Source organism: Rhodococcus sp. AH-ZY2 (assembly GCF_030916465.1).
GTDB lineage: Bacteria > Actinomycetota > Actinomycetes > Mycobacteriales > Mycobacteriaceae > Rhodococcus > Rhodococcus ruber.
On the sequence record NZ_CP126458.1, the window covers coordinates 3,310,954 to 3,426,296 of the forward strand.

Annotated in this window: 101 protein-coding genes and 4 pseudogenes (2 of these 105 only partly in view); 40 read left to right on the forward strand and 65 right to left on the reverse strand. The window is 69.3% G+C overall.

What is annotated here, in order from left to right:
• The 3 genes in view from mftG to mftE are tightly spaced (at most 17 nt apart) and all read right to left on the reverse strand, a layout consistent with a single transcriptional unit that may run on beyond the window.
• Nucleotides 1-276, reverse strand: the beginning of a protein-coding gene (gene mftG, locus QNA09_RS16005; protein WP_017679982.1) for a mycofactocin system GMC family oxidoreductase MftG. The gene continues 1,200 nt to the left of window position 1, outside the view; the window shows 276 of its 1,476 coding nt (coding positions 1-276); it begins with the start codon at nt 274-276; its stop codon lies off the left edge, out of view.
• A 17-nt stretch (nt 277-293) separates the two neighbouring features.
• The gene (gene mftF, locus QNA09_RS16010; protein WP_010591931.1) at nt 294-1,682 is read right to left on the reverse strand and encodes a mycofactocin biosynthesis glycosyltransferase MftF; all 1,389 of its coding nucleotides are present in this window, start codon (nt 1,680-1,682) and stop codon (nt 294-296) included.
• The gene (gene mftE / locus QNA09_RS16015) at nt 1,679-2,365 is read right to left on the reverse strand and encodes a mycofactocin biosynthesis peptidyl-dipeptidase MftE (RefSeq protein ID WP_010591932.1); all 687 of its coding nucleotides are present in this window, start codon (nt 2,363-2,365) and stop codon (nt 1,679-1,681) included. The genes mftF and mftE overlap by 4 nt, the downstream gene beginning before the upstream one ends.
• A 220-nt stretch (nt 2,366-2,585) precedes the next feature.
• Between mftE and QNA09_RS16020 the strand changes: the two genes are divergently transcribed.
• Nucleotides 2,586-2,951 (forward strand): dihydrofolate reductase family protein, encoded by a 366-nt coding sequence (locus QNA09_RS16020; RefSeq protein ID WP_010591933.1) that lies wholly within the window; start codon nt 2,586-2,588, stop codon nt 2,949-2,951.
• A gap of 5 nt (nt 2,952-2,956) precedes the next feature.
• On the opposite strand, the gene QNA09_RS16025 is transcribed toward QNA09_RS16020, so the two are convergent.
• Nucleotides 2,957-3,958 carry an endonuclease/exonuclease/phosphatase family protein gene (locus QNA09_RS16025; protein WP_010591934.1) on the reverse strand — a complete coding sequence of 334 codons (1,002 nt, stop codon included), beginning with the start codon at nt 3,956-3,958 and terminating at the stop codon, nt 2,957-2,959.
• 162 nt (nt 3,959-4,120) lie between these two features.
• On the opposite strand from QNA09_RS16025, the gene QNA09_RS16030 reads away from it, so the two are divergent.
• Together QNA09_RS16030 and QNA09_RS16035 are read left to right on the forward strand one after the other, a co-directional pair.
• Complete coding sequence (locus tag QNA09_RS16030; RefSeq protein ID WP_010591935.1) at nt 4,121-4,465, forward strand: YciI family protein; 345 nt, start codon at nt 4,121-4,123, stop codon at nt 4,463-4,465.
• Nucleotides 4,462-5,733, forward strand: coding sequence for an RNA polymerase sigma factor (locus QNA09_RS16035; protein ID WP_010591936.1), 1,272 nt, complete (start codon nt 4,462-4,464; stop codon nt 5,731-5,733). The genes QNA09_RS16030 and QNA09_RS16035 overlap by 4 nt, the downstream gene beginning before the upstream one ends.
• Nucleotides 5,734-5,800: 67 nt before the next feature.
• On the opposite strand, the gene QNA09_RS16040 is transcribed toward QNA09_RS16035, so the two are convergent.
• Entirely contained in the window at nt 5,801-6,589 is a 789-nt protein-coding gene (locus tag QNA09_RS16040) for a hypothetical protein (RefSeq protein ID WP_017679984.1), read from the reverse strand.
• A 32-nt stretch (nt 6,590-6,621) separates the two neighbouring features.
• Between QNA09_RS16040 and QNA09_RS16045 the strand changes: the two genes are divergently transcribed.
• Nucleotides 6,622-7,617, forward strand: coding sequence for a GNAT family N-acetyltransferase (locus QNA09_RS16045; RefSeq protein WP_017679985.1), 996 nt, complete (start codon nt 6,622-6,624; stop codon nt 7,615-7,617).
• Between the two features lie 16 nt (nt 7,618-7,633).
• On the opposite strand, the gene QNA09_RS16050 is transcribed toward QNA09_RS16045, so the two are convergent.
• Entirely contained in the window at nt 7,634-8,452 is an 819-nt protein-coding gene (locus QNA09_RS16050; RefSeq protein ID WP_010591939.1) for an alpha/beta fold hydrolase, read from the reverse strand.
• Nucleotides 8,453-8,507: 55 nt separating this feature from the next.
• Between QNA09_RS16050 and QNA09_RS16055 the strand changes: the two genes are divergently transcribed.
• Together QNA09_RS16055 and QNA09_RS16060 are read left to right on the forward strand one after the other, a co-directional pair.
• Complete coding sequence (locus QNA09_RS16055) at nt 8,508-9,131, forward strand: WHG domain-containing protein (protein ID WP_308071976.1); 624 nt, start codon at nt 8,508-8,510, stop codon at nt 9,129-9,131.
• A gap of 250 nt (nt 9,132-9,381) precedes the next feature.
• Nucleotides 9,382-9,906, forward strand: coding sequence for a hypothetical protein (locus tag QNA09_RS16060; RefSeq protein ID WP_308071977.1), 525 nt, complete (start codon nt 9,382-9,384; stop codon nt 9,904-9,906).
• 10 nt (nt 9,907-9,916) lie between these two features.
• Here QNA09_RS16060 and QNA09_RS16065 read toward each other — a convergent pair whose 3' ends face one another.
• Nucleotides 9,917-10,630 carry a hypothetical protein gene (locus tag QNA09_RS16065; RefSeq protein WP_048773922.1) on the reverse strand — a complete coding sequence of 238 codons (714 nt, stop codon included), beginning with the start codon at nt 10,628-10,630 and terminating at the stop codon, nt 9,917-9,919.
• 559 nt (nt 10,631-11,189) lie between these two features.
• Here QNA09_RS16065 and QNA09_RS16070 point away from each other — a divergent pair.
• The 4 genes from QNA09_RS16070 (at nt 11,190) to QNA09_RS16085 (ending at nt 17,180) form a co-directional block, all read left to right on the forward strand.
• On the forward strand, nt 11,190-12,158 hold the full coding sequence (locus QNA09_RS16070) for a hypothetical protein (RefSeq protein ID WP_152693036.1): 969 nt from the start codon (nt 11,190-11,192) through the stop codon (nt 12,156-12,158).
• Between the two features lie 21 nt (nt 12,159-12,179).
• Complete coding sequence (locus QNA09_RS16075; RefSeq protein WP_234575038.1) at nt 12,180-13,019, forward strand: RNA ligase family protein; 840 nt, start codon at nt 12,180-12,182, stop codon at nt 13,017-13,019.
• A gap of 238 nt (nt 13,020-13,257) precedes the next feature.
• Entirely contained in the window at nt 13,258-13,380 is a 123-nt protein-coding gene (locus QNA09_RS16080) for a hypothetical protein (RefSeq protein WP_267966393.1), read from the forward strand.
• Complete coding sequence (locus tag QNA09_RS16085; RefSeq protein WP_152693037.1) at nt 13,350-17,180, forward strand: hypothetical protein; 3,831 nt, start codon at nt 13,350-13,352, stop codon at nt 17,178-17,180. The genes QNA09_RS16080 and QNA09_RS16085 overlap by 31 nt, the downstream gene beginning before the upstream one ends.
• Nucleotides 17,181-17,241: 61 nt before the next feature.
• On the opposite strand, the gene QNA09_RS16090 is transcribed toward QNA09_RS16085, so the two are convergent.
• Both QNA09_RS16090 and QNA09_RS16095 read right to left on the reverse strand, forming a co-directional pair.
• Nucleotides 17,242-17,736, reverse strand: a complete 495-nt coding sequence (locus QNA09_RS16090; RefSeq protein WP_308072472.1) for a DUF4268 domain-containing protein — start codon at nt 17,734-17,736, stop codon at nt 17,242-17,244.
• A 9-nt stretch (nt 17,737-17,745) separates the two neighbouring features.
• On the reverse strand, nt 17,746-18,291 hold the full coding sequence (locus tag QNA09_RS16095; protein WP_234575040.1) for a hypothetical protein: 546 nt from the start codon (nt 18,289-18,291) through the stop codon (nt 17,746-17,748).
• Nucleotides 18,292-18,792: 501 nt separating this feature from the next.
• Here QNA09_RS16095 and QNA09_RS16100 point away from each other — a divergent pair.
• The 5 genes from QNA09_RS16100 (at nt 18,793) to QNA09_RS16120 (ending at nt 26,292) form a co-directional block, all read left to right on the forward strand.
• Entirely contained in the window at nt 18,793-19,308 is a 516-nt protein-coding gene (locus QNA09_RS16100) for a GIY-YIG nuclease family protein (RefSeq protein ID WP_234575042.1), read from the forward strand.
• A gap of 54 nt (nt 19,309-19,362) precedes the next feature.
• Complete coding sequence (locus tag QNA09_RS16105; RefSeq protein ID WP_162919259.1) at nt 19,363-19,626, forward strand: hypothetical protein; 264 nt, start codon at nt 19,363-19,365, stop codon at nt 19,624-19,626.
• A 430-nt stretch (nt 19,627-20,056) separates the two neighbouring features.
• Complete coding sequence (locus tag QNA09_RS16110) at nt 20,057-22,588, forward strand: CHAT domain-containing protein (RefSeq protein ID WP_082170423.1); 2,532 nt, start codon at nt 20,057-20,059, stop codon at nt 22,586-22,588.
• Between the two features lie 415 nt (nt 22,589-23,003).
• The gene (locus tag QNA09_RS16115; protein ID WP_152693038.1) at nt 23,004-23,810 is read left to right on the forward strand and encodes a hypothetical protein; all 807 of its coding nucleotides are present in this window, start codon (nt 23,004-23,006) and stop codon (nt 23,808-23,810) included.
• A 55-nt stretch (nt 23,811-23,865) separates the two neighbouring features.
• Complete coding sequence (locus tag QNA09_RS16120; RefSeq protein ID WP_048773933.1) at nt 23,866-26,292, forward strand: CHAT domain-containing protein; 2,427 nt, start codon at nt 23,866-23,868, stop codon at nt 26,290-26,292.
• A 321-nt stretch (nt 26,293-26,613) separates the two neighbouring features.
• Here the strand turns inward: QNA09_RS16120 and QNA09_RS16125 are convergent, their stop codons facing one another.
• Nucleotides 26,614-28,185 carry an IS1634 family transposase gene (locus tag QNA09_RS16125; RefSeq protein WP_119699449.1) on the reverse strand — a complete coding sequence of 524 codons (1,572 nt, stop codon included), beginning with the start codon at nt 28,183-28,185 and terminating at the stop codon, nt 26,614-26,616.
• Between the two features lie 110 nt (nt 28,186-28,295).
• Nucleotides 28,296-29,674 (reverse strand): annotated as a pseudogene (locus tag QNA09_RS16130) (IS3 family transposase); the annotation flags it as partial.
• Between the two features lie 329 nt (nt 29,675-30,003).
• Here QNA09_RS16130 and QNA09_RS16135 point away from each other — a divergent pair.
• On the forward strand, nt 30,004-30,393 hold the full coding sequence (locus QNA09_RS16135; protein WP_152693039.1) for a hypothetical protein: 390 nt from the start codon (nt 30,004-30,006) through the stop codon (nt 30,391-30,393).
• A 15-nt stretch (nt 30,394-30,408) separates the two neighbouring features.
• Here QNA09_RS16135 and QNA09_RS16140 read toward each other — a convergent pair whose 3' ends face one another.
• On the reverse strand, nt 30,409-31,317 hold the full coding sequence (locus tag QNA09_RS16140) for a LysR family transcriptional regulator (RefSeq protein WP_048773936.1): 909 nt from the start codon (nt 31,315-31,317) through the stop codon (nt 30,409-30,411).
• Between the two features lie 412 nt (nt 31,318-31,729).
• Here QNA09_RS16140 and QNA09_RS16145 point away from each other — a divergent pair, with 412 nt between their 5' ends.
• The 6 genes and pseudogenes from QNA09_RS16145 to QNA09_RS16170 all read left to right on the forward strand — a co-directional run bounded on the left by QNA09_RS16145 (nt 31,730) and on the right by QNA09_RS16170 (nt 37,863).
• A complete protein-coding gene (locus QNA09_RS16145; RefSeq protein ID WP_048773938.1) occupies nt 31,730-32,974 on the forward strand; it encodes an SfnB family sulfur acquisition oxidoreductase in 1,245 nt (414 codons plus the stop codon).
• Between the two features lie 43 nt (nt 32,975-33,017).
• Nucleotides 33,018-33,872, forward strand: a pseudogene (locus QNA09_RS16150) (LLM class flavin-dependent oxidoreductase); the annotation flags it as partial.
• Nucleotides 33,873-33,919: 47 nt separating this feature from the next.
• Nucleotides 33,920-34,727 (forward strand): annotated as a pseudogene (locus tag QNA09_RS16155) (IS5 family transposase).
• A 624-nt stretch (nt 34,728-35,351) separates the two neighbouring features.
• A pseudogene (locus QNA09_RS16160) lies at nt 35,352-36,446 on the forward strand (IS1634 family transposase); the annotation flags it as partial.
• A 53-nt stretch (nt 36,447-36,499) separates the two neighbouring features.
• Nucleotides 36,500-36,853 (forward strand): GntR family transcriptional regulator, encoded by a 354-nt coding sequence (locus QNA09_RS16165; RefSeq protein ID WP_119700322.1) that lies wholly within the window; start codon nt 36,500-36,502, stop codon nt 36,851-36,853.
• A complete protein-coding gene (locus tag QNA09_RS16170) occupies nt 36,850-37,863 on the forward strand; it encodes a DUF1648 domain-containing protein (RefSeq protein ID WP_119699916.1) in 1,014 nt (337 codons plus the stop codon). Before QNA09_RS16165 ends, QNA09_RS16170 begins: the two co-directional genes overlap by 4 nt.
• 75 nt (nt 37,864-37,938) lie before the next feature.
• On the opposite strand, the gene QNA09_RS16175 is transcribed toward QNA09_RS16170, so the two are convergent.
• The gene (locus QNA09_RS16175; RefSeq protein ID WP_119699917.1) at nt 37,939-39,507 is read right to left on the reverse strand and encodes an HD domain-containing phosphohydrolase; all 1,569 of its coding nucleotides are present in this window, start codon (nt 39,505-39,507) and stop codon (nt 37,939-37,941) included.
• Between the two features lie 125 nt (nt 39,508-39,632).
• Between QNA09_RS16175 and QNA09_RS16180 the strand changes: the two genes are divergently transcribed.
• Nucleotides 39,633-40,364, forward strand: coding sequence for a hypothetical protein (locus tag QNA09_RS16180; protein WP_119699918.1), 732 nt, complete (start codon nt 39,633-39,635; stop codon nt 40,362-40,364).
• A gap of 123 nt (nt 40,365-40,487) precedes the next feature.
• Nucleotides 40,488-40,847: a hypothetical protein gene (locus QNA09_RS16185; RefSeq protein ID WP_374121862.1), complete on the forward strand. Its 360-nt coding sequence runs from the start codon at nt 40,488-40,490 to the stop codon at nt 40,845-40,847.
• Between the two features lie 59 nt (nt 40,848-40,906).
• Here QNA09_RS16185 and QNA09_RS16190 read toward each other — a convergent pair whose 3' ends face one another.
• The 7 genes from QNA09_RS16190 to mftA are packed head-to-tail and all read right to left on the reverse strand — an operon-like array spanning nt 40,907 to nt 48,561.
• Nucleotides 40,907-42,877 carry a mycofactocin system FadH/OYE family oxidoreductase 2 gene (locus QNA09_RS16190; RefSeq protein ID WP_119699920.1) on the reverse strand — a complete coding sequence of 657 codons (1,971 nt, stop codon included), beginning with the start codon at nt 42,875-42,877 and terminating at the stop codon, nt 40,907-40,909.
• Entirely contained in the window at nt 42,874-43,686 is an 813-nt protein-coding gene (locus QNA09_RS16195; protein WP_017679990.1) for a mycofactocin-coupled SDR family oxidoreductase, read from the reverse strand. Before QNA09_RS16195 ends, QNA09_RS16190 begins: the two co-directional genes overlap by 4 nt.
• Before the next feature lie 37 nt (nt 43,687-43,723).
• Nucleotides 43,724-45,622, reverse strand: coding sequence for a mycofactocin system FadH/OYE family oxidoreductase 1 (locus tag QNA09_RS16200; protein WP_308071978.1), 1,899 nt, complete (start codon nt 45,620-45,622; stop codon nt 43,724-43,726).
• Between the two features lie 16 nt (nt 45,623-45,638).
• On the reverse strand, nt 45,639-46,814 hold the full coding sequence (gene mftD / locus QNA09_RS16205; RefSeq protein WP_010591950.1) for a pre-mycofactocin synthase MftD: 1,176 nt from the start codon (nt 46,812-46,814) through the stop codon (nt 45,639-45,641).
• A gap of 37 nt (nt 46,815-46,851) precedes the next feature.
• Complete coding sequence (gene mftC / locus QNA09_RS16210) at nt 46,852-48,099, reverse strand: mycofactocin radical SAM maturase (RefSeq protein ID WP_010591951.1); 1,248 nt, start codon at nt 48,097-48,099, stop codon at nt 46,852-46,854.
• Nucleotides 48,100-48,145: 46 nt separating this feature from the next.
• Entirely contained in the window at nt 48,146-48,481 is a 336-nt protein-coding gene (gene mftB, locus QNA09_RS16215; protein WP_010591952.1) for a mycofactocin biosynthesis chaperone MftB, read from the reverse strand.
• Nucleotides 48,466-48,561: a mycofactocin precursor MftA gene (gene mftA / locus QNA09_RS16220; RefSeq protein WP_010591953.1), complete on the reverse strand. Its 96-nt coding sequence runs from the start codon at nt 48,559-48,561 to the stop codon at nt 48,466-48,468. Before mftA ends, mftB begins: the two co-directional genes overlap by 16 nt.
• A gap of 124 nt (nt 48,562-48,685) precedes the next feature.
• Between mftA and mftR the strand changes: the two genes are divergently transcribed.
• Both mftR and mftM read left to right on the forward strand, forming a co-directional pair.
• The gene (gene mftR / locus QNA09_RS16225) at nt 48,686-49,345 is read left to right on the forward strand and encodes a mycofactocin system transcriptional regulator (protein WP_010591954.1); all 660 of its coding nucleotides are present in this window, start codon (nt 48,686-48,688) and stop codon (nt 49,343-49,345) included.
• The gene (mftM, locus tag QNA09_RS16230; protein WP_010591955.1) at nt 49,342-50,151 is read left to right on the forward strand and encodes a mycofactocin oligosaccharide methyltransferase MftM; all 810 of its coding nucleotides are present in this window, start codon (nt 49,342-49,344) and stop codon (nt 50,149-50,151) included. Before mftR ends, mftM begins: the two co-directional genes overlap by 4 nt.
• 127 nt (nt 50,152-50,278) lie before the next feature.
• On the opposite strand, the gene QNA09_RS16235 is transcribed toward mftM, so the two are convergent.
• Complete coding sequence (locus tag QNA09_RS16235) at nt 50,279-51,913, reverse strand: ABC transporter permease (protein WP_017679993.1); 1,635 nt, start codon at nt 51,911-51,913, stop codon at nt 50,279-50,281.
• The gene (locus tag QNA09_RS16240) at nt 51,910-52,872 is read right to left on the reverse strand and encodes an ABC transporter ATP-binding protein (RefSeq protein ID WP_010591957.1); all 963 of its coding nucleotides are present in this window, start codon (nt 52,870-52,872) and stop codon (nt 51,910-51,912) included. Before QNA09_RS16240 ends, QNA09_RS16235 begins: the two co-directional genes overlap by 4 nt.
• A gap of 155 nt (nt 52,873-53,027) precedes the next feature.
• On the opposite strand from QNA09_RS16240, the gene QNA09_RS16245 reads away from it, so the two are divergent.
• The gene (locus QNA09_RS16245) at nt 53,028-54,245 is read left to right on the forward strand and encodes a lipase family protein (protein ID WP_043804041.1); all 1,218 of its coding nucleotides are present in this window, start codon (nt 53,028-53,030) and stop codon (nt 54,243-54,245) included.
• A gap of 25 nt (nt 54,246-54,270) precedes the next feature.
• Here QNA09_RS16245 and QNA09_RS16250 read toward each other — a convergent pair whose 3' ends face one another.
• Genes QNA09_RS16250 through QNA09_RS16260 form a run of 3 tightly spaced genes read right to left on the reverse strand, consistent with a single transcriptional unit; the run spans nt 54,271 to nt 57,547 of the window.
• Entirely contained in the window at nt 54,271-54,939 is a 669-nt protein-coding gene (locus tag QNA09_RS16250; RefSeq protein ID WP_010591960.1) for a response regulator transcription factor, read from the reverse strand.
• Nucleotides 54,936-56,375 (reverse strand): sensor histidine kinase, encoded by a 1,440-nt coding sequence (locus QNA09_RS16255; RefSeq protein ID WP_010591961.1) that lies wholly within the window; start codon nt 56,373-56,375, stop codon nt 54,936-54,938. Before QNA09_RS16255 ends, QNA09_RS16250 begins: the two co-directional genes overlap by 4 nt.
• Nucleotides 56,372-57,547 carry an iron-containing alcohol dehydrogenase gene (locus QNA09_RS16260; protein WP_010591962.1) on the reverse strand — a complete coding sequence of 392 codons (1,176 nt, stop codon included), beginning with the start codon at nt 57,545-57,547 and terminating at the stop codon, nt 56,372-56,374. The genes QNA09_RS16255 and QNA09_RS16260 overlap by 4 nt, the downstream gene beginning before the upstream one ends.
• Before the next feature lie 217 nt (nt 57,548-57,764).
• On the opposite strand from QNA09_RS16260, the gene QNA09_RS16265 reads away from it, so the two are divergent.
• Nucleotides 57,765-58,217 (forward strand): hypothetical protein, encoded by a 453-nt coding sequence (locus tag QNA09_RS16265; protein WP_230831626.1) that lies wholly within the window; start codon nt 57,765-57,767, stop codon nt 58,215-58,217.
• Here QNA09_RS16265 and QNA09_RS16270 read toward each other — a convergent pair.
• The 4 genes from QNA09_RS16270 to mdo form a co-directional block, all read right to left on the reverse strand.
• Entirely contained in the window at nt 58,198-58,824 is a 627-nt protein-coding gene (locus QNA09_RS16270) for a carboxymuconolactone decarboxylase family protein (RefSeq protein WP_017679995.1), read from the reverse strand. The two genes, QNA09_RS16265 and QNA09_RS16270, sit on opposite strands and share 20 nt — an antisense overlap.
• Before the next feature lie 176 nt (nt 58,825-59,000).
• Nucleotides 59,001-60,557: a VWA domain-containing protein gene (locus tag QNA09_RS16275; protein WP_237210772.1), complete on the reverse strand. Its 1,557-nt coding sequence runs from the start codon at nt 60,555-60,557 to the stop codon at nt 59,001-59,003.
• Nucleotides 60,558-60,561: 4 nt separating this feature from the next.
• Entirely contained in the window at nt 60,562-61,620 is a 1,059-nt protein-coding gene (locus QNA09_RS16280) for a MoxR family ATPase (RefSeq protein WP_237210771.1), read from the reverse strand.
• An 85-nt stretch (nt 61,621-61,705) separates the two neighbouring features.
• Nucleotides 61,706-62,977: an NDMA-dependent methanol dehydrogenase gene (gene mdo / locus QNA09_RS16285; RefSeq protein WP_010591966.1), complete on the reverse strand. Its 1,272-nt coding sequence runs from the start codon at nt 62,975-62,977 to the stop codon at nt 61,706-61,708.
• Between the two features lie 318 nt (nt 62,978-63,295).
• Here mdo and QNA09_RS16290 point away from each other — a divergent pair, with 318 nt between their 5' ends.
• Entirely contained in the window at nt 63,296-64,351 is a 1,056-nt protein-coding gene (locus tag QNA09_RS16290; RefSeq protein WP_040272178.1) for a ferredoxin--NADP reductase, read from the forward strand.
• 19 nt (nt 64,352-64,370) lie between these two features.
• Here QNA09_RS16290 and QNA09_RS16295 read toward each other — a convergent pair whose 3' ends face one another.
• Nucleotides 64,371-65,618, reverse strand: coding sequence for an MFS transporter (locus tag QNA09_RS16295; RefSeq protein ID WP_017679998.1), 1,248 nt, complete (start codon nt 65,616-65,618; stop codon nt 64,371-64,373).
• Nucleotides 65,619-65,845: 227 nt separating this feature from the next.
• Between QNA09_RS16295 and QNA09_RS16300 the strand changes: the two genes are divergently transcribed.
• Nucleotides 65,846-66,211 (forward strand): SPW repeat protein, encoded by a 366-nt coding sequence (locus QNA09_RS16300; protein WP_010591969.1) that lies wholly within the window; start codon nt 65,846-65,848, stop codon nt 66,209-66,211.
• Between the two features lie 105 nt (nt 66,212-66,316).
• Nucleotides 66,317-66,928, forward strand: a complete 612-nt coding sequence (locus tag QNA09_RS16305) for a TetR/AcrR family transcriptional regulator (protein ID WP_010591970.1) — start codon at nt 66,317-66,319, stop codon at nt 66,926-66,928.
• A 13-nt stretch (nt 66,929-66,941) separates the two neighbouring features.
• Here the strand turns inward: QNA09_RS16305 and QNA09_RS16310 are convergent, their stop codons facing one another.
• Together QNA09_RS16310 and QNA09_RS16315 are read right to left on the reverse strand one after the other, a co-directional pair.
• Nucleotides 66,942-67,757: a glutamate racemase gene (locus tag QNA09_RS16310; protein WP_010591971.1), complete on the reverse strand. Its 816-nt coding sequence runs from the start codon at nt 67,755-67,757 to the stop codon at nt 66,942-66,944.
• Nucleotides 67,758-67,788: 31 nt separating this feature from the next.
• Nucleotides 67,789-68,979, reverse strand: coding sequence for an NAD(P)/FAD-dependent oxidoreductase (locus tag QNA09_RS16315; RefSeq protein ID WP_010591972.1), 1,191 nt, complete (start codon nt 68,977-68,979; stop codon nt 67,789-67,791).
• A 179-nt stretch (nt 68,980-69,158) separates the two neighbouring features.
• Between QNA09_RS16315 and QNA09_RS16320 the strand changes: the two genes are divergently transcribed.
• The 5 genes from QNA09_RS16320 to QNA09_RS16340 are packed head-to-tail and all read left to right on the forward strand — an operon-like array spanning nt 69,159 to nt 71,721.
• The gene (locus tag QNA09_RS16320; protein WP_010591973.1) at nt 69,159-69,620 is read left to right on the forward strand and encodes an Asp23/Gls24 family envelope stress response protein; all 462 of its coding nucleotides are present in this window, start codon (nt 69,159-69,161) and stop codon (nt 69,618-69,620) included.
• Nucleotides 69,617-69,934 carry a hypothetical protein gene (locus QNA09_RS16325; RefSeq protein WP_010591974.1) on the forward strand — a complete coding sequence of 106 codons (318 nt, stop codon included), beginning with the start codon at nt 69,617-69,619 and terminating at the stop codon, nt 69,932-69,934. Before QNA09_RS16320 ends, QNA09_RS16325 begins: the two co-directional genes overlap by 4 nt.
• Complete coding sequence (locus QNA09_RS16330) at nt 69,931-70,125, forward strand: hypothetical protein (protein WP_017680000.1); 195 nt, start codon at nt 69,931-69,933, stop codon at nt 70,123-70,125. The genes QNA09_RS16325 and QNA09_RS16330 overlap by 4 nt, the downstream gene beginning before the upstream one ends.
• Nucleotides 70,118-71,155, forward strand: a complete 1,038-nt coding sequence (locus QNA09_RS16335; RefSeq protein WP_010591976.1) for a DUF6286 domain-containing Asp23/Gls24 family envelope stress response protein — start codon at nt 70,118-70,120, stop codon at nt 71,153-71,155. The genes QNA09_RS16330 and QNA09_RS16335 overlap by 8 nt, the downstream gene beginning before the upstream one ends.
• Nucleotides 71,152-71,721, forward strand: a complete 570-nt coding sequence (locus tag QNA09_RS16340) for a hypothetical protein (RefSeq protein ID WP_010591977.1) — start codon at nt 71,152-71,154, stop codon at nt 71,719-71,721. Before QNA09_RS16335 ends, QNA09_RS16340 begins: the two co-directional genes overlap by 4 nt.
• A gap of 176 nt (nt 71,722-71,897) precedes the next feature.
• On the opposite strand, the gene tuf is transcribed toward QNA09_RS16340, so the two are convergent.
• The 15 genes from tuf to QNA09_RS16415 all read right to left on the reverse strand — a co-directional run bounded on the left by tuf (nt 71,898) and on the right by QNA09_RS16415 (nt 88,468).
• Entirely contained in the window at nt 71,898-73,088 is a 1,191-nt protein-coding gene (gene tuf, locus QNA09_RS16345) for an elongation factor Tu (RefSeq protein WP_003937665.1), read from the reverse strand.
• A 95-nt stretch (nt 73,089-73,183) separates the two neighbouring features.
• On the reverse strand, nt 73,184-75,286 hold the full coding sequence (gene fusA / locus QNA09_RS16350) for an elongation factor G (protein WP_010591978.1): 2,103 nt from the start codon (nt 75,284-75,286) through the stop codon (nt 73,184-73,186).
• 147 nt (nt 75,287-75,433) lie between these two features.
• Nucleotides 75,434-75,904 (reverse strand): 30S ribosomal protein S7, encoded by a 471-nt coding sequence (rpsG, locus tag QNA09_RS16355; protein ID WP_003937663.1) that lies wholly within the window; start codon nt 75,902-75,904, stop codon nt 75,434-75,436.
• The gene (gene rpsL / locus QNA09_RS16360; protein ID WP_003937662.1) at nt 75,904-76,278 is read right to left on the reverse strand and encodes a 30S ribosomal protein S12; all 375 of its coding nucleotides are present in this window, start codon (nt 76,276-76,278) and stop codon (nt 75,904-75,906) included. Before rpsL ends, rpsG begins: the two co-directional genes overlap by 1 nt.
• A 310-nt stretch (nt 76,279-76,588) precedes the next feature.
• Nucleotides 76,589-77,122: a DUF3558 domain-containing protein gene (locus QNA09_RS16365; RefSeq protein WP_010591979.1), complete on the reverse strand. Its 534-nt coding sequence runs from the start codon at nt 77,120-77,122 to the stop codon at nt 76,589-76,591.
• Nucleotides 77,119-77,661, reverse strand: coding sequence for a DUF3558 domain-containing protein (locus QNA09_RS16370; RefSeq protein ID WP_010591980.1), 543 nt, complete (start codon nt 77,659-77,661; stop codon nt 77,119-77,121). Before QNA09_RS16370 ends, QNA09_RS16365 begins: the two co-directional genes overlap by 4 nt.
• Nucleotides 77,662-77,670: 9 nt before the next feature.
• Complete coding sequence (locus QNA09_RS16375; RefSeq protein ID WP_010591981.1) at nt 77,671-78,300, reverse strand: TetR/AcrR family transcriptional regulator; 630 nt, start codon at nt 78,298-78,300, stop codon at nt 77,671-77,673.
• Nucleotides 78,297-78,953 (reverse strand): TetR/AcrR family transcriptional regulator, encoded by a 657-nt coding sequence (locus QNA09_RS16380; RefSeq protein WP_010591982.1) that lies wholly within the window; start codon nt 78,951-78,953, stop codon nt 78,297-78,299. The genes QNA09_RS16375 and QNA09_RS16380 overlap by 4 nt, the downstream gene beginning before the upstream one ends.
• A gap of 147 nt (nt 78,954-79,100) precedes the next feature.
• A complete protein-coding gene (locus QNA09_RS16385) occupies nt 79,101-79,880 on the reverse strand; it encodes an enoyl-CoA hydratase family protein (RefSeq protein ID WP_010591983.1) in 780 nt (259 codons plus the stop codon).
• A gap of 11 nt (nt 79,881-79,891) precedes the next feature.
• Nucleotides 79,892-81,052, reverse strand: coding sequence for an acyl-CoA dehydrogenase family protein (locus QNA09_RS16390; protein WP_010591984.1), 1,161 nt, complete (start codon nt 81,050-81,052; stop codon nt 79,892-79,894).
• Nucleotides 81,052-83,172: a biotin carboxylase N-terminal domain-containing protein gene (locus QNA09_RS16395; RefSeq protein ID WP_308071979.1), complete on the reverse strand. Its 2,121-nt coding sequence runs from the start codon at nt 83,170-83,172 to the stop codon at nt 81,052-81,054. The genes QNA09_RS16390 and QNA09_RS16395 overlap by 1 nt, the downstream gene beginning before the upstream one ends.
• Nucleotides 83,173-83,179: 7 nt before the next feature.
• Nucleotides 83,180-84,778 (reverse strand): acyl-CoA carboxylase subunit beta, encoded by a 1,599-nt coding sequence (locus QNA09_RS16400; RefSeq protein ID WP_010591987.1) that lies wholly within the window; start codon nt 84,776-84,778, stop codon nt 83,180-83,182.
• Entirely contained in the window at nt 84,775-85,923 is a 1,149-nt protein-coding gene (locus QNA09_RS16405; RefSeq protein WP_237210768.1) for an acyl-CoA dehydrogenase family protein, read from the reverse strand. Before QNA09_RS16405 ends, QNA09_RS16400 begins: the two co-directional genes overlap by 4 nt.
• Nucleotides 85,920-87,680 carry an acyclic terpene utilization AtuA family protein gene (locus tag QNA09_RS16410; protein WP_017680003.1) on the reverse strand — a complete coding sequence of 587 codons (1,761 nt, stop codon included), beginning with the start codon at nt 87,678-87,680 and terminating at the stop codon, nt 85,920-85,922. Before QNA09_RS16410 ends, QNA09_RS16405 begins: the two co-directional genes overlap by 4 nt.
• The gene (locus QNA09_RS16415) at nt 87,677-88,468 is read right to left on the reverse strand and encodes a TIGR03084 family metal-binding protein (RefSeq protein ID WP_010591990.1); all 792 of its coding nucleotides are present in this window, start codon (nt 88,466-88,468) and stop codon (nt 87,677-87,679) included. Before QNA09_RS16415 ends, QNA09_RS16410 begins: the two co-directional genes overlap by 4 nt.
• A 145-nt stretch (nt 88,469-88,613) precedes the next feature.
• On the opposite strand from QNA09_RS16415, the gene QNA09_RS16420 reads away from it, so the two are divergent.
• The gene (locus QNA09_RS16420; RefSeq protein WP_026137587.1) at nt 88,614-89,495 is read left to right on the forward strand and encodes a DMT family transporter; all 882 of its coding nucleotides are present in this window, start codon (nt 88,614-88,616) and stop codon (nt 89,493-89,495) included.
• 25 nt (nt 89,496-89,520) lie between these two features.
• Here QNA09_RS16420 and QNA09_RS16425 read toward each other — a convergent pair whose 3' ends face one another.
• Nucleotides 89,521-91,161, reverse strand: a complete 1,641-nt coding sequence (locus tag QNA09_RS16425) for an MFS transporter (RefSeq protein WP_017680004.1) — start codon at nt 91,159-91,161, stop codon at nt 89,521-89,523.
• 118 nt (nt 91,162-91,279) lie between these two features.
• Nucleotides 91,280-92,197, reverse strand: coding sequence for a LysR family transcriptional regulator (locus tag QNA09_RS16430; protein ID WP_308071980.1), 918 nt, complete (start codon nt 92,195-92,197; stop codon nt 91,280-91,282).
• A 63-nt stretch (nt 92,198-92,260) separates the two neighbouring features.
• Between QNA09_RS16430 and QNA09_RS16435 the strand changes: the two genes are divergently transcribed.
• Nucleotides 92,261-92,692, forward strand: coding sequence for a PaaI family thioesterase (locus QNA09_RS16435; RefSeq protein ID WP_010591995.1), 432 nt, complete (start codon nt 92,261-92,263; stop codon nt 92,690-92,692).
• A 75-nt stretch (nt 92,693-92,767) separates the two neighbouring features.
• Here QNA09_RS16435 and QNA09_RS16440 read toward each other — a convergent pair whose 3' ends face one another.
• The 8 genes from QNA09_RS16440 to QNA09_RS16475 form a co-directional block, all read right to left on the reverse strand.
• The gene (locus tag QNA09_RS16440; RefSeq protein ID WP_010591996.1) at nt 92,768-93,088 is read right to left on the reverse strand and encodes a DUF202 domain-containing protein; all 321 of its coding nucleotides are present in this window, start codon (nt 93,086-93,088) and stop codon (nt 92,768-92,770) included.
• Between the two features lie 37 nt (nt 93,089-93,125).
• Nucleotides 93,126-93,494, reverse strand: coding sequence for a YidH family protein (locus tag QNA09_RS16445; RefSeq protein ID WP_010591997.1), 369 nt, complete (start codon nt 93,492-93,494; stop codon nt 93,126-93,128).
• A 59-nt stretch (nt 93,495-93,553) separates the two neighbouring features.
• On the reverse strand, nt 93,554-94,006 hold the full coding sequence (locus QNA09_RS16450; RefSeq protein WP_017680010.1) for a ubiquinol-cytochrome c reductase iron-sulfur subunit: 453 nt from the start codon (nt 94,004-94,006) through the stop codon (nt 93,554-93,556).
• Between the two features lie 42 nt (nt 94,007-94,048).
• Nucleotides 94,049-94,612, reverse strand: coding sequence for a DUF6529 family protein (locus QNA09_RS16455; RefSeq protein ID WP_040271976.1), 564 nt, complete (start codon nt 94,610-94,612; stop codon nt 94,049-94,051).
• A 35-nt stretch (nt 94,613-94,647) separates the two neighbouring features.
• Nucleotides 94,648-95,286: a hypothetical protein gene (locus QNA09_RS16460; protein WP_040271974.1), complete on the reverse strand. Its 639-nt coding sequence runs from the start codon at nt 95,284-95,286 to the stop codon at nt 94,648-94,650.
• An 88-nt stretch (nt 95,287-95,374) separates the two neighbouring features.
• A complete protein-coding gene (locus QNA09_RS16465; protein WP_302069420.1) occupies nt 95,375-95,863 on the reverse strand; it encodes a Rieske (2Fe-2S) protein in 489 nt (162 codons plus the stop codon).
• A gap of 101 nt (nt 95,864-95,964) precedes the next feature.
• A complete protein-coding gene (locus QNA09_RS16470; protein ID WP_064065893.1) occupies nt 95,965-97,494 on the reverse strand; it encodes a DHA2 family efflux MFS transporter permease subunit in 1,530 nt (509 codons plus the stop codon).
• Between the two features lie 304 nt (nt 97,495-97,798).
• Nucleotides 97,799-99,493 carry an FAD-dependent oxidoreductase gene (locus QNA09_RS16475; protein ID WP_017680015.1) on the reverse strand — a complete coding sequence of 565 codons (1,695 nt, stop codon included), beginning with the start codon at nt 99,491-99,493 and terminating at the stop codon, nt 97,799-97,801.
• Between the two features lie 154 nt (nt 99,494-99,647).
• Between QNA09_RS16475 and QNA09_RS16480 the strand changes: the two genes are divergently transcribed.
• Nucleotides 99,648-100,475, forward strand: a complete 828-nt coding sequence (locus QNA09_RS16480) for an acyl-ACP thioesterase domain-containing protein (RefSeq protein WP_308071981.1) — start codon at nt 99,648-99,650, stop codon at nt 100,473-100,475.
• Between the two features lie 23 nt (nt 100,476-100,498).
• Nucleotides 100,499-100,990, forward strand: coding sequence for a histidine phosphatase family protein (locus tag QNA09_RS16485; protein WP_010592005.1), 492 nt, complete (start codon nt 100,499-100,501; stop codon nt 100,988-100,990).
• Nucleotides 100,991-101,195: 205 nt separating this feature from the next.
• Here QNA09_RS16485 and QNA09_RS16490 read toward each other — a convergent pair whose 3' ends face one another.
• The 8 genes from QNA09_RS16490 to QNA09_RS16525 all read right to left on the reverse strand — a co-directional run.
• Complete coding sequence (locus QNA09_RS16490) at nt 101,196-102,209, reverse strand: iron-siderophore ABC transporter substrate-binding protein (protein ID WP_237210766.1); 1,014 nt, start codon at nt 102,207-102,209, stop codon at nt 101,196-101,198.
• 173 nt (nt 102,210-102,382) lie between these two features.
• Entirely contained in the window at nt 102,383-106,354 is a 3,972-nt protein-coding gene (locus QNA09_RS16495; RefSeq protein ID WP_010592007.1) for a DNA-directed RNA polymerase subunit beta', read from the reverse strand.
• Between the two features lie 111 nt (nt 106,355-106,465).
• A complete protein-coding gene (locus tag QNA09_RS16500; RefSeq protein WP_010592008.1) occupies nt 106,466-109,972 on the reverse strand; it encodes a DNA-directed RNA polymerase subunit beta in 3,507 nt (1,168 codons plus the stop codon).
• A gap of 340 nt (nt 109,973-110,312) precedes the next feature.
• Nucleotides 110,313-111,173 (reverse strand): hypothetical protein, encoded by an 861-nt coding sequence (locus QNA09_RS16505; RefSeq protein ID WP_102031342.1) that lies wholly within the window; start codon nt 111,171-111,173, stop codon nt 110,313-110,315.
• A gap of 21 nt (nt 111,174-111,194) precedes the next feature.
• Complete coding sequence (locus QNA09_RS16510) at nt 111,195-111,791, reverse strand: type II restriction endonuclease (protein ID WP_040271969.1); 597 nt, start codon at nt 111,789-111,791, stop codon at nt 111,195-111,197.
• Nucleotides 111,792-111,886: 95 nt separating this feature from the next.
• Entirely contained in the window at nt 111,887-113,134 is a 1,248-nt protein-coding gene (locus tag QNA09_RS16515; protein WP_040271967.1) for an MCE family protein, read from the reverse strand.
• Nucleotides 113,134-114,408: an MCE family protein gene (locus QNA09_RS16520; RefSeq protein WP_172603613.1), complete on the reverse strand. Its 1,275-nt coding sequence runs from the start codon at nt 114,406-114,408 to the stop codon at nt 113,134-113,136. Before QNA09_RS16520 ends, QNA09_RS16515 begins: the two co-directional genes overlap by 1 nt.
• A protein-coding gene (locus QNA09_RS16525) for an MCE family protein (protein ID WP_010592013.1) crosses the window boundary here: on the reverse strand, nt 114,405-115,343 show its 3' portion. It continues 309 nt past the right edge of the window; the window shows 939 of its 1,248 coding nt (coding positions 310-1,248); its start codon lies off the right edge, out of view — the gene reads right to left on this strand; the stop codon is at nt 114,405-114,407. The genes QNA09_RS16520 and QNA09_RS16525 overlap by 4 nt, the downstream gene beginning before the upstream one ends.

The following is a 115,343-nucleotide window of genomic DNA, read 5'->3' on the forward strand; positions in this document are numbered from 1 at the left end:
GCCGGAGCCGCCCAGCAGCCGGCCGCGGGCGACGACGGACGGGCGACGTCGGGTCAGCCGGACCGGGTAGGCGCAGGTCCACGGGCTGTCCGGACCGACCGGCAGGACGGTCGCGTCGAGCACCGCGGACGGGGTGTCCGCGATGGAGCGGTAGCCGGGGCCGGCCTCGAGCAGCAGGACCGTCCGGTCGGGATCCTCGCTGAGCCGGGCGGCCAGCACGCAGCCGCAACTGCCACCCCCCACGACGACGACGTCGGCGTGCGCCGGCGCGGCCACGGGCGCGACTACCCCGCTCAACCCTGGATGCGGGGCGCGAGCGCCGCCGCATCCCGGGCGACGACCGCACCCCACCACAGTCCGGCGCCGTAGGCGATGTCGTCGAGACGCTTGTAGAACACGTAGCGCAGGGGGTCGAGGCCGCCGTCCTCGCGGTGGCCGTACCAGTCCCACAGCCCCTCGGCGACGGCGAAGCCGAGGACCGCGCGACGCACTCTCGGCGAGACCACGGCGGCGACGAACGTGATCGGCCAGTAGTGCCGGCACAGCGCGGAGGCGACCTGCCACAGTCCGCCGGCGAAGCTCTGCGCGGTGAGCACCGCCGCGATCCGGGTCGGCTGGTCGAGTTCGGCGAACATCCGGCGCAGCCGGAGCATCGTCACCGACAGCGACGCGACCGCGCCGACCGCCCCGAGGCGGGTGCGGCTCGCGGCGGCCACGCACGCGAACAGCATCGACCCGGACATCGACATCGTCGGTACCGAACCGCGGTGGCGGCTCGCGAGCGGTGCCGCACCGGTGCCGTAGAAGGCCTTGCGGGTGAACCACTTCCGGAACCCCACGCGGTGATCGTGCGCCACGTGCGCGACGGGTTCGTAGCGCAGCCGCCAGCCGGCCTCCTGCAGCCGCCAGCACAGGTCGACGTCCTCGGCGACGTGCATGGTCTCGTCGAATCCGCCGGTCGCGGTGAGCACGTCGCGACGGACGATGATCGCGGCGCTCGGCACGTACGCGACCGGGCTGCCGGACTTGACGGCGGCCTCGCGGCGGCCGAGATCGAGCGACGAGCGCGCGTGTTCGTAGCGTCCCAGGGCGCCCCTGTCGGGTTCGAGCGCGACGACGCGCGGCGCGACGAGCGCCACCGCCGGGTCGGAGAAGTGCCCGAGCATCACCTCGAGCCAGCCCTTGCGCGGCACCACGTCCGAGTCGAGGAAGGCGACGAACGGCGTCGTGGCGGCGCGCAGGCCGGTGTTGCGGGCCGCGGCCGGGCCGCGGGACCGCTCGTGCCGCAGCACCCGGAGCGAGTCCCTGGCCGGGGCGGACAACGGAACGTCCGAGCCGTCGTCGACGACGATCACCGTCAGGCCCTCGACGGCGGCCAGCAGGCGCTCGAGCCCGGCCGGGTTGTTCTTCACGGGAATCACGACGGTGACGTCGGAGGTGGCGGGCAACGCGGTGGGACGGGGGTTTCCGACGCCGGAGTCGAGCAGGCGTCGCGCCACGACGGCGGTCTGCGAGTCGACGACCTTCACGTAGCCGTCACCGATCATCGCCGCGGCCGCGGGGGCGAGCTTGAGCATGCGCGTGGGTGAACCGCCGATGAGCACGCGACCGTCGGAGTAGGCGCGCACCCGCGGATCGATACGGACGCCGAATCCGTCGGGCAGTCGGGCCGTGCTCGTCAACGGAGTCTTCCTTTCGCATCCGGCTCCCACCGGGTCGTCTGTGCCGCCGCTCGATCGACGATGTCGGCGAACCATCGTGCCCCCTGCGCTGCGCTCGCGGGCGTCGGATCCCCCAGCACGCCGTTCGCGGACACGGCGACGATACCGCCCGTGCGCATTCGTGGCATCAGGTCGGCGAGGGTGCCGGTGTTTCCCTTCTCGGCGCGGGCGGTGTCCACCACGTGCGGATCCAGATGCAGCAGCAGGCTGGTTTCGGTGACGCCGGCATGGGCGTCGCCGCCGGGCACGGCGAACGGCAGCCACGCCGCGTCGCGGCCCTCGTACCGGAGCCGGGACACCGCTCTGGTCAGTGCGGGCACGTTGCCGCCGTGCCAGTTGACGAACAGCAGGCGCGCGGCCCACCGGCACACCGAACGTCCGTATTCGACGAAGACGGTCTCCATCGCGTCGGCGCCGAGCGAGACGGTGCCGGGGAAGCCCTCGTGCTCGCCGCTGGCCCCGTACTCGAGGGCCGGCGCGACGAGCACACCCGGCAGGGCTGCCGTCAGCGCCCGGGCGATCCGGGTGTCGGTGTCGAGCGGAAGATGCGGCCCGTGCTGTTCGAGCGCGCCGACGGGAACCGCGACCGTCGCGCGGCCCGGTTCGATGTCGGGCCAGTAGGCGGTGGCGAGGTCGCGGGTCACCGGTCCGATGGTAGGGGTGTGCCCTTCGGGTCGCCGTCGGCAGTGGCGAGTGCATGCTCGACCCGAGCCGGCACCCGCTGCCGGTGGACGCGCTGAGCAGCGCGTTCGTCCGGCCGGCGCGACGGTCCCCGTGGACGCGGAGCACGGTGCCGCGACGAGTTCTCGCCCGTTCGGCGGTCGGTACGGACAGAATCGAGACGCCGCGAGCGGAAGGTGAGCCATGAGCAAGCTGCTGTACTCGGCCACGATGTCGATCGACGGATTCATCGCCGGCCCCGGCGACGACATGTCGTGGCTGGTGCCGTACCTGGGGCCGGATCCGGCGATCGACGAACTCGTCGGCGAGATCGGTGCGCTCCTCGTCGGCAACCGCACCTTCCGCGGCGACGACCCGCACAAGGGCACACCCACCGAGGGCGAGGCGTTCGGTGGCGGCTGGAGCGGACCGCAGTTCGTGCTCACCCACCGCCCGCCGGCCGAGCCGGTTCCGGGGGTGACGTTCGTCGGCGACCCGCTCGCGCTGGAACGTCTCGGCACCACCCAGGGCCCCGTGGCGACGGACATCCGGCTGCGGGTCGTGCGGTGAGATTGCTATTCGCCGTCGCCGGAACTCTCGTCCCCGGCCGGCGGCGGGAGCCGGACGACGGCGACGAGGCCGTGATGATCGGAGCCGGGGAGCTCGATCCGGTCGAGGGAGATCGCCGTGGCGCCCCGGGTGAGGATGTGATCGATCCCGACGACGGCCGGATAGCGGCGGTCCGCCGGATACGTCGGCACGAGCCCGCCGCCGACCCGGTCCGCGGCGTGCACGTACCCGGAGTCGAGGAGGTCGCGGAAGCGGGTGTGCGAGTACGTCGCGTTGAAGTCCCCGCTGACCACGACCGGGGCCGGGCCGGTCACCGACTCGAGTTCCTCGTCCAGGCGTTCGAGCTCGGCCGCCCACGCCGGAGCCGGTGTCAGGTACGGGGGCGCGGGATGCACGGCGTACAGGATCAGCGGCCGCCCGGGGCCGGTGTCCAGGGTCGCGGCCAGGTTCGTCGGCCCGAACCCGTCGAGCGTGCGGCCGGCCGAGACGGGGAACCGGCTGTAGATCCCGGCGCCCGCACCGCCGGTCGGCGTCGGGGCCAGGAAGCGGTGCGGAAGCAGGTCGTCGAGTCCCGCGACCCGCAGCGCGGCCACCGCGTCCTCGGTCAGTTCCTGCACGGTCAGGACGTCGACCCGCCGCTCGCGCACCGTCCGGACCAGCGCATCCGGGTCGGCCTGCCCGACCATCAGATTGGCCTGCATCACGTGGATCGTGGGACCGGAAGTCGAGGCCGGCCGGTCGTCCCGGACACCCGGTACGTACAACGGTCCCAGGGTCCAGGCTCCGGCGGCGACGACCGCGAGCGCCGAGGCCAGCAGAACCGGGCGCCGGGCGAGGGCGGCGACGACCGCACCCGCCACCGTCCCGAGCAGCAGGTACGGGCCGAGCGACGCCCAGGCGATCACGGCGTTGCTCGCCACGTCCGTCGCGGAGGCCACCAGCGCGGTGAGCCCGAGCACCGTCGCGGCGATCGAGACGAGGGCGGCGAGCCGTCGCGGCACGCTCATGAATGCCTCCTCACCCCGGCTGCATGCCTCCGCGCGACACCCGGCGCGGCCGTAGTCCGGAACGAACCGGCGGCTCCTGTCGATCCGACCCGGTTCCGTTCGTCGTCATGTCGTACGGCAACCCTGCCGGGCAGGACACCCACCCTACGAGAAGGGCTCGATATGAAGTACATGATGCTGATCAACGCCGCATCGGCCGAGGCCGGCGACCAGTGCACCGTCGAGGAGTGGATGGTCTTCGACAAGGAGATCCAGGAGGCGGGAGTCGTCGTCGCCTCGGAATCGCTCGCCGACCTGACCACCGCCACGACCGTGCGGGTCGGTCCCGACGGGGCGCGATCCGTCACCACGGACGGGCCGTTCGCCGAGACGCGCGAGGTTCTCGGCGGCTTCTACGTCGTCGACGTGCCCGACCTCGACGTCGCGCTGGACTGGGCGGCCCGCTGCCCCGGAGCGCGCGGCGGTGGATCCGTGGTGGTGCGGCCGATCGCCGACTTCGGGCAGTGACCGCGACGGACGGGCCGGGCGCCGGCGCGCGGGTCGACGCAGCCGTCGAAGCGGTGTTCCGGGAGGAGCGGGGGCGGTTGCTCGCCGCCCTCGTGCACCGCTTCGGCGACCTCGACCTGGCCGAGGACGTGGCCGGCGAGGCGATCGAAGCGGCGCTGGTGCACTGGCCCGTCCGGGGCGTGCCGGTCAAGCCGGGGGCCTGGTTGCTGACGACGGCGCGGCGCAAGGCCGTCGACCGGCTCCGGCGGGATCAGGCCTACGCCGCCCGGCTGGCCGTCCTGCAGGTGGATTCGGATCGGGCGGACCACTCTCCCACCCCCGTGGCCGGCAGCGACGTGCCCGACGAGCGCCTGCAGCTGTACTTCACCTGCGCTCACCCGGCGCTGGCGACCGAGGACCGGGTGGCGCTGACCCTGCGGTGCCTGGCCGGGCTCGGGACGCCCGAGGTGGCGCGGGCCTTCCTGGTCCCCACCGCGACGATGGCGCAGCGGATCGTGCGGGCGAAGAAGAAGATCCGGCAGGCCCGCATTCCGTTCCGGATGCCCGAGCGGGACGAACTGCCGGAGCGGTTGCCGGGTGTACTGCAGGTGCTGTACTCGATCTTCACCGAGGGATACGCCGCGAGTTCCGGGCCGGACCTGCAGCGTCCGGACCTCGCCGACGAGGCTCTCCGGCTGGCCCGGATCCTGCACCGGCTGCTGCCCGGTGAGCGGGAGGTGACCGGGCTGCTCGCCCTGATGCTGCTGACCCACGCGCGCCGCGACGCCCGGACCGGGCCGGAGGGCGCGGTGGTTCTGCTCGCGGACCAGGACCGTGCACGCTGGGACGGCGCTCTCGTCGCCGAGGGCACCGCTCTCGTGCCCGTGGCGCTGACCGGTGGCCCGCCGGGCCCGTACGGCGTGCAGGCCGCGATCGCCGCGCTGCACGACGAGGCCGCCGACGTCGCCTCCACCGACTGGCCGCAGATCGTCGCGCTCTACGACGTCCTGACCACCCTGGCGCCCTCGCCGGTCGTCGCGGTCAACCGCGCCGCGGCGGTGGCGATGCGGGACGGTCCGGAGGCCGGTCTGGTGCTGCTCGACGCCCTCGCGGACGAGCCCCGGCTGCGCGGCTACCACCCGTATCTCACGGCCCGCGGGGAGCTGCTGCGCCGGCTCGGCCGCGACGACGAGGCCGCCGTCGCCTACCGGCGGGCACTCGAGCTGGCCGGAACCGAACCCGAACGCGCGCACCTGCGCCGTCGTCTGGAGGAGACGGGCCGGTCGTGACCGGGATCGATTCGGGGTGTCGTCGCCGCATCGGCCGAGCGGCCGCACCCGTCTTTCGGCACCCGGATCAGTCGCCGAAGCCGCTGCGGGAGGCCCAGCCCGACGCGGCGAACGACCGTCGCAGGGCGGCGCGCAGGTCTGCCGCTCCGGCGAGTTCCGTCATCACGGACCGATACTCGTGCGGTCGGCGGCCCACGAGTGCCGCGAAGCCGGCGCACTCGCGCAGCAGTGTGCCGAACAGCGCCTCCTGGGTCTGCAGCGGTATCGGCGACCCCCCGGGCGGCGCGAGGGTGCCCCACCTCGAGACGTACACGTCGAAGCCCACCGGCCGCGCTCCCCCGTCGATCGCGAGAATGCACTCGTCCGCGGTCACGGCGCGGCGCGTGTAGTTCGGCTCCGTCGCGTCGAGGCACGCGAGCTGGTCCCGGTCCAGCAGCGACGCGAACACCGCGGTGCGGGCCCCCGGCCGGCGGAACGCGGTCGCCGCGACGTAACCGGCCACGCTGACGTGGGCGCTGTGCCCGACCGCCATGCCCGTCACCGTCGCGCGCAGGAAAGGCACGGTGGGGTCGACGTGCCCGGCCGTCAACTTGCGCGCCACCACCGCGGGACAGGCGTTGGACCCCACGGCGACGACGAGACGCCGGTCCCGGACGCCGTCGACGCCGGCCGCCCGGAGCGCGCCGTCGACGGTCCGGCTGGTACCGGCGAGCCGCAGGGTGCTCGCACCGAAGTCGGCGCGAGCACGTGCGCGGTGGTAGCCGTCGCGGGTGAGCAGGCCCGTCCCCGGCGCGGCGGGTCCGGGGTAGAGCCACGGAGCGGCCACGAAGTCCACTCCGTCGGCGACGGTGCTCATGCTCCCAGTATTCCGCGCGCTAGCCTGCGGGCGTGCACATCGAACCGCGTTCCCTCGACGACGCCGCGGTGCACTCGCTCGTCGACGAGGTGCAACTCGAATACGTCCGCCGGTACGGCGGTCCCGACCACACGCTGCTGCACCCGCAGGAGTTCGATCCACCCCACGGCATCTTCCTGCTCGCGTCGCTGGACGACGTCCCGGCCGGCATCGGCGGATGGCGGGCGCGGAACTCGGCGCACCCCGGACTGCGCGACGGCGACGCCGAGATCAAGCGCATGTACGTGCGCGCGGGTCTGCGCCGACGAGGCGTGGCGCGGCGGATCCTGGCCGAGCTCGAGCGCACCGCCGCCGAGGCGGGCCGGCGCCGCATGGTGCTCGAGACCGGCACCGAGCAGCCCGAGGCGCTCGCGATGTACGCGGCGGCCGGGTACGTTCCGCTGGCCGAGCGGTTCGGTGAGTACGCCTGTTCGGACTCGTCGCTGTACTTCGCCAAGGACCTGCCGCCGCAGGACGCCGCGCACCGCATCCGCCCGGCCACCGCGGCGGACCTGCCGCTGCTGCAGGACATCGAACGTGCGGCCGGACGGGCGTTCACCGAGCTCGGCATGGACGCCGTCGCCGACGACGCGCCGCCCACGCTCGCGGAGCTGCGCGAGTACGTGACCGCCGGGCGCGTGTGGGTGGGTACCGACGGTGACGACCGCCCGGTGGCCTACCTACTCGCCGAGATCGTCGACGGCACCGCCCACGTCGCGCAGGTGTCGGTGCATCCCGAGCACGCGCGCCGCGGGCTCGGCCGGGTCCTGATCGATCACCTCGCGACCTGGGCACGCGTTCGGGCGCTGCCCGCGCTGACGCTGACCACCTTCGTCGACGTCCCCTGGAACGGGCCCTACTACCGGCGGCTCGGCTTCGAGTTCGTGCGCGACGACGACCTCGGTCCGGGCCTGCGCCGGATCCGTCGTGAGGAGGCCGCCCGCGGTCTGGATCGGTGGCCGCGGGCGGTGATGCGACGCGGACTGTGAACGGCGTCGAACGCCGTCACGGGTACTCCGGCACCGACGCCGACCAGAATCGCCGCACCAGATCCGTCGTCTCGGCGGGCGCCTCGAGCGGGACGAGGTACGCGGCGCCGTCCACGACGGCGCACGAGCCCTGCGGCACCAGGCGGCTCGCCGCGCGCGCCTGCTCCGGCGTCCACCCCTTGTGGTCGCTGCCGGTGACGAAGAGGGTCGGCACGGACAGCCCGGGCAGACGGTCGGTCAGATCGGGGCGGTGCAGCGAGATGGAGACGACCGCGTTGCGCAGTGCCGCCCGGTCGGCGCGGACGAGGCAGTCCCCGACGAGGGCGACCGCCTCCGGATCGCGTTTCCTCGTTGCGGCGGAGAGCAATACGTTCGTCACCCCCGAGCGGATGAAGCCGACGGGGCCGAGCATCCGGTGGGCGGCGAGGAGGAATACCGTGCGTGCGCGCTCCGTCCGGTTCAGCGCCTGGACGGGCGTCCCCAGCGTCACCAGCGTCCGGCAGCGCGGCGCCGCGTCGGTCGCGAAGACGATGCCGATGTGGCCGCCCCAGGCGTTGCCGATCCAGTCGACGGGTTCGTCGACGCCGAGTTCGTCGAGTATCGTTCCGGCCGCCGCGGCGCATTCGGCGAGGGTGTAGCGCCGGCCGGGATCATCGCTCGCCCCGTGCCCCGGGCCGGTGACGGACACGACCCGCCGTTCGGTTGCCAGCTCGTCTTCGACTCGGCCCCAGGATCTTTCGTCGACGAACAGGCTGTGCCACAGCACGGCGGTCGGACCCTGGCCCCGCACTCGCACGGCCAGCGAGCCCACTCCGGTCGAGATCTTCCGGGTCATCGCCCTCACCGCCTCCGGTTCCCGGTTGACATTGTCAAGTGCTATGGTCCTCCGCATGGTTGACAGTGTCAATGGGGGCCCGGGAGCCGGGCGGACGAGCCCGAGCCTCGACGAACGCCTGCTCCAGACCGCACTCGAGCAGTTGCGCGAGGAGCCCGCGGAACGGCTCAGCCTGCGCCGGGTGGCACAACAACTGGACGTGAGCCACCAGGCGCCCTACGTGCACTTCGGCACCAAGCGCCGGTTCCTCGCGGCGGTGGCCGGGACCGGACTCCGGCGGGCCGCGGCGACGGCCGCCGCCGCCGTCGAAGCCGCAGGCCCCGACCCCCTGCACCGGCTCCACGCCCTCGCCGACGCCTACGTGCGCTTCGTGCGGGACAACCCCCACGTGCACGACCTGGCCTACGGACCCACGGTCGACAAGGCCGACCACCCACGCCTGCAGCAGGCCGCGGCCGACTACTGGGACTTGCTGCACGACACCGTCGCGGCCTGCCAACCCGCAAGCATCGACGAAGCCGACGTTCTGCGCCGGTGCGCGGCCGCATGGGGCACCGCCTACGGCATCGCGCGGTTGACCGCATTGCATCAGATTCCGGCCTCGGTCCCCGCCGACAGGGACGCGCTGCTGCACGAGGCTCTCGACATGCTCCATCGCGGATGGCAGGCCCTCGACTGACCCCCTGCCGCAGCTCGGCAGCGACCGGGGTACCCGACCGTCGCAGGTGACCGGCTTGTTCTAATTCAAATAGAACAATATGCTGGGTCCCGTGCTCATTCGACTGGACCCGAACTCGCCGGACCCGCTGTTCGTGCAGCCTGAGTTGCACCAGGTAAGTCGGTTTCCGGGGTAGTCGCGGACATTTGTGCAGGTAGCGGCGGTGCGTTGCCGGAAAGTGGCACACTAACGGCTCAGTAGACTCCGCCTCGTGGCCGCCTACATCCGCAAAGTCCGCACCGCCTCGGGAGCGACCGCGGTGCAGATCGCGGCCAAGCAGGGCCGCCGCGACAAGGTCCTCGAGCACCTCGGATCGGCCCACACCGACAGCGAACTCGCCGCCCTGCTCGAAACCGCTCGAACCAAACTGCTCGCCGGCCAACAAGAGCTCGACCTCGACCTCGGCACCACCAGCTCTGCACCGACGATCACCGGGAAACGGTCCCGCTGGTTGATCGAGGTCATCGCTGCTGCCTGGCGGCGTCTCGGCTTCGATGTCATCGACAACGACGCGTTCTTCCAGCTCGTGGCAGCCCACCTCGTCGAACCGACGTCGGTTGCGGATGCGGGCAGAGTGCTGCGGGAGATCGGGATCGCCCCGGCCCACCGCAACACCTTCGTGCGGACCCTGAAGCGGTGCACTGGCCACGGTTACCGCGACGACATCGCACGACGCTGCTTCGAGCATGCCGCCACCGCGGGGGATCTGAACCTGCTGCTCTACGACCCGAGTTAGGACATTTCGCTTAAGTGTGGCGACTCAGCGTGACTCTGCACGCCGGGCCAGCCTGGAAAATGTGCTGTCGGCGCAGGTAGTGGGCGAGGATCGGAACCGCCTCGGCTCGCGAGACCACCACCACCCGGTCGTGCATCGGAAGCAGCCGGCACGCGGCGACCGGGGCTTCCGAGACCAGGATGTCGAACCCTGCATCACGGGTTACCTCTGCCACGATCGCGTAGTTCACGGCATCGGTCAGGCGGAAGTCGGTTCGGTGCTGTCGCTCGAGGTCTCGGTAGACCTGCACCGTTTCACAGGTGTGTCTCTCCGGGCTGGTTGAACCGTGCTTGGCCTGGGTCGCAGATCCGTCCGGGTGTACGTCCTCGTCGTCGATCGACCAGCTGTACTGCGGGCCTGGGTATTTGAACCGTCCCGCGTCTGCAGTGGTGTCGTGGACCTTCAGCATTCCGGCGGAGGTCGGAGCCGACGTGTCGGTCGAGGTGATCGTGCTGGTCTCGACCGAGAGCGCGAACACCCGCGGGTGCGTGATCAGCGAGTCGAAAAGCTCGATTGCGCTGCCCGTGTCGGCGGGGAAACTCTCGGTGTCCAAGAGAATTCGGATCTTCCGCGGGCTGGGGCGGTGGCTGAACAGGTCACCCTCGTCCTTGGTGGGCGATGGGTCCTGTCTCTGGGTCCTGCGGAATGGATCGTCGTCCTGGTGCAGCTCGCGGAAGATGCGCATCCGGGTATTCTGCCGTGATCATGTCGGCCGTCGGCGTCAGCTCGGTCGCGCCGGACAGCACGAAGGGCGCGCCACTACCTCTAGCGGCGCGCCCTTCGTGTGCTGTTGAGGCTGGTGCAAGCTGATCGGGCTACCGCGGTCACACGCAGCTCCGATCCCAGCCTCGGAGGACGAGCGTCGGTGGTTCGGCTCGACGTCTCCGTACAGCAGCTGCCCACCCGTCACCGCGGGCACTTCCGGTTAACTCCTCTGGGTTGGGACACATCCCCGAAGGGTTCCAACCGGGAAGACCCCCGAAGCGAAGATTCTGGGTCGGGGCACGCCCTCCGCCGGTGAGCGGAGGTCCCAACCGGGTCTCTCCTGGACATGGAGACAGTAGCAGGCCGTGACCAAGATCGTCAACTTTCGGGTTTGACACTTAAACTATTTCCGACTATTATGCCCCGATTCAATACCTTCCACAAGGGGAGACAGGTTGCTTACCTAGAGATAGGGGGTACCTTTCTATAGAGACAAAAGGATCCTTTATAGCCATAAGTAGAGAGGTCACAGGATAACGGTGGATAACAGGGAGAGGGAAACCGCAGCGACAGTGGCGGCGGGCCGTGCCTTCGTGGAGAACCTGGAGGACTTCTTCGGGACGATAGTTCTCCCTTCGCCTCGCCCTGCGGTGACGGTGTCGACGGTGTCCCTCGACATGGCGCGGCAACTTGCCGCATCTACCCGGCGGATCGACACTCCCGTGCGCAAGTCCTTCGTTCGACCCATGACCGAGGGCGCCGGGCCGATCGCACCACTCGCGCAGATCTACAGCGGGGGCCGCAGCGGGGTCGTAGCAGTGAAGCTGTACCTCGCGCTGCTGTGGCGATGCTCGACGGCTCCCTTCTCCACCGACAAACCTGCACGAGCGTGGGCCACTCTGCTCGACCTCGAGGACCCGGAGGGAAAGGGAGCGCGACGGGTGAAAGATGCAATGCGCACCCTGGAGTCTGCCCAGCTGATCTCGCTGACCGCCCAACCCGGCTACCCGAACATCGTCACACTTCGAGATGAGTCGGGATCGGGCGCCTCGTACGGGCTTCCCTCGACCGGATACAGCTTCGCGATGGCGAACAATGCGAACCCAGACCAGCGTGCTGCGCAGATGTACTTCAAGGTCCCGGGAAAGCTCTGGACTCAGGGCTACATGCAGGCGCTCAGCGGACCGGGGCTCGCCATGTTGTTGATCCTGCTCGCAGAGAAGGGTGGCGAGGGAGAAAGGGTGTGGTTCAGCACCTCAGAGTTCCCCACGCGCTACAACATCTCGGCTCAGACTCGCTCGAACGGAACGAAGGAACTCCAGAAGCTGGAGCTGCTCAGAGTGGAGCGGGAGAGTCTGTCGTCCGGGGCCCGGCCGACTGCCTTTGATACCCAGCGGCGTCGAAACGTCTACCGCCTGACTGACAGAGCGCAGAGCGAGCCAGCGGTCAAGGAAGCCAGCACCCGCAGACGGCGCCGAAAAAAGGGTAAGAAACCAGCGAATCCGTAGGCAGCCGCGCACACTCGGTGCATGCCCTCCGCGCAGACTGCGCCCCCACCGATGCTGGCCACGCTCGGCGATGTGCCCACGGGCTCTGGGTGGGCGTTCGAGTGGAAGTGGGACGGACAACGTGCGATCGCCGTCGTCCGGAGCGGTGAGTGCCGCCTGTTCAGCCGCAACGGCAACGAGGCCACCAACTCCTTCCCCGAACTCGCCGAAGTGCTCTCCGGCGCGCTCAGGGGCCGGGAAGGCATCGTGGACGGTGAGGTCGTCGCCCTCGACGAGAAGGGCCGGCCGTCATTCAGCCGGCCGCAACGCGGCATGCACGTACAGCGGCCCACCGCGCAGCTCCGCGCCGCAGCGCCGGTGTCGTTCTTCGCGTTCGACGTCCTCGAGGTCGACGGCCAGTCGACGACCGGCCTGCCCTGCCTCGAGCGCCGGGCGATGCTCACCGATCTCGTGACCCCGGGGCCGCGGGTGCAGGTTCCCCCGCACCAGACCGACGTCGACGGCCGGAAGATGCTCGACCTCGCGCGCGAACACGGACTCGAAGGTGTGGTGGCCAAACGCGTCGACTCGACCTACCGGCCCGGCCGCCGCTCCCCCGCCTGGGTCAAGACACCGCTCCGGAACAACACCGAAGCCATCGTCATCGGCTGGGTCGACGGCACCGGCACCGCCCGCGACGGGGTCGGGTCACTGCTCCTCGGCACCTACGACGATGACCACCGTCTGGTCTACATCGGCCACGTCGGAACCGGATTCACCACCGCTGGCCGCCGAGCACTCCGGCAGCAGCTCGCCCGGATCGAGCGCCCCACCAGACACCCGACGAGGTCGACATGCCGGGCCAGCACTGAGCCGCATTGAGAGCGGTCCAACGCTCAGCCCATACAGCTGACAGTCCGCGAGATAGCTCATGAAATGCGTAAATTACACGTCCCCTCGTCGAGTGAGCCCTGTCGTGTCCGCTCATCCTTGCCCTGCTTGGCGGCCACTTTTGCCCCCAAGAGCACTGGAGGGCGAGTCGTCTGATGACGAGCGACGCGAGGTGGTCGAAGTCGGCTACCTCCGGTCCGTGTCCGGGCCACCACCGATAATTCTCGGCATGACCGAGCCAGACACCGACTCGCCGGATCTCCCGAGAGGCCACATCCCCACGGGGATCGAGCACGAGACCGTGGCGAACCCCGAGCACGCGTGGAGCAGTTCAATCAGCGAGACGCGTTGATGCTCGCCCGGTGGTATGAGCAGGCCGTCATCGCATGTCGACCCCAGTACGGAAGGAAGTCAGCGAGCGACGTCGAGCGCCGCGCGGACGTTCCTGGAGAATCGTCAAGTGCCCTTGCAGGTGCGTCCGCTGCAGCCACGACTGTGCAGCACACGGCGCCGAGCAAGACCGCGGCCCAGGTGGTGCTGAAATCCTTGGCGCCGCATTACGAGGAGGCCCAGCACAAGACCTATCTGGATCGTCTGGAGAAGGCGATTCAGGATCCCAAGAACCGCAACATTGCCCTCAGCGGGCCGTACGGGACCGGTAAGTCCAGCGTGCTCGATGAGTTCCAGGAGAAGCATGCAGATTCAACGCTGCGGCTGGCCGTATCCACCCTGGCACCCGACACAGAGGACGTGTCGCTGACCAACCGCCTCCAGAAGGAGATACTCAAGCAACTGATCTACAGCGCCCAGCCACGCACACTCCGCCACTCGCGGTTCAGCCTGCGTGGCCCCCTGCCGCGGTGGCGGGCGGTCTTTGAGTCCATCCTGTTCGTCGGCGTGATCGGGGCGTTGCTGGCGTTGCTCGGGCGCCTGCCCTCACAGATCGCAACCGGACCTGATCACTCCGGTCTCAAGCAGGCGTTGGTGTGGACAGCGGTGGCCGTCCTACTCGTCGTGGTGGTTTCGGTTCTGCGAATAGTCACCTATAACCGGTTCACGGTCTCCAACATATCCGCGGCAGGTGCGGCCCTGACACTGTCGGAGCCGGGCCACACCTACTTCGACGAGCACCTCGACGAGATCGTCCGCTTCTTCGACCAGGAAGCCACGGACATCGTCGTCTTCGAGGACTTGGACCGCTACGACAACGCCCAGATTTTCGAGGCGCTTCGTGAGCTCAACACCCTCCTCAACAACACCCCGAAGCGGCTCAAGAAGATCAAGGATGACAAGCAGCCGCTTCGGTTCATCTACGCAATGCGCGACAGCCTGTTCGAGAAGATCGGCGAGGACACAGCGAAGGAGGGTGATGACGCCGCGCGGGCCGAGACCGTCCGCGCGAACAGGACCAAGTTCTTCGAAATTGTCATCCCGATCGTGCCATTCATCTCGCACCGCACCGCCCGCGAACACCTCCATCAGCTCCTGCAGGAGGCGGACGTCACCGGCATCGACCGTTCGTTGGTCGAACTCGTCGCCAAACACGCCACCGACAAGCGCCTCCTTCTGAACATGCGCAACGAGTACCTCGTATTCGCCGAACGCCTGCTGCAGTCGGGCAAGGTCGCACCCGAGCTCTCTCCCAGCCACCTCTTCGCACTGGTCGCCTACAAGAACTTCCACCTGAAGGACTTCGAGAACATCTCGCGGCGCTCCAGCAATCTCGACCGCCTGTACGACCATCACCGCAAGCTCGTCGCAACCTCGGTCGCGGACCGCGAGCAAACCAAGCGAGACCTGCTAGCAGGGGCTACGCCACCGCCGGCAGTCGACCCGTTCGCGAAGCAGCTAGGCGGACGGCTGATAGGGATCGGGAAGGCCGAACGTGACCAGCGTGCTGGGGTGGACTGGCAATTGTGCTTCTCCGTCGGATCGGACACGTACGACTCTGCCCAAGTGACCACCCCCGCGTTCTGGGACGCCGTCGTCACCTCACCCACGATCACCCTCCAAGCGACGCAGAACCCGCAATACGGCAGCCACAACCACCTCATCACGTTGTCCCAAAACCATCTCGAGGACCTCTTCCCGGAAGCCCTACTCGGTCGGTGGGAGGACAGGAACACCGAGGCGCTACACGAGGGACTTCAGCAGCTCGACCACGACATCGAAGAACTCCGCGGCGCCGACTTCCGGGACCTGGTCAACGCCGGCAAGTTCACGATCACCGTCCCGAACGAGGACGAGGACGAGGACGAGGTGCTGACGTTCGCTGCACTCGTGGACAGGACCCTGAATTCGGGTCTGGCACGCGACCTCATCAAGCAGGGCTACATCGACCGGAATTTCACCCTCTACGCCGCGCAGTTCTATGGCGACTTCACTGGCATCGACGTGGCGACGTTCATCGTGCAGACCGTCCAGACCAACAGCATGGACATCAACTACCAATTCACCAGCCCGGGTGCGTTCAAGAACCTGCTGGCCGAAGCTGACGAGGACTTCACTCGCACGATCAGCGCCTACAACGTTCAGCTCGTCGACTACCTTCTCGTCGAGGACGTCGAGCGGGCGGACGAGGTGGTTGAGCACCTGACCTCGAACTTCGGGAGCGAAGCGGAACAGTTCCTGGCAGCCTTCTTCACCTCGAACGTGGAGCGGACCAGACTGGCAGCACGGCTAAGCCACCGACGGTGGCGGGATGTGTTCGCCTACCTCGTCTCCGACGACGGCGTGCCTGCCGATGTGCGTCCGGCACTCGTAGATGCCGCACTCGTGGCCGCCGACCCTGCGGGCGCCTACGACCTCGGGTCTGCTGTCGGCGACTTCCTGGTCTCGCAGTACAAGAAGATGCCAGTCTTCACCGAGCCCCGAACCAGGTCTGATCTGGACCCGGTGGTGACCGTGCTGCGACGCGCTCAGGTGCTTCTGCCCAGCCTCGATGGCGTACACGACGTGCTGCGGACACTCATCGTGGACAACAACTTGTACGAGCTGACCGCCGACAACCTGCGCACGGCACTCAACATCACCGGCCAGGTGACGCTGGACAGCATTCACGACAACGACACGATCTATCAGTACTGCTTGTCCAACCTCAGCATCTACCTCGACGCCGTCGAATCCGACGACGACACCGACCACTCGACACTGACCGCTGAGACACTCCTCGACGCACTCAAGGCAACAGAAGAGGACGACGAGACACTCGAGCGGCTCACCTCGACCGCGTCACCCGACAGCTCGCTGCGGCACCTGAGCGACGCACCGCCCTCGACCTGGCCGGCGCTGGCCTCAGCCAAGCTGTTCCGTGCGTCGCTGGCCAATATCGACGCGTACCGGGCCAAGATCGGAGACATCGACGAGAAGCTCGGTGAGCTCCTGCTCGACGGCGGCGTGATCTACACCGACGACGGGGCGAAGGAGCCCCACGACGAAGAGGCTGCGGCCAAGACCGCCGTCGCCGTGCTCAAAGCCACGCGTGGCATCCCACTCCCCGAGGACCGAGTCGAGCTCGTACAAAGCCTCGAGCTCAAAGAGTGGCTCCCGGCCACGCAGATCACACCGGAGAAGAGCAACCTATTCGCGCTCCTCCTCAAGGACGACCTGGTTCCCGACGACGCAGCCACCTTCACACACCTTCGCCAGGGCGGATGGGCTGCCCTCGGGCCCGCCATCGTCGCCTCGAACGAGGTCGAAAAGTTCATTACCCCCGACCTGGTGGACGGGATGGTCACCGACCTCTTCGAGGATCCCGCGACCAGCAGCAAGATCGGCCAGCAGATACTCCAGGACCTGGCGAACTTCCTCCCGACCGACGACGGCAAGGCCCTGGCTGCCGCGGCCCGGTTTGCAATCCAGAGCAACACTCGCCTTCCTGTGGAGCAAATTCGCCGGATAGCCACGACCAGCAAGGACGCGGATCTCACTGTTCAACTGCTCCACATCGCAGCTCCCACCGCGCCCGAGATCGTGGAAACCCTGAACGATCTGGGCGGCCAGTACAGCTACCTCACAACCTGGGAGCGCGGCGAGTTCGAGGTCCTGTACGACGACGCCCACAAGGGGGTGTTCAAGATCGTAAAGGAAGCGAACCTGTGCAGGACCAACAAGAAGCTGCGCGAGGACATCCTCGTCGTCAAACGACCGTAGGCGATTCAGCCTCGATTCTGTCATCGACCGACCGCGTACTGGGCTGACCCGGTGCGGGTCGTCAGGAACGAAAGCAGTCCCGTGGACGACGAAAGGCGTTCCCCTGGATGGGCTCACCATCGCGTCGTTTGACTGACTCAGTGCGGGATGACATTCCGCAGAGCGGGGCCCCGCCGACCTTCGCGAGCGCTTCGCGTAGTCGGATCTGCTGCTCGATCAACCAGGTCGTCATCGCTGGCCACCGATCCACGTCCTCGATGTCGTCGAACGGTGACATCACCATGATGCGGGCCCCCTTCCGCCCGGCCATCGCATCCCACACCGCGGTCGTACCGAGCGCAGCCTCGAAGGCGTTGCGTCGGTCGTGGAGCCAGTCGAACCGGGCCTGGTTCAGGTCGGCATCGGGGGATTCGAAGTAGAACTGCGCCACCAGCGATCTGTTCACCCATGCCATCGACAGCACGACTCCGCCGAGTCCGACGATTGTGTTGCACCAGGACTGGCTGGTGGTTCGGGACCTCGTCCACGCGGGATGCTCAGCGCGGATGCGGGCCAGTGTGGCCTCTCAGAACTCCCGGTAGCGACGCACCCGCGCCGATGCCTCACCAGCGCGCGGCGATGCCGCCTGACGGACCTGCTTCTCCCAGTCATTCGGCTGCACAACAAGATCAAAGTTGGGCGCCGGCTGCGAATCCCCGATCTGCACGACCTGGATGACCACACCGAACACGCGGGTGTTCTCGTCGGTGCGCTGGTTGAGCCAGTCGATCGCGGCACGGTGCTCGGGCCGGAACCCGGTGGTCACCCACACGATCGTCGTGGGGTCGGTTCCCGCGGCGTAGGTGATGATCTGCCCGAGGTGAGTGTGATCGGACTGTTCCAGCTGGTTCTCGACGATCACGACCTCGCCGGTCGCCTCGTCGTATCCCTTCAGATCCAGGCTGAAGTCACCAACCGGGTGCTCCGCCGCGGCGAGTACCAGGTCCATGCCCAACAGGTCACTGAGCACATCCACGTTCTGCAACAGCCACGGAGTGAAGTCGATCGCCTCGTGAGGCCAGATCACACGCGGCGGGACAATCTGCAACCGCCCAAGGCTCGGAGAACTCATGCGTCACAGGCTCTCATTTGACCTGGCAGTTGCGTCCCACCACCTGCACAAATCAGCGCAGACGCCCCCAATCCGTACACCAGGCTCCAGGCAAGACACCCGCCGGGCTGCCCCCCATTCAGGGAGATACCACGGCTTAGTGGTAGATGTCCTCACCGGGAGCTATGTAGTAGTCCCGACAGGGATTTCGTGCCAGTCAATGTCCTCCAACGCGGGGCCTCGGTCCTCCATGTCCTGGCGCCTGATGTCCTCGTCTGTGAGCGTGTGTGCACGGTACTCGGCGATCATCGCGCGGTGCTTCTCCGAGATCTCGTCTGGTTCATCGCTTGTGCTGCCGAACCTCATGCCCATCGTTCGCCCCTCCTCGCGGTCGCCTGCTCCACCGGAAATGTAGCCGCCACCAGCCCCGAACATGCTGCCGGGCCGTGTCATCGGCGACGGTGCCGGTCGCGCTCGGTTTCGGAAGTCAGTGTGTCGCCCGCACGGGGCACACTGGCGCCCATGCAGACCTCACCCACACCGGACGCGCCCGATCCGACCGGCACCATCGCCGCGCTCAGCGCCACCCCCCCACACGCACTCGACGACCTGGACACCTTGCCTGCCGCGTCCGGCCTGTACGCCTGGTGGGCGGCTCCCGAGGTGTTCCCACAGCTCCCCGGGCCCGCGCACCCCACCGAGCCCGGGGTGCGACTGCTCTACGTCGGTCTCGCCACCAACCTGCGCCGGCGGATCAACAGCAATCACCTGCGCCGCACCCTCGCCGGGCTGCTCCTCGACACCGAGGACTACCAGACCCGGCGCACCGACCGCGTCGTCCTCGTCGACGAGGACGAGATCCGCCTGACCGCGTGGATGCACACCCAGCTGCGGCTCTCATGGTGCCTGCACCCGGCCCCGGCCGATGTCGAGGCGGCCGATCACGCAGTGGGCGCCGCCGATGAACGTCGCGCACACCACCGCTGGCCCGGTCCTCGACGTCATCACAGCGGCCCGCGCCGCAGTTGCGTTCCGTGATGTCGCGCGACTGGCGGCGCGCCAAGCGAAGCCCCCGCCCGACTCCCGAATCCAGTGTCGAGTCATCTTCATAGGCCAGACGAGAACAACCTCTACACGAAGGGGGTCCTCGCGACCATCGATTCCCCGAACGCTCTGCCGGAGTCGATCCACTCGGCAAAGGAACACCTCGAATACTGGGTGGGGAACATCATCCGAGACGGAGAAACCCTGGTGCGGTGGTGGGTCGAGGACGAGAACGGTTCGACCATCAAAGACTTCGGAACCGACCTGTCCGTCTGCGTCAACGAGCACGGAAAGCTGAAGAAGCGGCGCTGACGTCGGCCCGGTCGAATCGGGACCGGCGGCGGCGGGCCGGTTCCCGGCAACGAAACCCCGGATCCGTGATCGGGTTCGTACGCCTATCCGCCGACGCGGACCTGGGCTCAACCGCGGCCAGGAGCACGCCGCTGTCACGGGTGGACCGACTGTCGGAGACCTGCCACGGCGTTTCCCCGGCAGCCGTGGCCGGTAACCGGGACTACGGCGTTTCCCCTGGCGGAGACGGGTTCCCTGCAACGACGACACCGAAACCATCACCAACTCCACTGAGGAGGTGACACCTGCTTTGACGGCATAGCCATCACCCCCGAGGAATCACGCGACACGCCGTACACCACCTCACGGGACTTGACCGCAGCCGACTTCGGACATTGGCATGATCGACGACAACACGATGCTTTCGTGACCGCCGAGCGAAGGACGATACATGAACGAATCCGCGCCGGGTGCCTCAAATGGCGATAAGTCACCGCTGTCGGCTGCTATGGCGACAGCGTCCGAGATGGGCATGCCAGCCAACATCGTCGATGCAGCCCAACACCTGGCGGACGCCGCCTCCGCCCGAGAGCACCCAGCGGAAATAGATTCGAATGTTCAAGCTCTCGCGAAACTAGTCTACCGTGACGGCATCTTGGCACAGTTCTCTGGCGAACAGCTGGGTGCGCTCTGCACGTCGATCGCATCCGCCAACCTGAGGTTTCCGTCGCGCCTTATCAACCCTAGGCCGATATTGGAACTGATCAAGCAAACCGGCGACGTCCCGAGCACGTTCGAAATCGTGGTCGACTACGTCAAGTCCGTGAACATCGAAATCGAAACGACAGGTCCGCTTGCATGCGCTGAATCATTCGGAGTGGCGAACTTCCAGAACGACGAGCAGCGACTGGTGTGTATTTACACGTTTTATGAGCTGGCCGTGCGCGGGAGGGATTCCGACACCGATCAGGGGCAGCTGCTAAGCGGTATCTCTTCGAACGTATTGGACAAGATTCTGGCCGAATCTTACAAGCTGACAGGGTACTTTCCGCACAACCGTCGACGCGACTACTACCGCCTGTATGCCGCCTTGCATCAACTTGCCATCGACAGCAGCGGATCGTCTCACCCAAATGCGCACCACAACATGTGGCTCGGCCACATCCACGAGATGCTGGCAACCCTTGACAGCGAGGAGGAACGCGAGTCATCGCACGGGAGCGTTTGCATCGAGCACCTGCTGAAGGCGGTTGATGAGCTCGGTGATCTGACTAAGGACGGCAAAAACTACGTGATTTCGCAGCTGGTGAAGTCGGCTATAGCGCTCGCAAAGGTGAACCCCGATCCCGACCTTCACAGCTACATCATCGGTGGTTTGGCGCTGGCTCGTGAGAATCAGATACCCAGCTGCGCGGAACTCATTGCACTGAGTGATAAGGAGTTGGCGGAGATTCCGTTTCCCTCCCGTCGGACACGGCGCATCAGGGCGGTCAGAGGCGCCGCGACGGTTGACCTCCAAGATGCGCCGTCGGTGACGATCACAATGCCTGACGAAGTCTTCTGCGGTCAGAAGTTCATGGTCAGCGTTGAAGTGAAGGACAATAACCCCGAAGACATCGATGTCGATATTTTCGCGGATCCGTCGACCGTCAAGATCCCGGGCGAGGTTTCCGCGACCCAGTCCACCTATCTCGTTGACTTCAGAGCCGACGCATCGCCATATACCGGCCGCGTCTACGTCCGAGTGCTTCGGCAGAATCAACCCTGCGTCACGGTCAGCTATCGTCTCGCGTTTCTGGACCCCGCGTCGACTGATCGCCGGCCGTCCCCATTCGACGTCGCCACGATCAGCGAGAGGATCGGTCGTTTGGATGCGGATGTCGTCCTCTCTGCGTTGCGGCGCGAAAAGCGCTTCGTGGTCGATCTTTGGTTGGCCGACTCGCCGGGACCGCCAATGACGCTTCTAGATGTGGAGATCGAGAGCGAACCCAGCGCATACATAGATGTCCGCATGGCGGACATCAGGGCGAGGGCAGCGGAACTCGTGGCACCGGGATACGACGTGGGCGAAACTCTCGCCTCACTTGGCGATTCTGTCAACAGGATCATGGTTTCGATCGCGAAGTCGCTGGAAGCTGATCGCCTCAAGTCGGGAGCTCTCGCTCACTCGGGTACTCCAAGGCTTGCAGTGCTCACCAACGAGATGTCGATCCCGTGGGAGGCGTTGCCGATCGGCCTCGCTCCCGATTGCACCGACACGCTCGGCTCGGTATTCGAGATGACCGTCATACCAGCGGACTTCGATCCACCTGAAAGTATCGCCCTGACCAAGGTCGCCGTGCTGACGGCCAGCCGCCCGGACTCACAGTTTGCGCATGATCAGGGTGTAATCACTGAGGCCCTGTCGGGTACCGGCACCGGTGTTGACGCGATCAGCCTCACTCCCGCCAACCTGCAGAAGACCAACTTCAATTCGAAGTACGGGGTGGCCTACATAGCGGCGCATGGCGAGATCGATGATGGCACCGGCGAGCTCGTCATGAAGGGTGATCTGACCCTCGAGGGTGAGCAGATCACCCTGCCAACCCTCATTGCTTGCGCCAATAACTTCGCCGATGTCTTTGTGTTCGCCAACGGGTGCAATACAGCGGTCGCCGAACCCGGGCTCTTTCGACGCTTATCATGGTTCGAGACCATGCTGGGTCAAGGCGCCGCGGGTTATTTGGGCACCCGATGGCCGGTAACCGACGACTGTGCACGCATCTTCGCCGCGGAGTTCTTCGCATCCCTGGCTGTGGGATGCAGTCCGGCACAGGCAGTCCGAACCGCACGGCTCGCGGCTCGAGCTCAAACCGATAGAGTAGATCCCAGTTGGCGGGCCTATGCCCTTTTCTGTATGCCATCACTGAAGGTGGACCGCACAGCAACTGAACCACCCCGGGACGGTTCACAGCCTCTCATGGGTGCGGGCAAAGTATTCTAACGAACCTTGGTCGCCAGAGCCCCGTGCCGGGAATCCGTTATCGAATTGAGCCCGAGTTCGACAGTTGGTGGGCGTGCGGGGTAGGTCGGTGCCGGATCCGTGCAGGTGAGCGGGCTGGCGTCTGACCGAAATTGCCCTGAGAGTTGTGGGCAAACGAATGCCGTTGGTATTTACTTTGATCTAGTCTTGCCACCTGATGATGTGGCTGTGTCGACGGACAGGTGGGGGTAGAAGTGGGTAGGGTGAAGCACTAGGAACGTGCCCTCGCCCAGTGGACATTGTGAGTCTTGACAACCCGCATTTCGGGTCACTTTCCTGTTATCGCAACACGGTTAGCCCCTAAATCAGGTGAGTAAGTCTCGACGAGAGTTTTCGAATTCGGTTCCAAGGGACCTAAGACTTGTAAGCGGGCTCGATGTCAACCGACATCATGCCCTTTTGGAAAGAGGCTGAATTGGGCTACTTCGCACATGCAACGGGCTTACGTCTCCCTGCCGGTTTCGTCCCCACGGCAATACCCAGAACTGGCTTGAATCCGCTCGACGTGTTTTCGCAGCACCAGCAGTCCATGATGAAGATTGGCGACCTCACCCAGGTCCTGGACGGGACGACTCCTCTCGCCGAGGAAGTCAGGATCTCGACTGATCGCGTCAGCGACATCGCTGGTAACGGTCAATCAACAAAACGCATCGGACTCGCGGTGTCCGCACTCAACCAGGTAGTTCAAGCGCTCGGTTACGAGGTGACCCTTAAGGGCACCACGCGAAAGGACGCCGCCGCCACCCTCTCATACCAAGGCGTGACCTTAAAGAGCGCCAACACGCTTGACGTCGACCGTTGGATTCGCAATGCGGATCTCAACTATAGTTACCCTCTCTCAGCTGACCTCGCAGTGAACGAAAGAATCCACATTGCCCTGGGTGCTTACTATGCCCGCGAGCTGTGCTTGACAGTCGAAAATTCCAGCGGAATCGACATCGAAGTGACGCCGGCAGACCTCGGCGAGGTGCGCGTCGAAAATCACACTAAGACAGGGCGACGGGTTTCCATCATGTCGAAGACGCCCTTTTGCATTGCTGTTCACTTGGTGAAACTGTTCTGCCACCCGTCCGGATTTTGGATCTCTGGGTCACCGTCAGGGCGCAAGCGGACGGAGATCCGCTCCGAGTCGGCGCGGACGCAGTCCTACTCGGCCGAATCAGTACTCTTCGAGATGTCCTGACCGAGAAATGTCCGTCCGGAACCGATCAGCGAAACGAATTGCTGAGCTTCGAGTCATGCTGCCCAAGACAAGCGGTGCTGACCACATCATCGTTCTCGAACATCTTGGGCATGCCTACATCGAAGCTGGCAGGGACTTCGATGCCGCGTGCGTGTGGCAAAAACTGTGGCTGAACGCCAAGCGTCGCGACGATCCCGTCGCGGTCATGCGGGCCGCCTACAACATTGGGGAGGCTCTCAAGTTCGACGCACCCGCCGACTCCTACGCCTGGTACATGCAGGCCATCGAGGCCGCCACGTCCCTTGAGCATCCCATCGGCTACGAGCACTTCGCTCGCGCGGTACACGGTGTCGCTCACGCGGTGTCCTCCGATTGGTTCTATTTCACCGACGAGCCTGGGGCAACCGGCGCCAGTGTCGTCGAGGTCGCGCTGGGCGATGGTTTCTACTTCGCCCAGCCGATCAGACGATCAACGGCAATGGACGGATGCACGCTCGTGCCAGCCCCCACGGACCGTCCTCTCATAAACGCAGCGCGCAAGGTCAGCAGACAGTTGGAGAAAGCGGCCGACTTTGCATCGATGGATGACAAGTCGAGGAGAAAGTTGTCGCTGGACCTGCACCTATCAGCGATCGAGATTTTGGTTAACCCCCCGGCATGGTTTCCTGCCGAGTATCTGCCCGGTATCGCCGAGCAAGCTGCCCGGGCACGCCAGTGCTATGCGATGAGCGCAGTCGAGGCAGGTGACCGCCGATCAGCAACAGCACAACTGCAACAAGCGATTCAACACTGGCGCATGATCCCGGAACTCGAAGCCGGCCAACAACACAGGTTTGCCAGTGCCATTGCCCTGCGAGGCACGATGAAGTTCTTGAAAGGCGATCTGGAGGGTGGGGAAGCGGACTTCGCCGAAGCAATCGGTATACACAGTGACGATGGTGAGATCACGCGCTACCAAATCGGCCTTGCACACTGCTATGAGTCGCTAGCCATTCATCAACGCTCCAACGTCAGGCGTCTCGGTCTGCTCTTCCAAGCCCGCAAACTGAGGCTCGAGGTAGGTAACCTGTACGAATTGCTCTGGTGCGACCGGTTGATCGCCGACACCTATGACAAATCACATCCGGAAAAGGCGTTCCAATGGCGGGTTTCGGCCTGGATGACCCTGATAGGGTGGTCGTTTGAACTGCAGACCTTCAGCGAAGGCAGGACGCACGAACTTGGCGCGCGCATGCTCGCCGAGTTGTATCGATCATTCCAAGCAACAGGCCTCTCCCTCCGGTTCGTCAACTGCCTTCTGAGCCTGAACCAACCACGAGCGGTGTACGCCCACATCAAGAGTCGACTCAAGGGGATCAAACCGCAGGATCCCCTCCATGAGTTCGACATCTGGGACTACCGGAGCGTGGAAGCCTGCTGTGAGGCCGGCGAGGCCATGTGGTTTATCGCGGGATTCGATGGCTTCTGGGTATCGGCTTATCACGGCTTGGCCGGACGATGGGAGGTGCAGATCGAGGATGATCATGAGACCATTCGCAGGTTGTCCGCGATGCGCGCCGATCTTCGCGCCTCGCGCTGGCGAATGTCGGATTTCGATCTGACACTGAGACTGTTCGGCCCGCGGCGCCAGTCCGGCTGGCACATGCTGGATCTGTCGAACTTCGTCGCAAAGTCCATGATCACCGACGGCCACCGCCGAATCGCCTCCGGTGAGGTGCTGACCGTCCGCACCGTTCCGTGTGGGGAGGCGGCACAGTTGGTCCCGTGGCACATGGTGCCACTGAGAAACGATTTCTATGTAAACGGCCGGTACGAACTGGTGCTCGACAGATGCATGCTCATGGTGGTCTGTAGTTCTGCCGATGCCCGGCGTCCAATGGATGCGACCAGCCGCGAAGAGGCCACGCGCGGAGTTCCAATATGCGAGCCTCGCACGGTCGCAACCAGTGCCCGGCGACTCATCTCCGACTCGCGGAGACTGATCAGGACTAGACACGATGCCATCCGGCAATTGCAGAGCGCCGACATTGGTCTGGTCCACCTCGGGGGGCACTCGGTACCGAACGCGAAGAGGAACGAGGCTGGAATCGCCTGGCATGACACAAGCCGTCTGATGGGTAAGGACATCCCGGCGCGTCCAGGCCGCGACGGTCCGCTCATCTTTCTCTCGGGCTGCTGCACGACCGCGATTCCATCGGACATCAACGATGATTGGGGAGGGCTGGCCCTAATGTTTCTGTCTCGGGGCTACCCCACGGTCATCGGAACGATATGGGCCGTCCCGGAGAACGAGAATACCTGGGAGTTCGAGAGACAGTTCATCGATGAGGTGGAGCAGTGCTCCTTCTCCGACCCTGCATCGGAACTCCGGTCGCTACAACTGCGTCTGCTGTCCGAGGCCCACTCTGATGGCAACGATCGAACCTCGACGCAGGGCGGACATTGGGTTCCTTACATATCCATCGTTGACCGCCTCCACTAGCTGTATGAGGGCATGACGTTGGTGACACCGGCATGGCCTCACACAGTTGATATGTAGGGAAGCTTGTCAAGAGGCCATGGTGAGGCGCCGCCGGGGAGCTACCCCGGAACTTGTCAAGGCAGTTGAGTCCAGTGGGTGTTAAGCGGCGGACGTTTCGGCTTCCGAAGTGGTCGTCGAATCGTCGGCCGGTCGGTTGATCCAGACCGTGTTGGGAAGGTCGAGAATCTTCGGCGCCGTCGTGGTGCCGAAGCGGTGCGGATGCCGAGCCCGTGCTGCATCGAGTACCTGCCGACGTTCGGCGGCCTCCTGAGTTGCACCAGTTTAGTGTGCCAACCCTGATCGACGATTCGAGATTTCGAGGGAATCGAGGATGCTCGCGGCGTCGGCGGTGAGTGGATCGAGGGCGGTGTGCTCGTGGCCGGCGATCGAGATTGTGATTTCCTGCAGTGGACGCAGGGTCCGCACGATCTTCCGGATGGACATCCCGGTCTCGTCCTGCAGATAGCGTGAGATCGCCAACGCAGCGAACACGATGGTCAGGTGCGCCTCGATCGCATCCCGGGTGTGACTGAAGATCGGCCGGGCCCGCAGGTCGGTCTTCGACATCCGAAACGACTGCTCGACCTGCCACAGGTCGTGATACTTCGCCATCACCTCATGCGGGTTCATCACGTGCGCAGGAAGGTTCGTGGCGTAGCCTTTGAGCCCGACAAGGGAACGGGCCCGGGCGATGCCCGCCGTATCGAGGGTCTTGCCCTTCGCGGTGGTCTTGACGAACCGCGGCGATCGTGCAGCTCGGGTGCCGTCGATGACGGCCTTCGCCCGAGCTTCCTGAGCGTTCAACGTCTGGTTGTCCCGCACGGCGCGTTTGGCCGAGTACGCCCAGATCGCTCGCCACGCTGACGTGTCGGCGGGGTCCCACACCGGCTCGGCACGACGGTTGACATCGTTGACCACGCTCTTTGCGTGTCGCGGGGTGACCGTGTCGATGACCTGGCCGTCGGTGAACACGTCGCCGTTCCAGTGGAAATGACTGGCCAGATCCGAGGGTGCTTTCATCACCCGGGAACCGACGATGAACTTCAGTCCGGCAGCATCGAGGTCTTTCAGATTCGAGGCGGACAGCATGCCGGCGTCGGCAGCGATGATCATCTCCACGCCCTCGATATTGTGACGAGCCTGGAACTGGCGCACGATCGGCACGATCGTGCGGGTCTCGGCGTGGTTTCCTTCGAAACAACCGATTTCCAAAGGGAATCCGGTGCGGTCGACCAGCAGCCCGACGACGATCTGCGGGTCCACCCGACGTTCCTTCGAGTACCCGACCTTGCGCAGTTCGTCTTCCTTCTCTGCCTCGAAGTACAAGGTCGTAACGTCGTAGAGCAATAGGTTCAGGTCGCCCGCGGCGGCGGCGTGTTCGAAGCAGCGCTGCGCGATCCGGTCACGGTAGCCATGCTCGGTGCAGCGCTGCAGGGTCCGCACGAACGTGTTGCGGTGTGCGGGGACGATGCCGATCTCGCCGAGCACGCGACCCGTGTCGCTGACCGAGGTCGCTTCGACGATGCGGGCTGCCACCAGCTGGAAGAACGCCTCGTTGTCGATCACATCGAACCCGAGGTGCTGCCACGCGGTGTCGATGACCTCGATCAGCCAGCGGGAGCGCTTGCCGGTGATCACCGATGCCCCGCCGGTACCCGCCCCCAGGTCGAGATCGAGTTGCTGCTGGCCGGCAAGAAGTTTCTCGCGGGCGGTCTCGAGCAGAGCGGCGAGTTCACTGTCGGTATGCGCCGAGCCGAGGTGCTCGAGCACCTTGTCTCGGCGGCCTTGCTTAGCTGCGATCTGCACCGCGGTCGCGCCCGACGCGGTGCGGACTTTGCGGATGTAGGCAGCCACAGAGCGGGAGTCTACCGAGCCGTTAGTGTGCCATTTCCCGAACCCGCACCGCTGTCACCAGCACAAACGCCGGATCCGTCCCGAGAATCGGCCAACCTGGTGCAACTCAGGTCGGCCGGTCGGTTGATCCAGACCGTGTTGGGAAGGTCGAGAATCTTCGGCGCCGTCGTGGTGCCGAAGCGGTGCGGATGCCGAGCCCGTGCTGCATCGAGTACCTGCCGACGTTCGGCGGCCTTCGCCGCAGCCAAACCGAAGTGCACGTCCGCGGGAGTGTGCAGCCCGATGCCGGTGTGGCGATGCTCGTGGTTGTACCACTCGGTGAACTGCATCATGAATTCCCTTGCCTCACCAAGTGATCCGAATCGCTCAGGGAACTCCGGGCCGTACTTGAGGGTTTTGAACACCGCCTCCGAATACGGGTTGTCGTTCGACACCCGCGGACGTGAATGCGAGCGGGTGACCTCGAGATCGGCGAGCAGCGACGCGACGGACTTGCTGGTCATCGACGTGCCACGATCGGCGTGCACGACCTGCGGAACGCCGTGCACCGCGAAGATCTGCTCCATCAACTCCCTCGCCAGCACGCCCGATTCGTGTGCGTGGACGTGCACACCGACGATGTAACGCGAGTAGATGTCGATCATCACGTAGGCGTCGTAGTAGCGGCCCTTCTCCGGCCCGGCGAGTTTGGTGATGTCCCACGAGTACACCTGTCGCGGCGCGGTCGCGACCAACTCCGGGCACGCCTTCGCAGGGTGCCGGGCGAGCCTGCGACGCTCGCTGACCTGCGCGTTCTCCCGCAGCACGCGGTACATTGTCGACACCGAACACAGGTAGACGCCGTCGTCGAGCAACTGCGCGTACACCTCGAGTGGCGCCTGGTCGACGAACCGGTCACTGTTGAGTGTGTCGAGGATGCAACGGCGTTCGAACGGGGTCAGCTTGTTCGCCGGCGGATCCGCATGTCGGGTCGGAGCGGCAGGTGTCGGCGCGGTGGCCGCGGTGCGGCGTCGGACCGCGGTCGATCGGACCACACCGGTCACCGCGCTTGCTGTTCTCGTCGATATCCCGGCGTCGGTCAGTTCGGTCCATGCTGTGGTCAGCGCTTGGTTGGCTTGTCGTCGGAATCCGCTCTCTCGGAGAGCGATTCCAAGAGAGCGTGTGATTTTCCCATGATGTCCAGGGCGGCTTCGGTGGTGGTCAGTCGCTTGTTCGCCCGGGCGAGCTCCCGCTTGAGGCGGGCGATCTCGGCCTGCTCGGCGGTGAGCTTGCCGACCTTCGTACCGGCCTGCTTGCCATCGAGGACGCCGGCATCGCGCTGCTTGCGCCACTCGCTGATCAGCGACGAGTACAGGCCTTCACGGCGTAGGTAGGCGCCGCCCTCGTTCGTCTCGCAGGCCTGCTCGTACGCCTCCAGGTGCGCGAGCTTGTCGGCGGGGCTGAACGCACGTCGTCGGGGGCCGTCGGCGCGGGGATGCGAGGGGTCCATCCGGTCATTGTCCTCGACCGGAACCATGCTGGAAATCGTCATCGTCGGGTTGATCCGTATCTCGCCCTGCAGGCGGGTTGCTGTGAACCGCTGGACTCAACTCACCCTGACACGCAGGGCAGCGATGATCCGTTTGTGAGGTGTGAGATGACGAACGGCGACGACACTCGACTCAAATGAGCACTCCGATCGACACAGCGACGTGCGCAAGGAGGACCTGCCCGGACAGTCGACTGTGGCGCGAGGACGAGCAGTAGTGATGCCCCTCCGGACATGGCCCTGCCACCCCGGGAGGAGGTGCAACGCATGTTCATCTGTTCCGGGACGCCGTGGGACGAGGCGCTGGCCGACCTTCGGAACCTGACGAGACTGAGCCATTCGAGGGGTGGAAGGTCGACCGCTGCTACCGCAAGTGCGACTGGATCCTGACCTATCTCGACACCCAACCTCGGGTGTTCCTGTATTGGGAACAGGGCAGTCGCGACGGCACCCCGACCGGCAGGATCTGGGTTGAGCACGGTAATACGGTGATGTTCTCCAATCTCGTGGTCGTCGACGACATCGAGCGTCGCACCGGCCTGGGCCTTTCCGACGGCAGATCGTTCGATGGTGTGGCCGCGCAGCGCATCCGACTCGCGCTCACCGAGAAGACCACTCAAGCGATGATGCCAACCGCCGCAGCTCCAGAACTCGCTCATGCGAACACATTTCGGAGGTAGTCGCTCTACGTTCGGCTAGCGTGCGCTTCGATAGGCGCCGGCGTGACGCATCAGTGCAACTTGGAAGTCACACAGCTGAGACGGCACATGCTCCGCCTTGCGCCGCAGCATCAGCAGCGAGACAGTGGTGTCATCGCCTCTGATCGGCCGAGTGGTGATCACCCCGGCCCGCACCAGCGGATCGGCGCAGACCGAGTAGTCGGGCAGGATCGAGATCCCTAAGCCCTCGGCGACCATGGCCTTGCCCATCTCGGCGCCGTCGGTAGCGTACGTCATTGTGGGCATGGTGCCCGCGAAGAGTCTGTGCGCGAACCGGTGCATGACATAGCCGGGTCGCATGGCGACAAAGGCCTCGTCGCGGAGTTGGGCGACAGTGACCTGGTCGCCAGCAGCCAGTGGGTGATCGTTGCGGAGGCACGCGACGGGTTGGCCGTGGATGAGCTCGGTGGAGACCAGTCCGGTCGGAACGTCGTCACCCGGCAAAACGTTGATGAGCCCCAGATCGAGAGTGCCCTCGGCCAGGCCCTGGTGGATCTCGCTCTGTTGGGCGTTGATGACCTCGACCCCGCCGGAGCCGTGCCGGACGCGCAAGTCGAGCAACGCTGGGACGAGCAGGGTCGACGAGGCTGTATTGACCGTGCCGATGCGGATCTCTCGCATCCGCACCCCCTGGTCGCCGGCCGCCTGCCGGAGCCTGCCGACGGCCTCGATGACATCGGTCATATTCTGGAGCAGTTCGAGACCCTCCCTGCTGATACGTGAGCCGGTTCGTCGCCGATCGAGCAGTGTGGTGCCGAGTTCCTTCTCGAGCCTCGTGATCGCCTCGCTCAGTGCCGGCTGGGAGATGTTCATAGCCTCGCTCGCGCGACGCAGCGACCCGTGGGCGGTGACGGCCGCGATGTACTCAAGTTGTTCGATGCGCATCGGGGTCTCCTGCGGTTGTGCCGAGTCCGTGCGCCCTGATCGGCAAGACCTGCCGTCGGGATCCTTCGGTGCGACATCTACTTTTGTGCTTAAAGTCTACTGAAGAAGTATGAAATACAGTGGCAGTGCGTTTCTCGCGCCGCAACATACGTCCCAGTCTGTGCGGATGCCCCGTGGGTTCTCGATTCGAGTGTCCGGAAAGACTGACGGATGGCGATAGCCATGACCTGTCACCCCCTCCGTAATTCCTGGCGCACAAATGGTGGTGGCATCCCGGGGCTTCAAGTAGCTTTCTCCATTGGTTAACAGACGCAAGTTTTCAATCAAGGAGTTTCGATGAGCCCCGCCGTCGGAGGGCACTCACTGCCAGCGCGCCCACAGTTCACTCACGGCGCGCCAAGGCGGAGGACGCATGGCCGCCGTCGCTGACTTGGCAATCACCAGCCCGAGGCTCAGCGGTGCGCAAGCCGTCGCGGTCGCCCACACCCTGGCGGCGGGCTTTGCGGAGACCTCCGCCCGGCGCGATGCCGAGCGACTACTGCCTGGGCCCGAGCTCGACCAGCTCGCCGAGTCCGGGCTGCTCGCGATCACCGTTCCCCGAGAGTACGGCGGCTCGGAGCTGCCCGCGGCTATGGTGGCTGAGGTTTTCCGGATCCTGGCAAGCGGAGACCCGAGCATCGCGCAGATCCCCCACAGCCATTTCGTCTACGTCAACGCGATGCGTGAGCAGGGAACCCCGGCCCAACAGGAGTTCTTCTTCCGCGAAGTGCTCGACGGGAAGCGCTTTGGCAACGCCCAATCGGAGATCGGCACCAAGCATGTTCGAGACATCCGGACGACACTCACCCCTGATCCTGCAGCGGTGGAGACGTCGGCGGAGCAAGCCTCAAGTCCACAAATTTGGCGCCTCAACGGAATCAAGGGCTATGCCACCGGCGCTCTCTTCGCCGACTGGATCCCGGTCCTCACCCACCTCGACGTCGACGGACCGCTCCACGTCGCCTGGGTCGAGCGCACAGCGCCTGGCGTCACGGTGATCGACGACTGGAACGGCATGGGCCAACGCACCACCGCGGCCGGCACGGTTGAGCTGATCGACGTCCAGGTGACCGCCGATCGGATCACGCCCTACCATCTGACCTTCGACCGCCCCCAGACCTACGGTGCGTTCGCGCAGTTGCTGCACTCGGCGCTCGATGTCGGGATCGCCCGGGCGGCGGTCGATGAAGCGGCGCAGTTCGTGCGAACCAAGAGCAGGCCGTTTCCCGACGCCGGTGTCGATCGCGCAGCGGACGACCCGCTCATTGTGCAGGCGTTGGGGCAGATGGAGGTCGCCGTACGCGGGGCGGAGGCATTGCTCCGCGAAGCCGGGGCAGCCGTCGACGCCGCAAATGCCGATCTCACCGCTGATACGGCCGGTGCCGCGAGCCTTGCGGTCGCCGCGAGCCGCGCGTCGTCGACTGCCGTCTCGGTCGAGGTCGCCAGTCGCCTCTTCGAGGTGTGTGGCACCCGCTCGGCCCTCGACTCTCTCAACCTCAATCGGCACTGGCGTAATGCGCGTACGCACACGCTCCATGATCCTGCGGCGTGGAAGGTGCAGCACCTCGGCCGCTGGGTCGTGGACCGCACGCTACCGCCCAATCATGGACAACTATGAGTGGTTTCGAGGCGTCACTCCCCGAACTGATTAGGACATTGACATGAAGTTCCACTGGTTTCTACCCACCAACGGCGGCGACGGTCGACACGTTGTCAGTGGCGGCCACGGAGTCGAGCACGGCACGGCCGGCCGGCCGGCATCGGTTGCCTACCTCGGTCAAGTCGCCCGCAGTGCGGAGCAGCTCGGCTTCGAGGCCGCGCTGACACCCACTGGCGCCTGGTGTGAGGATGCCTGGCTGGCCACAGCGATGCTCGCGCCGCTCTCGGAGCGGCTCAAGTTCCTGGTCGCCTTCCGACCGGGCATGACATCGCCAACGCTGGCCGCGCAGATGTCTGCGACGTTCCAGAACTTGTCAGGCGGCCGGCTGCTTCTCAACGTGGTGACCGGCGGTGAGAGCCACGAACAACGGGCCTATGGCGACTTCGCCGACAAGGAGGGGCGCTACCGCCGCTGCGACGAATTCCTCGAGATCGTCACCCGGCTGTGGGCCGGAGAGACCGTGACCTTCGACGGTGAGTTCCTCAAGGTCGAGGGTGCAGCACTGCAGCAGATCCCCAACCCGATTCCGGAGATCTACTTCGGCGGCTCCTCGTCTGCGGCCGGTGACGTGGCAGCCAAGCACGCCGACGTCTACCTCACGTGGGGCGAGCCCCCGAATGCCGTGGCAAAGAAGATCGCCTGGATCCGCGAGCTCGCCGAGAAGCAGGGCCGCCAGATGAAATTCGGCATCCGGATGCACACCATCACCCGTGATACCTCCGAGGAGGCGTGGCGCGAGGCCGATCGTCTGCTCGAGGGCATCGACGATGACACCATCGAGCAGGTTCAGGAGGGCCTCAAGAGGTCCGAGTCGGTTGGCCAACAGAACATGCTGGCACTCAACAACGGCAATAAGAGCGTGTCTCACGTGGATGAAGTGGGTTGTGATGCATGATGTAGTTCGTGGTTGACGAGTTGTCTATCCGGTTGGTGCCGGATGCGTTGTGGGAGATCGCCGAACCGCTGATTCCGGCCTTCGCCCCCCGACCGCAGGGTGGTGGCAGTGCGCCGGTCGACGACCGGGCGGTGTTCACCGCAATCGTGTTCGTATTGACCAGCGGCTGCGCCTGGCGGCACCTGCCGCCGTCGTTCGGGGTCAGCGTCCCGACCGCGCATCGCCGCTTCACGGCCTGGGTACGCGCGGGGTGTTCGAGAAACTGCACCGCGAGGTGCTCGATCGACTCGGCGGCTCGGGTGAGCTGGACTGGTCGGCAGCGATCCTGGACGCCGCGAGTGTCCGGGCGAAAAGGGGGGATCTTTGACCGGGCCCAGCCCGGTCGATCGCGGCAAGAAAGGATCGAAGATCCACGTCCTGTCCGAGGCCGAGGGAATTCCGCTGGTTGTCGGCGTCTCTGCAGCGAACACCCACGACAGCACCATGCTGCGGCCGCTGGTCGAGGCCATTCCCGCGGTCAGGTCCCGTCGTGGGCCGCGACGACGCAAACCGGGTCGCCTGCGCGCCGACAAAGGTTACGACTCCGCCGCTCACCGTTGCTGGTTGCGGGAGCGCCGGATCGTCCCGCGGATCGCTCGTCGCGGCATCGAACGCAACGACCGCCTCGGCCGGCACCGATGGAAGATCGAACGCACCCTCGCCTGGCTCACCGGCTACCGCAGGCTCACAATCCGCTACGAACGCCACGCCGAGCACTTCACCGGCTTCCTGCAACTCGCCGCGGCGCTCACCTGCTTCAAGAAGCTCTCCACATGAGACATGCTCTAAGTGTCCCGCTTCGAACCTGACCCGGCCGAGAATGCCCTGTTCAGCGGACCAGATCTGCAGTGGAAGTCGTGGTCAGCACGATTGAACGCAATGATCGAGGTTCGCGGTGGTGGCCGCAGCTGCATGGCCAACTCCGAGATGACGAGGGCGGTGTGGTCCTGAACGCAGCGGGCGACCGCCACCCTATGAGCATGGTGGGCAGGCCTGGCTCGGCGAGCCGGGTGGACCGTTGTCGATGCCCGCCGGCCGGCGCTCCGGTGTGCGGAACGACTGCCTGTAGCCGCACCAACGACATGTCTATCGGTGAAAAAGTCACCACCCCAACGGAAATAAGAGGTCGAATCGCTAAGGATCTCGGCGGCCAGAGTGTCGACGCTGAACTCAGTCCCGAATCTTCGACAGTGGTGAGATCCGAGGCCCAGGGCATGTCGACAACTGCTGACTCCCCGCCGTCCAGGTCGTCACGACCAGCATCGAGGCCAGGGGTCGGAAGCGAATTCCACCGCCCGAACCGACGGCGTTAGTGTCCCAAACCGCCTCCGCGACGTCGCGAATGCGCAGGTAGCAGGCATGAACGATTTCCTACCCGCCAGTAATGTCCTAACTCGGGAGCATGCCGCCACCGCGGGGGATCTGAACCTGCTGCTCTACGACGTCACGACCTTGTATTTCGAAGCTGAGAAGGAAGACGAGCTCCGTAAGGTCGGCTACTCCAAGGAGCGCCGGGTCGACCCGCAGATCGTCGTCGGGCTGCTCGTCGACCGCACCGGATTTCCCTTGGAAATAGGGTGTTTCGAAGGAAACCACGCCGAAACCCGCACCATCGTGCCCATCGTGCGGCAGTTCCAGGCCCGCCACAATATCGACGGGGTGGAGATGGTCATCGCCGCCGACGCCGGCATGTTGTCGGCGACGAACCTCAAGGATCTCGACGCTGCAGGACTGAAGTTCATCGTCGGATCGCGGGTGACGAAGGCACCGGCGGATCTGGCCAGTCATTTCCACTGGAACGGGGACGTGTTCACCGACGGGCAGATCATCGACACCGTCACCCCACGGCACGCCAAAACCGTGGTCAACGACCTCACCCGTCGCAGTGAGCCGGTATGGGAGCCGACCGACGCGACGGCGTGGCGGGCGATCTGGGCGTACTCGACCAAGCGTGCCGTCCGGGACAACCAGACGCTCAACGCGCAGGAAGCCCGGGCCCGGGAGGTCGTCGACGGCACCCGTGCTGCTCGAACACCGCGGTTCGTCAAGAGCACCGCGAAGGGCAAATCCCTCGATACCGATGCTCTGGCCCGGGCGCGTTCCCTGATCGGTCTGAAAGGCTACGTGACGAACCTGCCTGTCTCGCTGATGAATCCACAGGAAGTCATGGCGAAGTATCACGATCTGTGGCATGTCGAGCAGTCGTTTCGGATGTCGAAGACCGACCTGCGGGCCCGCCCGATCTTCAGCCACACCCGCGATTCCATCGAGGCGCACCTGACCATCGTGTTCGCCGCCTTGGCGATCTCACGCTACCTGCAGGACGCGACCGGGATGTCCATCCGGAAGATCGTTCGGACCCTGCGTCCCTTACAGGAAGTCACCATCACCATCGCCGGCCACGAGCACACCGCCTTCGATCCGCTCACCGACGACGCCGTGCACATCCTCCACTCCCTCGGCATCGCGAATCCCCGGTCGGGGTTGGCACACTAATCTGGTGCAACTCGGGCTTGTTCTAATTCAAATAGAACAATATGCTGGGTCCCGTGCTAATTCGACTGGACCCGAACTCGCCGGACCCGCTGTTCGTGCAGCTGGCTGCGGCCGTGCGCGGCGCGGTGGCCCGCGGCGAGGTCCGAGCCGGCGAGCGCCTTCCCGGTGCACGCGACCTGGCCGCCTCGCTCGGCCTCAACGTGCACACCGTGCTGCGGGGCTATCAGCAGCTGCGCGACGAAGGCCTGGTGGAGCTGCGTCGCGGACGCGGTGCGGTCGTCACTGATCGCGCCGAAACCGGCTATGCCGCTGTTCATTCCGCCGTCGTTCAGGCCGTCGCGCACGCCAAGCGCGTCGGTCTGAGCGCCGACGCCCTCGTCGACCTGATCAGAGCGGAGTACCGATGACAGACGATCCCGGCACCGGACGGCGCCCAGCCGGCCGCATCCTCCTCAGCTCCACGGTCGCCCCGCTGGCCGTCGCCGCCGCGGGCGCACTCGTGCTCCGGAACTGGCGTGCGCAGTTACCGGATCCGATCGCGACACACTGGAACCTCGACGGCGCCGCGGACGGATTCGCCGGACTCCCCGCGGCGATCGCACTGGTGCTGGGGTTCGGTGCGCTGTTCGCCGCTCTCGGTTTCGGTCTCGCCCGGGCTGCCGCCGCCGATCCCGCCCTCACCCGCGCGGTCGCCGCGACCGCCACGGGCACCGTCGCTTTCGTGACCACCCTGATCGTGCTGGCGACCGGCTCGCAACGGGGTCTCGCGGACGCCGCCGTGGCCGCACCGCCGGGAACGTCGCTCCTCGCCGCACTCGGCGTCGGCCTCGCCCTCGGGGCCGGCGCCGCCGCGGCGATACCACGGTGGTCGCGTGGACCCGCCACTCCCCCGGCCGCGGAGGCGCCGCGAATTCCGGTCGGCACAGACGAACTCGTGGTGTGGACCCGCTCGGTGGCCACCGGCAACCTCACGACGAGCGTGCTGGTCGCGGCGATCGGCCTCGTCGCGGCGATCGGTGTGCTCACCCAGCTGTGGATCCTGCTGGGCCTGGCCGTGCTGCTCGCGGTGCTGGTGGCTGCGACCTGCTCGATCCGCGTCACCGTCGACGCCCGCGGGGTCACCGTCGCGGGAGTGTTCGGGTGGCCGCACCTGCACACTGCGCTCGGTGACATCGCCTCCGCCTCCGTCACCGACGTGGCACCCCTGAGGCACTTCGGTGGCTACGGATACCGCGTGGCGGTGCTCGGCCCGCTGCGCGGTGCACGAGGGTTCGTCCTGCGCGGCGGCCCCGCCCTGGTGCTGCACCGGCGCGACGGCGTGCGCACCCTGGTCGTGGTCGAGGGCGCCGCGACCGCCGCCGGACTCGTCAACAGTCTCGTGGAGCGGACAGGCGGCAGGATCGACCCGAGCCGCTGAACCCGGACGCCCGGGCCGGGGCGAGCACCTCGACAACCGGCTGTGCACCGTTCGTAGCCTCGGCCCGTTCGCGGTTCACCACGCCAGTCCGAGGTCGACGGCGGCCAGCCCGGCCCGCGTGCGGTTGTCCACTCCGAGCTTGGCGTAGACGCGCTCGACGTGGTTGCGGGCCGTCTTCTGGGCGATGCACAGTTCGTCGGCGATCTGCCGGTTGGAGCGGCCGCGGGCGACGAGCCGCAGCACCTCCACCTCCCTGGCGGTCAGTCCGGCCGGCCAGGGCGCGCGTCGCACCTGCCGGTGCCCGGCCGCCGTCAGCACCGCCTCGACGGCCTCGGCGTCGAGGCGGCCGCCGCGGGCCTCCTGCCGCAGGCGCTCCCCGGCGCGGTCGTGCGTGAGCGCCTCACGATGCGGCCGGGGCTCCCCGAATCGCTGGTACGTCTCCGCCGCGGCGAGGAGCCGATCGGCGACACTGAGGTCGCGGCCGCGGACGCCGTTGGGATATCCGGAGCCGTCGAGGCGTTCGCGGTGCGTGGTCGCGACGGTGACGACGTCTTCCATGCCGGTGACACGGCTGAGGATCCGCCCGGTCAGGTACGGGTACAGCCGGACCCGTTCCCATTCGGTGGCGGTGAGCGGGCCGGGCTTCTCCCAGATCCGGTTGGACACCCCCATTCGCCCGAGACCGTGGACGAGACCGGCCCGGTAGAGCACCTCGATGTCCGTCTCCGGCAGGCCGCGCAGGCGGCCCGCCGTCGCCGCCAGGTCCGCCACCGACCTCGAATGCCCAAGCAGGAAAGGAACTTTCAGGTCGACGAAGTCGGCCATCGCGCGCAGCAGCTCGTCGAGTTCGCCGCCGGCGAGGACACACTCACGGTCGGGTGCCCGACCCAGTGCCGCCACCCATGCGTCCTGTTCGAGCAGATCATGGGTGAACTCGTCCGCGCCCTCCCGGAACACCCGTGCCACCCGCGGACAGAACTGGGTCCCGCTGCGCGCTCGTGCGACCTCGACGGCCCGCCCCGGCCCGCCCGCCCGCAGATGGACCTCGCAGACCTCCGCCAGGTGCACGATGTGCATCTCGAGCGGGATGTCGTCGCCACGCACCCCCGCGGGCAGGCCGGCACCGTCCCATCGTTCGAACGCGTACGCCAGGGCCGCACCGACCTGCCGGTCGAGGCCCACCCGGTCGGACAGCGCTCCCGCCGAGGCGCAGTGCGAACCGATCAGTTCGGCCATGCGACGGCGGGCGGTCAGCAGGAACGCGGCGACCTCGAGTCCGCGACGCGGCCCGTCGAGCCCGCGCCCGACGTGGCTCGTCAGCATCCGCAGGAACGGCAGCCCCGTCATGTCGACCCCGTAGGTGTCGGCGCGGAGCGCGATGTCGTCGCCGAACAACTGCGCCAGTTCGTGCGAGTCGGCGTGGCATCCGATCCAGGCGACGAGGTTCGCGTAGTAGACGACGGCCTGCTGTCGGGCGTCCAGGCCCATGCGCTCGGCGATCCGTCCGGCCAGCACGGCGGAGCGGAGCATGTGTTCCATGGGCTGCCCCAGGCCCAGGTCGATCGCCAGGGACAGCGCTGCGAGCAACTCGGCACGCCGCGGCCCGGCCCGCGGCCCCGGAGACGGCTCGCTCCTGCGCTGCACGGCCCCATTGTCCTCCGCTGCGGGAGCCGGGGTGCCCGGCGGGCAAAGATGAGGCATCGGCCCCATGCCTTCCGGACACGACGCGGCGCACGATCGGAACAAGCGAAACGCCGAAGGAGGACGACATGAAGACCACGCCGCAAGCAGCCGCCGAGGAGCCTCGTGCCCTGGCCCGGGTCGCCGGTGAGCGGTTCACCGGATATGCGGTGATCGGTGCACCGTTCGCCAGCGGGCACTGTCTGGCACTGCGCCGGTTCACCGCCGGGTCGGTGGGCCCGGCCTTCACCGCGGTCTGGCACCGCGACCCGGACGGCCGGTGGACCGTCTACAGCGATGTCGCGCCGGAGCACGGATGCGCCCGCTATCTCGGCGCCGCCCTCAGCCGGACGGTGCGCACCGACGTCGCCGCCGAATGGACCGACCCGTCCCGATTGCACATCACGGCGGGCGACGACGTGGTCTGGGACGTACAGGTGACCTCGTCGCCGTCCACCGCCCTGGCAACCCTGGCCGGCCGGCTCCTGCCCGAGCGGGCACGGCACAATCCCGCGGTCCTGGCCGGGGTGGCGCGTGTCGCCGGTCCGGTCCTGGGCGCCGGCCGGATCCGCCTCACCGGCGACGTGCCGAACGGACAGTGGTTCCGTGCCGCACCGCGCCGGTTGTGGTCCGTCCGCACCCTCTCCGCGACGGTGCGTGGCGTCGACCTCGGCGCCGACGGGCCGCTGCCCGAACAGGAGCGGCTCGGCGATTTCCGCATCCCCCAGCGCGCCCTGTTCGCGACCGTCGACGCCTGGTTCGAACCGTTCGACCCCGAGCGGCACGCACCGGCGTGCCCGGGCGGTGCGCTCACCTGCTGACCCGCGCCGGCACTTGCGCGTGCGATGATCTTGTGGACCATCGAGGGGGTGCCATTGACTGAAAGCATCGTGCCGGCGACGAGTAGACGAACCACACGGGGAGCGTCCGACGATCCCGTGTACGTGCCGCTGCGCAGCGTCTCCGGAGCGGCGACGACGCTACAGGAGGCGGTGGCGCGACAGAGCGCCACGGACTACTACGAGGTCCGCGAAGCGATGGACGCGGAGTACTACTGGCGCGCCGTGGTGCAGACCTTCCAGATCGCCGACGAGTCGTTCCTGCACGCCTCCCGCGGCACCCAGGACGGTGCCGACATCTCCGCCCACGTGATGGCCCGTGCTGCGGACTGGGTAGCGAAGACGGAACTGGCCGTGGAGGGCACCCGGATGTACGGGGCCCTGGTCGCGTTCACGCAGGGCGTGGGCGACGGGTATGCGGCGGTCGAGTCCTGGGCCGAGGCCACCAAGCGCGCGAGCCGATAGGCCGCTGCGCGGCCCGTGCGTCCTTTGGGTTGCTCCTGCCGCCCAAAGGACGCACCGGGCTACAGCCCTACCGCGGCGCGCTCGCCCTCCACGATCGCGGCGTCCGCGCGCCGCGGGGTGAGCGCATCGCCGATCCGCACGACGTGGAAGGCGCTGCCGCGCAACGCCGTCCAGAGTTCGTCCACCGGATCCTGATGGGTGGCCACCACCACCGCATCCACCGTGCGCAGGTGCGCGACGGCGGTCGGGTGGTGCCGCAGCGCGACGTCGAGCCGGCCGTCACGCTCGGCGACGGTAGTGACGAGTGTGTCGGTCAGCTGTTCGATGCCGTGTGCGTGCGCCCGGCGGGTCCAGCCCTCCATGTCGAGGGTCAGCCCGAGGTCCTGGCCGACGATCATCCCGGCCGTGCAGACGGTGACCGCGGCGCCGCGGCCGGCGAGCAACTCCGCCACGGACGTCGCGTGGTGGAAGCCCAGGTCGTCGACGACGAGGACGTCGCCGTGCGGTGACACCCGGTCGTCGAGGACGTCGCGGACGTCGACGACGAGGCCGGTGTCGCCGGCCCAGTCCGGGCGCCGCGGTCGCGCACCGGTCGCGACGACGACCGCGTCGGGATGCGCGTCGCGCACGACCGCGGCGTCGACGTGCACGCCGGTGCGGATCTCCACGCCCGCGCGCCGGCACTCGATCTCGAGACTGCGGACCAGACCGCCGAGCTCGCCGCGGCCCGGCGCGGTTGCGGCCGTGCGGATCTGCCCGCCCAGCACATCCGCGCTCTCACAGAGGGTGACCCGGTGCCCGCGCTGCGCGGCGGTCGCGGCGGCGCGCAGCCCGGCCGGGCCGCCACCGACGACGAGGATCCGCCGGCCGGGCCGGCGAGGATCGGGCAGCGGCTGCGCCTCGCGTCCGGCGCGAGGGTTGGCCACGCAGCCGATCCACCGCCCGAGGCCGACCCGCCCGATGCACTCCTGGTTGCAGGCCAGGCACGGGCGCACCGCCTCGTCCTCGCCGGCGAGGGCTTCGGCGGCGAAGTCGGGATCGGCGATCTGGCCGCGCACGACGCCGAGGAGGTCGCAGCGCCCGGCGGCGAGCGCCGCCTCGGCCTGCGCCGGGGTCGTGAAGCGACCGACGCCGACCACCGGCAGGCGCACCCGCCGCCGGATCGCGTCGGGCACGAAGAGCGCGTAGCCGTGCGGCGTCGCCATGGACGCCTCGATCAGGTGCAGCGTCTCGGTGGCCACGCCGATCGAGGTGTTGACGTAGTCGACGTGCCCGCTGTCCTCGACCAGGGCGGCGAGCGCGACTGCGTCGTCGAGGGTGATCCCGCCGTCGGTGCCGTCGTGCCCGCTGAGCCGGACCCCCACGACCAGGCCGGGCCCGACGGCCGCGCGCAGCGCCGCGACGACCTCGAGCAGGAACCGTGCCCGGTTCCGGAGCGGGCCGCCGTACCGGTCGGTGCGGCGGTTGGTGCCGGGCGACAGGAACTGCCGCACGATCGACGCCTGCGAGCACTGCAGTTCGACACCGTCGAACCCGCCGGCACGGCAGTGTGCGGCGACGCGGGCATACCCGTCGACGAGCTCGCGGATCTCGTGCTCCTCGACGGCCTTGGGCACCTCCCGGAACAGCGGGTCGGGCACGGCGCTCGGGGCCCACAGCGGCAGGCCGGTGTACATGCCGGAGCCCTGGGCGCCGTTGTGGTTGAGCTGCGCGAGGATTCGCCCCCCGTGGCCGTGCACGGCCTCGGTGATGCGCCGGTACCCGGGCACCACGGCGGGGTCGTAGCCGCGGATGAGCTTCTCGTAGGGCCGGTCCGTCGGATGCACGGTGTGTTCCTCGGAGACGATCAGACCGGCCCCGCCGCGCGCCCGCGCGGCGTAGTAGGCGGCGTGCTGTGCGGTCGGCAGGCCGTCGACGGCGAAGTTGGTCAGGTGCGCGGAGAACACCACCCGGTTGCGCAGCGTGACCGGGCCGAGCCGCAGCGGGGCGGCCAGCCGCGGGTACGGTCGGGCGGAGCGGGGCTCGCTCACACCTTCGAGTTCCCCTGGTCGAGGGCCATCTGGCTGCCGGTGATCGTCCTGGCCCGGTCGCTCGCGAGGAACAGCACGGCCTCGGTGATGTCGTCGACGTCGGCGATCGGCTTCTCGGTGAGGATCGGCGCGAAGCTCGGCAACCAGTGCGGGTACTTCTCGAACATCTTCAGCGCACCCTGGTCGGTGCCCATCGGCGTGTTCACGCCGTAGGGGTGGATGGAGTTGACCCGGATGCGGTACTCGCCGAGCTCCTTGGCGGCGGTCTGGGTCAGGCCGACGAGGCCGAACTTCGCAGCGGCATAGTTGGCCTGGCCGGGCATGGCCTTCAGACCCGCGACGGAGCTGACGACGACGATCGACCCGCCGTTGCCGGCCTCGATCATGGCGGGCGTGGCGGCCTTGAGGGTCTTGAAGACGCCGGTGAGGTTGATGTCGATCAGTTCCTCGAACTGCTCGTCGGGCATCTCCCAGAAGCGGTTCCAGTTGCAGATGCCCGCGTTGGCGACGACGACGTCGAGGCGGCCGAACTGGGCGACGCCCTCGTCGACGACGGCCTGCAGGGTGGCGCTGTCGCGGACGTCGGCGATGCGGGCGTGGATCTTCGCGCCTTCGGCCTCGACGAGCTGGACGGTTTCGTGGAAGTCGGCTTCGGTGACCGGCGCGTACGTGTTGTACGCCGAGACGGGTCCGGCGATGTCGACGCCGATGATCGAGGCGCCCTCCCGCGCGAACCGGATCGCGTGGTTGCGGCCCTGGCCGCGCGCGATACCCGTGATGAACACGACCCTGCCGTCGAACTCGCCCATGTGCCGATCCTTCCGATCCCCAGCATTTTGGAACAGGTTACAGTTCGGATCCGAGTGCGTGGCCCTCGTGTACCGCGTGGTGGACACTGCGCGGCGCGAGGCAGTCCCCGATCCGCACGAGCCCGGTGCGGTAGAGGCTGTCCTCCGGCAGGCCCGGGGCGCAGTCGACGAGCAGCGCGCCCGCGACGTCGGTGCGCTGCCCGGTCAGCCGGTGCTCGAGTTCGACGGCGTCGGCGCCGACCCGGCGCACGGTGACCCCCAGATGCCGGGTGACTCCCGCTCGCTGGAGCCGGGCGTTGGCCGCGACCAGGTCGCCCGTCGGCGCGAGCCGGGCACCGGCGATCGGGTCCGTCGTCGCATACGAGACGTCGTACCCCTGGGCGGCGAGTTGTTCCGCGATGCCCACGGCGACGGGCCCGCCGACCGGATCCCACACCACCACCGGCCGCACGGGGATCGGGCCGCCGGCGAGCAGCCCCGCGGCGGTCACGACGTGCCCGTCCTCCGCCGGGTACTCGGGGGGCCGGTCGCGGCTGCCGGTCGCGAGCACGACGACCGTCCCCTGGGCGGCGGCCGCGTCGAGGTCCGCGGCGGCGACGGCGCTGCGGGTGTCGATCCGCACGCCGAGCGCGCGGCAGCGGACCTCGAGCCAGTCGACGAGTGCGGAGAGCGTGTCGCGTCCCGTGCCCACCGCCGCGGTGCGCAGCATCCCGCCCACGCGCCCGCCGCGTTCGACGAGACGGACCCGGTGACCGCGTTCGGCCAGCACGCGGGCGGCCTCGAGCCCGGCAGGTCCCCCACCGACGACGAGGACGTCGCGCGTCACGGCCGCCGGGGGCTGCGGAGTGCGGGTCTCGTGCCCGGCCTCCGCGTTGCCGATGCAGCCGACCCGGGGATTGCGGAAGTCGCGCACCAGGCAGGCCTGATTGCATCGCACGCACGGCCGGGGGGTGTGCCCGTCGCGCACGGCGGCGACGAGGTCCGGATCGGCGATCTGCGCGCGGGTCATCTCCACCAGGTCGCACACTTCGTCGTCGAGGGCGCGCTGCGCGGCGACGGGCTCGACGATGCTGCCCTGCAGGACGACGGGCACGGCGCCGGCGACGGCGTCGCGGAGGGCGCGGCACAGCCCGGTGTTGAACCCGGCCGGGGTGTGGGCGTCGGGCCGGTACACGCCGGGGGCGTAGAGTCCGCCGCGCACGACGGTGAGCAGATCCAGGTGCGGGGCGAGCACGGACGCGTGACCGGCGGCCTGCTCCGGTGTGATGCCGGCCCAGGGCGCCTCCTCGTCGCAGCTCAGGCGCAGCGCCAGGATCCGGCCGGGACCGAGTTCGGCGCGCACGGCCGCGATCACCTGTCGCAGCAGCAACGACCGGTCGGCACCGTAGCGGTCGGTGCGCCGGTTGGTCAGTCCCGAGAGGAACTGGCGCAGCAGCGAGTTCGGCCCCGCGTCCAGCTCGATTCCGTCGACGTCTGCCGCGACCGCGACGGCGGCGGCGGCGGCGAACCCCTCGACCAGCTCCCCGATCTCGTCGTCGCCGACCTCCATCGGCAGTTCGCGCCCGGCCGGGTCGGCCACCCGCGACGGTGCCCACAGCGGAGCCTGCGTCCACGCACTCGACCCCTGCAGGCCGGCATGGCCGAGCCCGGCCAGCACGAGGGTGCCGTGGGGCCGGCACGCGGCGACGATCGACGCCCATCCGGGGCCGCCCTCCGCGGCCAGGGGTGCCCGCTCGTACGGCTGGTCGTGCGGGTGCACGGAGGCGACCTCGGTGACGAGCAACCCGGCTCCGCCGCGGGCGCGGCGCTCGTAGTACGCCACGTGTTCAGGCGAAAAGGCCCTCCCCACACCGAGGTTGGTTTCGTGCGGTCCGAAGAGCACCCTGGCCGGCGCGTCGCGGCCGGCCAGGGTGATCGGTTCGGTGAGAGTGCCCATCGGCAGAGGGGACCGCTCAGATTCCGAGGTCGCGCCGGAAGTTCGGCGGGACGACGATGTCGTCGGGGGTCAGCTCGTGGATCGACGTCTTGCCGAGTCCGATGAGCGCCGAGCCGATGCCCCCGGCGAGGATGTCGAGGACGTTCTCCACGCCCGCCTGCCCGTTGGCGGCGAGGCCCCACAGGTACGCGCGGCCGATCAGGACGGCCTTGGCGCCGAGCGCGAGGGCCTTGACGACGTCGCTACCGCGCCGGATGCCGCCGTCGAGCAGCACCTCCACGTCCTTGCCGACCGCGTCGGCGATCGCCGGGAGCGCGCGGATCGGGGCCGGGGTGCCGTCGAGGTTGTTGCCGCCGTGGTTGGACACCGAGATCGCGGTGACGCCGGCGTCGACTGCGCGCTTGGCGTCGTCGACCCGCATCACGCCCTTGAGCATGAACGGCGCGTCGCCCCACTGCTCGCGCAGCCACGCGACGTCCTCCCACGTGGGCAACGGGGTGCCCATCCATTCACCGTAGGCGCCGAAGAACGTCGGCGCGCTGCCACCGGGCGGCGTCAGGTTCGGCGTGGTCAGGTCCGGCACCTTGCCGGTCTTGGCCCAGTCGAGCAGCCAGCTCGGCCGCAGGATGCCCTCGGGTGCGAACCGGAACATCGCCTTGAGGTCCATCTTCTCCGGGATCGCGGGGCTGCCCCAGTCCCGGCCGTTGGAGAACGACCAGTCCAGGGTCATGATCAGGCCCTTGGCGCCGGCCGCCCGGGCGCGCTCCATCCGCTGGACGAGCACGTCCCGGCTGCCCACCCAGTACATCTGGAAGAAGGTCTTGTCGTTGGCGGCGGAGACCTCTTCGATGGACTTGCTCGCGAACGAGCTCAGACCCATCGCGACGCCGCGGGCCGCGGCGGCACGGGCGACGGCGACCTCGCCGTCGGGGTGCACCGCCTGCACTCCGGTCGGGGAGATCAGCACGGGCATGCCGACGTCCTGCCCCATGACGTGGGTGCCCATCTCGCGCTTGTCGGACAGGCCCGCGACGTGCGGGGCGAAGCCGAGCTCGGCGAACGCGGCCGTGTTGTCCTCGACGGTGATGCCCTTCTCGGAGCCGGCCACGAGGGCCCCGTAGACGGACTTGGGGAGCTTCTTCTTCGCGCGTTGCTGCGCGACCGCAACGGTTTCGAACCAGTCGTTGCCCATGGGGGATCTGCCTCTCGTACTGCGGGGAAGGCGCCGGCTACTGCATTCCGGCGAGCGGGTTCTCGTCGCACGCCCGCGACGGCGGGCGCACCATCAGCTTCAGGGGGACGGGGGCGCGCGGGGTGCGGCGCTCGCCGGTGCGGGAATGGTCGACACTGGACTTGGGCACGGTGCGGTCGGCGCTGAGCGCGGATTCGCCGTAGCCCTGGACACATTCGGGGTCCGGCCCGTCCATCGGCAGACCGGTGAAGAACTTGGCGGCCATGCAGCCGCCGCGGCACGAATCGTAGAACGTGCACTTGCTGCACGCACCGCCGGTCTGCGGGGAGCGCAGCTCGGTGAACAGTTCCGAATGCTGCCATACCTGCTGGAATCCGCCGTCGGACAGGATGTTTCCGGCGAGGAACTTGTCGTGGATCGCGAACGGGCAGGCATAGACGTCGCCGACCGGGTCGATCAGGCACACCACCCGGCCCGCGCCGCACAGGTTCAGCCCCGGCAGCGCGCCGGCACCGTCGGCCCCGCCGAACGCGGACAGGTGGAAGAACGAGTCGCCGGTGAGCACGCCCTCGCCGTGGGCGACGAGCCAGTTGTAGAGCTGGCGTTGCTGCTCGTGGGTGGGGTGCAGGTCGTCCCACACGTCCACGGCGCGGCCCGACGGGCGCAGCCGGGTGATGCGCAGGGTGGCGCCGTACCTGTCGGCCAGGGCCTTGAACTCGTCGAGCTGGTCGACGTTGTGGCGGGTGACGACGACGGAGATCTTCGCGTCGCGGAAGCCCGCCTCGGCGAGATTCTCGAGTGCCCGTACGGCCATCGCGAACGAACCGGGGCCGCGCACGGCGTCGTTGACCTCGGCGGTGGCGCCGTCGAGCGAGATCTGCACGTCGACGTAGTCCGAGGCCGCCAGCCGCGCGGCGACCTTCTTGTCGATCTTGACGCCGTTGGTGGAGAACTTCACGCCCACCTGGTGTTCCGTGGCGTAGTCGACGAGCTCCCAGAAGTCCGAGCGCACGGTCGGCTCGCCGCCGCCGATGTTGACGTAGAACACCTGCATGCGCTGCAGCTCGTCGATGATGGCCTTGCACTGTTCGGTGGTCAGCTCACGCGGGTCCCGCCGACCGGACGAGGACAGGCAGTGCACGCACGACAGGTTGCAGGCGTAGGTCAGCTCCCACGTCAGGCAGATGGGGGCGTCGAGGCCCTTCTCGAACTGGTCGACCAGGCGGCCGACCTTCGGTGGGGCGGAAGCGTCTCGTACTGCGGCGGATTCGAGCACTGAGGTCATGGGCTGCGTCCTCGTCGGTGGCGGGCGGGAGGTGTGCGGGCAGGGTCTAGGCCGGCACGATCATGTGGGAGTCGGCCAGCGTGGCCAGCGCACGCAGGTACGGACGCTGCGCGGGCTCGTCGATTCCGTGGGCAGCGAGCGCAGCCCGTACGGACGGATGCTGATCGAGGGTTTCGACGACCCGGACGATCGTGGTGTTCTTCAGGAACGAGAGCTTGCGGGTCCCGAAGTGGTAGAGCAACGCCCCGAACGGCTCGGGGCGAAGCGCTACCTGCGGGTGCAGCCTCCACGTCGTGTCCGGATCGAACCCTGCCGAGTCGTCCTCGGTCGAGTCGATCACGGTGGCGGCGGCGTCGGCGGGCACGATCAGTACACGCCGCACATGCCGTCGATGGAGACCTCTTCCACGAGGGACTCCTCGATCAGGTCGGACTCGACGACGCTGTTGTCACGATCGGACATGACATTCCTCCTCGGATGGGGACTCCACGGTCGGAGTCGGTCGTCACAGGCCTGTTGCGCTGTGACTCGGTTCACCACTGTAATGGCATCGAGTGCAGAATGTCACCCATGGAAGGCTCACACCATGCGTAGCCGCCGGAAACCGTCCGCTCGGATAGGTCGTCGCCCCTCCACCTCGAGGGAGGGCCTCAGTGCGATCGGCATCGAACTGTTCCGCACCCAGGGGTTCGACGAGACCAGCGTCGACCAGATCGCGGAGACCGCGGGAATCGCCCGGCGCACCTTCTTCCGGTACTTCCCGTCCAAGAACGCCGTGCCCTGGGGCGACTTCGACGCCCATCTCGAGCAGATGCGCGCCCATCTCGACGCCCTGCCGCCCGAGGTGCCCCTCGCCGAGGCACTGACCTCGGCACTGCTGGACTTCAACACCTTTCCCGCCTCGGAGGCGACGTTGCACCGCGACCGCATGGGCCTGATCCTGCGGGTCCCGGCGCTGCAGGCGTACTCGGTGGTGATGTACGAGGGCTGGCGCCGCGTGATCGCGGAGTACGTCGCGCACCGCATCGGAGGCGCCACGGAGGACCACTACCCGCGCACCGTGGGCTATCTCGTCCTCGGCGTCGCGATGGCGGCGTACGAGCAGTGGCTCGCCGACGACTCCCTCGCCCTGCCCGATCTCTTGTCGGCCGGCATGCGCGCCCTCTACAGTGGCCTCGACGCGGCCGCGCCGTCCATCACCGGCCCCGACGTCCCCACCTCATCGAAAAAGGCTGCGCTGCAATGACTGTGCTCGACTCTCTCGCCCCCTGCCCGACCGGCCGGTGGTCGCACGCCCACGTCACGGTGGAACGGGTACCTGCGGGCCCGATCTCGCTGCGGCGCGACGCGGGACGACTGCACGTCACGCATTCCCTCGGACCGGAGGATCTCAGCGAACGCCTGGTCGCCGACGTCACCGCCTCGATCGCCGGCAGCGACCTCGGCCGGGAGGAGTTCGAGCTGACGATGGTCGGGCTGGTGCGCTCCACCGTGCCGGGCGCCCTCGATTCGTGGGTCACCTACTACCGCAACTCGCTGACCGAACTGCTCGACGGCACGGCCGAGTTCGCCCCGATCCACGACAAGGCCGCCGAACTCGTCCGTGGCCGCGTCCTCGATCTCGGCTCGTGCTTCGGGTTCCTCCCCCTGCGCCTGGCCCGCGCCGGGGTCGCCGTGACCGCCACCGACATCCTGCCCGGCACCATGACCCTGCTCGACGCGGTCGCGCCCCGCCTCGGCCTCGCGGTGGACACCCTCGTGTGCGACGCGGCCCACGTGCCCGTGCCCGACGACAGCGCCGATACCGTCACCGCGATCCACCTGCTCGAGCACGTCGACGCGGCCACCGGCGCGGCGGTCGTCGCCGAGGCGCTGCGGATCGCCCGGGAACGCGTGGTGATCGCCGTGCCGTTCGAGGACGAGGCCACGGCCTGCCACGGCCACGTACGCACGTTCGACCTGCCGGCCCTGCACACCCTCGGCGAATCGACCGGCCGCGCCTTCGAGGCCTTCGAACACCACGGCGGCTGGCTCGTGCTCGACGCGCGGTGACCGAAGGGCCTTGTGACCGAACGGCGCGGTGACCGAACGCCTTGTGACCGAACGCCTTGTGACCGAATGTCACATCGCGTCGGTCACATCGACGCGATGTGACATTCGGCCGCGCACACGGGGCGGGTCACTGGACGACGAGATCGCGACGGCGCAGCGCGCCGACCCCCGCCGTCGCCGTGAGCACCGCGAGACCCAGCAGGACCAGCAACGGCAGCACCCGCATCTCCGCGGCCGGCACCGGGGGTACGTGGACGAACGGCGACAGGTCCAGCACCGCCTGCGGCAGGTCCAGCAGGACGCCGAGCTGCCCGAGGAGCAACCACACGGCGAAGACACCCCATGCGACGCTCGAGGCGCGCCGCGGCACCACGCCCACGCACAGCACCGCCATCGCCCCCACCAGGAGAACGGCCGGGACGAACGCCAACGACGCCGGCAGCAGGTTGCCGAGCGATCCGGTGACGTCGCCGACCGTCAGACCGTACGAGACCGCCAGCGTGACGCCCGTGACGACCTGCAGCACGATCACCCCGATCGTCACCATGCCGATGTGGGCGAGCATCCACGGCACCCGGCCCAGGGCCGTCGACAGCAGCGGCTCGACCCGCCCGGATGTCTCCTCGCTGTGCGTCCGCAGCACGGCCTGCACCGCGTACCCGCTGGTGAACAACGCCATCATCAGGAAGATCATCGCGAAGTACGCGTCGGTGAGGGCCTGCGCCCCGCCGCCGAGCTGCTTCATCATGTCGGCGACGGCGCCGCCCTCGTCGAGGAAGTTGTCCATCTCGTTCGCGACGCTGCCGTACGTCGCGGCGAGAACGACGATGCCGAACGCCCACCACATCAAGGTCGTGCGCTGCACCCGCCACGCGAAGCCCCACGCGGTGGGCAGCCATGCCGCCGCGCGGTCCGGTCCCGGGCGCGGTTGCACCAGCCCGGCACCGTGGTCGCGCCGTCCGGTCAGCTCGTACGCGGACCACGTCGCCGCGACGGTGAACATCACGAACAACACCAGGATCCACCAGGCGTCCTCGTCGAACGGCCGGATCTGCTGCGCCCACCCGATCGGCGAGAGCCACGACAGCCACATGCTCGTGACGCTGACCCCGTCGGGATCGACGGTGCCGGCGCTGTCACCGACGGCGCGGAGCAGGAATGCGAACCCCAGCGCGGCACCGGCCAGTCCGTTCGCGGCCCGGGCCCCCTCGACGACCTGCGCGCTCACCGCCGCGACGGCCGCGAACGCGATCCCGGCCGCCGCCGTCGCCGCCCCGAGTGCGACGGATCCGGACAGCGGCAGTCCGAAACCCAGGGAGACGATCGCGAGCAGCAGCGCGAGCGCGACATTCGCCGCTGTGGCCACGATCAGGGCCGCCGTGAGCAGGGCACGCCGACCGACCACACTGGCGCCGACGAGCTCCGCGCGGCCGGTCTCCTCGTTCTGCCGGGTGTGCCGGACCACGGCCATCGTGCTCATCAGACCCGCCCCCAGGGCCAGGAACAGCAGGGTCTGCGCCGCGACGACCGCGCCGAGGCTGTCCCCGGAGACCAGGCCGTTGGTGGCCAGCACCACCGGCGACACGGCGGAGCTGACGGCGATGAGGTGCAGGTCCTCCTCGGTCGGATAGAGCCCCTTCAAGCTCGACACCGAGATCGCGTACACGATCGTGATCGTCACCAGCCACACCGGCAGCTGCACGCGGTCGCGGCGGGCCGCCAGACGCACCAGCCGGCCGGTGCCGACGAATGCGGCACTCATGCGCCGTCCCCGTCGCCGACGGCCGGGCGGCCGTGTGCGAGGTGCTCGCCGGGGACGTGGATGTGCTCGCCGGGCAGGTCGTCCCCGTAGTGCCGCAGGAACAGTTCCTCGAGGGTGGGTGGGGTACTGGTGAGCGACGTGATGCCGAAGTCGAGCAGCTCGCGCAGCACCGCGTCCATCCGGGCCGTGTCGACCTCGCAGCGCACCCGCAGGCCGTCGACCTGCAGGTCGTGCACCCCGGGGACCGCTTCGAGCCCGGCCACCGGGCGCACGGTGTCGGCGACCACCGACGTGCGGGTCAGGTGTCGCAGTTCGGTCAGCGTGCCGGATTCGACGGTGCGGCCCTGCCGGATGATGGTCACCCGGTCGCACAGCGCCTCGACCTCGGCGAGGACGTGGCTCGACAGCAGCACCGAGCACCCGTCGGCGACGGCCTCGCGGACGCAGTCCCGGAACACCTCGTCCTTGAGCGGGTCCAGACCCGAGGTGGGCTCGTCGAACAGGAACAACTCCACATCCGAGGCGAGCGCGGCGACGATCGCGACCTTCTGCCGGTTGCCCTTGGAGTACGTGCGGGCCTTCTTGGTGGGATCGAGCTCGAAGCGTTCGAGCAGTTCGGCACGGCGGCGTTCGTCGATGCCGCCGCGCAGGCCGGCGAGCAGGTCGATCGCCTCCCCGCCGGTGAGGTTGGGCCACAGGTTGACCTCGCCGGGTACGTACGCGAGCCGCCGGTGCAGGTCCACCGCGTTGCGCCACGGGTCGCCCCCGAGCAGTTCGACCCGGCCGGAATCCGCACGCAGCAGCCCGAGCAGAATGCGGATCGTGGTGGACTTGCCGGATCCGTTCGGGCCGAGGAATCCGTGCACCTCGCCTCGGCGGAGCTCGAGGTCGAGACCGTCGAGAGCCCGAGTGGTTCCGAACGACTTGACGAGCTGTTCCACGGAGATCGCCGTCGACATGCTGCCGAGGCTACGCCCATTCGGGGGTCCGTGTGGCGACGATCCGCACAGCGCACGGGGTCGGGTGAACCCTCGCAAATCGGTCGTTTAGGCTTCGCCGGGATCGCTGATTTTCGAGGAACGGCACCGGTCGGTGCGCTGGAGAGGTGGGGGACGTGGCCGCACGGTTCGGTCGGGGAATCCGCAATGCGTCGGTCGGCGCGGCGGCGGTGTGCGCCATCGTCGCCGGAACCGGAACCGCGGGTGCCGCACCCGTCTATCCGGTGCCGCCGGCCGATCCGTTCTACCGCGCGGCCGCCGACATCACCCACGCACCGGCCGGCGATGCGCTCGAGGTGCGGCGCGTGCCCGCACCACCCGGCATCCTCGACGTCGAGGCGTGGCAGGTGCGGTTCCGGTCGACGGATTCGACCGGCCACCCGATCCCTGCGGTGACGACGGTCCTCGCCCCCGTCGGCAAGGCTCCGGACGGTCCGCTGCTGTCGTTCCAGCACGTCATCAACGCCCTCGGCACGCACTGCGCGCCGTCGCAGACGCTGTGGACGAGCGACCCGGATCTCGCCGTCCGGGAGGCTCCGGCCCTCAACGTGGTGCTCCGGCGGGGCTGGACGGTCGCGATCCCGGACCATCTCGGACCGAACAGCGCCTACGGCGCGGCTCGCCTCGGCGGGCAGATCACCCTCGACGGCATCCGCGCGGTGCAGCAGGTACCCGAGCTGCAGCTCGCCCACAGCCCGGTCGCGCTGGCGGGGTACTCCGGCGGCGGGATGGCCACCGGGTGGGCCGCGGCACTGGCTCCGACCTACGCCCCCGACCTGAAACTGGTGGGTGCGGCGATGGGCGGGGTGCCGATGAACATCCGCAAGATGGCCGAGGCGCTCGGCGAGAACCCGCACCCCGCCTTCGGTCTGGCGTTCGCGGCCGCGCTGGGTCTCGAACGCGAGTACCCCGAACGGATGCGGATCAGCGCCGACCTGACCCCTGCGGGTGTGGCGATGCGCGACGCCCTGGCCGACGCCTGCACCAACGACATCCTCGCGCGCGGTGCCGGTGGCAGCCTGCGGCAGGTGAGCACCAATGCCCACCTGGCCGACGATGCCGACGCGGTCGCCGTCGCGGAGGAGAACAGCCTCGAGCTGTACCCGGGCGTGCCGACGGTGCCCGTGTTCGAATGGCACAGCCCCACCGACGCACTCGTCCCGGTGGACTCCATCGACGCGACGCTCGACCGCTACTGCGCCGCGGGCGCGCCGGTGCGCCGCGTCGAGACCCCCAGTCCCGACCACATGTCGGCGGCGGTGCTCGGTCTGCCGGACGCGTTCGAGTTCCTGGGCGAGCGGTTCGACGGAGCACCGGTCACCGGAACCTGCTGAGTCTGGCCTGTCACCGCACTGCGCGTCAGATCAGGCCGCGCTTGCTGGCGGCGTACACGGCCTCGGCGCGGCGGCTCACGCTCAGTTTGCGCATGATGTTGCTCACGTGGAACTTCACCGTGGTGCCCGAGATGAAAAGGCGCTCACCGATCTTGGAATTGGACAGGCCCGCAGCGAGCAGCCGCAGCACCTCGAGTTCGCGCTCGGTGAGTTGTTCCTGCGGCGTGGTCTGCCCGTTGAGGGAACGCACCACCGCCGCGGCGCTGCGCGAGTCGAAGGCACTCTCGCCGCGCGACACCGCGCGGATCGCACGCACCAGCTCGGTCGTGTCGACGTCCTTCACGACGTACCCGCGTGCCCCGGCGTGCACGGCACGCACGACCAGCTGCTCGTCGAGGAACGTGGTGAGCACCAGCAGACCCAGCCCCGGGTGGGCCGCCGACAGCTGCCCGCACAACGTCAGCCCCTCGTAGTCCGACCCGGCGGAGAGCTTCAGGTCCATCAGGACGATGTCGGGCCGGACCCGGCCCACGAGGGTGAGCGCCTCGGCCTCGTGCGAGGCCTCGCCGACCACCTCGAGGTCCGGCTCCCGCTCGAGTATCGAGCGCAGCCCCTGGCGCAGGATCGCGTGGTCGTCGACGAGGACGATGCGGACCGTGCGATTCACCGTCCCGGCCGGGGTTGCCACGTTCATCGCTGATCTCCTGTCCGCGCCGCGGGTGCCGGCGCCGCACTGTTCCCGCTGGTTCCGGTCGTCTCGTCGGCGTCCCGCTCCGCGTCGACCGCCGGTTCGGGCACCGGGATGCGCACCGCCACCCGGACCCCGCCGAGGCGGGCGCGACGCACCTCGAGAGTGCCACCGAGCTCGTGCGCGCGGGCCTGCATGTTCGCCAGCCCGCGATGGCGGCCGTCCCAGTCGTTGTCCGCGGCGAGGCGCAGCATCAGCCGCATCCGCGCCGGGTCGCCGTCCCCGTCGTCGGCGACCGACAACAGCACCGAGTCCGGCCGGTAGGTCAGCCGCAGCACCACGCGCCGGGCGTTGGCGTGCACCGCGGCGTTGAACAGCGCCTCCCCTGCGATGCGCAGCAGCGAATGTTCGGCTTCGCCCGGCAATTCGACCGGCGGGCCGCCCACCCGGACGGTGATGTCGAGTTCGCCCGGCGTGTGCGCGCTGCACAGCTGTTCGAGCATCTCCGGCAGCGACGTGCGATCCGAGTCGGACGGGTGGTTGAGCGCGTAGATCGCCGAGCGCAGCTGCTCGACCGCGCGCCGGGTGAGCTCCTTGGCCAGGTCGAGACGCTCGCCGCGCTCGGCGTCGGGAATGTCGCTGCGGCACACCTCGATCTGCATGCCGGCCGACAGCACGGCCTGGGTGACGCTGTCGTGCAGCTCCCGCGCGATGCGGTGACGTTCCTCGTCGAGCGCCTGGTGCCGATGCGCAGCACCGAGTTGCCGTTGGGTCAATTCCAGCTGGCGCAACGTCGCCTCGAGTTCGGCGTTGCGGGCCTGCAGGTCTGCCGCCGCGCGATTCGCCTCCTGGTAGGCCTGCTCGGCCCGCCCGAGCAGCAGCTGGCCCCGCTGGTAGAGCGCGGAATTCTGCAGGGCCACGGCGGTCTGGCTGGCGAGGATCGACAGCACGGCGTGGTCGGTGCCGTCGATGGTGCGGTGTTCGGGTGTCCACGCGGCGATCGCACCCGCCACCCCGCCGTCGAGGACGATGGGGACGAAGGCCCGATGGGTGTCGACGGTGGCGTCCCGGCCGATCGAGCCGGATCGGATGTCCTCGAGGCAGCGCACCACGTCGTCGGGCAGGGGTGGGCCTTCGACGTTGTCGACGAGGAACGGGGTGGCATCGGGTCCGAGGACCAGCCGGCGCGGCCCTGCGTCGGGCAGGGTCCTGTCGGTCAGGGCGAAGACCACCCAGCGGGCGCTCAGGTGGGCACGCGCGGCCTCCGCCACGGCGCAGATCAGGGTCTCGGGGCCCTCGACGGTGCGTACCAGGGCACGCGAGATCAGCTCGAGCGCGTGAACAACCCGCTCGAGACGTTCGGCGGCTCCGCGGTACTGGGGATAGAACGTGGGTTTGCCGGAACGCAGTCCGGTCAGTCGCGACAGGTCGGGAGCGGTCACAACGCCGCCCGGAACAGCGCGACCATCTGCTCGTGCGTCGCTTCGCGGGGGTTGGTGGACATGCACGCGTCGCGCAGCGCGCCCGCGGCCAGACGTTCGAGGTCGGTCGCCTGCACCCCGAGTTCCCGCAGTCCGCGCGGCACCCCGACCTCGCGGGCGAGCCGTTCGACCCGGTCCGCGACGGCGAGTGCGGCCTCCACGGCCGGACCGCGGTGCTCGTCGAGCCCGAGCGCCCGGGCGATCGCGACGAACGGCTCGGGATCGGAGGCTGCGTTGAACCGGATGACGTGCGGGAGGAGCACTCCGTTGATGACGCCGTGCGGCAGGTCGAGCAGACCCCCGACCTGGTGGCTCATCGCGTGCGCGGCACCGAGGATCGCGTTGGTGAACGCCAGGCCGGCCTCGAGGCTGGCCTGCGCCATGATCGATCGGGCCGCCATCTCCCGGGGGTCTTCGATCGTGCGTACCAGCGTGTCGGTGACGAGACCGACGGCACGCAGGGCGTGGTGGTCGGTGAGCGGGTTGTGGGCGCGGGAGACGAACGCCTCCACGCCGTGGGTCAGGGCGTCCAGCCCGGTCGCGGCGTTCAGTTCGTCCGGCATGGTGGTCAGCAGCCGCGGGTCGATCACGGTCAGGTCCGGGACGAGTGAACGACCGATGATGGTGATCTTGGTGCCTCGGACGGTGTCGGTGACGACGCAGAACTGGGAGACGTCGGCGCCCGTCCCCGACGTCGACGGCACCACCACCATCGGTGGGATCGGAGCGGCCGCCCGGTCCACACCCTCGTAGTCGAGGATGCTGCCGCCGTTGGCGGCGAGCACCGCGATGCCCTTGGCGGCGTCGATCACCGAGCCGCCACCGAGCGCGACGAGCACGTCGCAGCCGTGGACGCGGTACGTCTCGTGTCCGGCGGTGACCTCGTGGTCCTTGGGGTTGGGGGTGAGATCACCCCACACGATCGGCGTGAGGCCCTGCTCGACGAGATGACCGCGCAGCTCGTCGACCCAGCCGGCCTCGATCAGCCCCGGGTCGGTGACCAGGAGGGGCCGGACCGCGCCGAGCCGAACCGCCGCGTGCGCCGCTTCGACCAGCGATCCGATCCCGAACACGATCTCCGGGGCGTGGAACTTGGCCAGCGTCGTCGCGGTGTGCTCCGATGCGACGGCCACTGCACACTCCTGACGATCCCGACTGCTGTGATCCAGCTTACGTGGCTTCCGAGCCTAGCCCCTCCACGACGGGTCGGCACCGGACCGAACGGCAGGGGCGATACCTGCCCGATCGGGTAGGTAGGTCCGAGTGTGGCCGGGCCTCCGCGAGCCGGCCGCGGGGTGAATACGAAGTGAATGCCACCACCGCGGCCTCCCCGAAAACGGGACATATAGGATGCACGTCGCAGGGGTGGACCGGATACGCAGGAAGCAGGCTGCGCACCGGCGGAAACGACCCTGGGAGAGCATCATCGACGACCGATGGATCGTGTGGTGGCACGAGGTGGACGGCGTCACGTGGCACGTCCACGACAACGAGGCCGCGGCGCTCGACTCGGCGTACCGGGCGCTCCACTCCGACCGGCGGGTCGGGGATCCGGTCATCGAACGCCCCAACCGCACCTTGGTGCTGGGCAGTGAGTTCGCCGCATACGTCCGGGCGCGGGAAGACGCGGAGGGCCGCACGGCGATCCGCGGCACCCACCGGGTCGAGATCCGGTACCCGCTCGGCGTGGACCGGTGGATCTCGCAGGGATGGACGTCGGAACGGCTCGCACGCGCAAATTACGACGAGGCCCTCGAGCACTTCCGCCCCGACCGGGTCCGGCTCACGAAGCGCGACCCCTGACCCGGTCGCCGGCCCACCTGTCGAACTCCACGAGCGGCGCACCGCGCACGCCGGAGATCGAAGCGTGCACGACGGACATCGGCAAGAACGCCAGGACGATCAGCAACATGGCGACCTCGTACGCCACGCTGCTGCGCGGATCCGGGCTCCCGTTCAACCGGCCGCGCAGCGCGGTCCACGCGATTCCGTGGACGTTGCCGACCATGATGGCCCGTATCGCTCCGAGGATCCCCTCGGCGGCGGACTTCCCGTACACGTCCACGAGGCGATCCCACGCCTCGGCCGTGGGGTTGCCCCGGGTGTCGGCATAGTGCTGGGCGAAAAGAACCGCAGCGACCTCGGAGTCGGGAACGTCGTCGAGGACCCCGGCCAGGATGTTCCGGATCTCGGCGCTGCTCATTCCGGCCCCGAGAGCGATCTTCGTGTGGGCGTAGGAGCAGGCGCCGCAGCCGTTCACCTCGGTCACCGCCAGCATGATCCGTTCGACGAACTCGGGGCTCAACTCGGCGCGCTTCCTGGCGCCGATCAGGTGCTTCATCGATCGAACGCCCCGGTAGAAGATCCAGTAGGCCTCACGGATCGAATAGTGCTTCTTCGCGAACTGCATCGTCGTCTTCCTCAACTGCGCCCGGGATGCCCGTGTGCCGGAGCACTCTCCCGTACGGCGGCCGGCCCGCCGGCGGTGGCGTGGGCGGACGGCACACACACACACCCCGGGGGGTATTTACCGGTCCATAGTAACCACCGGCCGTTGCCCCGCCGGAGCCGGACGGGTGCACACGCTCAACGCAGTGCGTGCCCGAGTTCCGCCGCCCGCGACAGCAGCTGGGCGGCGTCCCGGGCGACGACGACGCGATCGCACTCCTCGGCGTACTCGGGCATCGCGCACGTCGCCTGCGCCCAGTAGCGCTGGGGCTCCGGGGTGATCCAGGCGAGCCGGTGCACGCGACGACGCAGGTCGGCGAGCCGGTCGACGCGGGCGGGCAGGCCGTTGCAGCGCCCGTCGCCGACGACGAGCACACTGGTGCGCGAGTCGACGATGCCCGCGTGCTCGGTGAGCAGTTCGTCGAGCACCCGGCCGTAGTCACTGCTCGCCTCGAGGTCGAGGCCGGGATGCGCCAGCACGGCCGCGAGGGCGCCGTCGCCCGTGGCGGCCAGCAGTTCCCGCGTCACATCGACGGGCCGGTCGACGAACGCCAGGACGCGGCAGCGGTGGGCCCGGCCGTGCATGGCCTGCGCCAGGCGCAGGGTGAACGCGGTGATCGGGCGCACCGACAGGGACACGTCGGCGAGGATCAGCAACCGGACCCGGTCGGGACGCGGGGCACGCACGATCAGGTGGAACGGCACCCCCTCGGTGCGCATCCCGGCACGCGCCGTGCGACGCATGTCGAGCCGGCCGCGGGTCAGCTCGCGCGGCACCGGCCGCGCCGGGCCGCGCATGCGGCGCAGCACCTCGTGGCACGCCAGCTCGATCTCGGCCCGGGACGCGACGTCTCCGGCGGTGTCGGGGGCATCGGGCTCACCGTCCGGCAGCGGACCACCGAGCCCGGCCTGCGACAGCGCCGCGACGAACGCCTCGACGGCCTCGACGAGCCGGTTCAGTTGTGCCGCGCTGAGGGGTTCGTCTGCGTGGTCGTCGCCGTAGACGCGGCGCGGGTCGTAGGCGTCGAGCCACGCGAGGATGGATTCGGGATCGTCCCACGACAGCGACCCGACGACGGCGGCACCCGGGTTCGCGGCCAGCTCGCCGACCGCTGCGGTCCCGGCCCGATCCACGTCGACGGTGTAGGTGACCCCGCGCCGGCCCGAGTCGGCGCCCGTGTCGACCGACAGTGCCGCGTCGGACGAGGTCATCGAGACGTCGTCGTCGTCCTTGTGGGGATTGAAGCCCTTGTCCGCCTCCGGGGTGTCGAAGTGGTCGCCGACCTCCGCGGCACGCTCGTTGTACTCGGCGTAGCGCGCGACCTGCGGATCGTCGTCGAGCTCGAGCGCGGTCGGCAGGGACTCGGCGAATTGCGCTCGCGGCGAGGACTTCCCGTCCGTCACGCCGGCCGCGTCCGCCGCGGCGAACAGCGCGTCGAAGGCGCGGTCGAAACCGACCTGCTCGTGCGGGTACTTCGCGCACACCGCGCGCAGGCAGGCTCGCAGCACGTCGCGGTCGCGGGCACCGACGAGCCCGAGCACGCGGCGGACCTCGATGGTCTCGGCGGGCGAGGCGGACACCCCGTGCCGCCGCAGCAGGCGGCTGAAGACGGCGGCCACCACGTCGAGAGGGTACGAGGGGTGCATCGCCGCGAGCGGTGTCACGGGCGTCGTCGCGAGCGGTGTCACCGGCATCGGGTCACCGCCGCGCGCCGATGCCGACACCGCCGCCGCCGCGCCCGCGGAACACCGCGGTGGTGGTGTTGGCCGGCCGGGAGGCGACCGTGGCCCGCTCGGGTCGCTCCCCCGCAGGTGCGGTGGTCGTCGGTGCGGGGGGTGGGGCGTCACCGCCGAGCCGGGCGCGGACCAGGTCGGCGTCGCCAGTGTACTTGAGCAGCGCGGCGAGCAGGATGTCCCGGATCTGCCGGAGGGAGGTGTGGTCGCCGCCGCCGCGCCGCAGCACGGTCGCGGCGCGCGCGGCGTCGATGACCTCCGAGATGGACGGGCTCTTGCGCAACGGCAGCTCCCGCAGGGTGCGGGCCAGGTCCACGACCTCGCCGGCGGTCACGGTGTCGACCTCGGGGGCCCGGGCGGTGACGATCTCGCGTTCGCGCTCGGGGGTGGGGTAGCCGACGTGGTAGTGCAGGCAGCGGCGCTTGAGGGCGGGCGAGAGTTCGCGGGTGTCGTTGGAGGTCAGGATCACCCACGGCGCGGACCGGGCCGTGAAGGTACCCACCTCGGGAATGGTGACCTGCCGCTCGGCGAGGACCTCGAGCAGCAACGCCTCCATGGATTCCTCGGTGCGGTCCACCTCGTCGACGAGGAGCACCACCGGCTCCGGAGACAGGATCGCCTCGAGCAGGGGACGCACGGCCAGGAACGTCTCGGAGTACAGGCCGAAGTCCTGCGCGGCGAGGAAGCGGGACGCGTCGGCGACGTCGGGGTAGGCGGCGAGCTGTTCGCCGATGCGGTCCCGCAGCATCTGCACGTGCAGCAGTTGCTTGGCGTAGTCCCACTCGTACAGCGCCCGGCTGTCGTCGAGACCCTCGTAGCACTGCAGCCGTACCAGCTTGCGTCCGCCGACGGCGGCGAGCGCCTTGGCCAGTTCGGTCTTGCCGACGCCGGCCGGGCCCTCGAGCAGCAGCGGCCGCTCGAGCGCGGTGGCGAGGTGGACGACGACCGCGAACTCGTCGTCGGCGATGTAGTCGTGGCGGCGCAGCGCGTCGGCGAGTTCCGGTCCGCTGGTGAAGCTGGTCATCGGTGCTCCTGTGTCGTCGGCACTCGAGGTGGGTGTGTCCGGGGCGGGTGGCCCCGCCCCGGACACGGATCGGTCGGGCGGTGGGTCAGTAGGACCGGTTGATGCAGTGGTCGACGACGGGGATCATCGACTCGACCGTCACCTCGCGCGGGTTGCCCGGCGTGCACCAGTCGCCCTGGATGTGCTCGGAGATGGCGCGCACGGTCTTCTCGTCACCCTTGATGACGTCGCCGCGGCCGGCGTACTTGCCGGTGTTCATCCGGTTCTTCTCGTACGAGTCGACGCGCACCTGGCCGAAGTTGTCGGGGATGCCGACGTCCTTGGCGAGCCGGATGGCGGCCTCGACCGCGGCGTCCGCGGCCTGGACGGTGGTCATGTTGCGGGTGTCGACACCCATCGCGGTGGCGATGCGGGCGTAGTGCTCGTAGCGCGACGGGAGGTTGTACTCCCAGACACGGGGCAGCGCGATCGCGTTGTTGAGGCCGTGGTGGCTGTCGAAGAAGGCCGACGTGGCGTGCGAGATGGAGTGGACGATGCCCAGGCCGCCCGAGTTGAAGGCCTGCGCGGCGATGTACTGGGCGTTCATCATGCCCTCGCGTGCCTTGAGGTTGCGCGGCTCGAAGGTGGCCTCACGCAGGTGCTTGGCGACGAGCTCGATCGAGTACAGGGCGTTGCCGAGCGACGGGGCGAAGTCCAGCCGCGAGACGTACGGCTCGGAACCGTGGGCGAGGACGTCGAAGCCGCAGTACGCGGTGAAGTGCTGCGGGCAGGTGTAGTACAGCAGCGGGTCGTCGATGGCGAGGGTGACGATCGTGGCTTCGTCGAAGCCGACCCACTTGTGCGGGTGGTCCATGTCGGAGGTGTCGGTGATGACGTAGGCCCAGGAGGTCTCCGAGCCGGTGCCGGCGGTGGTGGAGACGGCGATGTGCGGCGGGTTCTCCTTGTTGGTGGACTTGGCGAAGCCCTCGAACTCGTTGATGTTGCGGCCGTCGTGGGCGATGACGACGCGGGCGCCCTTGGCGGCGTCGTGGCTCGAGCCGCCGCCGACGGAGATGATGGAGTCGCACTTCTCCTGCTGGTAGAGGGCGGCGGCCTCCATGACGTTGTAGTCCTTGGGGTTGGACTCGACCTTGTCGTACAGGACGACCTCGACACCCTGGTACTCGATCTTGCCGATCAGCTCTTCGATGATGCCCGAACCGCGCAGACCGGTCGTCATCAGCAGGGTGCGCTTGAAGCCCAGGTTCTTCGCCTCGACACCGATGATGTCGTGGGCACCGACACCCATCAGTGCCCGCGGGAAGGGGTGGAACTCCTTGATGGGGAAGTCCCAGATCTGGTTGAGTTCGATGGCCATCGCGTCTCTCCTGATGTGTCGGCCGGAAGTGGTGGTTCGAATGCGGCGTCCGGTGTGACCGGCGTCTCTTCGCTTCTCCACCTTCGGTCTCGATCACGCCCACGGAAAGGCCTTCGGGCCCGAACCGTCCGGTCGCGGCACCGAAGCCGTCCGGTCGAGCGGGGCGGCCTGCCCGATCGGGCAGGGGTCCGTTCCCGCTGATCGGGAGCCGACCGCAGGCCGACGCGCCCCGTCCCGGTAGCGTCGTGTTGCTGATAACCTGGAACTAGAACGCGTTCTAGATTGCTTCACCCGCACCACGGAAGGACCGACCTGGCCATGACGACAGTCGAGGTGCCGCACGGCTCGCGATCCGCGATCCTGACCGTCTCCGCAGTCATCGAGGAGACGCCGGACTCGCGCTCGATCGTCTTCGACGTGCCGGCCGAGCTCCAGGACAAGTTCGCGTACAAGCCCGGACAGTTCCTGACCCTGCGCATTCCGAGCGAGCAGACCGGCTCCGTGGCCCGCTGCTACTCGCTGGCCAGCTCCCCGTACACCGACGACGCCCCCAAGGTCACGGTCAAGCGGACCGTCGACGGCTACGGGTCCAACTGGCTGTGCGACCGGATCTCCGCCGGCGACCGCATCGAGGTCCTGCCGCCGTCGGGCGTCTTCACCCCGAAGTCGCTCGACCACGACTTCCTGCTGTTCGGCGCGGGCAGCGGCATCACCCCGGTCGTCTCGATCCTCAAGTCGGCCCTGACCCAGGGCTCCGGGAAGGTCGTGCTGGTCTACGCCAACCGCGACGAGGCGTCGGTCATCTTCGCCGAGGAGCTGCGCGCCCTGGCCGATAAGTACCCGACCCGCCTGACCGTCGTGCACTGGCTCGAGTCCGTGCAGGGCCTGCCGTCCGCCGAGCAGCTCGCCACCCTGGCGGCTCCGTTCAGCAGCCACGAGGCGTTCATGTGCGGCCCCGGCCCGTTCATGGATGCCGTACACCGGGCGCTGCAGATCGCGGGCATGCCGCGCACGCAGGTGCACGCGGAGGTGTTCAACTCCCTCGCGGGAGACCCGTTCGCCGACCACACGCCCCTCGAGGTGAGCGACGAGGAGGCGGCCGACGCCGCGACGGTGGAGGTCGAGCTGGACGGGGAAACCCACACGATTCCGTGGCCGCGCTCGCAGACCCTCGTCGACATCATGCTCTCCAAGGGACTCGACGTGCCCTACTCCTGCCAGGAAGGCGAGTGCGGCTCGTGTGCGTGCACCGTCCTCGACGGCAAGGTCGAGATGGAGCACTGCGAGATCCTCGACCCCGAGGACATCGAGGCAGGCTACGTCCTCGGCTGCCAGGCCCGCCCGGTGACGGACACCGTCAAGATCGTCTTCTGAGACGTCGCCGGTCCTCGTCTCAGCGGACGAGGACCGGCGTCTCCACCCGGTGGACGCCCGGCTTTCGTGGGCCGCGCAGCGCCACACCCGCCCCGGCGCCGAGCGCGAGCACGATCACGGCGCCGCCGTAGCCCAGCGTCGTCGCGGTGAGCCCGTACACGCCGGCCGCGAGGCCCGCGATCACCGCCGGCACGGAGAACGCGAGGTAGCAGACGACGAACGTGGTGGCGAACAGGCGCCCGCGCTCGTGTGGCGCCGCAAGGGCGCCGATGACGTTCATCGCTCCCAGGAACGCCGCGCCCCAGCCGAAGCCCGCGACGGCGGTACCGGCGAAGTAGGCGACGGCCCACCCGCCGAGCACGGCGGTCACGACGACGCCCACGCCGGCGGCCAGGATCACGGTCCCCGCGACGACGACGCGCCGCGGATCGAAGCCGCGCAGCATCGTCGCCGCCACCGAACCGGAGGCGAAGAGCGTGCAGATCGCCAGACCGGCGACGAGGCGGTTGCCGATCCCGAAGACCGTACCCACGATCGACGGCCCGAGGGACATGTAGAGCCCGCCGAGCGACCACGCCGACAGCAGGCCCGGCAGGATCACCAGGTACGGGCCCCGCACCCCGGCCGGCACGGACGCGCTCGGCAGCAGGCTGCGCAGCGCGGCCCCGCGGGACGCGAAGCCCGGCGCGGGCACCCGGTCGGGGACGAAGACGAGCACGACGGCCAGCGACAGCGCGATCACGACGACGAGGACGTAGACCAGCACGGTGGGAAAGGGCGCGAACTGCACGAGCAGCCCCGCCCCGGCCGCACCGAGGGCGAGCCCGAGCGACGGCGCGACACTGTTGACGAAGGATCCGAGCCGGGGGCTCGGTTGCAGGTCGATCACGGCGGCGCTCACGGCGCCGGTGGCGGCCCCGACCGCGAGGCCTTGCAGCACCCGGGCCAGGACGAGCCAGCCCACGTCGTCGGCGAGGACGAACACGCCCATGCTCACCACGAGCAGCAGCAGCGCCCCGATCAGCACGGGCCGGCGGCCGACGTGATCGGAGATCGAGCCGATCGTCAGCAGGGTGGCGAGCAGGGCCAGGGCGTACACGGCGAAGACGGCGGTCAGCATCCCCGGCGAGAAGCCCCACTGCTGCTGGTACAGCGGGTAGAGCGGGGAGGGAGCGGACGACGACGCGGTGAGCAGGAAGCTGGCCGTGCCGACCGCCAGGAAACCGTGACGGCGTGGCAGGGAGCGACCCGGCGTCGACTCCGGCATCGGACCTCCTCGGAACTCGTGGGAACGGTCGACAGTTCGTTGACCAAGGCAACGAACTAGTGGAACATGCCGCCCTCGGCGATCATTCCCCGCCCGGTCACTTCCCGGTAAAAACCGCCTCTCACCTGCGCTCGAGTGTTATCGCAGTGCAACGTCCCGGCCGTTGACCGACCGGTCGATCAGGTCTATACCGAAGGCAGGACCCGATACGCACGAGGAGGCTCGACATGTTCTCCGACAGCCGGCTACAGGACTACGTGGCCGTGATCCTGGGCGTCTTCACCGCCCTGTCCCCCCTGTGGGTCACCACCGACACCACGACGACGTGGACCCTCGTCGTTCTCGGCGTGCTGATCGCGCTGACCGGACTCGCGCAGATCGTCCGGCCCACGATGGCAGCGATCGACTACGCGATGGGTGTGCTCGGCGTGCTGTTGTTCCTGTCCCCCTGGGTCATGGGCTACACCGAGTACAGCGGTGCATCCTGGACGGCCTGGGTGGTGGGCGTGCTCACCGTGGTCGTCGCGGTAGCAGCGCTGCCCGCGATGAACGCCCGGATGCACGGACACGGCGGACTGGCCACGCACCACTGATCACACACCCCGCGTCACACACCCCGCGGACGGCCGGCATGCCGGCCGTCCGCCCACGCCCCTGGCGCCGTCACATTCCCGCCCGTGCCCCCGGAGGTGAACGCCATGAGCACCCCGGGCTCGAAACCGCCGCGCCGTCGCGCCCGGCGGGACAACGCCGCGCGCGTGCACATCCTCGACGCCGCCGAAACCCTCTTCGCCGCCCACGGCTTCGACGCCACCTCGACGACGGCGATCGCCGTCGCCGCGGATGTACCCAAGGGACTGATCTTCTACTACTTCCCCACCAAGGAGTCGATCCTCGAGACACTCGTTGCCGAGCGGCTGCCCGCCGAACCGATCCAGGACGTCACCGGCCTCGTCTCCCCCGGCGACCCGGCGGCCAGTCTCGTCAACCTCGACGCCGCCCTCGACCTGCGTACCCACCACTCCTCGCTGCTCCGGGTGATCTGGCGTGAGGCCGAGAGCCACCCCGGACTGCGCGTCCCGCTGCGCCGGCTGCGGACCTCCCTCCAGGAGGCCACCATGCGGGTCCTGCAGGCCAGCGTGCCCGGCCCGATACAACCGGGCACCCTGCGGGCCTGCGCGACGACGTGGGTGTCGGCCATGTTCTCCGCTGCCACGGTCGACCGGCTGTTCGGTCTCGACGGCACCTCCCCCGACGAGCTCTGGGGCGTCGCGCGCCTCGTCGCCGCGGGCATGACCGGGATGGGCTGAGCGGGACGGCCGGTCAGCGCGTCTCGGCGCGTGGAGCCTCGTCGCCGGGCAGCCCCGCGGTCGGGTCGCCGATGCCGTCGACGAGCCGCCGGCCCGCCGGGTAGCCGAGGGCGCCGGGGGGCAGCTCGCCGGGCCTGCCGCTCAGGAACACCTCGACCCGCCCGCTGCCCGCCCACGGCCGGCCGAGGGCGTCGATGCGCCGCAGCGTCTGCGCCGCCACCGCTTCGGCGCTGTCGAACAGCCGTACCCCGGGCGGTAGGTGCGCGGCGATGACGTCGGCGACAAGGGGGTAGTGGGTACAGCCGAGGACGACACCACCCACGTCGGGCGGGGTGCGCTGCGCCGCCGCCGCGATGGCCGTGGCCGCGGCGGTGGTGTCGCCGCGGTCGATGGCGTCGGCGAGCCCGTGACAGGCCACCCCCACCACCGTGCGGTCGCCGGCGAACCGGGCGACGAGGTCGGCCTGGTATCGGCTGGCGGTGGTCGCGGCGGTGGCCCAGATCGCCACCGACTCGCACGCCGCGGCGGCCGGCTTGATCGCCGGCACGGTTCCGATCACCGGGATCTCGTCGCCGAGGGCCTCGCGCACATGCTCGAGCGCGGTCACCGAGGCCGTGTTGCACGGCAGGACGACCACCTCGGCACCCCGGGTCACGGCCCGCTCCGCGGTGCGCACGACCCGGTCGATCACCCAGTCCCCGGGCTTCGGGCCCCACGGGGCGCCGTCCGGGTCCATCGACAGCATCAGGTCCAGCTCGGGACGCAATCGGCGCAGCCAGGCAGACGTCGGCAGCAGGCCGAGACCCGAGTCGATGAGCGCAACGATCACCCTACGAATCTAGCGTTCGCCGACGCGGCGGCTACGACGTGGGCGCGAGGATCTCCGTGATCGGTGCGCCCGCGGCGATCTTCCCGCGCATCTTCATCACCTGCCCGGGCAGTCCCGCGCCGACCACCCCCGTGAGACGGCCGTCGCGTTCGTAGTAGGCGAGGAACTTGCGGCCGTCGTCGCGCACCACGTGCACGGTGTCGTCGGCCCGGATCGCTCCGAGCGCCTGGATCTTCACGTCGTACTGATCGCTCCAGAAGTACGGCACCTGCGCGACCGGATCGACACCGGAGCCGAGCAGCGCGCCGGCGAGCACCTTCGCCTGCTCACCGGCGTTCGTCCAGTGCTCGAGCCGCGCGCGGCGGCCGTCCGAGACCTCCCATGCCGCGACGTCGCCGACCGCCCACACGTGCGGGACGGACGTGCGGCCCACGCCGTCGCACACCACCCCGTCGTCCACGCGCACGCCCGAACCGTCGAGCCAGTCGGTGACCGGCACCGAGCCGATACCGACGACGACCACGTCCACGTCGAGTTCGGTGCCGTCACCGAGGACTGCCCCGGTGACCCGGCCGTCGCCGCGTACTTCCCGCACCCCGACGCCCGTGCGGACCTCGACGCCCTCCTCGGTGTGCAGCCGGGCGACCAGCGCGCCCACCCGCTCGCCGAGCACGGACGCGAGCGGGGTGGCCTGCGGCTCGACCAGCACCACGTCCATGCCCCGCCCCCGCAGGCTCGCCGCGACCTCGCACCCGATGAACCCCGCGCCGACGATCAGCGCCCGCCCGCCCGGGACGATCCCCGCGCGCAGGGCCCGGCTGTCGTCCAACGACCGCAGCACGTGCACTCCGGCGAGCCCGTCCGTGCCGGGCAGCGGCCTCGGCCGCAGTCCGGTGGCGATGATCAGCTCGTCGAAGCCGACGCTCTGCCCGTCGGACAGGGCGAGGGTGCGGGTCGCGGGGTCGAGCTCCCGCGCCCGCACGCCCAGCCGCAGCTCGATGCGCTGTTCGTCGAAGAACTCCCGGGGCCGCAGCGTGGTGTCGTCGGTGCCGCCCCGGACGACCTCCTTCGACAGCGGCGGCCGGTCGTAGGGCAGGTGCGGTTCGTCGCCGATCAGGACGAGCTCCCCGTCGAATTCGCCGCGACGCAGTTCCTCGGCGGCGCGCACCCCCGCCAGTCCGGCCCCGACCACGACGATCCGCTGTACTCCCGTCACACCCACCCGCTGCGCCCTCTCCTCCGGCAGTGACCCACGCCACCACAATCCGTGCAACTGTTTTACCAAATCCGGGGATTCCCGGACAGGGCGTCCTTCGCGCGAGCCGCGCACCCCGTACCCGCCGGGAGTTACTAGAGTCGGAAGGGACAGAACTTCATCCGGCAGGCCGACGAGGAGCCCCCATGACCAGCGACAGCGGCGCAGGCATCAGCCGCGTGCAGTTCGGCAGCGGAATCGCTCCGGGGCCGGTCGACACCCAGGGGCGCACCATCATCGCCGACGCGGTCGTGGCGAAGATCGCCGGAATCGCGACCCGCGAGATCAGCGGTGTCTACGACGTCGGCGCCGGCACCGCACGAGTGGTCGGGGCGCTGCGGGACCGCATCCCCGGCGCGCGGATCAACCACGGCCAGGGCGTCGCCGTGGAGGTCGGGGAGAAACAGGCCGCGATCGACATCGGCATCGTCGCCGAATACGGCGTGGCCCTGCACGAACTCGCGGTCGCGATCCGCCACAACGTGATCGCCGCCGTCGAACGGATGACCGGCCTCGAGGTCACCGAAGTCAACATCACCGTCTTCGACGTCGTGCTGTTCGACGAGGCCACGGGCGTCGCCGACGACCTGAAACCCCGCGTCCAGTGACCACTCCCGCCGAGCCCGCAGAACTGGCCGCGGCCGCCGCCCTCGAGGTGCCCGGCGTCGCCGACCTGCACGGCGGAGCCTTCGGCGAGGTCGCGACATATCTGCCGGGCCGGCGTGTCACCGGGATCCGCCTCGGTGCGGACACGTGCGCGGTCCACATCGTCGTCGAGTACCCGGCCGACCTGTACGCCGTCGCGGCCGCGGTCCGGGACCGGCTCGGGCCGCTGGTCGGCGTCCCCGTCGACGTGACCATCGAAGACCTGCGGATCCCGTCGCCCGACGGTGAGCACCCGACCAGTGAGGTGACCCCATGAACCACACCCCTGTCAGCAACACCGCCGTCGGACTCCTGGCGGGCCTGCTCCTCGCCCTCGCCGGCATCCTCGGCGGCTTCAGCGGTCTGCTGTTCGGCATCCTGCTCGGCGCCCTCGGCATGGTGATCGGCGCCCACCGGGACGGCCTCCTCGACCTGGGCGCCCTGCTGCGGAGCCGGGGCCGTGGCTGACTCCACGCCCACCGAGCCGGAGACCCTGCCGTCCCGGGCCGGCGCCGACGCCGTCGCCCCCGAGACGGTCGACCCCGTCGGGCACCGCGGACAGCTGGTGATCAAGGACCGCGCCGTCGAGCGGATCGCCGCGGCCGCCGCACTCCAGGTGCCCGGGGTGACCCGCCAGCGCGGCGGACTCAGCCTGTTCACCGGGCGGGACCTGCCCCGCGCCGACGTCACCACCGGCGGCGGCGCCGTCGCGGTCAACCTGTACATCGCGGCCGAATGGCCCTACGACGCCGCCGCCCTCACCCGGCGGGTGCACGACGCCGTCGACCGTCAACTCCACGAGCTGACCGGTCTGCCGGTGCACGAACTCAACGTCCTCGTCGCCGCGACGTCCGTCGCGGAGCCGGCCGAGCGCAACGAACCGTCGGTGCCGGTCGAGTACACCGAGGCCGACATCGTCGCCCGGACCGAGTACCGGGCTCCGGTCCCGGTCGTCGCGCCGTTGCCGCCCCTCGCCCACCCGGCCGCGGCGCCGGCGGCCGCGCTCATCGCCGTGGGGGCACTCGCGCTCGCGTTCGCCGCGGCCCGGGAACTGCTCATCGTCCGCGGCACGTACGCGGGCGCACCGTGGCTGCGCAACTCCTTCGAGTGGTTCGGCCGGCTGCACTGGCAGAGCTGGATCGCACCCGTCGCCGCGACCCTGGTCCTGCTGGGGGTCGTGCTCGTGGTGGTGGCCGTCAAGCCGCGTCGCCGCACGCACGTGCCGCTGCAGGTCTCCGGACCGGTCCCCACGGTGTGGATGCGCCGAACCGACCTGGCCCGGATGTGCAGCGCCCACGCGTCGACACTGCCCGGAGTGCACACGGCCCGCACCGTCGTCGATCGCCGTCGCGCGCTGGTCAGCATCGTGGGGTCGGGTGAGGAGTCGACCGCCGATCTGGTCGCCGCGGTCCGGGGCGCGGTGGCCCCGAACCTGGCACTGCTCGCCGAGCCGATCACGCTCGTGGTGCAGGTGCACCGACCGAGGACGGCACGATGAAGCTGCGCACCGTCCTGGTCAACCGCTTGCTCACGTTCGCCGTGGGCGCCGCGCTGCTCGGCGCCGGGGCGTTCGCCCTGGCCTGGGTCTGGCAGGTGCGTTTCGCCCGCGAATGGCTGGCCCGCCTGGACCGCCCCCGCATCATCGACGTCCCCGACCAGTCCTGGTGGGAGGGGGCGCTGTGGACCGCCGTGGCCGTGGGCGTGACGATCGGGATCGTGCTCCTGGCGGTCAACTTCTCCCGGCGCCGGACGTCGCGGGTGCAGCTGTACGACGAGGTCACCGAGGCCACTCTGGCCGTGGAACTCGGACCGGTGGCCGACGGTGTCGCCGGCGAACTGGCGGCCCTGCCCGGTGTGCGGGCCACCCGCAGCCGGGCCGTCGTCGAACGCCACTTGCCGACCCTGTCGATCACGGTGTACGCGGACCCGAACATCGACGTCGCCGACTTCACCGCCCGTGCCGAGGAAACCGCCGAGCGGGCCGCCCGCGCCCTGGGCGGGGCCCGGGTGGCGACGCAGGTCCTGCTGCACCTGGATCCGGCTCACCCCGAACCGGCCGCGTAGCCCGGTCGGTCGTCTCCCGGGCCGCCCACCGAGCCGAGCGAATGTGCCGCTCACCTCGTCGGACTCGGCGATACTTCCGCTCGATCCCGGAAACGCCGAACGGCGCCCACCCCGAGGGATGGACGCCGTCCGACGTCAGCGAGAACTAGCTCACTTGATGATCGCGTAGGCGGTGCCTACTTGATGATCTTCGTGACGCGACCGGCGCCGACGGTGCGGCCACCCTCGCGGATCGCGAAGCGCAGGCCCTCGTCCATGGCGACCGGCTGGATCAGGACGACCGACATCTCGGTGTTGTCGCCCGGCATGACCATCTCGGTGCCCTCGGGAAGGGTCACAACGCCCGTCACGTCCGTGGTACGGAAGTAGAACTGCGGACGGTAGTTGTTGAAGAACGGCGTGTGGCGGCCGCCCTCCTCCTTGTTGAGGATGTACGCCTGGCCCTCGAACTCCGTGTGCGGAGTGGTGGTGCCCGGCTTCACGACGACCTGGCCGCGCTCGACGTCCTCGCGCTTGATGCCGCGGACCAGCAGACCGACGTTGTCGCCGGCCTGGCCCTGGTCGAGCAGCTTGCGGAACATCTCGATGCCGGTGACCGTGGTCTTGGTCGAGGTCGGGCGGATACCGACGATCTCGACCTCCTCGTTCACGTTGATGACACCGCGCTCGATGCGGCCGGTGACGACCGTGCCACGACCGGTGATGGTGAAGACGTCCTCGACGGGCATGAGGAACGGCTTGTCGGTCTCACGGACCGGGTCCGGGATGGACTCGTCGACGGCGTCCATCAGGTCCTCGATGGACTTGACCCACTTCTCGTCGCCCTCGAGCGCCTTGAGCGCCGAGATCGGGATGACCGGGGCGTTCTCGTCGAACTCCTGGGCGGCCAGCAGCTCGCGGACCTCCATCTCGACGAGCTCGAGGATCTCCTCGTCGTCGACCATGTCGGCCTTGTTCAGGGCGACCAGGATGTAGGGCACACCGACCTGACGGGCGAGCAGCACGTGCTCGCGAGTCTGCGGCATCGGGCCGTCGGTGGCGGCCACGACCAGGATCGCGCCGTCCATCTGAGCCGCACCGGTGATCATGTTCTTGATGTAGTCGGCGTGACCCGGGGCGTCGACGTGCGCGTAGTGGCGCTTCTCGGTCTGGTACTCGACGTGGGAGATGTTGATCGTGATACCACGAGCCTTCTCCTCCGGAGCCTTGTCGATCTGGTCGAACGCGAAGCTCTCGTTCAGGTCCGGGTACTTGTCGGCGAGCACCTTGGTGATGGCAGCCGTGGTGGTGGTCTTGCCGTGGTCGACGTGACCGATGGTGCCGATGTTCACGTGCGGCTTGGTCCGCTCGAACTTCGCCTTCGCCACTTGAGGGTCCTCCTGGACTGTTGTTGCTTGCAGTATGCAGCAGTGCGGTTTTGTTACTTACTTGGTCGTGCAGCCGACCGGTTCTGCAACCGAGGTTACTCGCCGGTCGCCTTGGCGATGATTTCCTTCGAGACGTTCGACGGAACCTCAGCGTAGGAATCGAACACCATGGAGAAGTTCGCGCGACCCTGGGTCTTCGACCGCAGGTCCCCGATGTAACCGAACATCTCCGAGAGCGGAACCAGCGCCTTCACGACACGGGCACCACTGCGTTCCTCCATGGCCTGGATCTGGCCACGGCGGGAGTTGAGGTCGCCGATCACTTCACCCATGTAGTCCTCGGGGGTGGTGACCTCGACAGCCATGAGCGGCTCGAGGATGACCGGCGCAGCCTTGCGCGCAGCCTCCTTCAGGGCCTGCGAACCGGCGATCTTGAACGCCATTTCCGACGAGTCCACGTCGTGGTAGGCGCCGTCGAGCAGGGTGACCTTGACGTTCACCAGCGGATACCCGGCGAGCACGCCGTACTGCATGGCGTCCTGCGCGCCGGCGTCCACCGAGGGGATGTACTCGCGCGGCACGCGGCCACCGGTGACCTTGTTCTCGAACTCGTAGGTCGCGCCGTCCTCGCCCACGAACGGCTCGAGGGCGATGATGACCTTCGCGAACTGGCCGGAACCACCGGTCTGCTTCTTGTGCGTGAACTCGAGCTTCTCGACCCGCTTGGTGATGGTCTCGCGGTACGCCACCTGCGGCTTGCCGACGTTGGCCTCGACCTTGAACTCGCGACGCATCCGGTCGACGAGGATGTCGAGGTGGAGCTCGCCCATGCCGCCGATGACGGTCTGGCCGGTCTCCTCGTCCAGCTCGACGGAGAAGGTGGGATCCTCCTCGGCCAGCTTCTGGATCGCGGTGCCCAGCTTCTCCTGGTCGGACTTGGTCTTCGGCTCGATGGAGACCTGGATGACCGGATCCGGGAAGGTCATGGACTCGAGCACGATCGGGGCGTCCTGCGCGCACAGGGTGTCGCCGGTCGTGGTGTCCTTGAGGCCGATCATCGCGTAGATGTGGCCGGCCACCGCCTCGTCGACCGGGTTCTCCTTGTTGGCGTGCATCTGGAACAGCTTGCCGATGCGCTCCTTCTTGCCCTTGGTGGCGTTGAGCACCTGGGCGCCCGGCTCGATGCGACCGGAGTACACGCGCACGAAGGTCAGCTTGCCGAAGAACGGGTGCGCGGCGATCTTGAATGCCAGCGCGGAGAAGGGCTCGTCCTTGCTCGGCTTGCGGGTGAGGGCCTCCTCCTCGTCACCGAGCTTGTGGCCCTCGACCTCGCCGATGTCGAGCGGGTTCGGCAGGTAGTCGATGACCGCGTCGAGCATGGGCTGGATGCCCTTGTTCTTGAACGCGGACCCGCACAGCACCGGGTACAGCTCGGAGGCGACGGTCAGCTTCCGGATGGCGCCCTTGATCTCGGCGACGGTCAGTTCCTCGCCACCGAAGTACTTCTCCATGAGCTCTTCGTCGCTCTCGGCGACGGTCTCGAGCAGCTTCTCGCGGTACTCGGCGGCCTTGTCGGCCAGGTCCGCGGGGATCTCCTCGACGGTCGGCTCGGCACCGATCTCGACGGTGCCACGCCACGTGTAGGCCTTCATCTCGACCAGGTCGACGACGCCGTCGAACGCGTCCTCGGCACCGATCGGCAGCTGCAGCACGAGCGGCTTGGCGCCGAGACGGTCGATGATGGTCTGGACCGTGAAGTAGAAGTCCGCGCCCATCTTGTCCATCTTGTTGACGAAGCAGATGCGCGGAACGTCGTACTTGGCAGCCTGCCGCCAGACCTGCTCGGACTGCGGCTCGACGCCCTCCTTGCCGTCGAACACGGCGACCGCGCCGTCGAGGACGCGCAGCGACCGCTCGACCTCGACCGTGAAGTCGACGTGGCCGGGGGTGTCGATGATGTTGATCTGGTTCTTGTTCCAGAAGCAGGTCACCGCGGCGGAGGTGATGGTGATGCCGCGTTCCTTCTCCTGCTCCATCCAGTCGGTGGTCGACGCACCGTCGTGGGTCTCACCGATCTTGTAGTTCACACCGGTGTAGAAGAGGATGCGCTCGGTCGTCGTGGTCTTGCCGGCATCGATGTGCGCCATGATGCCGATGTTGCGGACCTTGTTCAGGTCGGTCAGCACTTCCTGTGCCACAGGTAACCCCGCTCGTAGCTCGTGTCGGTCCTAGGGTGCGGACCAGTGTTCTCGGATGTTCAGCCGGCCTTGAGGGACCGACACAGTTGTGCGAGCGGCCGGCCGGGAGGATGTCGGTAGCACCGGATCCTCCCGGCCGGCGGCGACTCACCAGCGGTAGTGCGCGAACGCCTTGTTGGCCTCGGCCATCTTGTGGGTGTCCTCGCGACGCTTCACGGACGCACCCAGGCCGTTGCTGGCGTCGAGGAGCTCGTTCGCGAGACGCTCGACCATCGTCTTCTCACGACGCTGACGCGAGAAGGTGACCAGCCACCGCAGCGCGAGGGTGGTCGACCGGCCGGGACGAACCTCGACCGGCACCTGGTAGGTGGCGCCACCGACACGGCGGCTGCGCACCTCGAGAGCGGGCTTGACGTTGTCCAGCGCGCGCTTGAGGGTGACGACCGGATCGGTGCCGGTCTTCTCGCGCGCCCGCTCGAGTGCCTCGTAGACGATGCGCTCGGCGGTGGACTTCTTGCCGTCCAGCAGGATCTTGTTGACCAGCTGGGTGACCAGCGGCGACCCGTAGACCGGGTCGGCGATCAGGGGACGCTTCGGAGCGGGACCCTTACGTGGCATCAGCCCTTCTCCTTCTTCGCGCCGTAGCGGCTGCGCGCCTGCTTGCGGTTCTTGACACCCTGGGTGTCGAGCGAACCGCGGATGATCTTGTAGCGGACACCGGGGAGGTCCTTCACACGACCACCGCGCACGAGCACCATCGAGTGCTCCTGCAGGTTGTGACCCTCACCCGGGATGTAGGCGGTGACCTCGACGGAGCTGGTCAGACGCACGCGGGCGACCTTCCGGAGCGCCGAGTTCGGCTTCTTCGGGGTGGTGGTGTACACGCGAGTGCACACGCCGCGACGCTGCGGGCTGCCCTTGAGGGCCGCGGTCTTGACCTTGGCGGCCTTGTCGCGGCGGCCCTTGCGGACCAGCTGATTGATGGTTGGCATCTACCGGCTTTCTCGTTGTCTGAAGACTGCTCGCACGAGCAACCTTGGCTGTTCTGAAATTAGGGATCCATCGGTTGGGGCAAGAGAGCTGCTGCCCCGCACCCACCCCTCGTGTGCACACGAGGTCGGGCGTGTCGCGTACCCCCACACAGGCAGCCGGGGGCTCGCTCCTGCGGAGATTCCACAGACCGCGCGCACGGCACTACCTCGCATAGGCACACAGATCGGCCCGGGCATGCCGGACACGACCCACAACGATACCCGGCGGCGCGGCGCAAGGTCAAAGCGAGCCGCGGGGGTCCGCCGCCGCTCAACTGCTGAGGTCGAGGGTCAGTCGGGCCAGCGTGACGGCCGCCGCACACGGATCCGGGGACTGCGAGCCGGGGGCGTACTGCACCCACCAGCCGAAGATCCCCGTCGTGGACGCTCCCGCCGAGATCCCGCAGGACGCCGGGTCGTCGGGCGGGCGCATCAGCACCGCCCGCCGACCCTCCACGGTCGTGTTCTCCACCGTGTATCCCAGCCGTTGCGCCGTCCCCCGCTCGGTGTCCAGGGAACCGGTCTCGAACCAGTTGAAGGTGACCTTCGCCGAGCCCGCGGTGTCCCACCGGCAGATCGCCCCGAAGAAGCCTCGCTCGATCGCCTCCACGCCGACCGCCTCCGCGATCTGCTCGTCGGTGACGGCGTCGCATTCGGTGAGCAGGCGGGTGAACTCGGCGGAGGCACCACCCGATCCGGCCCCCTGCGGCACCGCCTGCCCCTCGATCGTGCTGCCGCACCCGGCGAGCGCCGCAACCAGGGCCAGCGCCACCGGCAGCGCCGCTGCCCGCTTCGTCCGCGTCACTCCTGTGCCCTTTCCGCGCTGAGCTCGGCCAGGTCGCGGGCCACCACGCACGCGTCCGCGGCCGGGGTGAAGGGTCCGTACGTCACGGACCAGTGCACGAAGTCACCGCCGAACTGCACGCCGATCTCGCACAGCACGGTCTGCCCGACGTCGTTCTGCGCCGAGCCCTGGAAGCCGGGTCTGCCGTCGATCTCCACGTCGATCGCGGGCCGGCCGATCAGATCGGAGCCGGCCCGTTCGCGGCCGATCGGACTGCCGCGGTACCAGGAGAACGTCACGCTCGGGCCGCCCGCCCCGACCAGCTCCCATTCGCACCCCACCGAGTTGCGGGTGACCTGTGCGAACGACCCCAGCCCGAAGGCCCGGGCCACCTCGTCGTCGGTGACCGACCCGCACGCACCGAAGAACGGGCCCGGCTCGGTCACCTGCGGCGTGGGCGCCGCGCCCGGCGCCGGGGTCTCGGCCGCATCCGAACCACATCCGGCGACGACGGCACCGGCGAGCCCGAGGACCGCGACCGTGGCCAGCTTGGGAGGCATGACACCAACCTAACCGGCCGGGTGCTGCGCCGCCGAACGCTGCCGGGCCGCGTCGAGCACCGTGTCGAGCTGCGCGGCCCAGTGCCGCACGATCTCGGCCCGACGCCGCGAGTCGTCGGTGAGGACGTCGGCGAGGCCGAGCCCGCGCGCGAGGTCGAGGGTCGCCTGCACCATGCGGTGCACCGTCGGGTCGACCTCGTCCACGCCGAGCTGCTCGACGGCGACCCGGTGGGCGACGCGGCCGAAGCGTTCCTCCAGGGGGACGATGCGGGCCCGCAGTTCCGGATCGGCCGCCGCGGCCGTCCACACCTGCAGCGCCGCCTTGAACAGGCTGCCGGTGTAGTAGTCGACGAGCCGGCGCACCACCGCCTCGGTGCGGGCCGCGCCGACGGGCATGTCGACGGGCTCGCGGCGGGCGAGGTCCATGCGGCTGTCGAACATGAACTCGAGCGCCGCGGTGATCAGGTCCTCCCGGGTCGGGAAGTGGTGCTGCGCGGCGCCGCGGGAGACTCCCGCCCGTTCGGCGACGACGCCCACGGTGGTCGCGCCCCATCCCAGCTCCGCGAGGCAGTCGATGCTCGCCTCGAGCAGCCGGCGGCGTGTGGCCCGGCTCCGATCCTGTTTGGGCTGGCGGGTCATCGCAGCGCACCCCCGGCGGCGGAATCCCCGGGTTCGTCGTCCACCAGGACCCGTTCCATCTGGCGGCGCCACACCGCCAGCTGGGGTTCGGTCAGCGGGTCGCGCGGGTCGATGGCGTACCCGAGGGCCGCCCCGCGCATCGCCTGATAGATCAGGTCGCGCACCTCGACGAACCGGGGGCGGTTGGCGATCTCCGGACCGAAGTTCGCGGTCGTCTGCTCCTTGATCATCCGGCCCAGGATTCGTTCGAGCGGCAGCAGCTCGGCCCGGAGTTCCTCGTGGCCGCGCGCGGCGAGCCACAGCTCCATCGAGGCCCAGAAGTACGGCTGCCGGAAGTTCCACCACATCCGATCGACCGCGACGGCGATACGTTCGACCGGGTCGGCGGGCCAGGGATGGTCGCCGTCGAGGCCCTGGACCCCCTGGGCGGCGAGGTGGTGCACGGCGGCGACGAGCAGGGCGTCCCGCGACGGGTAGTGGTGCAGCAGCCGTCCGCGGGACACGCCGGCAGCCTGCTGGATGCGCACCGTGGTGGCGTTGGAGTAGCCGTGCTCGACCAGCACGGCCACCGCCGCGTCGAGGATCCGCTTGCGGGTGGCGCGACTGCGTTCCTGCTCGCCGCGACGGCGGGTGTCCGGGGACGGGCTGCTCATGGCGATCAGATTAGGCAGACCGGCGCGCCGGCTCGCGGAGGGTGACCGTCCACGTGAGGTGCCCGGGACGGGTGCCGCCGACGACCGCCCGCACGCGCGCGCCCGGCAGGTCTCGGGCACGTCCCGGCCGGGGCGGCGGACCGTTCCTCACGGACGGCTCCACGCCGGCGGCCGCTTCTGCAGGAACGCGGTCATCCCCTCGACCGCCTCCGGCGAGCCGAACAGCCGCGCCGACTGCTCCGCCAGCGCGTCGCCGTACCGATCGAAGTCGGCGAGCATCCGCATCGTGGTCAGCCGCTTGGATTCGCCCAGCCCCTGCGGGGAACACTCCCGCAGCTGGGCGAGGATCTCCGCCACCGCGGCCCGCGGATCGTCGGTCTCCACGGTGACCAGGCCGATCGCCGCCGCGACCTCCGGCCCGAACCGCTCCCCGGTGAGGAAGTAGCGGCTCGCGGCGCGGGAGGTGAGCCGCGGCAGCACCGTCAGCGAGATGATCGACGCGGCCAGGCCCAGCCGGGCCTCGGTCAGCGCGAACGTCGACCGGGGCCCGGCGACGGCGAGATCGCACGCGCCGACCAACCCCATGCCGCCGGCGCGCACGTGCCCGTCGATCCGCCCGATCACCGGTTTGGGCAGCTCCAGGATCGAACGCAGCACCGCCGTCATCTCCCGGGTCCGGGCGGCGGCCGCCGCGGCGACGCCGCCCTCCGCGGTGCTCGCCTCGCTCAGGTCGGCCCCGGCGCAGAAGGTGCCGCCCTCGTGGGTGAGCACGACGGCGCGGACCCCGTCGTCGGCGGCCGCGTCGGCAAGTCCCTGCCGGAGCTGCGCGACGAGCCTGGCGGAGATCGCGTTGCGGTTGTGCGGCGAGTCGAGAGTGAGGGTGGCGAATCCCTCGCTCACCTCGTACCGGACGAACGTCTCGGACACCGGCGCTCCCCTCAGTACGACCGGGGCAGACCCAGCGAGTGCTGGGACACGAAGTTGAGGATCATCTCCCGGCTCACCGGCGCCACCCGTGCGATGCGCGCCGCGCCGAGCATCGCGGCCAGCCCGTACTCCCGGGTGAGCCCGCCCCCGCCGTGGGTCTGGATCGCCTGGTCGAGCGACTTGATGCTGGCCTCGGCCGCGGCGTACTTGGCCATGTTCGCGGCCTCGGCAGCACCGAAGTCGTCGCCGCTGTCGTACAGCACCGCCGCCTTCTGCATCATCAGCTTCGCCAGCTCGAGCTCGATCTTGCACTGGGCGAGCGGGTGGGCGATGCCCTGGTGAGCCCCGATCGGCGACTTCCACACGGTGCGTTCGTTGGCGTACCGCACCGCGGCGTCCAGGGCGTAGCGGCCCATCCCGACGGCCATCGCCGCGCCGAGGATCCGCTCCGGATTCAGGCCCGCGAACAACTGCATCAGCGCCGCGTCCGGCTCCCCCACCAGCGCGTCCGCCGGCAGTCGCACGTCGTCGAGGAACAGGGTGAACTGATGGTCCGGCTCGACGATGTCCATCTCCATCGGCGTCTTGACGAAGTTCTCGGCATCGGTCGGGACGATGAACAGCGCCGGCCGCAGCTTCCCGCTCTTCGCGTCCTCGGTGCGGGCGACGACGAGCACCGCGTCGGCCTGGTCCACGCCGGAGATGTAGATCTTGCTGCCGTGGAGGATCCAGTCCTCGCCGTCGCGGCGCGCGACGGTGGTGATCTGGTGCGAATTGGACCCGGCATCGGGCTCGGTGATGCCGAACGCCATGATCTTCGAGCCGTCGGCGAGCCCGGGCAGCCAGCGCTGCTTCTGCTCGTCGGTGCCGAACTTGGCGATGATGGTGCCGCAGATGGCGGGCGAGACGACCACCAGCAGCAGCCCGCAGCCCTGCGCGGCGAGTTCCTCCTGCACCAGGGCGAGTTCGTAGATGCCGGCCCCGCCGCCGCCGAATTCCTCCGGCAGGTTCACGCCCAGGAATCCGAGCCCGGCGGCCTCCCGCCACAGCTCGGTCAGCGGTTCGCCCTTGCGGGCCTTCGGCAGCACGTAGTCGGTGTAGTTGTAGCGCTTGGCCAGGCCCGCGACCGCAGCCCGCAGCTGCTTCTGCTCGTCGGTTTCGATGACGCTCATCACTTCTCCTGGGTGTCGGTGGACTCGGTGGGGGTGACGACGGCCAGCACGGCGCCCAGTTCGACCTGGGTGCCGACGGCCACGGGCAGTTCGGTGAGCACGCCCGCGGCGGGGGCCTTGACGATGTGTTCCATCTTCATCGCCTCGAGCCACAGGACCGGTTGCCCCGCGTCGACCGCGTCGCCGACCGTTGCCCCGATCCGGATCACCGACCCGGGCATCGGCGCGAGCAGCGACCCCGCGGCGACATGGGCCGAGGGTTCGACGAACCGCGGGATCGCTCGCAACCGCACCGGACCGAGCGAGGAGTCCACGTGCACCGTGTCGCCGTAGCGCGCGACGTGGAACTGCCGCTGCGCGCCGTCGATCGCGAGCACCACCCGGCGCTCGGTGTGTGCGACGAGGACGATGCCCGGATGGCCGTCGGCGACCAGGCCGTGCCGGGTGAGCCGGTACCGCACCTCGTGTTCACCGTGGTCGCCGTCGTACCGCTTGACCTGTGGCTGCGACGGCAGGTTGCGCCAGCCGCTCGGCAGGCCGCGGCCGACCGTCGCCGTCGCACGACGAGCGGCGGCGTCGGCCAGGGCCGCGGCGAGCGCGGACAGCGACTCGGCGGCGGCGTCGGCGAGCGGCGCGGCGAGCGTGGCGAGCCCGTGTGTGTCGAAGAAGGCGGTGTCGGTGTTGCCGGCCAGGAACTCGGGATGCCGGAGCACGTTCACGAGCAGGTCCCGGTTGGTGCGCAGGCCGTGCACCTCGGCACGGGTGAGCGACGTCGCGAGCATGCGGGCCGCGCGGTCCCGGGTCGGGGCGTAGGCGATCACCTTGGCGAGCATCGGGTCGTAGTGCACGCCCACCACCGAGCCGTCCTCGACGCCGGCGTCCAGACGCAGCCCGGGCCCGGGCAGGACCTCGAACTCGGGGACGCGACCGGGCAGGGCGAGGCGGTGCACCGTGCCGGACTGCGGCCGCCAGTCCTCGGCGGGGTCCTCCGCGTAGAGCCGCACCTCGATCGAATGTCCGCTCGCCGGAGGGGGTTCGGGATCGAGACGGCCGCCGGCAGCGATCTGGAGCTGCAGGTCGACGAGGTCGAGCCCGGTGGTGCACTCGGTGACCGGGTGCTCGACCTGCAGCCGGGTGTTCATCTCGAGGAAGAAGAACTCACCTCCGGCAGTGACATTTCCCGTCGCTTCGCTCGCCCCGGCGACATTTCCCGTCGCTTCGCTCGCCCCGGCGACATTTCCCGTCGCTTCGCTCGCCCCGGCGACATTTCCCGTCGCTTCGCTCGCCCCGGTCGCGAGGAACTCGACCGTCCCGGCGCCCTCGTAGTCGATGGCGTGCGCGGCGCGCCGGGCCGCCTCGAACAGCCGCTCCCGCATGCCGGGGGTGGCGTCGACGAGCGGCGACGGGGCCTCCTCGACCACCTTCTGATGCCGCCGCTGGATCGAGCATTCGCGCTCCCCCACCGCCCACACGGTCCCGTGCCGGTCCGCGAGGACCTGCACTTCGATGTGCCGCCCCGTTTCGAGGTAGCGCTCGCAGAACACCGTCGGGTCGCCGAATGCGGACTGTGCCTCACGTCGGGCCGCGGCGAGCTGGTCGGACAGTTCGGCCAGGTCGCGGACGACCCGCATGCCGCGGCCGCCGCCCCCGGCGGAGGCCTTGATCAGCACGGGCAGGTCGGCCTCGGTCACCGCGGCCGGGTCCAGCTCGGCCAGCACCGGCACGCCGGCGTCGGCCATGATCTTCTTGGCCTCGACCTTCGAACCCATCCGGGCGATGGAGTCCGGGTCCGGCCCGATCCAGGTCAGTCCCGCGTCGAGGACCGCCCTCGCGAATTCGGCGTTCTCCGAGAGAAACCCGTACCCCGGGTGGATCGCGTCGGCCCCCGCCGTGCGGGCAGCCGCGATGATCGCCTCGCCGCGGAGGTACGTGTCGGCGGGGGCAGTGCCGGGCAGGTGCACCGCGACGTCGGCCTCGGTGACGTGCGGGCTGTCGGCGTCCGCGTCGGAGAACACGGCGACGGTGCCGAGGCCGGCCCGCCGGCAGGAGGCGAACACCCGGCGGGCGATCTCGCCGCGATTGGCGACGAGCACGGTGGTGACGGTGTCGGAACGGTTCACTGCTGCCTCACATCCGGAAGACACCGAAGCTGTCGGTGCCCTCGATCGGCGCGTTGGCGATGGCCGACAGGCACATCCCCACCACGGTGCGGGTGTCGCGCGGGTCGATGACCCCGTCGTCGTAGAGCCGGCCGGACAGGAACATCGGCAGCGACTCCGCCTCGATCTGGTTCTCGATCGCCGCGCGCATCGCCTCGTCGGCGGCCTCGTCGAACGCCTGACCGCGCGCCTCGGCAGCGGCCCGTCCGACGATGGAGATGACGCCCGCGAGCTGTGCGCCGCCCATCACCGCGGACTTGGCGCTGGGCCAGGCGAACAGGAACCGCGGGTCGAAGGCGCGGCCGCACATCCCGTAGTGGCCGGCCCCGTAGGAGGCGCCGAGCAGGATCGAGATGTGCGGCACCGTCGAATTGGAGACGGCGTTGATCATCATCGAACCGTGCTTGATCATGCCGCGTTCCTCGTACTCGCGGCCGACCATGTAGCCGGTGGTGTTGTGCAGGAACAGCAGTGGCGTGTTCGCACGGTTGGCGAGCTGGATGAACTGGGTGGCCTTCTGGGATTCCTCGCTGAACAGCACGCCGCGGGCGTTGGCGAGGATTCCCACCGGGTAGCCGTGCAGACGGGCCCAGCCGGTGACGAGCGACGACCCGTACAGCGGCTTGAACTCGTCGAAGTCGGAGTCGTCGACGATGCGGGCGATCACCTCGCGCGGGTCGAACGGCACCTTGAGGTCGGCGGGCACGATGCCGAGCAGTTCCTCGGGATCGTGGCGGGGCTCGCGTACCTCCGGGTGGGGTTCGGGGCCCTGCTTGCGCCAGTTCAGACGACGGACGATGCCCCGGCCGATCCGGATCGCGTCGGGTTCGTCGACCGCGTAGTAGTCGGCCAGGCCGGAGGTGCGGGCGTGCATTTCCGCGCCGCCGAGGGATTCGTCGTCGGATTCCTCGCCCGTGGCCATCTTCACCAGGGGCGGCCCGGCGAGGAACACCTTCGACCGCTTCTCGATCATCACCACGTGGTCCGACATGCCCGGGATGTAGGCGCCACCCGCGGTGGAATTGCCGAACACCAGGGCAATGGTCGGGATCCCGGCGGCGGACAGCTGTGTCAGGTCGCGGAACATGCGCCCGCCGGGGATGAACACCTCCTTCTGGGTGGGGAGGTCGGCGCCGCCCGACTCGACGAGGGAGATGACCGGCAGCCGGTTCTGCATCGCGATGTCGTTGGCGCGGAATCCCTTTCGCAGCGTCCACGGGTTGCTCGTGCCGCCGCGGACGGTGGGGTCGTTGGCGACGATCAGGCATTCGACGCCCTCGACGACGCCGATTCCGGTGACGGTGCTGCCGCCGACCGGGAACTCGGTGCCCCAGGCGGCGAGCGGGGACAGCTCGAGGAACGGCGAATCGGGGTCGAGGAGCAGTTCGATCCGTTCGCGTGGCAGCAGCTTGCCGCGTTCGTGGTGCCGTCGGACGTACTTCTCCCCGCCGCCGGCGAGGGCCTTGGCGTGTTCGGCTTCGAGCTCTGCCAGCTGGGCGGCCATCGCCTCGGCCGCGGCGGCGTACTCCGCCGAGGACGGGTCGACGGTCGTCTGCAGGATGCTCACGCGGTGTACCCCAATCGTTTCGCGGCAAGTTCGGTGAGGATCTCGGTGGTGCCGCCGCCGATGCCGAGGATGCGCATGTCGCGGTACTGTCGTTCGACCTCGGACTCGGCCATGTAGCCGAGGCCGCCGAAGAGCTGCACGGCCTGGTGTGCGACCCACTCCCCGGCCTCGACGGCGGTGTTCTTGGCGAAGCACACGTCGGCGACGAGGTCGCCGTCACCGACGAGGGATCGCTCGACGACCCGCCGGCCGTACACCCGCGCGACGTCGATGCGCCGTGCCATCTCGGCGAGGGTGCGCTGTACCGACTGCCGGGAGATCAGGGGCCGGCCGAACGTCTCGCGGTCCCGGCACCAGGACACGGTCAGATCCAGGCACCGCTGCGCGCTCGAGTAGGCCTGGGCGGCGAGGGCGATCCGCTCGGCGACGAACGCCTGCGCGATCTGCGCGAAGCCGCTGTTCTCGGCTCCGACGAGATTCGAGACCGGCACGCGCACACCGGCGAACGACAGTTCCGCAGTGTCGGAGGCACGCCAGCCCATCTTGTCCAGCTTGCGCGAGACGGTGAAACCCGGTGTGCCCTTTTCGATCACGAGCAGCGAGACACCGGCGGCGCCGGGGCCGCCGGTGCGCACAGCGGTGACGACGAAATCGGCGCGGCAGCCGGAGGTGATGTAGGTCTTGGCGCCGTCGACGATGTAGTGATCGCCGTCGCGGACGGCGGTGGTGGTCAGGTGCCCGACGTCGGAGCCGCCGCCGGGTTCGGTGATCGCGAGGGAGCCGACGAGCTCACCCGCGAGGGTCGGGGCAACCCACTTGCCGATCTGCGCTTCGTCGCCGGCGGCGACGAGGTGTGGCAGGGCGATGCCGCAGGTGAACAGGGAGGCGAAGGCGCCGCCGGAGGCGCCGGCCTCGTGGAAGGCCTCGCACACGGTGAGGGTGTCCGCCGCGTCGCCCCCGGAACCGCCGACGGCCTCGGGGAATCCGGCGCCGAGCAGCCCGAGAGCGGCGGCCTTCTTGTGCAGTTCGCGGGGCAGTTCACCGTCGCGCTCCCACGCGGCGAGATGCGGCAGGATCTCGCGCCGGACGAAGGAGTGGACCGTCGAGCGCAGCTCGCGGCGTTCGGGGGTGTCCCAGATGCTCACTCGGTGTACTTCCTCTCGGGGTTCGCTGTCCCGCCGCCCTCCAGGAGGACCTCGGGGATGTAGAGGTATCGGCTGCGCAGCCACTCGCCGAGACCCTTCGCCTGCGGGTCGAAGCGGGCCTGCGAGGCGACGCCGCGGCCGAGGATGCCCTCGATCACGAAGTTCACCGCCCGCAGGTTCGGCAGCACGTGACGTGTCACGGTCAGGTTCTTCGATTCGGGCAGGAGGGTTTTCAACGTGTCGACGGTGAGGGTGTGCACCAGCCACCGCCACTGGTCGTCGGTGCGCACCCACACCCCCACGTTCGCGTCGCCGCCCTTGTCGCCGCTGCGGGCGCCGGCGACGAGTCCGAGCGGTGCGTGTCGTGCGGGCCCGGGCGGTAGCGGCTCGGGGAGCTCGGGTTCGCCGACGGGTTCGAGTGCACGCGTCGGGGTGACGCACGGAATCGGGACCCGGTTGCCGTCGGGCAGCACCGCGGTGTGCGGCACCTCGGCGGCGTCGACGTAGCCGGGGGTGAACACCGCGTACGGTTGTCCGTTGCCGGGCGGGGCGGTCAGCGCGAAGCCCGGGTAGCTGGCCAGCGCGTACTCGACGGCGACCGACGAGAAGGCGCGGCCGACGACCTTCGGGTCGCGGTCGCGGACGGTGCAGCGCAGCAGGGCGCTGGCCGCCTCCTCGGTGTCGGCGTCCGGATGGTCGGTGCGGGCGAGTGTCCATTCGAGCTCGGCGGGCCGGGTGGTCAGGCTCGCCTCCACCTGCCGCCGCACCAGGGCGGCCTTGGCCTCGATGTCCAGACCGGTGAGGACGAACACCGCTTCGTTCCGGAAGCCGGCGAGGGCGTTGAGGGAGACCTTGAGCGTGGGTGGCGGCGCCTCACCGCGGACGCCGCTGATGCGGACCCGGTCCGGGCCGTCCGGGGTGAGCCGGACGGTGTCGAGGCGGGTGGTGACGTCGGGGCCGGCGTAGCGGCCCCCGGTCACCTCGTACAGCAGCTGGGCGGTCACGGTGCCGACGGTGACGGCGCCGCCGGTGCCCGGGTGCTTGGTGATCGTGGAACTTCCGTCGGCCTCGATCTCGGCGATCGGGAAGCCCGGCCGGTCGAGATCGGCGATCTCGGTGAAGAAGGCGTAGTTGCCGCCGGTGGCCTGGGCGCCGCACTCGATCACGTGCCCGGCTGCCACCGCGCCCGCGAGAGCGTCGAAATCATCCCGGGCCCAACCGAAGTGGGCTGCCGCGGGACCGACGATCACCGACGCGTCGGTGACCCGGCCGGTGACGACGAGGTCGGCGCCGGCGGTCAGGCATTCGGCGATGCCCCAGGCGCCGAGGTAGGCGTTGGCGGTCAGGGGCGGCGGATCGGCGGCCAGCCCGAGTTCGGCGGCCCGGGCGATGAGATCGTCGCCCTCGACGTGGGCGACGGCGACGTCGAGTCCGAGCCGGCCGGCGAGGTCGCGCACGGCCGTCGCCAGCCCGGCGGGGTTGAGTCCCCCCGCATTGGCGACGATCTTCACGCCCTTGTCGACGGCGAGCCCGAGACAGTCCTCGAGTTGCCGCAGGAACGTCTTGGCGTAGCCGAGTTCCGGGTCCTTCATCCGATCCCGGCCGAGGATGAGCATGGTCAGCTCGGCGAGATAGTCGCCGGTCAGGTAGTCGAGTTCGCCGCCCTCGAGCATCTCCCGCATAGCTGCGAGCCGGTCGCCGTAGAAGCCGGAACAGTTCCCGATGCGCACCGCACGGCCCGCCGGCTGCGCGTTCACGCGGTCGCTCCGTCCGGGGTGCGCCCGGCGCCGGGCGGACCGGCGAACGCCTGCGCGAGCTCGAGCCATGCATCCGCGTCCGGTCCGGTGGCGACGAGGTCGGTGTCGGTGCGGTGGACCCGCTGGGTCACCAGGCGGCAGAAGTCGACGGCGGATCCGGTGACGGTCTGGGCGGCGCTCTCGGGACCCCACGTCCACTCCCGCCCGTCGGGAGCGGTGAGGCAGACGCGGAACGGCTCGGCCGGCGGGGTGCGCCCGTGCACGGTGAACGCGAAGTCGCGGGTGCGGACACCGAGATGGGCAATGTGGCGCAGCCGGTGGGTGGGGGTCCGGGGGACGCCCAGCGCGTCGGCCACGTCGGCGCCGTGCGCCCAGGTCTCCATCAGCCGCGCCGTGGCCATCGAAGCCGCGCTCATGGGCGGGCCGTACCAGACGATCCTGGTCCCGGCCGGAACGGCCGCGAGGGCGTCGGCGAGGGCGCGTCGCGCCGCGCGCCAGTCGGCGAGCAGTTCGGCCGGCGGCCGGCGGGCCTGCTCCCGCGCCCCGTCGTCGACGAAGCGGTCCGGGTCGGTGATCTCGCCGAGCCCGGCGACGAACGCCTCCGGGTCTTCGACGGCGGTGAGGGCGGCCCGATCGGTCCACAGCAGATGCCCGACCTGGTGGGCGATGGTCCAGCCCTCGGCGGGCGTCATAGTCGCCCAGCGCTCGTCCGGGAGGTCGGCGACGAGGGCATCGAGGTCCTCGCCCTCGGCACGCAGATCGTCGAGAAGCGGTTGCAGCTCCGTCATGCGACCAGAGTCACACTCGCGGCACGGAAAAGCAAGCTCTCGTGATTGTTTTTTTGCGCGGCGTCGCCGCTGCTGCCGATCGTGCTGCCGTGCGGCAACATTCGTCACACGCGGGACGACGGATCCCGGGACTTCCGGAGGACGCATGAGCAGCACGGCACGGGCGCCACGAGGCGGCAGCCGGACCGTGCCCGTCGCGGCCGTGCTCGGCTCGGTGCTCTCCCTGCAGTTCGGTGCGGCCTTCGCCAGCACCCTGTTCGACGACGTCGGCGCCCTCGGCACGGTCACGCTGCGGCTGACGCTCGCCGCGGTGATCCTGTGGGCGGCGGTACGGCCGTCGGTGCGGCACTGGGGCCGGGCGCAGTGGCGCGGCGCGGCCGCCCTCGGGGTGAGCCTGGCCGCGATGAACGGCTTCTTCTACGTGGCGATCGCCCGGCTCCCGCTCGCGGCAGCGGTCACGATCGAGTTCCTCGGACCGCTCACCCTCGCCGCGGTGCTCTCCCGCCGCCCGCGGGACGCGCTGTGGGTGGCCCTCGCGCTGGCCGGGGTGGCCCTCCTCGGGGCGCGCGGCCTCGGTGGGGACGGCGACGCGCTCGACCCGGCCGGGGTCGGATTCGCGCTGCTCGCCGCGGCCGGCTGGGCCTGGTACATCGTCGCGGGCTCGCACGTGGCCGCCACCGTCTCCGGCGCGGCGGGCCTGACCGTCGCCACCACCGTCGCGGCGGTGCTCGTCCTGCCCTTCGGTCTCGGAACCGCCGGCGCCGGCCTGGCCGATCCTGCGATTCTCGGCGCCGGGGCGGTGGTGGCCCTGCTGTCCTCCGTGATCCCCTACAGCCTGGAGATGCGGGCGCTGCGCGATCTGCCGAGAAACGTGTTCGCGATCCTCATCGCCCTCGAACCGGCGGCGGCGGCACTGGCGGGTGCGCTGGTGCTCGGCCAATGGGTCCAGCCCGCCGCGGCGGCAGGCATCGCGCTGGTGATCGTCGCCGGAGTCGGCGCCCTGCACGGCAGCAGCGAACCGCGCTGACCCGGCACCGCGGCGGCGAACCGCGCTAACGGTCCACGTCGCCGGGCGCGGCCTCCGACCGGCCGTCCGGCTCGGCGCGTTCGTCCACCGCCGGCTCGGCGCGTTCGTCTCGAGCGCGGTACGACGCGAGCAGCCGCCGTTCGGCGTCGCGTTTCGGGAATGCGAAGAACACCAGGACGGCTCCGGCGGCGACGACGAGAAGGGCGGCGGCATATGCCTTCGTGTCCCCGGCGAGGAATGCCGCGCGCGCCGCGGCCATGATGGCGTCGGCGTACTGCGGGTACCGCTCCGCGAGATCGGCGGCACTCGCGAACGACTTGGTCAGCGCAGCCTGGGTCTGGTCGCTGATCTCGTCCGCGTCCGGCGACGATGCGACGGCCGCCGAGATCGACGCCACGTACCCGGCGGTGAGCAACGCCCCGAGGACCGACTGCATCACGGCCCCGCCCAGGTCCCGCTGCAGGTCGGCCGTCGCGGACGCCATCCCGGCGCGGGTCACCGGCACCGAGCCGGTGAGCGAGCGCGAGGCGGGCGTGCCGGCGAAACCCACCCCGGCCCCGACGAAGGCGTACGCGAGGGCGATCTGCCAGTAGCTGGAGGTCTCGTCCCACATCGTCAGTGCGACGGTGAGCCCGAGGAGGATGAACGCGTAGCCGAGCAGCAATGTGGTGCGGGCACCCCGGCTCTCGACCAGGCGGGCCGAGTACGGAGCCACGACGAGCATGCACGCGGCGGCGGGGAGGATCGTCGACCCGGCGGCGAGCGTGGAGTAACCGAGCACGTTCTGCAGAAACTGCTGCCCGACGAACATCGCGCCCATCAGGGTTCCGAACACGATGATGCCTGCCACCGCAGCCACCCAGAACGTCGGCCGCGCGGCCACCTTCAGGTCGAACAGCGGCTCGGGCACCCGCCGTTGCCGCCACACGAACACCGCGCCCGCGACGGCGGTGACGGCCGCGCAGACCAGGGCTGCCGTGGCGCGGCCGCTCTCGGGTGCGAGGTTGACCGTCATCACGAGCGCCGCCACGAACAGCACCGACAGGACTCCGCCGACATGGTCGACGGGACCGGTGGTCTCGTTGACGTGCGCGGGGATCAGCACTGCGGCCGCCACGAGGGCGAGGGCGGCGAGCGGCAGGGTGATCAGGAAGGCCGAGCCCCAGTAGAAGTACTCGAGGAGCAGACCGGACAACAGCGGTCCGAGCGCGGCGACCGCCCCGCCGGTCGCCGACCACAACGCGATCGCGCGGGTCCGTGAGGCTCCCGACCACAACGCGGTGATCAGCGCCAGAGTGGTGGGATATGCCAGTCCCGCGGCGAGACCGCCGGCCAGCCGGGCCGCGAACAGCACCTCGATGTTCGGCGCGAAGGCCGCCAGCAGACACGTGGGTATCGACAGGGCGACACCGAGCACGAGCAACTGCTTGCGGCCGTAGCGGTCCCCGAGCGCCCCCAGGTACAGCACCGACGCGGCCAGACCCAGCGAATACCCGACGGCGACCAGGTTCAACTCCGTCTGGCTCGCGTCGAATGCCCGGCCGATCGCGGGCAGTGCGATGTTGGCCACCGAGAGATTGAGGTTGGCGACGGTGGCGACCAGGATCAGCGTCGCGAGGACCGAGCCCGCTCGCTGCGGGCGACGGTCGACCTCGGCGACCGTCACCGCGACGTCCCGTGGTGCCGCGATGCGTCCATGTCCCACTCCCGATGGCAGTGTCCTCGACGATCATGATGACGCACCGGAACGCTGATCCGGGCCGATCGGGGCGATCGGCACGCGATCAGGCGCCGCGGACGATCATCCGCACCAGGTCCCCGGCCGGGCCGGCGAGCTTGCGAGGGGGGCGCCACACCGCGCGCAGGGTGCGGGCCAGATCGAGGCCCTCGACGTCGACGGCCCGCAGTTCCCCGGCCGCGAGGTGGTCGGCCACGGCCAAGGTGCTGAGCACGGCCGGACCGACACCCCCGAGCGCCGCGGTGCGTACCGCGGCGCCGCTGCCGAGCTCGAGCAGAGGTGCCGGCCGATCGAACTCGCGCAGGGCGAGGTCGAGCGTGTGCCGCGTCCCCGACCCCTCCTCACGCACGACGAGCGGCGTCGCCGCGAGTTCGGCGACGGTGAGCGGTCGCCGGCGGCGCGCCCACGGATGAGCCGGCGTGACGACCACCACCAGCCGGTCCTGCGCCACCGGGGTGCTGTGCAGTCCCGGTGGAACGGCGGGAGCTTCGACGAATCCGACGTGGCAGCGGCCTGCCGCGACGGCGTCGCACACCTGCCGCGAGTTGTGGACCTGCAACTGGATGTGCACGTCGTCGTGGAGACCGCGGAAGCGGCCCAGCCAGCGCGGGATGAGGTGTTCGGCGACGGTCATGCTGGCCGCCACGGTCAGTTCGGCCTGCCGGTCGGTGCGCAACGCCGCCGCGGCGTCGAGCAGTCGACGGGCGTCGGTGAGGGTCTGCCGCGCCCAGTGCGCGACCACGGTGCCCTCCGGGGTGAGCGCCGACCCGGCGCGCCCCCGGCGCACGAGCACGGCCCCGAGCTGCTTCTCGAGGCGGCGCACCGCACGGCTGGCATTGGGTTGCGCGACACCGGCCGCGCGAGCAGCCGCGCCGAGCCCGCCGTGATCGTCGATGCCGACGAGCAGTTCGAGGGCGGCGAGGTCGGGCCAACGGACCGTCGGCGACGGAGGTGGCTGCGCCATGCGCGAATGATATGGCCCTTCCCGACAGGGTGGGGCAGACTGCAGGCCGTGGAACTTCGCGGAGTGGACGACGCGGCGGCCGTGCTCGCCGCGCAACCGTTCAGCGTCCTGGTCGGTGCCCGGGTCGTCGGGTACGAGCCGGGACGCGCGGTGCTCGAGGTCCCTTTGCGTCCGGAATTGCTGCAGCAGTTCGGGTTCGTACACGGTGGAGTGCTGGCCTATGCGGCGGACAATTCCCTGACCTTCGCAGCGGGAACCGTGCTCGGATCGTCCATCGTGACCACCGGGTTCACCATCGACTACCTGCGCCCGGGTCGCGGCACGCTGCTGCGAGCCGAGGCGACGGTCGTCGACTCGAGCCGGCGACAGGCGCTGTGCCGGTGCGAGATCGTCGCCGTGACCGAGGACGGTACCGAGACCAGGGTGGCCGCGGCGCAGGGCGGCGCCCGGGTGATCGACCTCGACCGGCGTTCGGGGCAGGGGGCCGGTTCGTAGGGGCCGCGGTGGCCCGGACGGGTCTGGTCCGGTTCCAAGGAGCCGAACCGGCCGGAGCCTCGGCCTGGGCGGCGCTCACACCTTCGACGTGACGATGAGCGCGGTGGCGGCGAGCGCCAGGACGACGACCGTGACGGTCAGGACGATGTTGCGCCACCAGTGATGCTTCGCCCGTCCCTCGATGAAGCGGCTCACCCGGGCCCGGTGCTCGCGTCCGCTCGTCACGAGCAGCACGAGCGCCGGCAGCAGGCACAGCAGGCCGATCGCCACCACCACGGGTGCCGGGCCGGGCGCCAGGCGCAGGAACAGCAGGACCACCGCTCCCAGGCCGGTCGCCGTGCGCAGCCACGCGAGAGTGGTGCGCTCCGGCTGCAACCCGGGGTCGTCGTGTCTCATCGCCGACCCGGCTCGCGTCGTGGACCCGGTGGCACGGTCACAGGAGGAGCGCCGCGGCGAGGGCCAGAGCCCCGACCGCCAGCATCGCGGCGAGCAGGAAGGCGATCCGCGGCGGCGGCAGGGGGCGTGCGGTGCGCATCGCGGCCTCGATCTGCAGCCAGCGCCGCAGTGCGGCGACCACGAGGACCGCGGAGAAGACCAGCAGGGCGCACGCCAGCGTGGTGCGCACCACCGGTCCCACGACGTCGCCGGCGAAGGTCTCGAGCGCGACGGCCGCCGCGATCACGCCGAGCGCGGTGCGGATCCACGCGAGGAACGTGCGCTCGTTGGCGAGGGTGAAGCGGGCGTCGGGTTCGTCGCCGTCACGCAACGCCCGCGGCCGCCAGTCGCGCAGAGGTCCGATCACGCAGTCGACCCTATCCCGGTGCCGCCCCGGACGGTCCGGCGACGGGACGGCGGAACCGATTACGCGAGTGTGATCTCGCCGTTGTCGACGGTGACAGCCCTGCTCTCGAGGGGACGCGCGGCGGGACCGTTCGCGACGGTGCCGTCGAGGTTGAACCGGCTGCCGTGGCAGGGACAGTTGATCGTGCCGTCCTGCACGGCCGCGACCGTGCAGCCCTGATGGGTGCAGATCGCGCTGAACGCGAGCACCTCGCCCGCGGCCGGCTGGGTCACCACGACCTTCTGATCGGGGAAAACCTGTCCCCCGCCGACGGGGATGTCGGCGACGGCCGCGAGGGGTTGTCCTGCAGCCGCGCCGGCCGGGGCCCCGGTGCCGGCGTCCTCCGCCGCGGAGGTCTGCCCGGAGGCCGGCTCGTCGCCGTACGTGCTGCAGGCCGCGGCGGCGGCCACGGCGGCCACCCCGGCACCGAGCAGCACCGAACGGCGGCTGACGGGAAACTGCTCGAGATCCATTTTCCGGCTCCGATCGTGGGAGGGACACAGTGGGTCGGTGCGTCAGAACGTGATGCCCGTCGTGCGGAAGAAGTACAGCGCCGAGGTCGTCCACACGACCACGATCGCCGTGAACAGGACACCGCCGGCCACCGGAACCGCCCATCCCGGCAGGCCCCGCCGACTGAGCAGCAGCATCTTGGTGACGAACGCCCCGTAGAGGAGGCATCCCGCCAGCGAGTGCCACAGCACCCGCGGCTCGCCGGTGCGAAAACCGAGCGCATACAGGCAGTGCACGGCGACGGGGACGGTCGCCAGCACAGCGAGGCGGCCCGACCATACGTGCAGGGTCCCGATCCAGCTCGGCGTGCGCAGTCCCGGCAACCGGCCGTACATCCCGGCCGCCGAGACGAGTTGCACCAGTGCCAGCACGCCGGCGAGGGTCGCCAGCCAGGTCTTGACCGCGGTCGGGCTGGAGAACCCGGCGACGTTGATCGAGAAGAAGGCCGGCTCGTGCACACGGCCGTAGGCGCCGAGCCCCACCGCGACGAGGGCACCCACCAGGAATGCGACGATCACGGGGGCCGTGCGCGGCGGCGCGGCGGGATGGACCTGCGGTGTGCTCATCCGTCCTCCTCTCGGTGTCACCGCGCGGTGGCACGTCAGAATGTGTCGCTGCCGGACACCGGGTCCGCGGTCACGGTCTCCCCGTCGACGACCGCCGTCCCGTCGGGTGCGAGGGCCGGGGCAGGTGTGGTGCCGCCGTCGCCGCCGCGGAGCACGCCCGTGACGGTTCCGTCCTGCGTGACGATCCAGCTCGCCCGGACATCGCCGACGTTCGCGAGGTAGAGGCCGGCGGGCGGTTCGGCCGGCGCGGCGTCGAAGGTCCAGCTGCGGTCGCCGAGCCACAGGGTGCCGCGCACCGTCGCGCCGTCGAACTCGCCCTCGAGACGGGCTCCTTCCCGGCCCTCGAGCTCGAGCCGGCCGGCCTCTGCGTCGCCGGCCAGCCACGACTCGACCGCGCTGCCGTCGCACGCGTACGCGACGGCGTCCTCGCCCTCGACGGCGATCGCGAGCGTGAGAGTCCCGGTCGCGACGGGGATCTGTCCGACGTAGGTGGCCTGCGCGGGGAACTCCACCGCAGCCGAGGTCGCCGTCGTCGTGGGGTCCGGCGCCGCCGTCGCGGCAGGACCCGGGGCCGGCGTCGCGCCGTCGTCCTCCTTGGAGACATTCACCGCGAGCAGCACGGCGGCGAGGACCACCACCGCCGCCAACGTGATCAACGGCCCCCTGCGCACCATGGGGTCCCCTTGCCGGTCAGCACTTCAGGGATGATGTCGCGGTCGAATCTACTCCGCCCCCGCCCGTCCGCTCAGCCGATCGCGTAGATCAGTCGACGACGACGTCCGCACCGCGGGCCGCGGCCGGGCGCGCCTTCAGCGGCTTGCGGGCGGGACCTCGGCTCACGGTCCCGTCCAGACGGAACCGGCTGCCGTGACAGTCGCAGACGATCTCGTCGGCCTCGACACTGGTGATGTTGCACCCCGAATGCGTGCACAGGGCGACGAACGCCCGGTAGTCCCCGGCGACGGGCTGCGTCACCACGAGACGCCGGTCGGCGAACAGGACGCCGCTGCCCACCGGGATGTCGGCCGCGGCGGCGACGACCGTGGCGTCCGGACCGGGCTCCGGCGGCGTGGTCGGCGCGGCGGGGGCGCTGTCGGTGCTTGCCCGCTCGGTGCCCTCGCTCTCGGCGCCGCACGCGGACAGGACCGCGGCGGCGGCGACGGCACCGGCCCCGCCGAAGAGGGTGCGCCGGCACAGACGCGGCTGTCCGTCTGTCGACGCGGAGCGTGGGTCGGTGGGTTCGATGCTCATGGGATCGTCCGTTCGGGTCGCCGTCGTGGTGCCGGAACGAGGTTAGCCGCAGACGCGCGGAGGGGCCGCGACCTACGTCACGGCCCCTCCGGGCGGGTGGTTCAGTGGACGACGACCGGCTGCAGTCCCTCCCCCGCCGGATGCTTGACGCGGGTGCGCGGCAGGAACAGCGCGGGGATCACCGCGAGCGCCATGAGAACGGTCGCGACGAGGAACGTGGTCGCGAACGCGTCGGCGAGCGAGGTGAGGATCGATTCCTGTACCGGTGCGGGCATCTGGTCGAGCGCCGCCTGGTCCATCTGTCCCCCGCCCTCGGGTGCCCCCGCCGGGGTCACGAGGCGGCTGCTCAGGATCACCGACATGGTCGCGGTGCCCACGGAGCCGGCGGCCTGCTGGACGATGTTCATCAGTGTCGACCCGCGGGCCACGCTCTGATGGGTCAGCGTCTGCAGCGCGGCCGTCATCGTCGGCATCATCGTGGCGCCCATGCCCATGCCCATGACGAACAGCGCGCCGAGGAGCAGGACGTAGGAGGTGTCCGTGCCCACCTGCGTGAAGACCGCCATGCCGAGCGTGACGAGGGTCAGGCCGACGAGCACGATCTTCCCGGGGCCTATCCGGTCGACGAGCCGGCCGGCGACCGGCATGGTGAGCATGGCGCCGAGGCCCTGCGGTGCGAGCAGGATGCCCGCCGCCAGGGTCGACTCGCCCCGCACCTGGAGGAAGTAGCTGGGGAACAGCAGCCCCGCACCGAAGAACGCGATCGCGAACACCGACATGGTGAGCACCGCGAACGTCAGCTGGCGGTTGCGGAACAGGTACAGGTCGATGAGCGGGTTCCGGGCGCGCAAGGCGTGGAACACGAACGCGGCGATCAGCGCGACGCCGATCACGCCGGGAACGAGGACCCGCGTCGCGGCGACGGTGCCGACCTCCGGGATGGAGGAGACACCGAACAGGAACAGCGCCAGCCCCGGCGACAGGAGCGCCATGCCCACGAAGTCGAAGGACTCGGACCTGCTCGGGCGGTCCTTGGGCAGGATCACCACGGCGGCGACGAGCGCCAGGACACCGATGGGCAGGTTGATCAGGAAGATCCAGTGCCAGCTGGCGGTGTCGATCAGCCACCCGCCGAGAATCGGGCCGCCGATCGGGCCCAGCAGCATCGGGATACCGAGCACCGCCATCACGCGGCCGACGCGGTGCGGGCCCGCCGCGTGGGTCATGATCGTCATGCCGAGCGGCATGAGCATGCCGCCACCGAGGCCCTGCACGACCCGGAATGCGATGAGCGAAGAAATGTCCCACGCCATGCTGCACAGCACGGAACCGGCGACGAACAGGACGAGTGCGGCGAGGTAGAGGCGCTTGGTGCCGAACCGGTCCGCGGCCCAGCCCGTGAGCGGAATCACGCTGGCGAGCGCCAGCGTGTAGGCGGTCATGGTCCACGCGACGGTCGCGTAGCCGGCGTCGAACTCCTCCATGAACGTCGGCACGGCGACGGAGACGACGGTCACGTCGAGAATCGACATGATGGCGCCGAGCACCACCACCGAGGCGATCTTCAGAACTGCCGCGTCGAGCTTGTCGCTCACCGGCGCGGCGGCCGGGCCCGCATGGGGGGCTGTCATGGGTCGGTCCTCTCGAGGCGCGAGGGCAGGCGGACCTGCCGGAACGGAGTCGAGGGCCGGGCACCACGTCGTGCCGGACGGCGACGACCGTCTCGGCGCGAGCCGCGTGTCACCGCCGGCGCGAGCCGCGTGTCACCGCCGGCGTGGACCGCGTGTCACCCTCGACGTGCCCGGCGACCAGCGCGCGCCCCGACAGCGCGGCGGATCGACATCCCGGCCTGCGCTCCCCCGGCGGACGTCGCCGCGGGCGGTGCCGGGCACCGTCGGAAGATTCTAGTGCCGGCGCAGACGAAGCCCCAACCGGTTATCGGCGGACCAGACGCAGCAGGCTGCGTCCCGACCGCGGGCGGCCGGCCGCCGTCTTCGTCAGGCGCGCACGATCGGTCAGCTTGACCCGTGGCCGGCCGGCCGCACGACCGGCCGCGCGCTCGGCCTCGTCGATCTCGTGCCAGCCGCTCAGTCCCACCCGGCTCGGGCGCCGCTGCCCGAGCAGGCGATCGAGTTCCCGCCGGCCGTACGCCGGCCGCGCGAGCCGACCGGCGTCGAAGTCGGCGAGCAGCGCCGCGACCGTTTCCTTGGCGCATGCCTTGTTGGTGCCGATCACGCCGCTCGGCCCGCGCTTGATCCACCCGGTGACGTACACGCCAGGTCCGGCCCCGGTGACCCGCCCGTCCTCGTTGGGAACGATCGCGCGCCGCTCGTCGAACGGCACCCCCGGGAGCGGAACCCCGCGGTAGCCGATCGAGCGCAGCACCAGCTGCGCGTCGAGATGCAGGGTCTGCTCGGTGGGGCGGGCGACGAGCGCACCGTCGTCGCCGGGGATCAGTTCGTTGCGCACCGCCCGCAGGCCCGTGACCCGGTCGGTGCCCTCGATCGCGGTGGGTGACACGAGGTAACGGAACACGATGCGCTTGTTCCCCGGCCGGGGTTCGCGGCGCGCGTACTCGCGGGCGAGCCGCATCCGCATCGCGACGGCGGGATCCGCCGCGGCGAGCTCCGCGCTGGCGGGGTCGAGGTCGAGCTCGGACTCGTCGACGACGACGTCGACCCCGTTCAGATCACCGAGGGCGAGGAACTCCGGATTGCTGTAGGCCGCCTGCGCCGGCCCTCGGCGGCCCAGCAGGACGACCTCGCGGATGTTGCTCCGGCGCAGCGCCTCGAGCGCGTGGTCGGCGATGTCGGTCCGGGCCAGCTCGTCGACGTCCATGGTGAGAATGCGGGCGACGTCGAGTGCGACGTTGCCGTTGCCGACGAGGACGGCGCGTTCACCGGAGAGATCGAAGACCCGGTCGGCGTAGTCGGGGTGGCCGTTGTACCAGGCGACGAACTCGGTGGCGGCATGGCTGCCGGGCAGGTCCTCGCCGGGAATGCCGAGACTGCGGTCGGCGGACGCGCCGGTGGCGTAGACGACGGCGTGGTGATGGGCGAGCAGCTCGTCGTGGTCGATGTCGCGGCCCACCTCGACGTCGAGGTGCAGGGCGAACGCCTCGCGACGGAACGACCACTCGAACGACTCGGTGACAGCCTTCGTCCCGGGATGGTCGGGCGCGACGCCGCTGCGGACCAGGCCCCAGGGGGTCGGCAGCCGGTCGAACATCTCCACCTCGACATTCGAGCGCTCGAGTAGTTCCTGCGCGGCGTAGCACGCCGCCGGCCCGGCCCCGACAACCGCGACGCGCAGAGTCTCCTGCCCCCGGGGCGGGGCGGGCGTCGGGGTGAGCGGGTTCCAGTTCTCGGGCATCGGATGCGCCGTGTAGTACTCCGCGTTGATGTCCTTGAACCGGGTCTGAGCCTCGGTGAGCCGGTCCTCGGGGAAGATCGCCTCGACCGGGCAGGCGTCCGCGCACGCGCCGCAGTCGATGCAGGTCTGCGGATCGATGTGCAGCATCTCGGTCTGTGCGAACTCCCGCTCCTCCGGAGTGGGATGGATGCAGTTCACCGGGCACACGGCGACGCAGCTCGCATCGTTGCAGCACGTCTGGGTGATCACGTAGGCCATGTCGCGTCCTCGAAGAGCCGGGACCGGATTTCATGTGACATCCGGTAACAGTTATATCGACTGTAGCCTCGGGGTCCGCCGCTCGCAAGATTCGCTGCGGGCCTGCCCCGCAACTGTCAGAATCGGCGGGGCCCGACGAAGACCAGGGGGACGCATGGGTTCGGATACCGCCGCGGGAGCGGCACCTACGGATACCGCCGCGGCAGCGGCACCGGGAAAGCACGTACCCGAGGACGCCTGGGCGCAGCCCCTCGCCACCGCTCCCCCGCCCGACGACGCGTTCCGGTCCACGCGCACGGTGCGCACCGGCGACGTCGACAGCCGGGAACGGCTCCGGCTCGACGGCGTGGCCCGTTACCTGCAGGACATCGGCACCGACAACCTCGACGCCGTCGACGCCACCGACACCGATCCGCTGTGGATCGTGCGCCGCACCGTCGTCGACGTGCACCGGCCGGCCCGCTTCCGGGAACAGCTCGAACTGCGCCGATGGTGTGACGCCCTGTCCACGCGATGGGCCAACGTCCGTGTGCGGTTCGAGGGCACCGGCGGCGCCGCGATGGACACGTCGGCGTTCTGGATCAACATCGGGCCCACCAACGGCATGCCGGCTCGGATCAGCGACCGGCTCTGGGAACACATGGCTCGTCACGCCGCGGACACCCGTCTGCGGTGGCGGGCATGGTTGCCGCCCACGCCGTCCGCAGACGCCGACGCCGGCACGCACTTCCCGCTGCGGGCCACCGACATCGACCCGTTCGACCACGTCAACAACGCCGCCTACTGGCACGGCATCGAGGAGCACCTCGCCGGACGGCCGGAGTTGCAGACGGCCCCGTATCGTGCGGCGATCGAGCATCTTCGACCGGTTGTCGCCGGCGACACGCTCGTCCTGCGCGCCCGGCACGACGCCGACTCGCTGACCCTGTGGTTCACGGTCGACGACGAGGTGCGGGCGGTGGCACGCGTCGGCCGCTGGTGAACGTCACCGCCTAGGGTGAACCCATGACCCGCACCCTGATCCTGTTGCGGCACGGGAAGTCCGCGTACCCGGACGACGTCGCCGATCACGAGCGCCCGCTCGCCCCCCGCGGGCGGCGCGAGGCCGGTCTCGCCGGGCGCTGGCTGCGGGCCCACCAGCCCCCCGTCGACGCGGTGCTGTGTTCGACCGCGACGCGGGCCCGCAAGACGCTCGCAGAGGCCGCCGTCGAGGCGTCCACCGACTTCCTCGACGACCTCTACGAGACCACACCGGAGCGGGTGGTCGCCGCGATCCGCCGGGTCCCGGACGACGTGTCCACGCTGCTCGTCGTGGGACACGAGCCCGTCCTGTCGGCGACGACGCTGTTGCTCTCGGCCGACCACGACTCCGACGCCGCCCGTCAGATCGTCGAGAAGTTCCCGACTTCCGCCGTGGCGGTGCTCGAGGTGCGCGGGACGTGGCACGACCTCGGTGCCGGTGAGGCCGCCCTGGTCGACTTCCACATCCCGCGCTGACCGGGAACGGCCGCTACTGCACGGCGGCGAGCCGCCCCTACTGCACCGCGGCGAGCCGCCCCTACTGCACCGCGGCGAGCCGCCCCTACTGCACGGCGGCGAGCCGCCCCTACTGCACCGCGGCGAGCCGCCCCTACTGCACCGCGGCGAGCCGCCCCTACTGCACGGCGGCGAGCCGCCCCTACTGCACCGCGGCGAGCCGGCGCTACTTCACCGCGGCGGCGAGCGCCTCCAGGTAGGCATCTATCCCCCAGGTCAGGGACAGGACCGTGGGGGGCGACACCGCGGCGATCAGCTCGGTGCCGTTCACCGTCGCCACCCTGCCTTCGGTGACCTGCTGCATGGTCTGCGCCCACGGCTGGGCGAGGGTGCGTTCCTGCGCTGCGGCGTCGTCGGCGTAGGAGAGGAGGATGTCGCTGGTGAGCTTGCCGACCTCCTCGAAGCTCATCGTGAAGTAGAAGCTGGACTCGTCCGTGCTCAGTTCGGTGACGCTCGGGGCGCTGACGAGACCGAGGTCGGTGAGGAACTCCACCCGCGAATCGGCGGGCTTGTAGACGTAGAACGTGTCGCCCGTGTCCCATACCGCGGCGACGGTGCGGCCCTGCAACTGCGGGTACGCGGCGGCCTTGTCGGCGATGATCGCCTCGGTGTCGGCGATCAGGCGCTCGGCGTCGGCGGACCGGCCCAGCGCCTGCCCGACCGTGGAGACGACGTCACGCCACGGGGTGGCCCACGGCTCACCGGGGTACGCGACGGTGGGAGCGATCCGGCTGAGGGTGTCGTACTGATCCTGGGTGAGCCCGGAGTAGTTGGCGAGGATGACGTCCGGGCGGGCCGCCGCGATCTGCTCGACCGGCACGTCCGTGCCGTCGTTCTGCAGGATCGTCGGTGTCTCGGCACCGAGTTCGGTGAGCTCGTCTCCGATCCACGGCAGGACACCCTGCTCGTCACCGCCGTACGACTGTGCCGGCATGGCGACGGGGACGACCCCGAGCGCGAGCGCGGCGTCGGTGCTCCCGAAGCCCCACGTGACCACCCGTTCGGGTTCGGTCTCGATCGTGGTGCTGCCGAGGGCGTGCTCGATCGTCACGGGGAACGCGCCCGCGCCCGAGCCGGATGCCTCGGAGGGGTCGTCGCCGCCCGACGAGCACGCGGTCAGGACGAATGCGAGGGCGAGACCGGCTGCGGCAAGCAATCTCGGGATTCGGGTCGACGGCACTGGCGTTCCCTTCGATTAATTAGGAGTGCCTACCCAAACTAGCGGATCGACTGGGTCGCCGCGCGGGTACCCCCGGAACCCAGAAGGCCCCGCCCCCGAAGAGAAGAGGGCGGGACCTTCGTGGCTACGGCAGGTGCCTGACCGCGGCCGGCGAACCGGCTGCGGCGACGGCTCTACCGGTAGTCGCTGGAGTAACCGTAGTCGTCGAGCGGAACCGCAGCGCCGGTGTTCTGGCCGAAGCCCTCCGGCGAGTAGTACTGATCCTCGTACGACGGGATCGCGTAGGCGGCCGCGCGGGCCTCCTCGGTCGGCTGCACCTGGATGTTCCGGTACCGGTTGATGCCGGTGCCGGCCGGGATCAGCTTGCCGATGATCACGTTCTCCTTCAGACCGATCAGCTTGTCCGAGCGGCAGTTGATCGCCGCGTCGGTCAGCACGCGAGTGGTCTCCTGGAACGACGCCGCCGACAGCCACGAATCGGTGGCCAGCGACGCCTTCGTGATGCCCATGAGCACGGGACGGCCGGCAGCCGGCTCCCCGCCCTCGGCAACGACGCGCCGGTTCGAGGCCTCGAACTCGCTGCGCTCGACCAGCGATCCGGGGAGGAACTCCGTCGACCCCGAGTCGATGATCGTCACGCGGCGCAGCATCTGGCGCACGATGACCTCGATGTGCTTGTCGTGGATCGACACACCCTGGCTGCGGTACACCTCCTGGACCTCGTTGACGAGGTGGACCTGCACCTGGCGCGGTCCCATGACCCGCAGCACCTCGTGCGGATCGGCCGCACCCTCGAGCAGCTGCTGACCGACCTCCACGTGGTCGCCGTCCGCGAGGACACCTTCGGTGCCGTCCGCCTTACGGATGACGTGCAGACGCTGACGCTTCGACAGCTTGTCGTACACGACCTCCTCGCCACCGTCGTCCGGGACGATGGTGATCTTGTAGAAGCGGTCGTCGTCCTCGAGTCGCACGCGGCCGGAGACGTCGGCGATGGGCGCCTTGCCCTTCGGAACGCGGGCCTCGAACAGCTCCTGCACTCGGGGCAGACCGCCGGTGATGTCCTCACCGACGCCACCCTGGTGGAACGTACGCATCGTCAGCTGCGTGCCGGGCTCACCGATGGACTGGGCGGCGACGATACCGACGGCCTCGCCGATGTCGACGAGTTTGCCGGTCGCCATCGAGCGGCCGTAGCAGGTGGCGCACACGCCGGTACCGGTGTCGCAGGTCAGCACGGAGCGGACCTTGACCTTCCGGATGCCGGCGGCCAGCAGGGCCTCGATCGCCGGGTCGCCGAGGTCGCTGCCCCGGGTGACGACGACGTTGCCGTCCGCGTCGACCGCATCGGTGGCCAGCGTACGGGCGTACGTGCTGGTCTCGATGTGGGCGTCGCGCACCAGACGACCGGTCTCGGCGCCCGTCCCGTCCCGCTCGGGCTCGGCGATGATCATCTCGATGCCGCGCGGCGTGCCGCAGTCGGTCTCGCGGACGATGACGTCCTGCGACACGTCCACCAGACGACGGGTCAGGTAACCCGAGTCGGCGGTACGCAGCGCGGTGTCGGCCAGACCCTTACGCGCACCGTGGGTGTTGATGAAGTACTCGAGCACGGTCAGGCCCTCGCGGAACGAGGACTTGATCGGACGCGGGATGAACTCGCCCTTCGGGTTCGTCACCAGACCCTTCATGCCCGCGAGCGAGCGGATCTGGGTCATGTTGCCCGCGGCGCCGGACTTCACGATCGTCGGGATCGGGTTGTCGTCCGGGTAGTGCGCCTCCATGGCCTGACCGACCTCTTCGGTCGCCTCCTGCCACAGCTTGACGAGCGAGTCGCGCCGCTCCTCCTTCGAGAGGGCACCACGAGCGAACTTGCGCTCGAGCTGATCCGCCGACGCCTCGTAGCGTTCGAGGATCTCCTTCTTCTCCGGCGGCACCAGCACGTCGGCCATCGACACGGTCACACCCGAACGGGTGGCCCAGTAGAAGCCGGCGTCCTTGAGCTTGTCGACGGTCTGCGCGACGACGATCATCGGGTAGCGCTCGGCGAGATCGTTGATGATCGCGGCCTGGCGCTTCTTCGGCATGACGTCGTTGACGAAGCCGTAGTTCACCGGCAGCAGCTCGTTGAACAGCACGCGACCGAGCGTGGTCTGCACGGTCCAGCCGTCGCCGTAGTTCCAGCCGTCGGGGAACAGCTCCGTCTCGAGGTCCTTCGGCGGCCGCTGCCGCTCCAGGCGCACCTTGATGGGGGCCTGCACCGACAGCACACCGCGGTCCACGGCCATGATCGCCTCGGCGGGAGACGAGTACACGCCCTGCTCCGGCTCACCGTCGGTGGCCGGCCGGTACGCGCCGGGCGCGTCCTCGACCAGGCGGGTCAGGTGGAACAGACCCGTCACCATGTCCAGACGCGGCATGGCGAGCGGACGACCCGATGCCGGCGACAGGATGTTGTTCGACGACAGCATCAGCACGCGGGCCTCGGCCTGCGCCTCCGCGGACAGCGGCAGGTGCACGGCCATCTGGTCGCCGTCGAAGTCGGCGTTGAACGCCTCACACACCAGCGGGTGCAGCTGGATGGCCTTGCCCTCGACGAGCTGCGGCTCGAACGCCTGGATGCCGAGACGGTGCAGCGTGGGAGCACGGTTGAGCAGCACGGGGTGCTCGTTGATGACCTCTTCGAGCACGTCCCACACCTGCGGACGCTGCCGCTCGACCATCCGCTTGGCGGACTTGATGTTCTGCGCGTGGTTCAGATCGACCAGACGCTTCATCACGAACGGCTTGAACAGCTCGAGGGCCATCAGCTTCGGCAGACCGCACTGGTGCAGCTTGAGCTGCGGGCCGACGACGATGACCGAACGGCCCGAGTAGTCGACACGCTTGCCGAGCAGGTTCTGACGGAACCGGCCCTGCTTGCCCTTGAGCAGGTCGGACAGCGACTTGAGCGGACGGTTGCCCGGGCCGGTGACCGGCCGGCCGCGACGGCCGTTGTCGAACAGCGCGTCCACCGACTCCTGCAGCATCCGCTTCTCGTTGTTGACGATGATCTCGGGGGCACCGAGGTCGATCAGTCGCTTGAGGCGGTTGTTGCGGTTGATGACGCGGCGGTACAGGTCGTTGAGATCGGAGGTCGCGAAGCGGCCACCGTCGAGCTGCACCATCGGGCGCAGCTCCGGCGGGATCACCGGCACCGCGTCGAGGACCATGCCCATGGGCGAGTTGCCGGACTGCTGGAAGGCCGCGACGACCTTCAGGCGCTTGAGGGCGCGCAGCTTCTTCTGGCCCTTGCCGCTGCGGATCGTCTCGCGCAGCGACTCGGCCTCGGCGTCGATGTCGAAGTTCTCGATGAGCTTCTGGATCGACTCGGCGCCCATCGCACCCGTGAAGTACTCGCCGTAGCGGTCCTGCAGCTCCCGGTAGAGCAGCTCGTCGACGATCAGGTCCTTCGGCTTGAGCTTGGTGAAGGTGTTCCAGATCTCCTCGAGCCGGTCCAGCTCGCGCTGGGCACGGTCACGCAGCTGACGCATCTCGCGCTCGCCGCCGTCCTTGACCTTGCGGCGGACGTCGGACTTGGCACCCTCGGCCTCGAGCTCGGCCAGGTCGGCTTCCAGCTTCTGCGCGCGTGCCTCGAGGTCGGCGTCGCGCTGGTCGGCGACGGACTTCTTCTCGACCTCCATCTCGGCTTCGAGGGTCGAGAGCTCGTTGTGGCGCAGTTCGTCGTCCACGGCCGTGATGACGTACGCGGCGAAGTAGATGATCTTCTCGAGATCCTTCGGCGCCAGGTCGAGCAGGTAACCGAGGCGGCTCGGCACACCCTTGAAGTACCAGATGTGCGTGACCGGCGCGGCGAGCTCGATGTGGCCCATGCGCTCGCGGCGCACCTTGGCGCGAGTCACCTCGACGCCGCAGCGCTCACAGATGATGCCCTTGAAGCGGACACGCTTGTACTTGCCGCAGTAGCACTCCCAGTCCCGGGTGGGGCCGAAGATCTTCTCGCAGAAGAGGCCGTCCTTCTCGGGCTTGAGCGTGCGGTAGTTGATGGTCTCCGGCTTCTTGACCTCACCGTACGACCAGTTGCGGATGTCCTCCGCAGTGGCCAAGCCGATGCGGAGTTCATCGAAGAAGTTGACGTCGAGCACGTAACTTCCTTTCCCCTTCACGGGTTTTGTTGCTGCTAGTTGTCGCTGTTGCTGCCGGGGCCCGACGAGATGCAGTCCGCCGTGCGGGAGTGCATCTCATCGGGTCGGCTCCTAGTTCGCGAGGTCGTCGACCGTGGCCGACTCGTTGCGGGAAAGGTTGATGCCCAGGTTGGCCGCCGCCCGCTCGAGGTCCTCGTCGTCGCCGTCGGCCATCGCGATGGCCGCGCCGTCGCTGGAGAGCACCTCCACGTTCAGGCACAGCGACTGGAGTTCCTTGAGGAGCACCTTGAAGGACTCGGGGATACCCGGCTCCGGGATGTTCTCGCCCTTGACGATGGCCTCGTAGACCTTCACGCGGCCCACCACGTCGTCCGACTTGATGGTGAGCAGCTCCTGCAGCGTGTACGCGGCACCGTAGGCCTGCATGGCCCAGCACTCCATCTCACCGAACCGCTGGCCACCGAACTGCGCCTTACCACCGAGCGGCTGCTGGGTGATCATCGAGTACGGGCCGGTCGAACGGGCGTGGATCTTGTCGTCGACCAGGTGGTGCAGCTTGATGATGTACATGTAGCCGACCGACACCGGGTACGGGAACGGCTCGCCGGAACGGCCGTCGAACAGCGTCGCCTTGCCGTCCGCGCCGACCATGACCTCGCCGTCGCGGTTCGGCAGCGTCGAGCCGAGCAGACCCGTCAGCTCGTCCTCGCGGGCACCGTCGAACACCGGGGTGGCGATGTTGGTGTCCGGATCGGCGGCGAGCATGTCGTCGGACAGGTTCTTCGCCCACTCGGGACGCTCACCGTCGCCGGCGACCTGGACGTTCCAGCCGGCCTTGCCGATCCAGCCGAGATGCGTCTCGAGGATCTGGCCGATGTTCATACGACGCGGGACACCGTGCGTGTTGAGGATGATGTCCACCGGGGTGCCGTCGGGCAGGAACGGCATGTCCTCCTGCGGGAGGATCTTGCCGATGACGCCCTTGTTGCCGTGCCGGCCGGCGAGCTTGTCGCCGTCCTGGATCTTGCGCTTCTGCGCGACGTACACGCGGACGAGCTCGTTGACACCCGGGGGCAGATCGTCGTCGTCCTCGCGCGAGAACACGCGGACGCCGATGACCTTGCCGGTCTCGCCGTGGGGCACCTTCAGCGACGTGTCACGCACCTCGCGGGCCTTCTCACCGAAGATCGCGCGCAGCAGCCGCTCCTCCGGGGTCAGCTCGGTCTCGCCCTTCGGGGTGACCTTGCCGACGAGGATGTCGCCGTCGCGCACCTCGGCGCCGATGCGCACGATGCCGCGCTCGTCCAGGTCCGCGAGGACCTCGTCCGAGACGTTCGGGATGTCGCGGGTGATCTCCTCGGCACCGAGCTTGGTGTCGCGGGCGTCGATCTCGTGCTCCTCGATGTGGATCGAGGTGAGCACGTCCTCCTCGACGAGGCGCTGCGACAGGATGATCGCGTCCTCGTAGTTGTGGCCTTCCCACGGCATGATCGCCACGAGGAGGTTCTTGCCGAGCGCCATCTCACCGTTCTCGGTGCAGGGGCCGTCGGCGAGGACCTGACCGGACTCGACGCGCTGCCCCTCGTCCACGATCGGCCGCTGGTTCGAGCAGGTGCCCTGGTTCGAACGGTCGAACTTGCGCAGACGGTAGGTGCGGCGGGTGCCGTCGTCCGCCATCACGGTGATGAAGTCGGCCGAGACCTCCTCGATCACGCCGGACTTCTCGGTGACGACGACGTCGCCCGCATCGACGGCGGCACGCAGCTCCATGCCGGTACCGACGACCGGGGCCTCGTTGCGCACCAGCGGCACGGCCTGACGCTGCATGTTCGCACCCATGAGGGCACGGTTGGCGTCGTCGTGCTCGAGGAACGGAATCATGGCCGTGGCCACGGACACCATCTGCCGCGGCGAGACGTCCATGTAGTCGACCTCGGTCGCCGCGACGAATTCGACCTCGCCGCCCTTCTTGCGGACGAGGACGCGCTCCTCGCTGAAGCGGCCGTCGGCGTCGACCGGCGAGTTGGCCTGCGCCACGACGTGGCGGTCCTCCTCGTCGGCGGTGAGGTAGTCGACCTGGTCGGTGACGATGCCGTTCTCGACCTTGCGGTACGGGGTCTCGATGAAACCGAACGGGTTGACCCGCGCGTACACCGACAGGGAGCCGATCAGGCCGATGTTCGGGCCTTCCGGGGTCTCGATCGGGCACATGCGGCCGTAGTGCGAGTGGTGGACGTCGCGGACCTCGAGGCCGGCGCGCTCACGGGACAGACCACCCGGGCCGAGCGCCGAGAGGCGGCGCTTGTGGGTCAGGCCCGACAGCGGGTTGTTCTGGTCCATGAACTGCGACAGCTGGGAGGTTCCGAAGAACTCCTTGATCGCGGCCACGACGGGACGGATGTTGATCAGCGTCTGCGGCGTGATGGCCTCGACGTCCTGAGTGGTCATCCGCTCACGGACGACGCGCTCCATGCGGGACAGGCCGACGCGGATCTGGTTCTGGATGAGCTCGCCGACGGTGCGCAGGCGACGGTTGCCGAAGTGGTCGATGTCGTCGACCTCGACGGGAACCTCGACGCCGCCCGGCGCCGTCATGGTGGTCTCCCCCGCGTGCAGGCGCACCAGGTACTCGATGGTGGCGACGATGTCTTCCTCGGTGAGGGTCGACGCCTCGATCGGCTGGCCGGCGTTCAGGCCCAGCTTCTTGTTGATCTTGTAACGTCCCACGCGCGCCAGGTCGTAGCGCTTGTCCTTGAAGAAGAGGTTCTCCAGCAGGGTCTGCGCGCTCTCCTTGGTGGGCGGCTCGCCCGGGCGCAGCTTGCGGTAGATGTCGAGCAGGGCCTCGTCGGTGCCGGCCGTGTTGTCCTTCTCGAGAGTGGACATCATGATCTCGGAGAAGCCGAAGCGCTCGACGATCTGCTCGTTGGTCCAGCCGAGCGCCTTGAGCAGCACGGTGACCGGCTGGCGGCGCTTGCGGTCGATCCGCACGCCGACGGTGTCGCGCTTGTCGACGTCGAACTCGAGCCACGCGCCGCGGCCCGGGATCACCTTGACGCTGTGCAGGTCCTTCTCGGTGCTCTTGTCGACCGCGCGGTCGAAGTACACGCCCGGGGAACGCACCAGCTGCGAGACGACGACGCGCTCGGTGCCGTTGATGATGAAGGTGCCCTTGTCGGTCATCATCGGGAAGTCACCCATGAAGACCGTCTGGCTCTTGATCTCGCCGGTGTTGTTGTTGATGAACTCGGCAGTGACGAACAGCGGCGCCGCGTACGTCATGTCCTTGTCCTTGCACTCCTCGACGGAGGCCTTGACCTCGTCGAAGCGCGGGTCGGAGAAGGACAGGGACATCGACCCGGAGAAGTCCTCGATCGGAGAGAGCTCCGCCAGGATCTCCTCGAGGCCGCCGACGACGGGACCGTCACCGCGTTCGGCAGCGAGCGCGCGCCAGCGCTCGGAGCCGATCAGCCATTCGAAGGAATCTGTCTGTAGATCGAGGAGCCCGGGGACTTCGAGAGGTTCGCGAATCTTTGCGAACGAGACCCTCTTCGGGGCTCCGGGGATTCCGGCAACTGCCTTGGTCTGGCTAGAGACTGCCAAGATGCGTCCTTCCAGCACCTCACGCGGGCCGCTCCAACCGGTGCGACCGCCGCTGTACCTGCTTCTTCATGTGGGGCGTTATCGCTGGTTGCGACCCGAACGACAACCCCACCGCGAAGTCGGCGGAACGGGCCCCGGAGGGCAACGCTCCCCGCGATGCGGTCGAGAGATGGACAGGAGGCAGCCAGCGCAAAGTCCGAACTTACACCCAAAAGTCGCAGATGTCGAGCGACGGCACGAAAAGAAGCGCCCGACCCCGGGCGCCCAGGACGCATGTTCGTGCGTGCGTACCGATAGAGTGACCGCTCACGCCGCCCGCGTCAAGAGCAACCGGGCCGATTCCCGGTCGGCGCGCTCGTCAGCTGTCCCGGATCTCCGAGACCAGCCACTTGCCGTCGATCTTCTCCATCCGCACCAGAAGCGGCGCCGACGCACTGCCCTGGGCGACCGCGTCGCCGGTCGCGCTGACACTGATGAACGCCGCGACCTCGGCCCGGTCGTCGTCGAGCATCGACGCACCGATGTGGTCGATGCGCACCTCCGTCGCGGTGTGCGTCTGCACCGCCGCCTGCTTGGTGACCTCCGCGGTCAGATCGAACTCCTCCCGCATCGGCGGGGTGAGGACCTCGCGGATCTCGGCGAAGTCCTCGTCGATCGTCTCGTAGTTGTAGCCGTGCATCGTCTCGATCGCATTGCCGGCAGCGGCGGTGACCTCGGACGTCGCGGTGCTGTCGACCCACGCCTCGTTGCTCACCGTCGCGCCGGGACGGGCGGCCGCGACCGCGGCGAACGCACCGAGCGCGAGCGCGGCCCCGCCGACGATCGCCACCGCACGCCAGCTGCCGCGCGAGGCGGTGCCGGCGGCCTGCGCTGCCGGCTCCTCCGCGTCCCCACCGTCGTCGACGGGCGCCGGTTCATGCGGCTCCGGGGCGCTCGTCCGGTCGGATCCGGAGCCCGGCCCCGCCGGGGCCGCCGAGGACCCGGTCGCTTCGGCGGCCGCCGTTCCCGCTCCCGCCGTCGGAGCCGGGGGGGACTCGGGCGGGGTCGGCTCGAGCGGGGTGGACTCGGGCGAGGGGGACTCCGGCGGGGTGGGTCCGCTCGGGGTGGGCCCGGTGGCCTCGGGGCGGACGGCACCGCCGGTCCGGCCCGTCCCCGCGATCTTGGGCCGTCGCCCCCTCGGGGGGCCGGCCGGATTGGGCTTGCGACGCAGCGGGGGCACTACACACTCTCCTTCATCGGCTCACTCGCCTGCGGCGGGACCGGGTTCGGCCGGGGGCACGGGGGCGGGTTCGGCCGGGGGCACGGGGGCGGGTTCGGGCGGCGCGGGTTGCTGCGCGCCCTCCGCCGGCCCGGCACCGAGCTGCACCGAGTCCAGCGGCTGGATCGTCTCCGCCTTCCACACGTCGCCGTCCTTGCGCATCGCCACGTTCACGGTGACCTTGTTCTCGACGAAGTTGTCGGGCCAGGTGGTCTTCACCGCCAGGACGATCAGGGCCTGCGCCGTGTCGGCGTCCGTGTCCAGCGCGGTCAGCGAACCGAACAGCACGTCTGCCGACATGCCCGTGCCCGTCTGGGCCACCTGCTCCCGGATCTGCTGCTCCGTCGCGGCCAGATCGTTGTTCAGGGCCTCGCCGGTGATCGACGACCGCATGTTCTCGATCGACGTGTCGACGTCGGCGGCGTCGACACTGTTGAGGTTGATCGCGGCCTGCATCGCCCCGGACAGGGCCGCGTCCCGCGCCTCGGCCGCCGGACGGTCCACGAGCAGGGCCCGCCCCCACCCGAAGCCGAACCAGGCGGCCGCGACGAGGGCGACCACCGCCAGCACACTCACCACTGCCAGAACGATCCTGCGTATCGTGTCGCCGCCCGCCCCCGCCGTCTGCGGGGGACGGGACGTCGTTTCTGAACTCACTGCACCAACCTACTTACCTACTTCGGGGTGACTCCGAGCAGCGGCGCGAGCTGCGTCGCGATCGGATTCAAATTGAGCTTGTCCGGGTCCTTCTTCGGCGTGAAGTCCCACGGCTGGATCGTGGCCGGGTCGGCGAACACGATCCGGTTCGCGCTCCGCACGCCGGTGACGCTGCCCTGCGGGACCTCGCAGGATGCCTCCGTGTTGAACGGGAAGTCCTGCTGGGTGTCGTCGAAGTTGGGATCCCGGCGCTGCATCTCGTCGAGGATCGCCTGGGTGCCCTCGTACCCGATGGTGCACGACGGCGGGTTGTTCGTCTCGAACAGGATGCCCAGCCGGACCGCACCGTCGCCGGGCGCCACGGTCCCGGCGCTGGCCGCGACGGCCGGCAGGAACGCGAGCAGCGGCTGCAAGGCCACCGCCTGCGGGCCGAGCTTGTCGCCGAGCAGCGCCAGGTTCGTCAGGTTCGCCGTCAGGCCGGGGCCCGAGTCCGCGACCAGCTGCGTGAGTTCCTCGCTCGCCGCCGTCCCGGTCTCGAGGAGGCGACGGACGTCCGGGTCGCTGTCGCGCAGCTGCGCGGTCACCAGGTCCAGATCCGCACTGAACTGCCGGATCGCCGACGCCTGCACCGACTGGGTGTCGAGCACGGTCTGGCTGTCGCGGATCAGCGACACCGTCTGGGGCAGGTACTGCACTCCGGCGTCGCTGAGCTGGGCCAGAGAGTCCACGAGGGTCTGCAGCTGGCCGCCGCGGCCGTCGAACGCGGCCCCCAGTTCGGTCACCACCGTGCGCAGCGAGTCCACCGGCACCGACCGGACGAGCGCGTTCGTGCTCACCAGGAGGTCCTGCACCGGCACCGGCACGTCGGTGGCGTCCTCCCCGATCACCGAGCCTTCCTCGAGGTAGGGACCCTCGTCGGTGTCCGGCAGCAGGTCGACGTACTGCTCGCCGATCGCCGAGCGGTTCGCCACCACGGCACGGGTGGACGCGGGGATCTGCGGCCCGCCGTTGTCGAGGAGGAGGGTGACGTCGATGCCGTCCTCGGTCAGACCGAGTTCCCCGACCCGCCCGACCGGCACGCCCCGGTAGGTGACCTCGGCGTTGGTGAAGATGCCCCCCGAATCGGCGAACCGGGCGTGGACGGTGTACTGCCCGAACCCGAGCAGGTTGTCGAGGCGCACGTACCGCGCGCCGACGAAGACCACGCCGAGCAGCGCGATCACCACGAACGCGACGATCTGTACCCGCAGCAATCGCGATTTCATCATCGCCCTCCCCCGACTCCGAGCTGGTTGAGCAGGCCTTCCAGCGGATTGGCCGGCGCTGCACCGGAGTCCGGCGCCGCGGCGGGCAGGCCGGGCAGCGTCACCCCCGGCGGCAGTTCGAGTCCCGCCGGCAGCCTCGGCTCCGGAAGCTCCGGCAGCAGCGAGACCGTGGGCCAGCCCCGTCTCGGCCCGTTGCCGTTGTAGTACGGATTCGACGGATCCACGACGGGCTTGGGCTCACCGAACTTGGGCTGCCGGTAGACCGGTTCACCCTGTCCGACGCCGAGCGAGGCCAGCGCGTCCCCGATCTGCATGTCCACAGCGAGGAACAGGTTGACCGAGCCACCGAGGGCGATCCTCTCGACCCCGTCCGAGAAGGGCACCGTCGGGATGAACGGCAGCGCCTTCACCAGGTCGTCCCCGGACGCGGCGAGCTGCTGCAGCGTGGGGCGCAGGGCCAGCAGGTCGGCGATCAGGTTCTCCTTGGACTGGTCGAGCACGTCGGTGCCCACGGTTCCCAGCCGGTCGAGCTGGACGAGCAGCTCGGTCAGCTGCGGACGCTGCTGCTCGAGCACCGCCGTGGCCACCGGCAGGTCGTCGAGGATCGCCGCGACCCGGTCGTTCTGCTCCGCGACCCGGACGGTGAGCACGTCGAGGCCGTCGAGAGCGCGGGTGATGTCGTCACGTTGCCGATCGAGACCGTCGATGAGCCGATCCGCCTGTTGCAGAAGGCTCTTCGTGGTGCCTTCGCGTCCCTCGAACGCGGTGGACAGCTCCTCGACCACGGGCTGCAACTGGCCGACGCCGCCACCGTTGAGCAGCAGCGAGAGCGCACCGAGTACGGGTTCGAGCTCCGTGGCGTGCCGGGTCCGGTCCAGCGGAATGACGTCGCCGTCGGCGAGCAGTTCACTCGACGGGTCGCTCGGCGGCGGAGTGAGCTGGACGAACTTCTCACCCAGCAGGCTGGTCTGTTCCACCGCGGCATACGCGTTGGCCGGCAACTCCACCGCCGAGTCCACCACGATCCCGACGTCCGCGGTCCACCCGTCGGGTCCCACGGACACCGTCTCCACCCGGCCGACGGGCACGCCGTCCACCTTGACGGTCGACTGCGGCACGAGGTCGAGCACGTCGTCGAACTGCACGGTCACGTGGATCGGGTCCGAACCGACGTCCGCGCCACCGGGCAGGGGCAGGCTCTCGGCGCCACCGCACGCGGACACCGCGAGGGCCGTCGCGCAGGCTCCGGCACCGAGAATCACCGAGCGTCTCACTGTCCGCCCTCCTCGAGGTTCAGGCGCTGGGATTCGACACCGGGCACGGTGCCGGGCACCACCTGACGCTGGATGTTCTCGCCGCTGAGGACACCGAACGGCAGGATCAGATCCGGGGTCCGGATGTCGTTGGTGATCTGTTCGGCGAGGCCGGAGCACTGATCGATCAGCGGCTGCATCTGTCGGCCCAGCTGCTCGAACCTCGGGTCGCCCGGCACGAGCCGACCGAGATCGATGAGCTTGCACATCACGCCGGCCGGGTCCTGCAGGTCGGTCACCACCAGACGGGAGGCGAGCGACCCGGATTCCGCGTCGTAGGAGTTGACCAGGTTGCTCACGGCCAGGGGCAGCAGGGTCAGCGAGTTCACCAGTGAATCCCGGTTGGCAGCAAGGTTGTTCGTCACGGGGACCAGGGCGTCCACGTTGTCCTTCAGCGCCGCCTGATTGTCGTTCACGAACTGTGCGACCACCCCGAGCGACTCCGACAGCTGATTCAGCGCGAGCCCGAGGTTCTCCCGCTCACCGGCCAGGTAGCCCGACAGGTCCGACAGCTGGGTGTTGAACTCGCGCACCTGCTGATCGTTCGCCGCCAGCGCAGACACGAAGATCTGCAGGTTCTCGATGGTGCCGAACAGGTCACCCCGCGACTCGTTGAGCGTGCGCGACGCGGCGGAGAGCTGCTCGATGGTCTGGCCGAGCGCAGCACCGTTGCCCTCGAGGTTCTCGGCGCCGGTCTCCACGAAGCGGGTCAGTGCCCCGTCCTTGTTCGCGCCCTCCGGGCCGAGAGCCCGCGACAGTTCGTCGACGCTGGCGTACAGTTCGTCCACCTCGACGGGGGTGGCGGTCCGTTCCCGCGGGATGATGGCGCCGTCGGCCATCGTCTCGCCACCGGTGTACGCGGGAGCGAGCTGCACGTAGCGGTCCGCGACGACCGA

Coding starts and splice junctions, on each gene's coding strand:
- QNA09_RS16375 (WP_010591981.1), bottom strand. CDS start 78,300: ATGACCCGCCAGCCCAAACAGGATCGGAGCCGGGCCACACGCCGCCGG.
- QNA09_RS16515 (WP_040271967.1), bottom strand. CDS start 113,134: ATGAAATCGCGATTGCTGCGGGTACAGATCGTCGCGTTCGTGGTGATC.
- QNA09_RS16075 (WP_234575038.1), top strand. CDS start 12,180: ATGCCCTCCGCGCAGACTGCGCCCCCACCGATGCTGGCCACGCTCGGC.
- QNA09_RS16040 (WP_017679984.1), bottom strand. CDS start 6,589: ATGAGCACCGTCGCCGACGGAGTGGACTTCGTGGCCGCTCCGTGGCTC.
- mftA (WP_010591953.1), bottom strand. CDS start 48,561: ATGTCCGATCGTGACAACAGCGTCGTCGAGTCCGACCTGATCGAGGAG.
- mftD (WP_010591950.1), bottom strand. CDS start 46,814: ATGGGCAACGACTGGTTCGAAACCGTTGCGGTCGCGCAGCAACGCGCG.
- QNA09_RS16200 (WP_308071978.1), bottom strand. CDS start 45,622: ATGGGCACTCTCACCGAACCGATCACCCTGGCCGGCCGCGACGCGCCG.
- QNA09_RS16250 (WP_010591960.1), bottom strand. CDS start 54,939: ATGAACGTGGCAACCCCGGCCGGGACGGTGAATCGCACGGTCCGCATC.
- QNA09_RS16415 (WP_010591990.1), bottom strand. CDS start 88,468: ATGACGGAGCTGCAACCGCTTCTCGACGATCTGCGTGCCGAGGGCGAG.
- QNA09_RS16275 (WP_237210772.1), bottom strand. CDS start 60,557: ATGCCGGTGACACCGCTCGCGACGACGCCCGTGACACCGCTCGCGGCG.
- QNA09_RS16485 (WP_010592005.1), top strand. CDS start 100,499: ATGACCCGCACCCTGATCCTGTTGCGGCACGGGAAGTCCGCGTACCCG.
- QNA09_RS16115 (WP_152693038.1), top strand. CDS start 23,004: ATGTCAACCGACATCATGCCCTTTTGGAAAGAGGCTGAATTGGGCTAC.
- QNA09_RS16140 (WP_048773936.1), bottom strand. CDS start 31,317: ATGCGCATCGAACAACTTGAGTACATCGCGGCCGTCACCGCCCACGGG.
- rpsG (WP_003937663.1), bottom strand. CDS start 75,904: ATGCCACGTAAGGGTCCCGCTCCGAAGCGTCCCCTGATCGCCGACCCG.
- QNA09_RS16180 (WP_119699918.1), top strand. CDS start 39,633: ATGAAGACCACGCCGCAAGCAGCCGCCGAGGAGCCTCGTGCCCTGGCC.
- QNA09_RS16280 (WP_237210771.1), bottom strand. CDS start 61,620: ATGACCAGCTTCACCAGCGGACCGGAACTCGCCGACGCGCTGCGCCGC.
- QNA09_RS16030 (WP_010591935.1), top strand. CDS start 4,121: ATGAAGTACATGATGCTGATCAACGCCGCATCGGCCGAGGCCGGCGAC.
- QNA09_RS16240 (WP_010591957.1), bottom strand. CDS start 52,872: ATGTCGACGGCGATCTCCGTGGAACAGCTCGTCAAGTCGTTCGGAACC.
- QNA09_RS16145 (WP_048773938.1), top strand. CDS start 31,730: ATGGCCGCCGTCGCTGACTTGGCAATCACCAGCCCGAGGCTCAGCGGT.
- QNA09_RS16100 (WP_234575042.1), top strand. CDS start 18,793: ATGCAGACCTCACCCACACCGGACGCGCCCGATCCGACCGGCACCATC.
- QNA09_RS16420 (WP_026137587.1), top strand. CDS start 88,614: ATGAGCAGCACGGCACGGGCGCCACGAGGCGGCAGCCGGACCGTGCCC.
- QNA09_RS16455 (WP_040271976.1), bottom strand. CDS start 94,612: ATGAGCACACCGCAGGTCCATCCCGCCGCGCCGCCGCGCACGGCCCCC.
- QNA09_RS16195 (WP_017679990.1), bottom strand. CDS start 43,686: ATGGGCGAGTTCGACGGCAGGGTCGTGTTCATCACGGGTATCGCGCGC.
- QNA09_RS16095 (WP_234575040.1), bottom strand. CDS start 18,291: ATGAGTTCTCCGAGCCTTGGGCGGTTGCAGATTGTCCCGCCGCGTGTG.
- QNA09_RS16480 (WP_308071981.1), top strand. CDS start 99,648: ATGGGTTCGGATACCGCCGCGGGAGCGGCACCTACGGATACCGCCGCG.
- QNA09_RS16025 (WP_010591934.1), bottom strand. CDS start 3,958: ATGAGCGTGCCGCGACGGCTCGCCGCCCTCGTCTCGATCGCCGCGACG.
- mftM (WP_010591955.1), top strand. CDS start 49,342: ATGACTGTGCTCGACTCTCTCGCCCCCTGCCCGACCGGCCGGTGGTCG.
- QNA09_RS16020 (WP_010591933.1), top strand. CDS start 2,586: ATGAGCAAGCTGCTGTACTCGGCCACGATGTCGATCGACGGATTCATC.
- mdo (WP_010591966.1), bottom strand. CDS start 62,977: ATGGCCATCGAACTCAACCAGATCTGGGACTTCCCCATCAAGGAGTTC.
- QNA09_RS16430 (WP_308071980.1), bottom strand. CDS start 92,197: ATGGCGCAGCCACCTCCGTCGCCGACGGTCCGTTGGCCCGACCTCGCC.
- mftC (WP_010591951.1), bottom strand. CDS start 48,099: ATGACCTCAGTGCTCGAATCCGCCGCAGTACGAGACGCTTCCGCCCCA.
- QNA09_RS16080 (WP_267966393.1), top strand. CDS start 13,258: ATGACCGAGCCAGACACCGACTCGCCGGATCTCCCGAGAGGCCACATC.
- QNA09_RS16295 (WP_017679998.1), bottom strand. CDS start 65,618: ATGCCGGAGTCGACGCCGGGTCGCTCCCTGCCACGCCGTCACGGTTTC.
- QNA09_RS16265 (WP_230831626.1), top strand. CDS start 57,765: ATGCACGTCGCAGGGGTGGACCGGATACGCAGGAAGCAGGCTGCGCAC.
- QNA09_RS16340 (WP_010591977.1), top strand. CDS start 71,152: ATGAAGCTGCGCACCGTCCTGGTCAACCGCTTGCTCACGTTCGCCGTG.
- QNA09_RS16050 (WP_010591939.1), bottom strand. CDS start 8,452: ATGACCCGGAAGATCTCGACCGGAGTGGGCTCGCTGGCCGTGCGAGTG.
- QNA09_RS16330 (WP_017680000.1), top strand. CDS start 69,931: ATGAACCACACCCCTGTCAGCAACACCGCCGTCGGACTCCTGGCGGGC.
- QNA09_RS16380 (WP_010591982.1), bottom strand. CDS start 78,953: ATGAGCAGCCCGTCCCCGGACACCCGCCGTCGCGGCGAGCAGGAACGC.
- QNA09_RS16120 (WP_048773933.1), top strand. CDS start 23,866: ATGCTGCCCAAGACAAGCGGTGCTGACCACATCATCGTTCTCGAACAT.
- QNA09_RS16320 (WP_010591973.1), top strand. CDS start 69,159: ATGACCAGCGACAGCGGCGCAGGCATCAGCCGCGTGCAGTTCGGCAGC.
- mftR (WP_010591954.1), top strand. CDS start 48,686: ATGCGTAGCCGCCGGAAACCGTCCGCTCGGATAGGTCGTCGCCCCTCC.
- QNA09_RS16300 (WP_010591969.1), top strand. CDS start 65,846: ATGTTCTCCGACAGCCGGCTACAGGACTACGTGGCCGTGATCCTGGGC.
- QNA09_RS16270 (WP_017679995.1), bottom strand. CDS start 58,824: ATGCAGTTCGCGAAGAAGCACTATTCGATCCGTGAGGCCTACTGGATC.
- QNA09_RS16290 (WP_040272178.1), top strand. CDS start 63,296: ATGACGACAGTCGAGGTGCCGCACGGCTCGCGATCCGCGATCCTGACC.
- QNA09_RS16170 (WP_119699916.1), top strand. CDS start 36,850: ATGACAGACGATCCCGGCACCGGACGGCGCCCAGCCGGCCGCATCCTC.
- QNA09_RS16450 (WP_017680010.1), bottom strand. CDS start 94,006: ATGGATCTCGAGCAGTTTCCCGTCAGCCGCCGTTCGGTGCTGCTCGGT.
- QNA09_RS16370 (WP_010591980.1), bottom strand. CDS start 77,661: ATGCCTCCCAAGCTGGCCACGGTCGCGGTCCTCGGGCTCGCCGGTGCC.
- QNA09_RS16305 (WP_010591970.1), top strand. CDS start 66,317: ATGAGCACCCCGGGCTCGAAACCGCCGCGCCGTCGCGCCCGGCGGGAC.
- QNA09_RS16055 (WP_308071976.1), top strand. CDS start 8,508: ATGGTTGACAGTGTCAATGGGGGCCCGGGAGCCGGGCGGACGAGCCCG.
- QNA09_RS16465 (WP_302069420.1), bottom strand. CDS start 95,863: ATGAGCATCGAACCCACCGACCCACGCTCCGCGTCGACAGACGGACAG.
- QNA09_RS16440 (WP_010591996.1), bottom strand. CDS start 93,088: ATGAGACACGACGACCCCGGGTTGCAGCCGGAGCGCACCACTCTCGCG.
- QNA09_RS16460 (WP_040271974.1), bottom strand. CDS start 95,286: ATGGTGCGCAGGGGGCCGTTGATCACGTTGGCGGCGGTGGTGGTCCTC.
- QNA09_RS16235 (WP_017679993.1), bottom strand. CDS start 51,913: ATGAGTGCCGCATTCGTCGGCACCGGCCGGCTGGTGCGTCTGGCGGCC.
- rpsL (WP_003937662.1), bottom strand. CDS start 76,278: ATGCCAACCATCAATCAGCTGGTCCGCAAGGGCCGCCGCGACAAGGCC.
- QNA09_RS16110 (WP_082170423.1), top strand. CDS start 20,057: ATGAACGAATCCGCGCCGGGTGCCTCAAATGGCGATAAGTCACCGCTG.
- QNA09_RS16390 (WP_010591984.1), bottom strand. CDS start 81,052: ATGAGCGTCATCGAAACCGACGAGCAGAAGCAGCTGCGGGCTGCGGTC.
- QNA09_RS16065 (WP_048773922.1), bottom strand. CDS start 10,630: ATGCGCATCTTCCGCGAGCTGCACCAGGACGACGATCCATTCCGCAGG.
- QNA09_RS16475 (WP_017680015.1), bottom strand. CDS start 99,493: ATGGCCTACGTGATCACCCAGACGTGCTGCAACGATGCGAGCTGCGTC.
- QNA09_RS16470 (WP_064065893.1), bottom strand. CDS start 97,494: ATGACAGCCCCCCATGCGGGCCCGGCCGCCGCGCCGGTGAGCGACAAG.